Source organism: Streptomyces sp. 351MFTsu5.1 (assembly GCF_000383655.1).
Taxonomy (GTDB): Bacteria; Actinomycetota; Actinomycetes; order Streptomycetales; family Streptomycetaceae; genus Streptomyces; species Streptomyces griseorubiginosus.
On sequence record NZ_KB911786.1, the window covers coordinates 55,359 to 170,701 of the forward strand.

91 protein-coding genes and 2 pseudogenes (1 of these 93 only partly in view) are annotated in these 115,343 nt (G+C 72.0%); 44 read left to right on the forward strand and 49 right to left on the reverse strand.

Annotated elements, in window-relative coordinates:
• Together H295_RS0125835 and H295_RS0125840 are read left to right on the forward strand one after the other, a co-directional pair.
• Positions 1–343, forward strand: the end of a protein-coding gene (locus H295_RS0125835; RefSeq protein WP_020138249.1) for a helix-turn-helix transcriptional regulator. The gene continues 617 nt to the left of window position 1, outside the view; 343 of the gene's 960 nt are visible here — the last part of the coding sequence; its start codon lies off the left edge, out of view; it ends in the stop codon at positions 341–343.
• A 145-nt stretch (positions 344–488) separates the two neighbouring features.
• Complete coding sequence (locus H295_RS0125840) at positions 489–2,204, forward strand: hypothetical protein (RefSeq protein WP_051135608.1); 1,716 nt, start codon at positions 489–491, stop codon at positions 2,202–2,204.
• A 77-nt stretch (positions 2,205–2,281) separates the two neighbouring features.
• Here H295_RS0125840 and H295_RS0125845 read toward each other — a convergent pair whose 3' ends face one another.
• From H295_RS0125845 to H295_RS0125870, 6 genes are all read right to left on the reverse strand, one after another.
• On the reverse strand, positions 2,282–2,923 hold the full coding sequence (locus H295_RS0125845; RefSeq protein ID WP_028809751.1) for a cutinase family protein: 642 nt from the start codon (positions 2,921–2,923) through the stop codon (positions 2,282–2,284).
• Between the two features lie 81 nt (positions 2,924–3,004).
• Complete coding sequence (locus tag H295_RS0125850) at positions 3,005–4,237, reverse strand: PucR family transcriptional regulator (RefSeq protein WP_020138252.1); 1,233 nt, start codon at positions 4,235–4,237, stop codon at positions 3,005–3,007.
• A gap of 122 nt (positions 4,238–4,359) precedes the next feature.
• The gene (locus tag H295_RS0125855) at positions 4,360–5,283 is read right to left on the reverse strand and encodes an alpha/beta hydrolase (RefSeq protein ID WP_020138253.1); all 924 of its coding nucleotides are present in this window, start codon (positions 5,281–5,283) and stop codon (positions 4,360–4,362) included.
• Between the two features lie 16 nt (positions 5,284–5,299).
• Positions 5,300–9,430 carry a type I polyketide synthase gene (locus H295_RS0125860; protein WP_028809752.1) on the reverse strand — a complete coding sequence of 1,377 codons (4,131 nt, stop codon included), beginning with the start codon at positions 9,428–9,430 and terminating at the stop codon, positions 5,300–5,302.
• Positions 9,427–11,127 (reverse strand): fatty acyl-AMP ligase, encoded by a 1,701-nt coding sequence (locus H295_RS0125865; RefSeq protein ID WP_020138254.1) that lies wholly within the window; start codon positions 11,125–11,127, stop codon positions 9,427–9,429. The genes H295_RS0125860 and H295_RS0125865 overlap by 4 nt, the downstream gene beginning before the upstream one ends.
• A gap of 25 nt (positions 11,128–11,152) precedes the next feature.
• On the reverse strand, positions 11,153–12,706 hold the full coding sequence (locus tag H295_RS0125870) for an acyl-CoA carboxylase subunit beta (RefSeq protein ID WP_234021685.1): 1,554 nt from the start codon (positions 12,704–12,706) through the stop codon (positions 11,153–11,155).
• Positions 12,707–13,285: 579 nt separating this feature from the next.
• Between H295_RS0125870 and H295_RS43545 the strand changes: the two genes are divergently transcribed.
• The 3 genes from H295_RS43545 (at position 13,286) to H295_RS0125885 (ending at position 16,022) form a co-directional block, all read left to right on the forward strand.
• Entirely contained in the window at positions 13,286–13,672 is a 387-nt protein-coding gene (locus H295_RS43545) for a DUF485 domain-containing protein (RefSeq protein WP_020138256.1), read from the forward strand.
• A complete protein-coding gene (locus H295_RS0125880; protein ID WP_020138257.1) occupies positions 13,666–15,258 on the forward strand; it encodes a cation acetate symporter in 1,593 nt (530 codons plus the stop codon). The genes H295_RS43545 and H295_RS0125880 overlap by 7 nt, the downstream gene beginning before the upstream one ends.
• Positions 15,259–15,362: 104 nt before the next feature.
• The gene (locus H295_RS0125885; protein WP_028809753.1) at positions 15,363–16,022 is read left to right on the forward strand and encodes a YceI family protein; all 660 of its coding nucleotides are present in this window, start codon (positions 15,363–15,365) and stop codon (positions 16,020–16,022) included.
• Between the two features lie 80 nt (positions 16,023–16,102).
• Here H295_RS0125885 and H295_RS0125890 read toward each other — a convergent pair whose 3' ends face one another.
• Entirely contained in the window at positions 16,103–17,500 is a 1,398-nt protein-coding gene (locus H295_RS0125890) for a cytochrome P450 (RefSeq protein ID WP_020138259.1), read from the reverse strand.
• 158 nt (positions 17,501–17,658) lie between these two features.
• Entirely contained in the window at positions 17,659–18,807 is a 1,149-nt protein-coding gene (locus tag H295_RS0125895) for a glycoside hydrolase family 53 protein (protein WP_234021677.1), read from the reverse strand.
• Positions 18,808–18,932: 125 nt separating this feature from the next.
• Here H295_RS0125895 and H295_RS0125900 point away from each other — a divergent pair, with 125 nt between their 5' ends.
• Positions 18,933–20,927: an alpha/beta fold hydrolase gene (locus H295_RS0125900; RefSeq protein ID WP_020138261.1), complete on the forward strand. Its 1,995-nt coding sequence runs from the start codon at positions 18,933–18,935 to the stop codon at positions 20,925–20,927.
• Between the two features lie 14 nt (positions 20,928–20,941).
• Here H295_RS0125900 and H295_RS0125905 read toward each other — a convergent pair whose 3' ends face one another.
• Complete coding sequence (locus H295_RS0125905; protein ID WP_020138262.1) at positions 20,942–21,736, reverse strand: S1 family peptidase; 795 nt, start codon at positions 21,734–21,736, stop codon at positions 20,942–20,944.
• A 148-nt stretch (positions 21,737–21,884) separates the two neighbouring features.
• Here H295_RS0125905 and H295_RS0125910 point away from each other — a divergent pair, with 148 nt between their 5' ends.
• A complete protein-coding gene (locus H295_RS0125910) occupies positions 21,885–22,124 on the forward strand; it encodes a hypothetical protein (RefSeq protein ID WP_020138263.1) in 240 nt (79 codons plus the stop codon).
• Positions 22,125–22,141: 17 nt separating this feature from the next.
• Here the strand turns inward: H295_RS0125910 and H295_RS0125915 are convergent, their stop codons facing one another.
• The 4 genes from H295_RS0125915 to H295_RS0125930 all read right to left on the reverse strand — a co-directional run bounded on the left by H295_RS0125915 (position 22,142) and on the right by H295_RS0125930 (position 24,936).
• Positions 22,142–22,882: an SDR family NAD(P)-dependent oxidoreductase gene (locus H295_RS0125915; RefSeq protein ID WP_020138264.1), complete on the reverse strand. Its 741-nt coding sequence runs from the start codon at positions 22,880–22,882 to the stop codon at positions 22,142–22,144.
• Positions 22,883–22,918: 36 nt separating this feature from the next.
• Positions 22,919–23,737: an SAM-dependent methyltransferase gene (locus tag H295_RS0125920; protein ID WP_020138265.1), complete on the reverse strand. Its 819-nt coding sequence runs from the start codon at positions 23,735–23,737 to the stop codon at positions 22,919–22,921.
• Between the two features lie 75 nt (positions 23,738–23,812).
• Positions 23,813–24,064, reverse strand: coding sequence for a DUF397 domain-containing protein (locus H295_RS0125925; protein WP_020138266.1), 252 nt, complete (start codon positions 24,062–24,064; stop codon positions 23,813–23,815).
• Entirely contained in the window at positions 24,061–24,936 is an 876-nt protein-coding gene (locus H295_RS0125930; RefSeq protein ID WP_020138267.1) for a helix-turn-helix domain-containing protein, read from the reverse strand. The genes H295_RS0125925 and H295_RS0125930 overlap by 4 nt, the downstream gene beginning before the upstream one ends.
• 306 nt (positions 24,937–25,242) lie before the next feature.
• Between H295_RS0125930 and H295_RS0125935 the strand changes: the two genes are divergently transcribed.
• On the forward strand, positions 25,243–25,641 hold the full coding sequence (locus tag H295_RS0125935; RefSeq protein WP_020138268.1) for an ATP-binding protein: 399 nt from the start codon (positions 25,243–25,245) through the stop codon (positions 25,639–25,641).
• Between the two features lies 1 nt (position 25,642).
• On the opposite strand, the gene H295_RS0125940 is transcribed toward H295_RS0125935, so the two are convergent.
• The gene (locus H295_RS0125940) at positions 25,643–26,950 is read right to left on the reverse strand and encodes a PP2C family protein-serine/threonine phosphatase (RefSeq protein ID WP_020138269.1); all 1,308 of its coding nucleotides are present in this window, start codon (positions 26,948–26,950) and stop codon (positions 25,643–25,645) included.
• 164 nt (positions 26,951–27,114) lie between these two features.
• Here H295_RS0125940 and H295_RS0125945 point away from each other — a divergent pair, with 164 nt between their 5' ends.
• Both H295_RS0125945 and H295_RS0125950 read left to right on the forward strand, forming a co-directional pair.
• Positions 27,115–27,927, forward strand: coding sequence for an SAM-dependent methyltransferase (locus H295_RS0125945; protein WP_020138270.1), 813 nt, complete (start codon positions 27,115–27,117; stop codon positions 27,925–27,927).
• A gap of 129 nt (positions 27,928–28,056) precedes the next feature.
• Positions 28,057–29,265, forward strand: coding sequence for a glycoside hydrolase family 88 protein (locus H295_RS0125950; RefSeq protein WP_028809755.1), 1,209 nt, complete (start codon positions 28,057–28,059; stop codon positions 29,263–29,265).
• Positions 29,266–29,315: 50 nt separating this feature from the next.
• Here H295_RS0125950 and H295_RS0125955 read toward each other — a convergent pair whose 3' ends face one another.
• From H295_RS0125955 to H295_RS0125965, 3 genes are all read right to left on the reverse strand, one after another.
• Positions 29,316–30,569: an alginate lyase family protein gene (locus H295_RS0125955; RefSeq protein ID WP_020138272.1), complete on the reverse strand. Its 1,254-nt coding sequence runs from the start codon at positions 30,567–30,569 to the stop codon at positions 29,316–29,318.
• Positions 30,566–32,227 carry a glycoside hydrolase family 55 protein gene (locus H295_RS0125960; protein ID WP_234021678.1) on the reverse strand — a complete coding sequence of 554 codons (1,662 nt, stop codon included), beginning with the start codon at positions 32,225–32,227 and terminating at the stop codon, positions 30,566–30,568. Before H295_RS0125960 ends, H295_RS0125955 begins: the two co-directional genes overlap by 4 nt.
• 190 nt (positions 32,228–32,417) lie before the next feature.
• Complete coding sequence (locus H295_RS0125965) at positions 32,418–37,616, reverse strand: family 43 glycosylhydrolase (RefSeq protein WP_020138274.1); 5,199 nt, start codon at positions 37,614–37,616, stop codon at positions 32,418–32,420.
• A 239-nt stretch (positions 37,617–37,855) separates the two neighbouring features.
• Between H295_RS0125965 and H295_RS47575 the strand changes: the two genes are divergently transcribed.
• A complete protein-coding gene (locus H295_RS47575) occupies positions 37,856–38,059 on the forward strand; it encodes a hypothetical protein (RefSeq protein ID WP_234021689.1) in 204 nt (67 codons plus the stop codon).
• 64 nt (positions 38,060–38,123) lie between these two features.
• Here H295_RS47575 and H295_RS43555 read toward each other — a convergent pair.
• From H295_RS43555 to H295_RS0125985, 3 genes and pseudogenes are all read right to left on the reverse strand, one after another.
• Positions 38,124–39,024, reverse strand: a pseudogene (locus H295_RS43555) (PfkB family carbohydrate kinase).
• A 30-nt stretch (positions 39,025–39,054) separates the two neighbouring features.
• Positions 39,055–39,513, reverse strand: a complete 459-nt coding sequence (locus tag H295_RS0125980; RefSeq protein WP_020138277.1) for an iron chaperone — start codon at positions 39,511–39,513, stop codon at positions 39,055–39,057.
• 110 nt (positions 39,514–39,623) lie between these two features.
• Positions 39,624–40,079 carry a carboxymuconolactone decarboxylase family protein gene (locus H295_RS0125985; protein ID WP_020138278.1) on the reverse strand — a complete coding sequence of 152 codons (456 nt, stop codon included), beginning with the start codon at positions 40,077–40,079 and terminating at the stop codon, positions 39,624–39,626.
• Positions 40,080–40,276: 197 nt separating this feature from the next.
• On the opposite strand from H295_RS0125985, the gene H295_RS0125990 reads away from it, so the two are divergent.
• A complete protein-coding gene (locus tag H295_RS0125990; RefSeq protein WP_020138279.1) occupies positions 40,277–42,748 on the forward strand; it encodes an ATP-binding protein in 2,472 nt (823 codons plus the stop codon).
• Between the two features lie 66 nt (positions 42,749–42,814).
• On the opposite strand, the gene H295_RS0125995 is transcribed toward H295_RS0125990, so the two are convergent.
• Together H295_RS0125995 and H295_RS0126000 are read right to left on the reverse strand one after the other, a co-directional pair.
• Entirely contained in the window at positions 42,815–43,726 is a 912-nt protein-coding gene (locus H295_RS0125995) for a glycoside hydrolase family 16 protein (protein WP_020138280.1), read from the reverse strand.
• Positions 43,727–43,949: 223 nt separating this feature from the next.
• Positions 43,950–44,267: a hypothetical protein gene (locus tag H295_RS0126000; protein WP_020138281.1), complete on the reverse strand. Its 318-nt coding sequence runs from the start codon at positions 44,265–44,267 to the stop codon at positions 43,950–43,952.
• A 447-nt stretch (positions 44,268–44,714) separates the two neighbouring features.
• Here H295_RS0126000 and H295_RS0126005 point away from each other — a divergent pair, with 447 nt between their 5' ends.
• The 5 genes from H295_RS0126005 to H295_RS0126025 all read left to right on the forward strand — a co-directional run bounded on the left by H295_RS0126005 (position 44,715) and on the right by H295_RS0126025 (position 49,617).
• Positions 44,715–45,905 (forward strand): PP2C family protein-serine/threonine phosphatase, encoded by a 1,191-nt coding sequence (locus tag H295_RS0126005; RefSeq protein ID WP_420706259.1) that lies wholly within the window; start codon positions 44,715–44,717, stop codon positions 45,903–45,905.
• Between the two features lie 41 nt (positions 45,906–45,946).
• The gene (locus H295_RS0126010; RefSeq protein ID WP_020138283.1) at positions 45,947–47,557 is read left to right on the forward strand and encodes a sensor histidine kinase; all 1,611 of its coding nucleotides are present in this window, start codon (positions 45,947–45,949) and stop codon (positions 47,555–47,557) included.
• Positions 47,554–48,000: a response regulator gene (locus H295_RS0126015; RefSeq protein ID WP_020138284.1), complete on the forward strand. Its 447-nt coding sequence runs from the start codon at positions 47,554–47,556 to the stop codon at positions 47,998–48,000. Before H295_RS0126010 ends, H295_RS0126015 begins: the two co-directional genes overlap by 4 nt.
• 284 nt (positions 48,001–48,284) lie before the next feature.
• Positions 48,285–49,058: a chitosanase gene (locus H295_RS0126020; RefSeq protein ID WP_234021686.1), complete on the forward strand. Its 774-nt coding sequence runs from the start codon at positions 48,285–48,287 to the stop codon at positions 49,056–49,058.
• Positions 49,059–49,170: 112 nt separating this feature from the next.
• Positions 49,171–49,617 carry a hypothetical protein gene (locus H295_RS0126025; protein WP_020138286.1) on the forward strand — a complete coding sequence of 149 codons (447 nt, stop codon included), beginning with the start codon at positions 49,171–49,173 and terminating at the stop codon, positions 49,615–49,617.
• A gap of 30 nt (positions 49,618–49,647) precedes the next feature.
• Here H295_RS0126025 and H295_RS0126030 read toward each other — a convergent pair whose 3' ends face one another.
• The gene (locus H295_RS0126030; protein ID WP_020138287.1) at positions 49,648–50,322 is read right to left on the reverse strand and encodes a hypothetical protein; all 675 of its coding nucleotides are present in this window, start codon (positions 50,320–50,322) and stop codon (positions 49,648–49,650) included.
• 393 nt (positions 50,323–50,715) lie between these two features.
• Here H295_RS0126030 and H295_RS0126035 point away from each other — a divergent pair, with 393 nt between their 5' ends.
• The 10 genes from H295_RS0126035 (at position 50,716) to H295_RS0126080 (ending at position 60,679) form a co-directional block, all read left to right on the forward strand.
• Positions 50,716–52,434, forward strand: coding sequence for a SpoIIE family protein phosphatase (locus tag H295_RS0126035; RefSeq protein WP_020138288.1), 1,719 nt, complete (start codon positions 50,716–50,718; stop codon positions 52,432–52,434).
• Between the two features lie 112 nt (positions 52,435–52,546).
• Entirely contained in the window at positions 52,547–53,668 is a 1,122-nt protein-coding gene (locus H295_RS0126040; protein ID WP_020138289.1) for a DUF475 domain-containing protein, read from the forward strand.
• A gap of 48 nt (positions 53,669–53,716) precedes the next feature.
• Positions 53,717–54,490: a DUF4097 family beta strand repeat-containing protein gene (locus H295_RS0126045; protein WP_020138290.1), complete on the forward strand. Its 774-nt coding sequence runs from the start codon at positions 53,717–53,719 to the stop codon at positions 54,488–54,490.
• A gap of 230 nt (positions 54,491–54,720) precedes the next feature.
• A complete protein-coding gene (locus H295_RS0126050; protein WP_028809760.1) occupies positions 54,721–54,987 on the forward strand; it encodes a DUF5133 domain-containing protein in 267 nt (88 codons plus the stop codon).
• A 171-nt stretch (positions 54,988–55,158) separates the two neighbouring features.
• Complete coding sequence (locus H295_RS0126055) at positions 55,159–56,817, forward strand: catalase (RefSeq protein ID WP_020138292.1); 1,659 nt, start codon at positions 55,159–55,161, stop codon at positions 56,815–56,817.
• Between the two features lie 179 nt (positions 56,818–56,996).
• Entirely contained in the window at positions 56,997–58,361 is a 1,365-nt protein-coding gene (locus H295_RS0126060; RefSeq protein WP_020138293.1) for a diacylglycerol/lipid kinase family protein, read from the forward strand.
• The gene (locus H295_RS0126065; RefSeq protein WP_020138294.1) at positions 58,354–58,944 is read left to right on the forward strand and encodes a phosphatase PAP2 family protein; all 591 of its coding nucleotides are present in this window, start codon (positions 58,354–58,356) and stop codon (positions 58,942–58,944) included. The genes H295_RS0126060 and H295_RS0126065 overlap by 8 nt, the downstream gene beginning before the upstream one ends.
• A gap of 115 nt (positions 58,945–59,059) precedes the next feature.
• Positions 59,060–59,299, forward strand: coding sequence for a DUF2945 domain-containing protein (locus H295_RS0126070; protein WP_020138295.1), 240 nt, complete (start codon positions 59,060–59,062; stop codon positions 59,297–59,299).
• Between the two features lie 10 nt (positions 59,300–59,309).
• A complete protein-coding gene (locus H295_RS0126075) occupies positions 59,310–59,798 on the forward strand; it encodes an MSMEG_6728 family protein (RefSeq protein ID WP_020138296.1) in 489 nt (162 codons plus the stop codon).
• A 17-nt stretch (positions 59,799–59,815) separates the two neighbouring features.
• Complete coding sequence (locus H295_RS0126080) at positions 59,816–60,679, forward strand: oxygenase MpaB family protein (RefSeq protein WP_020138297.1); 864 nt, start codon at positions 59,816–59,818, stop codon at positions 60,677–60,679.
• 45 nt (positions 60,680–60,724) lie between these two features.
• Here the strand turns inward: H295_RS0126080 and H295_RS0126085 are convergent, their stop codons facing one another.
• From H295_RS0126085 to H295_RS0126095, 3 genes are all read right to left on the reverse strand, one after another.
• The gene (locus H295_RS0126085) at positions 60,725–62,575 is read right to left on the reverse strand and encodes a phospholipase C (RefSeq protein ID WP_028809761.1); all 1,851 of its coding nucleotides are present in this window, start codon (positions 62,573–62,575) and stop codon (positions 60,725–60,727) included.
• A 163-nt stretch (positions 62,576–62,738) separates the two neighbouring features.
• The gene (gene efeB, locus H295_RS0126090) at positions 62,739–63,986 is read right to left on the reverse strand and encodes an iron uptake transporter deferrochelatase/peroxidase subunit (protein WP_020138299.1); all 1,248 of its coding nucleotides are present in this window, start codon (positions 63,984–63,986) and stop codon (positions 62,739–62,741) included.
• A complete protein-coding gene (locus tag H295_RS0126095) occupies positions 63,983–65,227 on the reverse strand; it encodes an EfeM/EfeO family lipoprotein (RefSeq protein ID WP_020138300.1) in 1,245 nt (414 codons plus the stop codon). The genes efeB and H295_RS0126095 overlap by 4 nt, the downstream gene beginning before the upstream one ends.
• A gap of 308 nt (positions 65,228–65,535) precedes the next feature.
• On the opposite strand from H295_RS0126095, the gene H295_RS0126100 reads away from it, so the two are divergent.
• From H295_RS0126100 to H295_RS0126120, 5 genes are all read left to right on the forward strand, one after another.
• Complete coding sequence (locus H295_RS0126100) at positions 65,536–66,132, forward strand: dihydrofolate reductase family protein (RefSeq protein ID WP_020138301.1); 597 nt, start codon at positions 65,536–65,538, stop codon at positions 66,130–66,132.
• A gap of 57 nt (positions 66,133–66,189) precedes the next feature.
• The gene (locus H295_RS43560; protein ID WP_043217965.1) at positions 66,190–66,501 is read left to right on the forward strand and encodes a hypothetical protein; all 312 of its coding nucleotides are present in this window, start codon (positions 66,190–66,192) and stop codon (positions 66,499–66,501) included.
• A 186-nt stretch (positions 66,502–66,687) separates the two neighbouring features.
• Positions 66,688–67,884 carry a carboxylate-amine ligase gene (locus tag H295_RS0126110; protein WP_020138303.1) on the forward strand — a complete coding sequence of 399 codons (1,197 nt, stop codon included), beginning with the start codon at positions 66,688–66,690 and terminating at the stop codon, positions 67,882–67,884.
• Between the two features lie 153 nt (positions 67,885–68,037).
• The gene (locus tag H295_RS0126115; protein WP_020138304.1) at positions 68,038–69,822 is read left to right on the forward strand and encodes an N-acetylglutaminylglutamine amidotransferase; all 1,785 of its coding nucleotides are present in this window, start codon (positions 68,038–68,040) and stop codon (positions 69,820–69,822) included.
• Entirely contained in the window at positions 69,795–71,936 is a 2,142-nt protein-coding gene (locus tag H295_RS0126120) for a S9 family peptidase (protein ID WP_051135605.1), read from the forward strand. The genes H295_RS0126115 and H295_RS0126120 overlap by 28 nt, the downstream gene beginning before the upstream one ends.
• Before the next feature lie 133 nt (positions 71,937–72,069).
• Here H295_RS0126120 and H295_RS0126125 read toward each other — a convergent pair whose 3' ends face one another.
• The 4 genes from H295_RS0126125 to H295_RS0126140 all read right to left on the reverse strand — a co-directional run bounded on the left by H295_RS0126125 (position 72,070) and on the right by H295_RS0126140 (position 81,257).
• Complete coding sequence (locus H295_RS0126125; RefSeq protein WP_020138306.1) at positions 72,070–73,758, reverse strand: RecQ family ATP-dependent DNA helicase; 1,689 nt, start codon at positions 73,756–73,758, stop codon at positions 72,070–72,072.
• 73 nt (positions 73,759–73,831) lie between these two features.
• Positions 73,832–76,291 (reverse strand): SpoIIE family protein phosphatase, encoded by a 2,460-nt coding sequence (locus tag H295_RS0126130; protein ID WP_020138307.1) that lies wholly within the window; start codon positions 76,289–76,291, stop codon positions 73,832–73,834.
• Positions 76,292–76,350: 59 nt separating this feature from the next.
• The gene (locus H295_RS0126135) at positions 76,351–80,631 is read right to left on the reverse strand and encodes a HAMP domain-containing protein (RefSeq protein WP_020138308.1); all 4,281 of its coding nucleotides are present in this window, start codon (positions 80,629–80,631) and stop codon (positions 76,351–76,353) included.
• 245 nt (positions 80,632–80,876) lie between these two features.
• Positions 80,877–81,257 (reverse strand): STAS domain-containing protein, encoded by a 381-nt coding sequence (locus H295_RS0126140; RefSeq protein ID WP_051135606.1) that lies wholly within the window; start codon positions 81,255–81,257, stop codon positions 80,877–80,879.
• A gap of 223 nt (positions 81,258–81,480) precedes the next feature.
• On the opposite strand from H295_RS0126140, the gene H295_RS0126145 reads away from it, so the two are divergent.
• Positions 81,481–81,915 (forward strand): ATP-binding protein, encoded by a 435-nt coding sequence (locus H295_RS0126145; protein WP_051135611.1) that lies wholly within the window; start codon positions 81,481–81,483, stop codon positions 81,913–81,915.
• A gap of 27 nt (positions 81,916–81,942) precedes the next feature.
• On the opposite strand, the gene ligA is transcribed toward H295_RS0126145, so the two are convergent.
• Positions 81,943–84,036, reverse strand: a complete 2,094-nt coding sequence (ligA, locus tag H295_RS0126150; RefSeq protein ID WP_028809764.1) for an NAD-dependent DNA ligase LigA — start codon at positions 84,034–84,036, stop codon at positions 81,943–81,945.
• Positions 84,037–84,115: 79 nt separating this feature from the next.
• Positions 84,116–85,312, reverse strand: a complete 1,197-nt coding sequence (locus tag H295_RS0126155; RefSeq protein WP_020138312.1) for an MFS transporter — start codon at positions 85,310–85,312, stop codon at positions 84,116–84,118.
• Positions 85,313–85,428: 116 nt separating this feature from the next.
• Between H295_RS0126155 and H295_RS43565 the strand changes: the two are divergent.
• Positions 85,429–85,977: pseudogene (locus H295_RS43565) on the forward strand (TetR/AcrR family transcriptional regulator); the annotation flags it as partial.
• Between the two features lie 76 nt (positions 85,978–86,053).
• Here the strand turns inward: H295_RS43565 and H295_RS0126165 are convergent.
• Positions 86,054–87,220 carry a serine hydrolase gene (locus H295_RS0126165; protein ID WP_020138314.1) on the reverse strand — a complete coding sequence of 389 codons (1,167 nt, stop codon included), beginning with the start codon at positions 87,218–87,220 and terminating at the stop codon, positions 86,054–86,056.
• A 272-nt stretch (positions 87,221–87,492) separates the two neighbouring features.
• Between H295_RS0126165 and H295_RS0126170 the strand changes: the two genes are divergently transcribed.
• Positions 87,493–87,996, forward strand: coding sequence for a GNAT family N-acetyltransferase (locus H295_RS0126170; protein WP_020138315.1), 504 nt, complete (start codon positions 87,493–87,495; stop codon positions 87,994–87,996).
• Between the two features lie 71 nt (positions 87,997–88,067).
• Here H295_RS0126170 and H295_RS0126175 read toward each other — a convergent pair whose 3' ends face one another.
• The 6 genes from H295_RS0126175 to H295_RS0126200 form a co-directional block, all read right to left on the reverse strand.
• A complete protein-coding gene (locus H295_RS0126175; protein WP_020138316.1) occupies positions 88,068–88,889 on the reverse strand; it encodes a class I SAM-dependent methyltransferase in 822 nt (273 codons plus the stop codon).
• A 265-nt stretch (positions 88,890–89,154) separates the two neighbouring features.
• The gene (locus H295_RS0126180; RefSeq protein WP_020138317.1) at positions 89,155–90,960 is read right to left on the reverse strand and encodes a serine/threonine-protein kinase; all 1,806 of its coding nucleotides are present in this window, start codon (positions 90,958–90,960) and stop codon (positions 89,155–89,157) included.
• Between the two features lie 161 nt (positions 90,961–91,121).
• Positions 91,122–93,551 carry a SpoIIE family protein phosphatase gene (locus H295_RS0126185; RefSeq protein ID WP_106960943.1) on the reverse strand — a complete coding sequence of 810 codons (2,430 nt, stop codon included), beginning with the start codon at positions 93,549–93,551 and terminating at the stop codon, positions 91,122–91,124.
• 52 nt (positions 93,552–93,603) lie between these two features.
• The gene (locus H295_RS0126190) at positions 93,604–94,449 is read right to left on the reverse strand and encodes an RNA polymerase sigma factor SigF (RefSeq protein WP_020138319.1); all 846 of its coding nucleotides are present in this window, start codon (positions 94,447–94,449) and stop codon (positions 93,604–93,606) included.
• A 291-nt stretch (positions 94,450–94,740) separates the two neighbouring features.
• The gene (locus H295_RS0126195) at positions 94,741–97,032 is read right to left on the reverse strand and encodes an FdhF/YdeP family oxidoreductase (protein WP_028809765.1); all 2,292 of its coding nucleotides are present in this window, start codon (positions 97,030–97,032) and stop codon (positions 94,741–94,743) included.
• 35 nt (positions 97,033–97,067) lie between these two features.
• Entirely contained in the window at positions 97,068–97,616 is a 549-nt protein-coding gene (locus tag H295_RS0126200; protein ID WP_020138321.1) for an SRPBCC family protein, read from the reverse strand.
• A 226-nt stretch (positions 97,617–97,842) separates the two neighbouring features.
• Between H295_RS0126200 and H295_RS0126205 the strand changes: the two genes are divergently transcribed.
• Positions 97,843–98,124, forward strand: a complete 282-nt coding sequence (locus tag H295_RS0126205) for a GlsB/YeaQ/YmgE family stress response membrane protein (protein ID WP_020138322.1) — start codon at positions 97,843–97,845, stop codon at positions 98,122–98,124.
• A gap of 112 nt (positions 98,125–98,236) precedes the next feature.
• Here H295_RS0126205 and H295_RS0126210 read toward each other — a convergent pair whose 3' ends face one another.
• From H295_RS0126210 to H295_RS0126220, 3 genes are all read right to left on the reverse strand, one after another.
• Positions 98,237–99,100, reverse strand: a complete 864-nt coding sequence (locus H295_RS0126210) for an alpha/beta fold hydrolase (RefSeq protein WP_020138323.1) — start codon at positions 99,098–99,100, stop codon at positions 98,237–98,239.
• A 98-nt stretch (positions 99,101–99,198) separates the two neighbouring features.
• The gene (locus H295_RS0126215) at positions 99,199–100,110 is read right to left on the reverse strand and encodes an SDR family oxidoreductase (protein ID WP_020138324.1); all 912 of its coding nucleotides are present in this window, start codon (positions 100,108–100,110) and stop codon (positions 99,199–99,201) included.
• 82 nt (positions 100,111–100,192) lie between these two features.
• Entirely contained in the window at positions 100,193–100,969 is a 777-nt protein-coding gene (locus tag H295_RS0126220; RefSeq protein WP_020138325.1) for an SDR family oxidoreductase, read from the reverse strand.
• Between the two features lie 78 nt (positions 100,970–101,047).
• Between H295_RS0126220 and H295_RS0126225 the strand changes: the two genes are divergently transcribed.
• From H295_RS0126225 to H295_RS0126240, 4 genes are read left to right on the forward strand one after another with little or no spacing between them, the layout of a single operon-like run.
• A complete protein-coding gene (locus tag H295_RS0126225) occupies positions 101,048–101,815 on the forward strand; it encodes an enoyl-CoA hydratase family protein (protein WP_020138326.1) in 768 nt (255 codons plus the stop codon).
• Complete coding sequence (locus H295_RS0126230) at positions 101,808–102,671, forward strand: CoA transferase subunit A (RefSeq protein ID WP_020138327.1); 864 nt, start codon at positions 101,808–101,810, stop codon at positions 102,669–102,671. The genes H295_RS0126225 and H295_RS0126230 overlap by 8 nt, the downstream gene beginning before the upstream one ends.
• Complete coding sequence (locus tag H295_RS0126235) at positions 102,668–103,483, forward strand: CoA-transferase (protein WP_020138328.1); 816 nt, start codon at positions 102,668–102,670, stop codon at positions 103,481–103,483. Before H295_RS0126230 ends, H295_RS0126235 begins: the two co-directional genes overlap by 4 nt.
• Positions 103,480–104,571 carry an NAD(P)H-dependent flavin oxidoreductase gene (locus H295_RS0126240; protein WP_020138329.1) on the forward strand — a complete coding sequence of 364 codons (1,092 nt, stop codon included), beginning with the start codon at positions 103,480–103,482 and terminating at the stop codon, positions 104,569–104,571. The genes H295_RS0126235 and H295_RS0126240 overlap by 4 nt, the downstream gene beginning before the upstream one ends.
• A 27-nt stretch (positions 104,572–104,598) precedes the next feature.
• Here the strand turns inward: H295_RS0126240 and H295_RS0126245 are convergent, their stop codons facing one another.
• The 3 genes from H295_RS0126245 to H295_RS0126255 are packed head-to-tail and all read right to left on the reverse strand — an operon-like array spanning position 104,599 to position 107,210.
• Entirely contained in the window at positions 104,599–105,756 is a 1,158-nt protein-coding gene (locus tag H295_RS0126245; RefSeq protein ID WP_020138330.1) for an acetyl-CoA C-acetyltransferase, read from the reverse strand.
• A gap of 26 nt (positions 105,757–105,782) precedes the next feature.
• Entirely contained in the window at positions 105,783–106,370 is a 588-nt protein-coding gene (locus H295_RS0126250) for a TetR/AcrR family transcriptional regulator (RefSeq protein ID WP_020138331.1), read from the reverse strand.
• Between the two features lie 51 nt (positions 106,371–106,421).
• The gene (locus H295_RS0126255) at positions 106,422–107,210 is read right to left on the reverse strand and encodes an SDR family oxidoreductase (RefSeq protein ID WP_020138332.1); all 789 of its coding nucleotides are present in this window, start codon (positions 107,208–107,210) and stop codon (positions 106,422–106,424) included.
• A 102-nt stretch (positions 107,211–107,312) separates the two neighbouring features.
• On the opposite strand from H295_RS0126255, the gene H295_RS0126260 reads away from it, so the two are divergent.
• Positions 107,313–108,491, forward strand: coding sequence for an acyl-CoA dehydrogenase family protein (locus tag H295_RS0126260; protein WP_020138333.1), 1,179 nt, complete (start codon positions 107,313–107,315; stop codon positions 108,489–108,491).
• Complete coding sequence (locus H295_RS0126265; RefSeq protein ID WP_020138334.1) at positions 108,491–109,483, forward strand: acyl-CoA dehydrogenase family protein; 993 nt, start codon at positions 108,491–108,493, stop codon at positions 109,481–109,483. The genes H295_RS0126260 and H295_RS0126265 overlap by 1 nt, the downstream gene beginning before the upstream one ends.
• A gap of 7 nt (positions 109,484–109,490) precedes the next feature.
• Here H295_RS0126265 and H295_RS0126270 read toward each other — a convergent pair whose 3' ends face one another.
• The 3 genes from H295_RS0126270 to H295_RS0126280 form a co-directional block, all read right to left on the reverse strand.
• Positions 109,491–110,432, reverse strand: a complete 942-nt coding sequence (locus H295_RS0126270) for an SMP-30/gluconolactonase/LRE family protein (RefSeq protein WP_020138335.1) — start codon at positions 110,430–110,432, stop codon at positions 109,491–109,493.
• Positions 110,433–110,520: 88 nt separating this feature from the next.
• Positions 110,521–111,171: an NADPH-dependent F420 reductase gene (locus H295_RS0126275; protein ID WP_020138336.1), complete on the reverse strand. Its 651-nt coding sequence runs from the start codon at positions 111,169–111,171 to the stop codon at positions 110,521–110,523.
• A gap of 76 nt (positions 111,172–111,247) precedes the next feature.
• On the reverse strand, positions 111,248–112,027 hold the full coding sequence (locus H295_RS0126280; protein ID WP_020138337.1) for an MBL fold metallo-hydrolase: 780 nt from the start codon (positions 112,025–112,027) through the stop codon (positions 111,248–111,250).
• A gap of 128 nt (positions 112,028–112,155) precedes the next feature.
• Between H295_RS0126280 and H295_RS0126285 the strand changes: the two genes are divergently transcribed.
• Together H295_RS0126285 and H295_RS0126290 are read left to right on the forward strand one after the other, a co-directional pair.
• Complete coding sequence (locus H295_RS0126285; RefSeq protein ID WP_020138338.1) at positions 112,156–113,085, forward strand: AraC family transcriptional regulator; 930 nt, start codon at positions 112,156–112,158, stop codon at positions 113,083–113,085.
• Positions 113,086–113,336: 251 nt separating this feature from the next.
• Entirely contained in the window at positions 113,337–114,002 is a 666-nt protein-coding gene (locus H295_RS0126290; protein ID WP_020138339.1) for a vitamin K epoxide reductase family protein, read from the forward strand.
• A 167-nt stretch (positions 114,003–114,169) separates the two neighbouring features.
• Here H295_RS0126290 and H295_RS0126295 read toward each other — a convergent pair whose 3' ends face one another.
• On the reverse strand, positions 114,170–114,862 hold the full coding sequence (locus H295_RS0126295; RefSeq protein WP_043217970.1) for a DUF4142 domain-containing protein: 693 nt from the start codon (positions 114,860–114,862) through the stop codon (positions 114,170–114,172).
• Between the last annotated feature and the right edge of the window lie 481 nt (positions 114,863–115,343).

Below are 115,343 nucleotides of genomic sequence, written 5' to 3' on the forward strand. Positions count from 1 at the left end.
CCGCCAGGACGCCCGTCCGGCCGCCCTGCGACGCGCGGTGGCCTTCATCGAGGGCCACCCCGACCGTCCCCTCACCGTCGCCGAGATCGCGGAGGCGGCCCACGTCAGCGTCCGCGCGCTCCAGTACGCCTTCCGACGGCACCTGGAGTGCACCCCGCTCGCGTACGTCCGCCAGGTCCGGTTGTCCCAGGCCCACGCCGAGCTGGCGGCCGCGGACCCCGAGAGCGGAGCCACCGTCACGGACATCGCCGCCCGCTGGGGCTTCTCCCACCCCGGCCGCTTCGCCACCCTCTACCGCCGCACCTACGCCCGCTCACCGCGCCGCACCCTCCGGGACGGCTGACGTCCCCGCCGTCCGTACGGCCAGCACGGGCTGATGGCCAGGGGGCAGGGAAGGACTCAGCGGCTGGTGACAAAGCGTCCACCGAGCCCTGCGTTCTTGTGAGCAACCCCCGGAAGGCGGGCCCGTGTCGGCCTACCGTCCCGGCATGAACACGAGTCGCAGCAGAGCAGGAACGTGGCGTACCGCGGCGCTCGCGGTGCTGTTGACCACCGGGGCGTTCACCGGGACGGCCACCGGGTCGGCGTCCGCCGGGAGCACGCGCACCGAGACGGCCGCCGGATCGGGCGGGGGTGTGACCGAGACCGTCGTCCGCGTGAAGGCACCCCTGCCGGCGTCCTTCGGCGCCCGGCCCGCGGCGTGCGACTGGCTGTCGTACCTGCGCTACCGGTCCTCCACGGGCCCGGCCTCGTCGGCCGACGCCGACCGGGTCCTGGTCGCCCAGCCCGGCATCCTGGAGGGCGCGGGAGCCTTCGACAGCGTCGCCCGCAACACCGTGGCCCGCGCCGCCCAGGAGGGCGAGCACGTCGAGTTCTGGGCCCTGGACCGGCGCTCCAACTGCCTGGAGGACCACACCGGAACCGCCTCCGGCGACCAGCACACCGCCGTCGACTACTACTACCGGGGCAAACAGGTCGCGGGCCGCACCTTCGCCGGATTCGTCGCCGACGGCCGGCTCGGCTGGATGGCCCGCCTCGGCATCGAGCAGACCGTCCGGGACCAGTACGACCTGCTCACCGCCGAGTTGCCCGACCAGAAGGTCCGCAAGGACAAGGTGCTGTGCGGCGGGCACTCGCTCGGGGGTGTCATCACCGGCTACTTCGCCACCGCCGACTTCGACGGCGACCCCGCCACCACCGCCGACTCCGGCCAGAACCAGTGCGCCGGTTACTTCGCCCTCGACACCACCGTCTCCACCTCGCTCGGCGACCTGAGCGGCAGCATCCCGGACGACACCGGCCTGCCCGACGTCGGTCTCGGCTACGGCGTCGTCCAGGCCGGACTCGACAGCGGCCTGTTCCCGCGCTCCCTGTCCGCGCCCGTCCTGCTCAACCCCGAGACCATGACCCTGCTCGCCATCGCCGGCGTGGGAGCCGTACAGGATCCGGACGGCGAGTCCGACCTGCCGGGTTACCTGCCCCGGAACACCGACATCGAGGCCACCAACCGGTTCCTGTTCTCCAAGGACACTGCCACCTTTCTCACCGGCTCACCCGCCGTGAAGGACTTCCGGCTCACCAACGAGGCCGTGCTCGGCGCGCTCATGGACGACCAGTCCGTCCCGCTCGCCTTCCTCCAGAGCAGCGTGGGCTTCTTCGACGGCGGACCGGTCACCGACAAGAACTTCCCCGTCACCAACGGGAGTTCGGCACAGCCGGGCCTCTTCGGCACCGAGTACAAGGCCATCCCCGCGGTACCGCACGGCCCGCTCTACACCTGGCGCGACTACGACCGGGTCGGCGACGCCGACGACCCCGGGTACCGGTCCTCCGACGGAACGCCCTTCACCGCCGCAGGCAAGGAGGTGACCGACATCCAGGAACTGGCGCGCAGCATGGGCACACAGCCGCTGGACTTCACCGAGCAGTACTTCCCGACCAAGCTCGTCACCGACCTCGAACTGTCCACCTCCCCGCAGGTGAAGCGGCTCGTCGTGCACCCCGACGGACTCACCGCCCACCCGACGCTCACCGTTCTCGCGGGCGACGGGCTGCTCGCGGGCCGGATCCCCGCCGATCTGCACCCCGTGGTCGCGGACGGCTACCAGCACCTCGACGTGCTGACCGCGGCGCCGGTGCAGAACAACCGTCGTCCCGAACCGGTGTCCACCGCGCTGACCGGGTTCGCCCGTGATCCCAGGTAGGAGCCAACAGAGGGGAAGGGACCGGGAGTTCGACTCCCGGGCCCTTTCCCTCGTACCGAAGCCGTCTGTCGGGACTCTCAGACCTTGCTCGCCGCGAAAGCCGCCGCCGCGTCTGCGTTCGCGGTGTAACCGAGGTGCGCCAGGGTGTCGTTGCCGCCCGCCTCGCACACCGGGTCGCCCTGGGCGCAGAAGTCGATGGTGCGGCTCTGGTACGTGCCGGTGACGCTCTTGCCGATGGCCCGGATGGGGTTGCCGAACAGCAGCACCGCGGCGACCTTCGGCTCCACCGCGGCGGGCAGCGTGGCCACGATGGGACTGCCCACCACCGCGCCCGCGCTGCTGATGCCGATGGAATTGTCGACGACATTCGCGCCCTGTGAATAGCCGACCAGGATGAAACGCTGGTCCGGACACGTGGACGCCTGGCTCTTCACGTGGTTCACCAGATCGGCGTTGCCCTGCGCGGCCGAGGTGGGGGAGAGGTCCGCGGGATAGTTCACCCGGTAGCTCGACAGGTTCCGGCCCGTCAGTTTCCTTTGCAGTGCGGAGAACACCGGGTCGCCGACGATGAAGCCGAGCGTGCCCGGCTCGAACGTGCCGCGAGCTGCGACGACGTCGATGTCCGAGCAGGCCGCGGCGGTCGCGGACGGCGCCGTGACGGTGGCCACCGTGGCCCCGCCGACGAGAGAGAGTGCCGCGAGGCACAAGCGAATACGCATGGGGGGATCCTTTGCGGGTGGGGCGTATGAAACGCCTGTGGAAAGGATGTCCCGAACGTATTCGCTTGAGCGGCGGACCTGTTATGGACGGGAATTCAGGAATTCCTCGTTCTTTTGTGCCGTGGTGAGTGCCAGGATCAGATCCAGACGCGCGCCGGGATCGTGCAGCGCCTCTCCGAACACCTTGTCCAGCTGACGCAGCCGATAGCGCACGGTCTGCGGATGGACATGGAGACGGGTGGCGACCTCCGGCACGTTGCTGCCGCTGAGCAGCCAGGCGAGCAGGGTCTCGGCGAGCCGCTCGCGCTGCCCCTCGGACACCGCGTCGAGCGGCGCCAGGGCCCGCGCCCGTAGCCGGCCGAGCATCGGTTCGTCACTGTGCAGCAGGAGTGTCGACAGATGGTCCACGCAACGCACCACCCCTTGCCGGGGCAGCAGTCCGCGTCCCATCAGGCCGAGGGCCCGGGTGGCCCAGCGCAGCGACTGCGCGGCCTCCGCGACCGGCACGGTCGGGCCGATGGCGGCCGGCCGCCCACGCAGCGCGAGCCCGAAGGCCCGGCTGCCCGACCGGCCGGAGCCGTCCGGGTCGGGGATCAGCATCCGCGGCGGCCGTGACTCCATGTCCACCAGCGCCCCGGCGGCGGCCAGCGGCCACTCCTCGACCCGCTGGTCCGGGCCGGCCGCGAGCGCGACCACCGCGACCTGCTTCGGCACCGGCCACCGGGCGCCGTGCGCCAGGTCCTGCACCGCCTCCGGCGCCACGGGTCCGTCGCCGAGAAGCAGGTCAAGCAGCCGTCTGCGCCGCCGTTCCAACTCGTCCGTGTGCTGCGCGCGGGCCTCGGAGTACCCGGCGGCGGCCGCCTCCGCGACCTCGTGCACGGTACGGAAGGCGAGCTCGCCCAGCGCGGTGACGACGGCGGTGTCCAGGCCCAGCTCCTCCGCGGTACGGCCCATCAGCCGCCAGGCATGCAGCCCGCCCACCCGCAGCGCGGACTGGAGGGCGTCCAGGCTGCGCCCCTCCAGGGCCTCGCCGCGCCCGAGTTCGTAGTACGTCGCCGTGATGGCCTCCCCGTGGCCACGCGCGTCGGCGATGTGGTCGACGAACAGCGTGAGCGCCTGCACGACCCCGGCTCTCAGGTGCTCGCGGTAGGTCCCGTCGGCGGGGCGGGCGTACTGGGGCACCTGCCGGCGGACCTCCTCCTCGACCTCGTCGGCGACCTCCTCCAACTGGGCGCGCAGCAGGTCGGCCAGATCGGGCGGTACCGCGGGGTCACCGCGGCCCTCCGGTACACCGTGCGGGACGGGGCCGGCCAAAGGGGGCCCTCCTTTCACCCGGAAGCGGCTCACCCTGGGGCCGTTGCCCGTGGGGCGAGGGGTGAGTCCCGTGTTGGACGGACGTCCCCTGCGTTGCGTTCCCTGACCCGACGGTACCGACATCACACCGGCACCCCCAGACCCCGCGCGAGCATCGGCCACGACGCGGTGAACTCCTGCTTCCAGTACGCCCAGCTGTGTCCTCCGCCCGAGTAGAAGTGCGTGGTGACCGGGATGCGCAGCAGCGCGAGGGCGTCGGTGAAGCCGTGCGCGGAGGGCCACAGGGCACTCTCCAGCGCTTCCGGCAGCCAGTCGCCGGTGCCGCCCGCGAGCCCGCTGCCCTGGGAGACGTACAGGGCGGTGCCGCGCAGCCCGGTGGCGCGGGAGCGCGGGTTGAAGTCGCGCCAGGTGAGCAGGTCGAGGATCGGACTGCCCCACAGCGAGGCCGGCGCCAGGTTCTCCCGGGCCACGATGGCGTCCATCAGGTTCGGCACACCGGGCGCCATGGTGTCGAGGATCCCGCTGTAGGAGGCCGCCGCGGCGAACAGGCCAGGGTGCCTCGCCGTGTGCGCCATGGCCCCGTAGCCGCCCGTCGAGACCCCTGCGACGGCCCGCACTCCGGAAGCCCGGTAGTCGCGGGCGAGCAGCGCGGGCACCTCCGTCAGCTGGAAGGTCTCGTAGTCGGGGCCGTCGCGCCAGTCGGTGGGGATACCGGTGGGGCCCGCGTCGGGCATCGCGACGATCAGGTCCCGGCCCGCGGTGAAGGCCTCGATGTCCGTCTCCCGGGTCCAGGACGTGTAGTCGTCGTGGGCCCCGTGCAGCAGGTACAGCACCGGGTAGGTCCGGGTAGGCTGCGCGTCGAAGCTCGTGGGCAGGATCAGCCGCACCGGAGCGCTGCGGCCGAGCGCGACGGAGGACACGGACACGTCGACCGTGCGCGACGAGAGCGCGGCGGCGGGCCGGGCGCCGATCAGTGCGGCCAGTCCGGCACCGGCCGCGGCCTTGGCGAGGGTGCGTCGGGACACTGCGGTGGTGCGACGGTGCATGGCGGCTCTCCTCGGATCACGTGGAGCGGGTTCTCGCGACGAGCTCTCGCCCCAGGTGGGCGGCGATCTCGTCGACGTGCGGCGGGTCGAGCAGCGACAGGTGGTGGCCCGCGACCGGGACGACGGTCAGGCGCGGGCACACCTCGTCCCAGCCGAGCGCCCGGTCGTCGCGTTCGTAGGCGGGATCGCGCACGGTGTGCGGGGCGGGTTCCGTGGCCCGGTACAGGACCACCGGCCCGTCGTAGCGGCCCGGCCGGTGGGCCTCGCCGATCCTCAGGTCCAGATAGGAGGAGCGCTGGTGCTCCAGCGCGGCGCCGGGCACATCGGCGCGGTCGCGCAGGATCCCCAGCACGGTGTCGATCCGCTCGCCGTCGTCGTCCGTCGCGAGGAGTTCGTCGTACGGCAGCTCCAGCCGCACCCCGTAGACGTCCGAGACGTGCCGGGCGAACCCCTCGAAGTGGGCGCGGACCCGGTCGGCCGGTGTGCGGCCCGGCAGGGGGAGGGGCCGCACCGAGTCGATCAGTGCCACGAGCTCCACCTCCCGTCCGGCGGCGGTGAGTCGGCGCGCGGTCTCCTGGGCGACGAAACCGCCGAAGGACCAACCGCCCAGCAGGACCGGCCCGTCGGGACGGACCGCGGTGACGGCCTCGGCGTAGCGGCGCGCCTTCTCGGTGACCGTGCGGGCGTCCTCGAGGCGGTCGAGACCGTACACCGGCCGGTCGTCGCCCAGCCGTTCGGCCAGGGCCCGGTAGACCTCGCTCGTGCCGCCGGCGGCGTGCACGAGGAAGAGCGGGGGACGGTCGCCGGCGACGCGCAGCGGACGGACGGCGTCCGGCCGGATCCGGTCGGCCAGCGCCTGGACCGTGGTGGCGCCGAGCAGGTCGCGCAGCGGCAGCTGGACGGCGAACTCGCGCTCCAGGGCGGTGCGGATCCGTACCGCCATCAGCGAGTCCAGGCCGAGGTCGGCCAGCGCGGTGCTGGGGGTGATCCGGCTGGCGGGGTGGCCGGTGACGGCGGCGATGTGGTGGCACAGGCGGCCGGCGACGGAGGTGGCCTCCGCCGCGTCGACCTGACTGACCAGCACGTGTGCGGGCGCCGCCGCGACTGCATCAGCGGACACCCGGGCTTCCGCATCCGCCCCCACCCGCGGGCGCGCCCCCGAAGCCGTGCCCGCCGCCGGCCTCGCGGGGGCCGCCCCCCGCCCGTCCGTCCACCAGTGCCGCACGTGCTTCCAGCGCGGCGCGGGCATGTCGACGACCCGTCCCGCGGGCAGCGGCAGGCGTCCGCCCGCGCAGTACAGTGCCCCCAGTTGCGCGAGGAAGTCCGCGCAGCCGTCGGCGTCCCGCCGGAGCGTGCCGAGCGCGAGGGCGCCGGGCGCGGTGTCGGTGACGGCCCGCGCGAGCACCGGGTGCGGCGAGATCTCGACGAACACGGAGTGGCCGTCGGCCGCGGCCGCGGTGACGGCCCGGTCCAGCCGCACGGGCCGGCGCAGGTTCGCGGCCCAGTGAGCGGCGTCGAAGACACTGTCGCCGCGCGGATCGTCCAGGACGGTCGAGTAGACAAGGACATGCGGCGCACGGCCGCCGACGTCGGCCAGAGACGTGGTCAACTCCGGGAGGAGCGAATCGACTTGGGGTGAGTGCCCAGCTCCCACGACCCGCATGGACCGGGCCGCCCTGCCCTGTCCCTCCAGCCAGCGCACGAACCGCGCCACCGCCGGCTCCTCCCCGGTGACGACCTTCTGCCCCGGCGAGGAGTGGACCGCGACATGCACACCGGGGAAGTCCCTTTCCAAGAGGCCGAGTTCATCGTCGTCCACGTCGACGACCGCCATGGCCCCGCCCTGCAACCCGCTCAGCAGCCGGGCCCTGACGGCGAGGATCCGAGCGCCCTCCGACGCGTCGAGGGCGCCCGCGCACACCGCGGCGGCGACCTCGCCCAGGGAGTGGCCGATGACGGCGGCGGGCTCGACCCCGTAGGAACGCCACAACTCGGCGAGTGCCACCTGGAGTCCGAAGAGAACGGGCTGGGCCACCTCGAGGCGGTCGAGTGCGCACCCCGAAGCCAGCCGCTCGTAGAGGGACAGTCCGCACTCCGCGTCGAGCTTCTCCACCGCGGCGGCGAAGGCGGGTTCCTCGGTCAGCAGTCGGCGTCCCATACCGGCCCACTGGCTGCCGTACCCGGAGAACACCCACACCGGACCCTGCCCGAGGAGATCGCGGTCGCCGGTGACGACCGGCCCGTGCGCCGACGCTCCTGGTGTGTCACCCCGCGCCAACGCGTCCAGTCCGTCGGCCAGTTCCGCGCGGTCCCGGGCGACCACGGCCGCCCGTACACTCCCGCGTCCGGCCCGTCCGGCCAGTGTGCGGGCCACGTCGGCCGGGTGCGCGGAGGCCGTACGGAGCCAGTCGGCGAGCCGGGCCGCGGTGTCCCGCAGCCGCTCCTCGTCCACGTCGGACAGGACGTGGAGCCGGGCGCCGGGCTCCTCGGCCGGGCGCGAGGGCAGCACGCCGGGGCGCCATTCCTCCAGCACCGCATGGGCGTTGGTGCCGCCGAAGCCGAACCCGGAGACCCCTGCGGTCGCCGTACCCCCGTAACGCGGCCAGGGCTCGCCCTCGGACACCACCCGCAGCCGTACGTCGTCCAGGGCGCTGCCTCCCGAGCAGTGCAGGGACGGCGGGATGAGGTCGTGGTGCAGGGCGAGGACCGTCTTGACCAGCCCGGCGATGCCCGCGGCCGACTCCAGGTGCCCCAGGTTCGACTTCACCGAACCCAGCAGCAGCGGCTGGTCGGGGTCGCGCCCCGCGCCGAGCACGGCACGCAGGGCGCCCGCCTCGATCGGGTCGCCGAGCGGGGTGCCGGTGCCGTGCGCCTCGACGTAGTCGACATGTGCCGGGATCAGTCCCGCCCGTGCGTAGGCGGAGGCCAACAGGGCTTGCTGAGCGGCCGGGTTGGGGGCGAGAAGGCCGTTGGAGCGGCCGTCGGAGTTGACGGCGGTGGCGCGGATGACGGCGAGGACGCGGTCACCGTCGCGCTCGGCGTCCGACAGCCGCTTCAGCAGGACGGCCGCGCAGCCCTCGCCGCGCCCGATACCGTCCGCGTCCGCCGAGAACGGCTTGCAGCGGCCGTCCGGCGCGAGGGCACCGGCCCGCCGGAACGCCACGGTGACCGCGGGGGAGAGCAGCACGTTGACACCCGCGGCGATCGCCGTGTCGCTCTCGCCGGTGCGCAGGCTCACGCACGCGTGGTGCACGGCGACCAGCGAGGAGGAGCAGGCGGTGTCGACGGCCATGCTGGGCCCCCGGGTGTCCAGCACGTACGACAGCCGGCCCGCGGTCACGCTCAGCGCGCCGCCCGCCGGCGCCCAGGGATCCACGGCCGCGGGGTCGGCGCCGGTGAGGGTGCCGTACTCCGGCGCCGAGACCCCGACGAAGACCCCGGTGGCGGTGCCCGCGAGGGAGGCGGGGGGGACGGCGGCGTGCGTGAGCGTCTCGTGGACGACCTCCAGCAGGATCCGCTGCTGCGGGTCCATCACGGCGGCCTCGCGCGGGCTGATCCGGAAGAAGTCCGCGTCGAACCCGGCGATGTCGTCGAGGTAGCCGCCGTAGGGGAGTGCGTCCTCGGGCGGGAAGGCGCCGAAGTCGCGCCAGCGGTCCTCGGGCACCCGTCGGATCGCGTCGACCCCGTCGGTCAGCAGCCGCCAGTAGTCGCCGGGTCCGTGGACCCCGCCGGGCAGGCGGCAGCCGACGCCTATGACGGCGACCGGCTCACCGGGCGCTGCCGCTGCGGGGGCCGCGAGCGACGCGGGTCCGTGCCCGGGCGCCGCGAGCGATGCCGGTCCGTGCCTGGGTGCCGGGACCGAGTCCGGTCCGGGCCCGGGTGCCGAGGCCGGTCCGGTCCCGGAGGCCGTGCCGCACAGGTGCGCCACCAGCGCATCCCCGGTCGGCGCCTCCCACAGCAGCGTCGCCGGCAACTCGCGGCCGGTCAGCCGGGACAGTTCGCCGGCCAGCACGACCGCGTCCCGCGAGGCCATCCCGAGATCCGCCAGCGGCCGGTCCATCGGCACCTCGGCCGCCGGCATCCCGGTCCACTCCGCGACCCGCTCCACCACCAGCCGGCGCACCGCGCCCGCATCCACGGCTCTCACCCGGCACCGCCCACCGCGTAGGCCCCCGCCAGGTACCGCTCCCGGGTCAGCGCCCGCGACACCTTCCCGCTGGACGTGCGCGGCACGGTGCCCGGCGCCACCAGGACGACGTCGGCGAGCCGCAGCCCGTGCCGCGCCGACACGGCCGCCCGCACCGCCCGCACCAGCGCCGGCACGTCGAGCTCGGCGAGGCTGGTGGTCCGGGTGTGCTCGGCCACCACGACCACCCGCTCGCCCGAGCCGCCCGCCACCCCGAACGCGGCGAGCCGGTCCCGCCGCAGCGCCGGATGCGTGTCCTGGACGGTGGCCTCCACGTCCTGCGGGTAGTGGTTGCGGCCGTCGACCACGATCAGGTCCTTGAGCCGGCCGGTGACGAGCAACTGGCCCTCCAGGACCGTCCCGAGATCGCCGGTGCGCAGCCAGCCGTCCGCGCCGAAGACCCGCCGGGACTGCTCCTCGTGGTTCCAGTAGCCGCGGCCCACGTTGGGACCCCGCACCTGGATCTCCCCGACCTCGCCCTCGGACAGGACGGCCTGGGAGCCGGGGTCGGCGATCCGGATCCGCTGTCCCGCCGGGGCACCGCAACCCGCCAGCAGTACCGCCCTCGGATCGTCGGGACGCGCGGGCAGGGCCTTGCCCTCGGCGAGTGCGTCCCGGTCGAGCGCGAACCGGCGCAACGGCTGCCCGGGCCGGGCGGCGCTGACGAAGACGGTCGCCTCCGCGAGGCCGTACGAGGGACAGTGCGTCCCCGCGACGAGACCCTGTCCGGCGAACGCCGCCTGGAAGCGGTCGGCCGTGGTGGGGCGGACCGGTTCGCTGCCGTTGAGGAGTGCGAAGACGCCCTCCAGTCGCAGCTCCGCCTTCTGCGCGTCGGTCACCGTCGAGGCGCAGTAGTCGTAGGCGAAGTTGGGGGCCGCGCTGAGCGCCCGCGGGTGTGCGGACAACAGCCGTAGCCAGCGCGCGGGTTCGTGCAGGAAGGCCACCGGGTCCATGAGCACCGACAGCAGCCCCCGCACGACCGGGGCGGCCACGCTCAGTACGAGCCCCATGTCGTGGTAGAGCGGCAGCCAGCCCACGAAGGTCACCGGATGGACGTCGGCGCCGTAGGCCGTGAGCGCCTGGCAGGCGTTGGCGACGACGTTGGTGTGCCCGATCTCCACGCCGGCCGGAGTGCGGGTGGACCCCGAGGTGTACTGGAGGTAGGCGACCTCGCCGGCGGCCGGCTCCCGGTCGCTCGCGGTGGCGTCCGGCACCTGGTCCACCGCGACGACCCGGTCGCCCAACTCCCGTACCTGCTCCAGGTGTCGGCTCGTCGTCAGGATCACGGCCGGGCGCGCGTCGGCCAGGACCGCCGTGAGCCGGTCCTCCTGGCCGGGCAGACCCGGCGGATACAGCGGTACGGCGACCAGGCCCGCGCTGAGCGCCGCCAGGAACCCGGTGACGTACTCCAGCCCCTGGGGGCACAGCAGCGCCACCCGGGCCCCTGGCTCGGCCTCCTCCGCGAGACGCGCGGCCACGGCACGCACGCGTAGGTCCAGTCGGCGCCAGGTGAGGGTGCGGTGGACGCCTCGCGAGTCCGGGGAGGGGTGGTCGACGAAGGTGAACGCCCGTCGGTCGGGGGTGGTCTCGGCCCAGTGCCGCAGGTACTGGGGCAGCGTGCGGAACGCGGGGGCGAGCGGGGGACGGCGGCTGTCCATCAGGCAGGTCTCCTCGCGAGACGGGTCAGAGCGGGATGTTGCCGTGCCGGCGCTCCGGCATCGGGGCACGCTTGCCGCGCAGGGCACGCAGCGCGCGGCAGATGTGGGCGCGGGTGTCGCGCGGGGCGATGACGGCGTCGACATAGCCGCGCTCGGCGGCGGGGTAGGGCGTGCCGTGGGTGTCCTCGTATGCGGCGACGAGTTCGGCCCGCAGTGCCTCGGGGTTTTCGGCGGCGGCGATCTCGCGCCGGTGCAGGACGCCCACCGCGCCCTCGGCGCCCATCACCGCGATCCGGGCGGTCGGCCAGGCGAGGTTGATGTCGGCGCCCAGGTGCTTGGAGCCCATCACCGCGTACCCGCCGCCGTAGGCCTTGCGGATCACCACGGTCACCTTGGGGACGGTCGCCTCCGCGTAGGCGTACAGCAGCTTGGCGCCGCGCCGGATGATCCCGGCCTGCTCCTGCCGGACCCCGGACAGATAGCCCGGCACGTCGGCGAAGGTCAGCAGCGGAATGCCGAACGCGTCGCAGAACCGTACGAACCGCGCCGCCTTCTCGGAGGCGTCGATGTCCAGCACCCCGGCCGCGTGCGCGGGCTGGTTGGCGACCACCCCGACGGACATGCCCTCGACGAGCGCCAGCGCGCAGATGATGTTCGGTGCGAACAGCTCCTGGATCTCCAGGAGTTCACCGTCGTCCACGACGGCTCGCAGGATGTCCCGCATGTCGTAGGCCTGCCCGAGCCGGTCCGGCACGATCTCGTCGAGCGGGATGCCGGAGGGCGGTGGCAGGGGAGCGTAACTCGGCGGCCGCTCCAGGTTGTTGACGGGCAGGTACGACAGCAGCTCCCGTACGGTGTCCAGGGCCTCGGTCTCGTCGGCGGCGAGGAAGTGGGCGTTGCCGCTCAGGGAGTTGCTGGTGCGGGCGCCGCCCAGTTCCTCGGCGCTGGCGCGTTCCCCGGTCACCGCCTCGATGACGTCGGGCCCGGTGACGAACATGTGCGAGGCGCCGTCCACCATCACCGTGAAGTCGGTGATGGCGGGGGAGTAGGCGGCCCCGCCGGCACACGGACCGAGGACCACCGAGATCTGCGGGATCACCCCGGACGCCCGGACGTTGCGGCGCACCAGCTCGGCGTAGAGGGCGAGGGAGGCGACCCCCTCCTGGATGCGGGCGCCGCCGCCGTCGTTGAGCCCGATCACCGGGCACCCGGTCCGCAGGGCGAGGTCCATGAGGGCCACCGTCTTCTCACCGAAGGCCTCACCCATGCTGCCGCCGAACACCGTGGAGTCCTGCGAGAAGACACAGACGGGGCGGCCGTCGATCGTGCCGCACCCGGTGATCACGCCGTCGCCGTAGGGGCGGTCCGCGCCGTCCCCGGTCGGCCGGGCCCGCACGAACAGGCCGGTCTCGGTGAACGAACCGGGGTCCAGCAGCAGGTCGATCCGCTCCCGCGCACTGAACTTGCCCCGTCTTCTGGGCCTGTCCCCGGCGACGGCGCGTGCCTGGCGGGCCTCCAGTGCGAGGACGCGGTCGGCGGTGCGGTCGGGCAGGCGTGTCGTCGTCACCTCTACTGTCACTGCCACCTCCGAAGTGGCCTTCGAATATGGCAGCGCCCCCAGGTGATGCCGAGCCCTACGCCGTTCTGTTTGCGAGAGGTGAGTCCCGGGCGGCCGGCTTTGCTCCGTGTGTGACAAGCGCCCGTGAACGGCGGAGCGTTCCGTGGGCGCGTTTGAGCCAACCTGGCCGGAGAGAAGGTGCAGACCTGTTTCGGGGGCCCGCCTTTTCGCAGGCCCCGGGAAGGCGCGTCCATGGATCGGAGCGCATGAATGAGTCAGTTTCCCGATCGGGTCCGACCGGCCGGTTGATAGTTCAATGGGGGCGCTGCAACAATCCCGGTCCTGGCCACGTCGTCACTCCGACCCTCGGCCGTCCGCCCCGCACGGCTCCCCCCATGCATGCAATTCCAACCCGTGAATTCCGGATTCACGTCCCCCCCCCACAAGTCCGCCCGGAGCACGACTTCGGTGTGCCTTTGCCGGACGCCCGGCGCGGCAGTAAAGAAGGTGCATGTGTCACGGCATTCCACGGGGTTCGGCGGGCCGCCGTTCCCTTATGAGACAGGTCCCGAAGCCGGGTCCGACGGAGAGTGGCAGTCGGTGTCCGGCCTGCCCGCGTACCAGGAGTTGCGCCGCACCCACCGCCGGTTCGGGGTCCGGGCCACCGCCGTCGCCGTCGGCGGATTCCTCCTGTACGTCCTGCTGTCCAGCTTCCTGCCCGGCCTGATGAACACCCCCCTCAGCGGCCACCTCACGGTCGGACTCGCCCTGGGGCTCGGGCAGTTCGTGCTGATGGGCGTGATCGTGTGGCGTTACCTCGTCCATGTGCGCACCGACGTCACGCCGGTGGTGCGCGGTCTGCGCGGCCTGGTCCGCCACCACGGGAACGCGCGCCGCCGGCACGGCGCAGTCCAGGAACGCACCACCCGGCACGGTGCCTTCCAGGAACGTCCCACCCGGCGCGGTGCGGAGTTCCGCCCGTGGTGAGGCTCGGCGCCTCCGTGGTGGACCGCCTCAGCCTCCAGCTGACCCTGGTCCTGTTCCTGTCCGTGGTCGTCGTCACCCTGTTCACCGCACTGCTCACCGCGCCCCAGCGCGACGAGATCGGTGAGTTCTACCTCGGCAACCGCACCATGTCCCCGCTGCGCAACGGACTGGCCATGTGCGGCGACTACCTCTCGGCCGCGACCCTCCTCGGCAGCACCGGACTGGTCGCCCTGACCGGCTACGACGGACTGCTCTATCTGTGCGGCACCGCCGTCGCCTGGATGATGGTCCTGCTGCTGATCGCCGAACCCCTGCGCAACACCGGCAGGTTCACCCTCGGGGACACCCTGGCCACCCGGCTCTCCCGTATGCAGCGGCCGGTCCGGCTCGCCCTGGCGCTGTGCACGCTGACCATCACGGTCCTCTACCTCGTCGCCCAACTCGTCGGCAGTGTGGCCCTGCTGACCCAGTTCACCGGCGAACCCGGTGCCGCCACCCGCACCCTGTGCGTCGTCGTCATCGGCACCGTCGTCATCGTCTACGCGGCCATCGGCGGCATGCCCGGAGCCACCTTCATCCAGATCGTCAAGGCGGTCATGCTCATCTCCGGTGTCACCGTGACCGCCGTGATGGTGCTCCACCGCTTCGACTGGAACATCGAGAACCTGCTGGCCGCCGCCGCGGACAACAGCGGGCAGGGCACACGGTTCCTGGAACCCGGCCTGCGCTACGGCGCCGGTGTCACCAGCAAACTCGACTTCCTCAGCCTCCAGTTGGCGATCGTGCTCGGCCTCGCCGCCCTCCCGCACGTCATGATGCGGCTGCTCGCGGCGAAGTCGGTCGACGTCCTGCGCACTTCGGTGGTCTGGGCGATGGGCCTGGTCAGCCTCGTCTGCCTGGCGGCCGGCATCCTCGGTCTCGGCGCCACCGCCGTCCTGGGCAGCGAGACCATCGCCCGCAACGACCGCACGGGCAACGCCGCCGTCCTGCTCCTGGCGCACGACCTCGGCGGCGCCGTCCTGACCGCGCTGCTGTCCTGCCTCGCCTTCGTCACCCTCCTCGCGGTCGCCGCCGGCCTGACCCTGGCCGCCGCCTCCTCCCTGGCCCACGACCTCTACGGCGAGGTGATCCGCCGGGGCCGGGCCACCGAGAGGGAGGAACTCGCCGTGGCCCGGCTCGCGGCCGTCGTCATCGGCGCCCTCGGCATGCTGCTGGCCCTGGTCTCCTGGGGCGCCAACTCCGCGACGCTCGCCTTCCTGGCCTTCGCCATCGCGGCCTCCGCCATTCTGCCCACCCTCGTCTTCAGCCTCTTCTGGCGGCGCTTCACCGCGCAGGGCGCCCTCCTCAGTCTCTGCGGGGGCCTGCTCTGCTCGGTCGTCCTCGTCGTGTTCTCCCCGGTCGTCTCCGCCGCGCCAGCGTCGCTCTACCCGGACGCCGATTTCGCCTGGTTCCCCTTGCAGAATCCCGGAATCGTCTCCATCCCGGCCGGCTTCCTTCTCGGCTGGTTCGGTTCGGTACTCTGCCGTCCCGAACCGAAGGAGACATATGAGGACTTCGAAGTGCGCAGTCTCGTCGGCGCCGACTAGGTGATTTCCACTTTTCGGCGAAGGGTGTGGTGAACCCGTGGATATTTCGTCTCCGGAGGATCAAGCCTTGCGAAGACAACTCCCGTGCAGTAATTACGTGGTGCATGAACTTGTTCAACCGTGGCACCATGTTCCGCCGCTCGGAACCCGCTGACGCCTCCGCACCCCCCACCGGGTCGTCGGCCACTGCCACAGCCGTCCGTCCGAACCCCGGACTGGCGGCCCTGACCGGGGAGTGGGCCATCGACCCCGCGCACAGCAGGATCGGCTTCTCCGTACGCCACGCCATGGTCACCACCGTGCGGGGCGCCTTCCTGGAGTACCAGAGCCGCCTCTACTTCGACGGCCGCGACCCGTCCGCCTCCCAGGCGGAGATCATCGTGTCCACCGGCAGTGTCGACACCGGGGTGGAGCAGCGCGACGCCCACCTGGTGGGACGCGACTTCCTGGACTCCGCGCGGTATCCGCGCATGCGGTTCGCCAGCACCTCCGTCGAGGTCGCCGGACCCGACGTCTACCGGATGACCGGTGATCTCACCATCAAGGCGGCCACCCGCCCCGTGGTCCTGGAACTGACCTACATAGGCCATGTCACCGACCCGTTCGGCTACCAGCGCGCCGGCTTCGACGGCACCACCACCATCAACCGGTCCGACTGGGGCCTGACCTACGACAGCAAGCTCGCCGAGGGCGGCGCGATGGTCAGCGAGAAGGTACGCCTCCAGTTCGACATCGCCGCGATCCGCACCCCTCCGGTCGGCTGACCGCACCCCCCGCCACGCCACGGAGTGGGCCCCGCACTCGTCCGAGTCCGCGGCCCGCTCCGTGGCCGCTCAGCCTCCCGTCACCGTCCGCGCACCAGCCCCGCCAGATAGCGCCACAGCGACGAACGCGGCCGTACGGCGGTCCCGTCGGCCGGGTCGGAGCCGGCCGGGGCGGCGGGGTGCGGAGCCTGGGGCACCGGCAGGGCCGGCGCGTCCGACAGGGTGTAGCGCACCGGCAGCGAGCGCAGCCCGCGCATGAACGGTGACGACCGCCAGGGCAGTTGGTCCACGGGCAGCGACAACTCCAGCCCGGACAGCCGCTCGAAGAGCCTGCTGACCCCGATCGACGCCGCCCCGCCGGCCAGTTCCCGAGCCGGACACTGCCGGGGACCTGCACCCCAGGACAAGTGCGCCCGGGTGCTGATGGTCGACTCGGGGCAGACCTTCGCCGCGAACGCCGGATCCGCGTGCGCGGCCCCCACGGACACCCACACCGGATCCCCCGCGGCGATCGTGTAGTCGCCGAGCTTCATGTCGGCGAGCGGGAACCGCGGCACGAAGTTGATCAGCGGCGGCTTCTGCATCACCACCCGGTTCATGGTCTCCCGGATGAGCCCGGCCGACAGACTGGCGCTCGCGGGCAGGTTCCCGGTGATGACCTCGACGACCGTGTTGGAGATCAGGATGCCGACGTGGTCCGACGTCATCCCGAGCAGCATCATCAGCTCGCGTGCCAACTCCTCGACGCTCAGGCCGGGATGAGCGGCGAGCAGATAGGACGGGAAGTCGTCGCCGGGCTCCTTCATCTTCGACTCGCCGAGCTCCGACAACGTGGCCAGCAGCCGCTCCAGGGCCGGTCCCGCGTCGGGCCCCGCGTCCAGCACCCGCCACATGTCCATCAGCGCGTCGTCGTGCTGCGAGCCGGGGAAGCCGAGCAGATGACTGGCGACCATGAGCGGCAGCGGCCGGGAGAACTGCGCCGACAGGTCCGCCCAGCCGGTGGGACCGCCCTGCGTGAACAAGGTGATCAGTTCGTCGGCGTCCCGGGTGATCTTCGCCTTGAGCTGCTTGGCCACCGGGTGCCGGGGGTCCTGGAAGGGCCGGAGCGCGGTGTCCCAGGCCACCTTCAGCCCGCGGTAGCCCTCGCCGCCCTGGATCAGCACGTGGTTGACGTCCAGCGAGGGCGCCAGCGGCCAGTCCGCAGGGAGTCGGCCCTCCCGGCGGGCCCGCCAGTTCTCCAGCCCCTTCGGCCACGCGTGGTCGTCCCGGAGCACCTCCAGCGCCTCCTCGTAGCCCAGGACGAGCCAGACGGGCACTCCCAGCAGGTCGACCGGCGCCACCGGACCGTGGGTTCGGCGCAGTCGCTCGTACACGATCGCCGGATCGCGTTCGTAGTCGCGGGTCATGAGCGGTTCGAGGCTCATGGACTCCAGCGACCCGTTACCGGCTGCCGAGCCGCTGTTCAGTTGGACCCCCATGGCTTCCTTCCCTCGGTCGGGCGGTACGCCAGAGTAATGTGACCCCCCGCGCCTGTCTCATGGCGGGGGGTGATTACCGGGCCCCGCGCTCGGGGCGACCGGGGCGACGAGGAACCCCACCGCCCGAGGAAGGTGCCGCCGCTGTGCGAAGTCGCCGCCTACGGGGTCCACTTGACGTTCGGGTTCACCTTGCCGGTCCAGTTGAAAAGGGCCATGTTGTCCCAGCCGTCGCCGCTGCCCGAGATGTTCGTCGGGTCCCAGCCGTTGCCGGTCACCGCGTACCAGGTGGGCTCCCAGTAGAAGACCCCGATCGCGCCGTTGCTGCGGGCCGCGTTCTGCACGGCGGTGAAGTTGTCCGCCTGGCCCTGCCAGCTGAGCGGGTACCCGGAGCAGCCGCTGGTGATGGAGTTGGCGGTGCCGTCCGCGTCGGCCGAGGTGAACGGGTAGGCCGTCTCGGCGATGACGACGTCCTTGCCGTAACGGGACTTCATGTCGGCCACGACGCCGCCCATGCCGGCGATCGTCCCGTGCCACGGGCAGTAGTACGACAGCCCGGTGATGTCCCAGTCGACACCCTTGGCCTTCATGCCGTCGTAGAACCAGCGGGCGTTGGCGTCACTGTCGGCGTCGGCCGTGTGGACGATCACCTTGGTGCCGCTGTTGCACGCCTTGGTGGCGTTGTAGCCCGACTTGAGCAGCAGGGAGAGGTTGGTGAAGTCGTTGTTGACGACCTTGCCCTCGTTCCACAGCATGCCGACGTTGATCTCGTTGCCGATCTGCACGCTGTCCGGGGTGGTGCCCTGCGACTTGAGGCTGTTGCAGACGTCGTACGTGTAGGTGTAGACGTCGGTCTGCAACTGGCCGATGCTGTGGCCGGCCCAGGCCGCGGGCTTGTTCTGGTTGCCCGGGTCCGCCCAGGTGTCCGAGTAGTGGAAGTCGACCAGCAGCTTCAGCCCTCTGGCCTTCACCTGCTTCGCGTACGACAGCACCTTGGCCTTGTTGTTGTAGCCGCTCGCGGGGTTGTTCCAGACGCGCAGGCGGACGTAGTTGACGCCGAGGCCCTTGAGGATGTCCAGGGGGTTCCTGGCGGTGCCGCCCGCGTCGTAGTACCTGGCCCCGAGGTCGAGAGCGCGCTGGGCGGTCGAGACATCGGCTCCGAGCATGGTGAGCGAGCCCGCGGCGGAGGCGCTGGTGGGTGTGGTGAGCAGGGATGCGGGCAGGGTGAGGGCCGCCAGGAGCAGGGCGGCCCTCATGAGGCGGCGCGGACCTTTGACGACCATCCCGACCTCCTTGACTGGCATGATCATGCGGTCACCATCTGGGAACGTTCACGGTAGGAGGTGCAGACTGCGCTGTAAATACACGGAGTTGGGATCTGTGCACGTACACAAATCAGATGCGGTGATCCCCGCGCCCGGACAGAATGCCCGCCATGATCAACGGCTCGCGCACCCTCCACGACCGCCTCGTCGCACAGCCGCGTCCGACCGGCCTGGCACTGGCGCCGGACGGCACACGTCTGATCCTCTCCGTGCAGGCCCTCGCCGACGGGGGATCCCGGTACGCGTCCGAGGTGTGGGAGGTGGACCCGGCGGGTGAGAAGGACCCTCGCAGGGTGCCCGGCTCCCAACAGCACGACTTCGCCCCGGCGTTCACCGAGGACGGCACCCTGCTGGTGCTCTCCGACCGCGACTCCGGCGATTCAGGGGATGAGCCGGGACCGTCCCTCTGGTCGCTCTCCGCGCGCGGTGCGGCCGAGCGGATCGCCCATCACCCGGGCGGGACAACGGCGTTCACCACCGCCGCCCGCTCCGCCGCCCTCGCCTGGACGGCCGCTCTCCTGCCCGGCGCCGAGGACACCGGCACACACGCGGACCTCCTGCGGCGGCGGCGCCACGCCGGTGTCAGCGCCGTCCTGTACGAGGTGGCTCCGGGCGGGGACGGGGTGGAGCTCGGTCCCGCGGAACCCCACACCTTCGTCCGCGTCGGGCAGGCCGAACCGGTCGACGTCGGCGGCCAGGGCCAAGGCATCGACGGCGCCGGGGAGATGGCCCTGTCGCCCGACGGAACCCTGGTCGCCTACACCCGGGCCCCCACGGTGGCCGCCCCCGACACGAACACCGTGGTGATAGCCGACGCACGCACCGGCGAGCGGCACCACGCCCTGTCCCGCCCCGGCCACCAGTACTACAGCCCGGTGTTCACCGCCGACGGCACCCGCCTGGTCTGCCAGCGCCTGGAGGAGGAGACCTACGACTCCGAGTGGCAGGTCACCCTCGTCGCCTTCGACCCCGTGTCCGGGGAAGAGACCGATCTCCTCCCGGACTTCGACAACTGGCCCTGGCCGGGAATCGCGATCTGCTCACCCGTCCCCGGCGACACCACGCTGTGGTTCACCGGTGACGAACAGGGCCGGCGACCGGTCTTCCGCCGTGCTCCGGACGGCACGGTCACCCGCCTGACCGCCTCCGGCGCCTACAGCTCCCTGTGCGTGACGCCCGACGGCTCCGCCCTCTACGCCCTGCGCAGCACCCTCGACAGCGCTCCGCACGTGGTCCGGCTGGACGCGGCCGAGGCGGACCAGGAGCCCGACCTCGTCGCGACGCCGGGCGACCTCGGCCCCCTCCCCGGCACCCTGACCGAGGTGCACGCGACCGGGGACGACGGCTTCGCCCTGCGCGGCTGGCTCGTCCTGCCCGACGGAGCCACGGCCGAGCACCCGGCGCCGCTCCTCGTGCTGACCCACGGCGGACCCCAGGGCTCCTGGAGCGACTGGCCCTGGCTCTGGAACCCCTGGCCGTTCGCCGCCCGGGGCTACGGCGTGCTGCTGCCCGACCCGGCCCTGTCCTCCGGGTACGGGCAGCGCATGCAGGAACGCGGACGCGGCGACTTCGGGGGCCGCCCCTACCGCGACGTCATCGCGCTCACCGACGCCGCACTGGCCCGCGCCGACCTCGACCCGCACCGGACGGCCCTCGCGGGCTGGTCCTACGGCGGTTACCTCGTCAACCGGACGGCCACCCGCACCGACCGCTTCAAGGCACTGGTCTCCCACTCCGGACTGTGGAACCTGGAGTCCCTCCAGGCCGCCACCGACCTGCACGCCTACTTCCGGAAGATCTTCGGCGATCCCCGCGTCCGCCGTGAGCGTTACGAGGCCGACTCGCCCCACCTGGACGCGGCGGCGCTGACGACACCGATGCTGGTCGTGCACGGCGGAGCGGACGCCCGGGTGCCCGAGGGCCAGTCCCGGGAGCTCTACCACGAGCTGCAACGCCGGGGCGTGCCCGCCGGGTTCCTGTACTTCCCCGACGAGTCGCACGGCGTCGAGGCGCCGAGCCAGCTGCGGCTCCTCTACGAGACGGTCCTCACCTTCCTGGACCACCACGTCCTGGGCGAGAAGTGGCGGCGCCCGGAGCTCCTGTGACGCCGGGTCAGGTCTCAGGGGGTGGGGATGCCCAGGTCGGCGGCGACCGAGTCGGCGCGGACGAAGACGGACACCGGGTACTGCTCGTCGCAGTACTTGTTGCCGGACGACACGATGCCCACGACCTTGCCCCCGCTGATCAGCGGACCGCCCGAGTCGCCGGGGCAGATGCTGTCGGTCGTGCCCGGGCGGGGCATGCCGCACAGCATCGCCGCCGGGTCGGTGTCGGGCTCGGTGTAGGGCTGACAGTCGGCGAGGGGCGACAGGACCAGCTTGGCCTGCTTGAGCCGGGTGCCGGTCTCGCCGGGCCCGGTGCGTCCCCATCCGGCCACGGTGGCCGTCCGGCCGTCGGCCACCAGCCTGCCGTCCCCGGGGCCGGCCACCGGGATCGTCCGGTACGGCATCGGCCGGTTCAGGGTGAGGACGGCGGCGTCGTAGGCGTAACCGGGGGAGGTGTACCGGGAGTCCAGCCGGTAGGACGCGATCTTCCGTTCGGTTCCGCCGGTGCCGTCCACCTGGGTACGGCCTCCGATGACCCGCAGTGCGGACACGTCACCGGCGTTCACCACGCAGTGGGCCGCGGTGAGGACCTTGGTGGGCGCGATCAGCGAGCCACCGCAGAACTGGTTGCCGTCCAGCTCGATCAGCATGGCGTACGGCCGTGCAGCGGTGGTGGTCGGGCCGCCGCCCTTGATCGCGGAGGCCGGAGCGGCGGTGGACCAGAGCGCGGCCGCGGTGAGCACGGCGGTGGCGACGACGGCGGCGGTGCGGGTTCCGGGACGAGCAGAACCATCGAGGCGTACGGTCATGATGTTCCCCCTGAACGACGGCGCGCGAGGCCCGACTTGGCCCCGCGCGATGTGGTCGGTGGGGAGGACGAGCCGAGAGGACGCATTGGTTTCACACGACACACGATTTCTGTCACGCACGATCACCGACGCCCGCAGGAGGCTGGTCATGCCGAAGGACCGCCCATGGAACCGCGCCGCCTACACCCGGGCGGCCGCCCTCGACGACCTCGATCTGGACAACGCCCGCGACGAGGAGGTCCGTCGCTACTGCCTCCAGCGGGCGCGGGCCTTTCTCGCCAGGGCCGAGGACGACGACTCGGCGATCAACAGCCGTCAGCAGCTGGAGATCGCCTCGCAGTACGCGACGATCGCGCAGGCCTTCCGACAGGACCCCGACACCCTCTGACGATCCGTCGCGCGTCCTCAGGTCAGGTTCAGGCCGCCGTCCAGCAGGATGACCTCTCCGGTGAGGTAGCCGCTGGCGATCACCGACGCCACCAGGTCGGCCACGTCGGACGGCCGGGCCGGGCGGTGCATCGGGGCGCGGTCGCGCCACAGTGCGTGCGCCTCGGCCCAGTCCTTCGTCATCGGTGTGTCCACCAGGCCGGGAGCCACCGCGTTCACCCGGACGTCGGGGCCGAGCGCGGCCGCCAGCAGCCGGGTCACGTGGTTCAGCGCGGCCTTGCTCGCCGCGTACGGCACCGAGGAACCCTTGGGCCGTACCCCGGCATGGCTGGTGATGTTGACGATGCTGCCGCCACCCGGGGACCGCCGCAGGGCCGGAAGGGCCGTCGTGCACAGCACCCAGGGCGCGATGAGGTTGACCTCCAGCAGCTGCCGCCAGTCCGCCGGGGTCGCCGCCGCGAGGTCCGCGTGCGGGATCGGCCAACTGATGCCCGCGTTGTTCACCAGCACGTCCAGCCGCCCGAACCGGCCGAGGGCCGCGTCGACCAGCCCGCGGGCCTCCTCCTCCACCCCCAGGTCCGCCTGGAGGTAGGCGCCGCCGAGCTCCGCGGCCAGCGCCTGCCCGGCCGCCGCGCTGCGCCGCGAGTGCACGACGACCCGTGTGCCGTCCGCCGCGAGGCGCCGTGCGACGGCCTCCCCGATCCCGGAGGTGGACCCGGTGACCAGGGCGACGGGCCGCTCCCGCTCTTCGGTGCTCATGCCGTGGATCTTGTCACGGCACGGAAGTGCACCGCGTCACGGCTTGATGCCCACCCCGGCCCACGCGCTGACCTCGGCGTCCGTCGGTTCCGGGGCCGTGCCCCGCGGGTCGTCCTGGCGCCAGCGGTGGGTCAGGGAGACGCCCGGGTCGAGCAGGTCGAGGCCCTTGAAGAAGCGGGCCACCTCCTCCTTGCTGCGCACCTGGGCCCGGGTGCCCGCGGCGGCGTAGATGCCGACGAGCTTCTCCCACAGCGCCGGGGCGAAGTCGCCCGTGCAGTGGCTCACCGCCAGCGCGCTGCCCGAGGGCAGGGCGTCCAGGAGACGGGAGACGGTGCCGTACGGGTCCCAGTCGTCCGGCACGAAGTGCAGGATGGCGTTGAGCGACAGGGCGACCGGCCGGTTCAGGTCCAGGGTCTTCGCCAGCTCGGGGGAGCCCAGGATCGCCTCGGGGTCGGTGAAGTCGCCCTGCACGTAGGCGGTGCGGCCCTCGGGCGTGTTGCGCATCAGACGCTCGGCGTACTTGAGGACCAGCGGGTCGTTGTCGGCGTAGACGACCCGTGCCTCGGGTGCCACGGACTGAGCCACCTGGTGCAGGTTCGGCTCGGTGGGGATGCCGGTGCCGATGTCCAGCCACTGGCGCACGCCGTACTCCTGGGCGAGGACCCGGGTGGCCCGGTGCATGAAGGCGCGGATCTCGCGGGCGCACGTGAAGATGCCGGGGTAGGTGGCCGCGACGGTCTCGGCCGCCTTCGTGTCGACGTCGAAGTGGTCCTTGCCGCCGAGGTAGTAGTCGTACATCCGGGCGGAGTGGGGCCGGCTGGTGTCGATCTCCCGCGCGGCGTGCGAGTTGGTCATCCTGTCCCTTTCAGAGGGGCTGTGTGGGGGTGTCGGGCAGGTCGCTGCCGGGGCAGGTCCGGCTCGGGTCGTGGGTCAGCCGGCCGTCAGATGGTCGGCGAGACCCCGCTTGACGCCCGCGACGAACGCGGCGATCTCCTGCGGGGTGTAGATCAGCGCGGGGCCGGCCGGGTCGGTCGACTGCCGCAGCGCCACCCGGCCGTCGGCCAGGAGCTTGGTCTGCACGCACTGGCCGCCGTTGGGCCCGCTCCACGGGGACTCCCAGCCCTGCTCACCGAGTTCGGCGGCCGGCATCCCGTTGTAGACATGACAGTCGGTGCTGGTCATGAGTACTCCTTACGCATGCGGTTCAGGAGTGCCCTGCTGTCCACGTCCGAGGTCAGCAGGGACATGCGGCTGTGCGCCTCCAGATGGGCCGCCACGTCCGTGCGCTGGTCCAGGTACATCGCGCCGGAGAGGACCTCGGTGTAGACGATGTCCGGCAGCTCGGGTTCCTCGAAGCGGAAGTAGGTGAACGGGGCGCACGCGCCCACATGGGCACCGGCGGTGAACGGCACCACGTCGACGCTGACGTGTTCCAGCTCCGCGAGCTCCAGGAGCCGTTCGATCTGCTCCCGCATGACCTCGGGGCCGCCGACCACCCGGTGCAGTACGGCCTCTTCCATCACCACCCACAGCGTGGGCGCGTCGGGTCTCTCCAGCAGGCTCTGGCGGCGCAGCCGCAGGTCCACCCGTCTGCCCAGGTCCTCGTCGGCCTCGTGGGGGAAGCCGCCGCGCAGCACGCCGTGCGCGTACGCGCGGGTCTGGAGCAGTCCCGTCACATAGTGCGGCTCGTAGGTGCGCAGGGTCCTGGCCCCGGCCTCCAGACTGACGTAGGCGCTGAACCAGTTCGGCAGCACGTCCCGGTAGGTGTGCCACCAGCCGGGCTGGTTGGCCCGTTCGGCCAGGACGACGAACTCGTCGATCTCCTGCCGCTCGGCCCCGTAGGTCTCGAGCAGTTTCTCCACGTACAGCGGCTTGAGCGCGACCTCCGCCTTCTCCAGGCGGCGGATGGTGAGCGAGGTCACTCTGAGCGCCTTGGCCGCGTCGTCCAGCGACTTGCCCGCGTCCTGCCGCCGCTCCTGCAGACGCCGGCCGAGGATCATGCGCAGCACGGTGGGAGCACTGGTGCCACCCGTGCCCGTACGGCCTTCGCTCACGTCCTGACCTCCTGAGGGGATGTCACCGGCCCGCGTCCCGCAGCGACTTGATGACGCGGCCGGACCGATACCGGCTCCCTGAAATTATCAGGAAGCTGGTTGCAGGTTGAACTTCAGTACGAGCATGATTGCCTGTGTGACCCGTGCCGCCGAACGCGCGCACGGTGACGTCAACCGCCCCTACCCTCCTGCCGGTTGGCACCGATCCCGACCTCCCGATGCGTCTCGCCAGGCCGCGCCGCCTCCCCACGGAAGGCCAACACCGTGTCCCCCCACACGACTTCGTTCCCCCAGCTGTTAGACGCCGTGGACCAGGAACGAACCCACTGGATCGAGCTTCCCGCGCACCGCTCCAGCGTCGGGGTCGCCCGCCGCTCGGTCGGCAGCCGGCTCAGGTCCTGGAGCCTGCCCGGCGAGCTGCGCTCCGACGCGGTCCTGCTGCTGTCGGAACTGGCCACCAACGCCGTGTGCCACACCCTCAGCGCCCGCATCCTGTGCGGCATCGGACTGGTCACCGAGGGGGTCCTGCGGCTGGAGGTGCACGACCACGACCGCTCCCGCCGCAGGCTGCGCCGATGCCGGGCGGCCCTCGACGACGAGGGCGGCCGGGGTCTGTTCCTGGTGGAGGAACTCGCGGACACCTGGGGGGTGGACCGCTCCCGGCTCACCGGCGGGAACGCGGTCTGGGCGAATCTGACGGCCTGAACTACCGCAAGGCCGGGGTGAGTTCGGCGAGCAGCAGCGTGCGGTCGTCGGAGCGGGCCGGGTCGGAGGGAGTGTGCAGCAGCCGTCGGCACAGGGAGGGCAGCGGATCGTGGTCGGCGGCCGCCGTGTCGAGCGCCTCGGCGAGGCGGGCGATCTCCTGGTCGATGTCCGCGTCCCGGGACTCGACCAGACCGTCGCTGTAGAGCACGAGCAGGGCCGGGTCCTCGACGCTCAGCACGGTCGGCTCGTAGCTGCCCGCGCCGAGACCGAGCGGCAGGCCCGCGCCGACCAGCGTGACCGGGGCGGTCCGGCCGTCCGGGCCGCGCAGCAGCGGGGGCGGGTGCCCGGCACCCACCAGGGTGCAGGTGCGGTGCCGCGCGTCCCACTCGGCGTAGATGCAGGTCGCGAAGGAGGCGCCCGGGGTCTCGCTGGCGAGCGCGTCGAGCCGTCGTACGAGATCGGCGGCGGGGATGTCGAGACCGGCCAGGGTGCGCACCGCGGTCCGCAGCTGGATCATCGCCACGGCCGATTCCGGACCGTGTCCCATCGCGTCCCCGACGATCAGGCTGACCCGGTCGCCCGGCCGTCTGAGCACGTCGAACCAGTCACCGCCGATGATCGAGCCCTGGCCCGCGGGCAGGGACCCGTGGGCGATCCGGCAGCCCTCGACCTCCTGGATGCTGCCCGGCAGCAGGCTGTTGCGGATGGCCAGCGCGGTGCGTCGCTCGTGCTCGTAGCGGCGCGCGTTGTCCAGGGCGACCGCGGCCCGGGCGGCCAGTGACTCCACGGCCGCGATCTCCGCGGTCAGGAACGGCCCCCGCTGCGGCCCGCGCGAGCAGGCGACGAAGCCGATCGCCCCGCCCCGCAGCCGCAGCGGCACCACGAGGAACGAGCGCGTCTTGAGGAGTTCGCCGATCCGCGCGTCCTGGCCGGCGGACACGGTGAGCCGCTCGGCGGTGTGCTCGTCCACCGAGTCGAGCAGCTGGGCGTGTCCGTCGATCAGGGCACGGGCGTACGGCGTCGCGCGCGGGAAGACGAGCACCTCGCCGACCGGCAGGGTGCGCTCCCAGGACTCGGGCGCGTCCGTGCCCACCCGCAGGGCCAGCCGGCGCGCCTCGATCTGGGCGGGGTCCGCGCCCGCGTACGTGGTCTCCTCGCGGCGCCACCGCTCCAGCAGGTACAGGGACGCAGCGTCGCAGAAACCGGGGGTCAGCGCATGCACGACATGGCTGCTGGTGAGCCCCAGGTCGAGTTCCGAGCCGATGACGTCGGCCGCGGGCGAGAAGGGCGAGCGGCGGGGCGCGGGCACGGTGGTGGGGGTGTCGTCGGAGGGTCTGTGCGGTTCGTTCCGCAGGGTCGTGGGGCCTTTCCGGGTGGGGGTCCGGGCGTCCGGTGGGGAAGCGCTGATCGCCGGGCGTACGACGGCAACTATATGATGAAGCGTCAAGTACCTTGGTGGGGAAGGACGTTCTGGTGATCGACTCGGATGCACTGCCGCCAGGGGCCGATCCGGACAAGGCGAGCGTAGCCCGGATGTACGACGCGATGCTGGGTGGGGAGCACAACTTCGCCATCGACCGCGAGGCCGTGGCGGCCGTCACCGCCATCGACCCCCAGGTGCGGATGCTCGCCCGCGCCAACCGCGCCTTCCTCGGCCGTGCGGTGCGCCACCTGGCCGCAACGGGGGTACGGCAGTTCATCGACCTGGGCTCCGGCATCCCGACGCAGGGCAATGTCCACGAGGTGGCCCAGGCGGCGAGCCCGGGGGCCCGGGTGGTCTACGTCGACAAGGATCCGGTGGCCGTCGCCCACAGCACCACCCTGCTCGCCGACAACCCGCACGCCGACATCGTCGACGCCGACATCCGGCGCCCCGCCGACGTCCTGTCCTCGCCGCAGGTGCGCAAGCTGATCGACTTCGAGCAGCCGGTCGCCGTCCTCATGGTGGCGATCCTGCACTTCGTCACGCCGGAGGAGGACCCGGCCGGGATCGTGGCCGCCTTCCGGGACGCCCTGCCGGAGGGCAGCTGGCTTGCCCTGTCCCACGCGACCGACCAGGACCGCCCGGACACGGCGGCGGCGGTGACCCGGCTGTACCGCTCCCGCGCCACCTCGCCGGTCACGGTCCGCTCCCGCGAGGAGATCCAGGCTCTCTTCACCGGCTTCGACCTGACGGAACCGGGTTTGGTCCACGTCCCCCTGTGGCGCCCGGACGCCGCGGAGGACGTACCGGAGAACCCGTCGGAGTTCTGGGTGTACGCGGGGGTCGGCCGCAAGAGCGGGTGACCGTGACGGAGGTGAACGCATGATCACGTTCACGTTCTTGAACATTGCTCACGTGGGTGTACAGCTCTGCCCGTACTGTGTCACGCTCGACCAACTCCCTTGATTCCCGATCGAGTTGGAGGCGTGAGCGTGACTGTTTCCCGCCGTACCGTTCTGGCCACCGCGACCGGTGTCGCGGTGGCCGGAGCGTCCGCGCCGCCGGCCGTGGCCGCCGCACCCGGCCTGGGCGTGCTGCGCGCGGCCGCCGACTACGCCGTCGAGAAGCTCCGTGCGGTCGCGCCGACCGTGACAGCCTTCCCCGTCGGCACCAAGTTCGAGAAGTGGACCTACTCGCAGAACGGCGACTGGGTGGGCGGCTTCTGGCCCGGCACCCTGTGGATGGCGTGGCTGCACAGCAAGGACGACGACTTCCGCACCTGGGCCCTGGCCTCCGCGGCGAAGCTGGCTCCTCGTCAGTACGACACCGGCACCCATGACCTGGGCTTCCTCTTCTACCCGTCCTGGGTCACCGCCTGGCGGTTGACCGGCGACGAGACCTGGCGGGCGGGTGCCGTGCAGGCGGCCGACTCCCTCACCCGGCGCTACAACCCGCGCGGCCGTTTCATCCGGGCCTGGGGCGCGCTCACCGATCCGAACAACGCGGGCCGGGTCATCATCGACACGATGATGAACCTCGACCTCCTGGCCTTCGCGAGCCGGGAGACCGGCGACAGCAGATACCTCGAGATCGCCACGGAGCACGCCAGGACCGCGCAGCGGGTCTTCCCGCGCCCGGACGGCTCGACCCCGCACGTCTACGACTTCGACCCGGACACGGGGGCACCGGTCGGCCCGAACACCGTCCAGGGCTACAGCCCCACCTCGTGCTGGTCGCGCGGCCAGGCCTGGGGTGTCTACGGCTTCACCACCATGTACCGGCGCACCGGGAACCGCGAGTTCCTGACCACCGCCCGCAGACTCGCCGACTTCGCCATCGGGGCGCTCGGCGCGGACCACGTCCCGGTGTGGGACTACCGCGCGCCGCAGCAGCCGTACGACATCAAGGACGCCTCGGCCGGCGCGATCATGGCCTGCGGTCTGCTCGATCTGTCCGCGGCCTGCGGGCGCGACTCCTACCGGGACGTGGCGCTGCGGCTGCTCACCGCGCTGGCGGAGACGTGTCTGACGCGGAACTCGGCCCGCGCGGAGGCGGTCGTCGCCCGCTGCACCCGCAACCGGCCGAACGAGGACGGGATCGAGATCTCGCTGCCGTACGCCGACTACTACCTGCTCGAAGGCATCCTGCGGGTGCTGCGGCCGCAGGACGTCGACCGGGCCATCGACCTGTCGGCGTCCTGACGGCACTCGGCACCGGCAGCGCTCACCCGGTGCTCCTCACCCGGTGGTCCTCACCCCGCGATGGAGTCCAGTTGTTCCGCGGCCGGGCGCAACGCCCACAGGTCACCGCCGGGCGGTGCCTCCAGCCGCGGAACAGCCCTGCGGGCCCGCGTGTCACCCGCGTCGGCGGCCGCGTGCACCACGTCGGTGGCCGCGTACCGGAGGAACTCCAGCTCCGGATGCGGCCAGGGGGCGGATCCGGTCGCCGCGGGCAGCAGATAGTCCACCGCCCCGGACAGGCTCTGCCCTTCCGGGCCCCGATAGGCCCACAGGTCGACGCCGACGTGTCGGCCGATGGCCGCGAGCCGGGTGTAGGCGACCAGGTCGAAGGTCGAGTAGTGCCAGCTCCGGGTGCGGGCCAGCTCCTGGGGCTGGCTGCCGTCCGCCGCTATCTGCGGTGCGATGCGTCTGCTCCGGGCGTCCAGGACCGTCCGGCGGGCCAGCGCCCGGTCGCCGGTCGCGTATGCGAGGCCGGCGAGCAGCAGGTCGTAGAAGGTGCCGTGGTTGTTGGCGGCGGCGCCCTCCTGTCTGCCGAAGTCGCTGTCCTCGAGCCAGTCGCGGAAGTCGGTGTTCCACCGCGCCATGGCGGTGCGGTCCTTCGAACTCCACCCCGGCGCACCGGTGTTCAGGAGGGCGATCGCGTCGATCACGCTGGTGTAGGACTGGGAGAAGTCGATGATGCCGATGGCGCGGCCGTCGTACTTGCAGGGGATGAACTGGGCGTGCTCCAGGTGGGGGTTCATCCGCGTGGCCGGATCGAGGAACCAGGTGCGCAACACCTGCCCGGCCTTCTCGGCGTACCGCTTCCTGCCGGTGTAGTACCAGGCGAGGGACAGGTCGTAGGCGGAGTCGAAGGTCTTCTCGACGTCCTGGCGGTCGGTGCCGGAGTCGACCTCGGGATTGCGCTCGCCGTCGCGCTGCACATAGGGGCAGCCCCACGGGTTGTCGGAGGTCGGGGACTGCGACGGCCACCAGTACGGGGCCTGGCTGAGATAGTCGTGGACATCGCCGCCGGGGGCTGGCCGGGGCTTGTCGACGACCGTCCAGGGGCCCTGGTCCAACCACTTGTCCGCGCGGGTCGTCAACGCCTTTACCGCCGAGCGCAGTCGAGGATCACCCAGGTGCTCCTTGGTGTGCTGGAGACGGGCGCCGTCAAGGACCGTGGTGTCCGGGACCGCGGTCCGCGCCGCGACAGGAGCCGTGAGTCCCGAGGTGAACGCGGCAAGGGCCGTCAGGAGCACGAACCACCGGGAGCGCGTGCTCACCGGACCACCCCCTTGAGCCCGCGCTGGGCCTCGTACAGATTCCGCGGCCGCACCGCCCCCGGACTGCCGTAGAGCTCCAGGCGCGTGTGCAGATCGCCCGCGAAGTCGGCCACGTCGATCTGGTCGAACTCCCTGACATCGTCGATGCCGACGGTCGCCGAGTACGGCGCCAGGCCGTCGATCCTCACCAGCCCCGCACGGCCGTTGGTGACCCGGACGTTCCAGTGGGTGAACCGGGCGCCGAACAGGGGCCCCGCGCTGGCGTCTCCTCCGTGGCGGCCGTTGTTGTTCAGGGTGATGTCGGTGCGCACATTGGCGAAGGGCAGACCGCGATGGCTGTCGAAGGTGCCCATCCGCATCTCCCCGCGCGACCAGACGTTGTACGACGACAGCCCCTCGACGTTGATGCCGTGCAGCTGGGTGCCCGCGGGCGCCGGGCTGGTTCGCTCCTCGATCGTGAAGTCCTCGACGAGATTGTCGTGCGAACCCTCACGGCAGAAGTACGGGTGATGGGAGCCGCGGCCGGCCACGCGCGTGCGGCGCAGGGTGCACGCGGAGGCGGCCACCAGACCGAAGCCGTTGTCGACATGACGGACCGTCACGTCGTCGACCCAGCAGTCGTACGCGCACTGGAGCACGACACCGTTGTGCCCCTTGTCCAGCAGATGCGGCTGCTGCGGGGTCTCGACCGCCTCCAGGGTCAGGCCCTCGACCCCCGACCCGGTCAACTCGGGCACGTGCGTGGTCAGTTGCGGCTGCCATTCCGGGCGAAGGTCGAGCGGCAGAGGGCGTTCGAGGGTGACCTCGCGTCCGCGCACGCGGGCGATGCGGACGGGCCACTCGTAGGGCACGTACGACGTCAGTTTCGTCTTGTCGTCCCAGGAGTAGGCCTCGGGCCCCGGCCCGCCGCCGCACATGTGCTCCAGGAGGGTGTGGTCCGCGTCGTCCGCGAGCCGCAGGAGGACCACGGCGCCCGGACGCAGTGCGGAGGCGTCGGCGACCCGCACCCTCCAGGCGCCCTGGCGGGCCGGAGCGATGGTCGTGAGCGTCCGCCACTCGTCGCGCCGGTTGCCCGTCCAGCCCTCGAAGGGCCACGCCCTGGCCCGGATCGCCGCGACCAAGGACTCCCAACGGGCCCTGGGCGCCAGCCAGATCAGGCCTCCGGCCCAGGACCAGGACGACTTGTCCCCGCCGTAGCGCGAGCCGTAGGTGCCGATGAGCTCGGTGAGGTTCTTCGTCGCGTACAACGTCGTACGGCTGCTGCCGGCGCCCTTCAGGGTCACGTTAGAGCGGTCCACGCGGATGACGTCGTCGATGCGGAAGGTGCCCGGCGGGATGGTGACCGTGCCGCCGCCGGCCCTCCCGGCGACGGCGATGGCGCGGTTGATCGCGGGAGCGGAGTCGGTGGAACCGTCCGCCACGGCGCCGAAGTCGCGGATGTCGGCGACGACTCGCCGGCGGGGGAAGCGTTCCGCCCCGGCGTGGCAGCCGGCTCGTCCGACGTACGGGATCTGCGGGTGGGTGAAGGGGGCGCGGCGGTACTCCCGCCACAGGGGCGTTGCTGGGGCTGCGGACGCGGTCTTGGCGGTCAGGGCCACGGCGGCGGCGCTGCCCAGCAGTGATCGTCTAGTCATGCCCATGACATTGAACTCGTTCATGTGGATCGCCCTTCCCATGTGTTTTCATGTATGTGAACGATGTTCATGAGTGCGTTGAGCGGTGAGCATGCCACGACGCTGTGCTGGGCGAAAGAGGTCGCGCAGAGGTTGGTGGGTCAGGTCCCTGAACCCATGAAAAAGCGGAGCCCCGTCGACAGGACGCGCTGTCGACGGGGCTCCGCGGAGGGGACTACCGCCGGCCACTGCCGACGGCGACGAGGCCTGTGACCTTCGCGCCGGTCAGGTTGTCGTAGACGACCTCACCGCCGGCCTTCTTCCAGATCCGCAGGCGGAAGGTGTCCGGGGAGTCGGTCGCGGTGACCCGGAAGGCGTAGCCGCCCGTGCCGTTGACCGTGCCGGACCCCTGGTAGACGGCCTGGGAGCCGGACACCACCAGCCAGTCGGACCCCGTCGAGCGGAACTTCAGCTTGGCGGGGCCGAAGTCGAAGGAGACCTCGCCCACCGGCGCCGAAAGTCCCGGCAGGTAGGCCGCCGCGAAGGAGAAGGCGGCCGTGCCCGTCAGCGCCGGCCTCGCCGGGTAGGCGCCGGCCGGAGAGCCGATGACACCGGCACCGAGCACCGGACCGGCGGCACGGTCGTAGACGACCACCTCCGGCAGTGTCCTGCTGTCCGAGGCGCCGTCGTCGTCGGTCACGGTGACCACCGGCCGGCGGATCCCGGCCTTGGCGTACGTGTACTCGGCCCGGCAGCCGGACGCGGTGACCGTGCCGGACCGCGGCGCGCTCCCGTCCTTCCAGTCGACCACGCAGCTGTGCGTGTCACCGGCACCCGCGTCGGTGAACGCGGCCGTGACGACCGCGGGCCTGCCGAGCTGCACGGGGGACTGCGGACCCGCGGCGGAGGTGACCACCGGTGCCGCGTTGGCCACCTTCACCGTCGCCGTGTCGCTGCTGCGGCCGCCGGTCAGCGTGAGCGTGTAGGTGCCGTTGTCGGTGCACGTCACCGTCGTGGCGGCCGAGTTCGGGTCGGCGAAGGTGCAGGGAGCCCCCTTCTCGGCCGTCCACTTCGGGCTGCCCGCCCCGGAGATCGTGCCGTGCAGCGCGATCGCCCCGCCCTCCGTGCCGCTGCCGTCCGCGCCGGCGTGCACGACGCTCACCGGGTCGACGCCGGTCAGCGTGGGCACAACCTTCCTGATCAGACCGTCGGCGTCGAACTCCAGCTTGTCGACGGTCGTTTCGCGATGTGTGCCGTCACCGCCGGGGATCGCGAACCGGTGGTAGGCGATGTACCAGTCGTCGGTGTTCGGCACATGGACGACCGAGTGGTGGCCGGTGCCCTTGATGCCGAGGGAGAGGTCCTTCTCCAGGATCACGCCCCGCTTGGTCCAGGGGCCGGTCGGGGAGGGACCGGTGGCGTAGGCGACACGGTAGTTCTCGTCGCGGGTGTCGTTCTCCGACCACATGAAGTAGTAGGTGCCGCCCCGCTTGATGACGAACGTGCCCTCGTTGTAGCCGCTGGGCGTGATGTCCTTCATCTTCGTGAGGTCGACGGAGGTCATGTCGGCGTTCAGCGGGGCCACGTAGGCGTGCCCGTTGCCCCAGTAGAGGTACGGCTGCCCGTCGTCGTCGGTGAACACGGCCGGGTCGATCATCTGGCCGCTGAACTGGCCCGCCTTCAGCAGGGGTTGACCCAGCGCGTCCTTGAACGGACCGGTCGGCGAGTCGGACACCGCCACCCCGATGTTGGCGTCGGCGCAGAAGTAGAAGTAGTACTTGCCGTCCTTCTCGGCGATCGTCGGCGCCCAGGCCCTGCTGTCGGCCCAGGAGACGTCGGGACCGAGGTCGAGGATGACCCCGTGGTCCTTCCAGTGGACCAGGTCGGTGGAGGAGTACGCCTTGAACTGCGTGCCGCTCCAGCCCTCGAAGCCGTCGGTGGTCGGGTAGAGGTAGAAGGTGTCGCCGAACCGCACGATGTTCGGGTCGGCGTTGAGGCCGGGCAGCACCGGGGTCTTCATGACGAGCGCCGACACCGTCCAGGTGCGCTTCTTGCCGTCGGACCCCGTCACCTCGTAGGTCACCGGCTTGCTGAAGTCCTGCACGCTGCCGGAGGCGGGACTGATCGCCGCTCCGTGCGCGAGGGTGAACTCCGGTGCCAGCGCGGTGAGATCGGTGCCCTCCTTCATGGGCAGGGTGACCTTGCCGTCGGCGTCGTCCACGACGGCGTCGACCTTCAGCGCCGGGTGCGTCACCCTGGCGATGCCCGCGGTGTTGCCGCTGAGCTCCATGACCTCGGGGGCGGTCAGGGCACGGTCGTAGATGCGGAAGTCGTCGACCTCGCCCCCGAAGGCGGGGTCGGCCGCGTACAGGGACTTGCCGATGTAGCCGCTGTAGTCCTTGTTCGCGTCGTAGAGCTCGGACGGCTTGACGGTGGTCGTCGTGCGGGCCGCCTCGACGCCGTCGACGTAGAGGACCATCCGGCCGGTCGCTCCGTCGAGGGTCACGGTGACGTGCCGCCACTGGCCCGGGGTGAGCTGCGAGCCCGCCGTCAGCTTCGACTCCGCCGACCAACTCGCCTTGGTGATCGCCGAGTAGAGGCTGTTGCCGCCGTTGGAGGGCGTGGCGAACAGGTACTTGTCGCTGTCGGGGCCGAGCCCGAACAGCCACTGGAAGCTGCTGCCGCCCTTCCACTTGGCGTACGTCGACACGGTCACGCTGCCGGCGTTCTTCAGCACCCCGTTGGGGATCCGCACGTACGGCGAACCCGTCGCGTCTCCCGACATCTTGAAGGAGCCGTCCTGCACGCCGGTGCCGAAGCCGGGCGTGCCCACGTAGGTGCCGTGGTAGCCGTGACCGCTGGAGTCGACCGCGATGTTGCCGGACGTCTCGTCGAAGCCGTAGTGCAGCAGCAGGGCGGCCGGGACGTCGGGACCCTCGGCCGAGACGGTGACCTCGGCCCGGACCGGGATCGCGGCGCCGTCCGGGAGGCTGCCGGTGACCGTGAAGGTGCCGGGCTGGGCGTACTTCGACGCCGGCACGTCCTCCCAGGCGACCGCGACGGGGCGCTTGACTCCGTCGGCGTACGTGGCGATGACGGTGGCGGGCAGGACCGGCGCCTCACCGGTACGCGTTGTCACCGTGATGCCCTCGACGCCCTCCACGAGCCGGTCGGGCTGGTAGGCGCGCAGCAGCCGGTCGTACTCGGCCTGGGTGACCGGCAGGACGGTGCCGTGTCGGGGTCTGGCCGGCAGGTCGTACCCGGTCGACGGGGTCCAGACGCCGGAGTCGAGGTCGGTCGTCTCGAAGGGGAGGTAGCCACGACCGCCGAACTCGTCGAGGAAGGCGTACCACTTGTCCTCGGTGTTCGACTTGAAGACCAGCGGGCCCTCGGCGGCGCTCATCGTCCCCTTGCCGATGCCCTCGGCGACCGGGGACCACGAGCCGAGGATCGAGTCGCTCTTTTCCTCGAAGATGAACTTGCTGTTGGGCGTGGAGGAGGTGTTGTTCCGCTCGTCCTTCGACAGCCGGTAGTAGGTGCCGTCGTGCTGGATCATCGTGGAGTCGATGACCGAGTAGCCGCGGTCGACCCAGACCCTGGGCTCGCTGAAGGTGTAGAAGTCACGGGTGGTCGCGTACATCATGCGGTTGTACGTGTCGCCCGAGTGCCCTGCGTTGTCGTACAGCTTCGACGCCCAGAAGACCACGTACTCGCCGCGATGGGCGTCGTAGAACGCCTCCGGCGCCCAGGTGTTGCCCGCGCTGTCGGGGGATACCTTGACCAGCCGCTGGTCCGTCCAGTGCACCAGGTCGGTGGACTCCCAGACCATGATGGACTTGCTGCCGGTGCGCTGCGCCGCGTCCCAGTCGCCGTTGCCGTAGATCCTGAGGTCGGTGGCGATCTGGTAGAACTTGTCGCCCTCGGGGGAGCGGATGATGAACGGGTCGCGCAGGCCCTTCTCGCCGAGCGTGGAGGTCAGGACGGGCTTGCCGTCGTTCAACTCCCGCCATTTGAGGGGGTCGTTGCCCTTGCTGAGAGCGGCGTAGAGCTGCTCGCCGTCCGAGGTGCCCTCGCCGGTGAAGTAGCTGAACATGTAGCCCTTGAGGGCCTGCTTCTCCGGAAGTTCGGTCACCTTCGCGGTGAAGGTGCGGGTCGCCCTGGCCGTGCCCTTGGTGACGGTGGCGGTCAGTTCGACGGCCGTGGTGCCGGCGCCGTGCGCGGGGCGGTTGACGATGCCGTCGTCCCCGACCACGTCCTTGTCGGCGGAGGACCAGGAGACGGCCGTGCCGTAGTCACCTGTCGTCGGCAGGGTGAGGTTGCCGCGCACGTCGTCGACGGTGTGCACGACGAGGTTCTCGGCCGCCTGCTCGGTGGCCGTCCGGTCGTCGAAGGCCGGCAGGACGGTGACCTCGAAGCTCTTGGTGTCGGTGGCGGAACCCTTCTTCAGGGTCGCCGTGAGGGTGGCGTGGCTGTCCGGCTCGCCGGCGGCGGGGCGGGTCACCTTGCCGGCGGCGGACACCACGTCGGGGTGGTCGCTGGCCCAGGTGATCGTCGACCCGCCGGCCGCGCCGGACGTGGGGAGGACCAGGTCGGCCGTGACCGCGCTGGTGTCGCCGAGGCTGAGCGCGGCCTTGTCGGCGGCGACGCCCTCCGCCGCGATCGGCAGGGTGAGCTCGTCGACCTCGGCGGGGTCCAGGGCACGGTCGTAGACGCGGAAGTCCCGGATGCGGCCCTTGAAGAGCTTGTCGCCCGAGTAGACGGACTTGCCTATGTAGTTGGCGGTCGTGGAGCCGGCGCCGATGGAGCCGGGCGTGATGGTGACGGCCGTGTTGCGGCCGACCTCCACGCCGTCCTCGTAGAGGATGCCGGTGCTTCCGGTCTGGGTGTAGGTGAGCTGCTTCCACACCCCGCGGGCCAGGTTGTGCGAGTCGTCGGGCCTGGTGTTCTGCTCGGTCGACCAGTTGCCGCTCGCGATCGCGGTGCGCAGGGAGTTGCCGGTGGCGAACAGGTACCCGTTGCCGGTGCCGCTGGTGGTGTTGCCGAAGCCGTAGAGGAAGTACGGCGTGCTCTGTGCCGGGTCGATCTGCACGTCCATGGAGACGCTGATCGAGGTCATGCCCTTCATGACGTCGTCGGGCACCTTGATGTAGGTGTCGGAGCCGTTGAAGGCGAGCCCCTGCCCCGGGCTCGACCAGTCGGCGGTGCCGTTCAGGGTGCCGTCGCGGCCGTGGCCGGAGGCGTCCGGGACGGTGCTGCCGGAGGCGGCGTCGAGCTTGTACCAGAGGGCCGGCCCGTCGGCGACGCCCGCGGTGTCCGCCGCCTGGGCGGAGAGTGCGGGTGCGGTGAGGCCCAGGAGCAGTGCCGCGGCGGTCAGACCGCTGAGGCGGCCCGCCCGGCGTCTCGCGCGCGGGCGCGGACGTGCGAAGTACGTCATGTGGGGTTCCCTGCTGAGGCATGGCGGGGCCCCACCGAGAGGCATGGCGGGGCCTCGGCCGTGAGCACCCTGCCGTTTCGGCGGTGTGACGTCGTGTTGCGAGAGTGTCAATCGCGTGCCATGGGAGCGTCAAGACTTTTCGAACGATGTCCGACCAGCCGAACAACTCATTGCCCTGCATGCCGAGGAGAGTTGGGGGCAATCGGGCTGTACGGAAGGTCATGACCAAGTCAAACGTCATGACCCAGTCATCTGAAGGGATGGGCAACATGCTCGCCATCATCTCCGCGGTCCTGTTCTTCATCTCCTTTCTGATCAACGCCGCGGACATCTCGACGAACGACACCTTCACCTCGACGAACATCATGCTGCTCGGCCTCATGGTGCTCGCCCTCCACCTGGCCGGCATCGGCAGCGGCTGGAACGTGCGCGGGCGCAGGTAGTCAGCGGTCGCGGTGGTGAGGGGCTGCCCCACATGTGGGGCAGCCCAGCGACATCCGCCGTACGTCAACTCTCCCGCATCCAGGCCCGAGTGCCGAAGGAAGCGCACGCCCGCGAGGCCACCACCCCCGCGCCACGCAGAGCCTCGGCAAACCCGTCCGGCGTCAACTCCCCTTGGGCGGCGAGGTGATGGGTCAGGGCTCCGTGGAGGACGTCCCCCGCGCCCAGCGTGTCCGCGACCCGCACGGCCGGTACCTCCACGGTGCCGCTGCGGTCGCCGCCCGCCCACAGGATCGGCCGCTCACCACGACTGACCGCCGACCAGGCGACGCCGCGCTCCCGCAGGAACCGCAGGACGTCCTCGGGGCTCTTTGTGCCGGGTGGCCGGAAGTCCGCCGAGCACACGGCCACGTCGATCGACCCCAGCAGCTCCTCCGTCCCGGGCTTCCAACTGCCCCCGTCGAGCACCGTGCGACGACCGGCGCTCCGCGCCGCACGGGCCGCCGCTCTGGCCAACTCCCTGTGGTGGCCGTCGAATTCGACGATGTCGCAGGCGGCCACCAGCGCGTCGAGACCGGCGGGCGGTGCCAGGTTCCGCCCGACCGCGTTGGTCGACGCGACGGCCCGGTCCCCGCTCGACGCGGTGACCAGAACCGACGACACGGCCGGCGGCTCGACCGAACCGGCCGCCAGGTCCACCACGTCCACGCCGAGGCGACCCAGATCCGCCGCCACCGCGACCCCCAGCGGATGGGCTCCGATCCCGGTGAGCAGCCTCGCCGTACCGCCCAGATGGCCGAAGGCGACCGCCGCGTTCGCCGCCGGCCCCCCCCGCGGCCACCACCTGCTCACGGGCCGTCAGTTTCTCGTCGGCACCCGGCACATGGTCCACGAGCTGGACGACGTCCAAGGTGCACAGGCCGACGAACAGCCCCACGGGACCTCGGCTGTTCGTCGGCCTGCGCACCTTCTCGCCCTCTCTTCCCGGTCCCTCGGCTCAGCCCGCCGCCCTCTTCACCAGCTCACCGATCCGCGCCTCGTCCGCCGCCGTGAGCTTCGTGAGAGCGAAGGCCGTCGGCCACATGGTGCCCTCGTCGAGCTCCGCCTTGTCGTTGAACCCGAAGGTCGCGTACCGGGCGTTGAACTTCTGCGCGCTCTGGAAGAAACAGACGACCTTGCCGTCCTTGGCGTACGCGGGCATGCCGTACCAGAGCTTCGGAGCCAGGTCCGGCGCGCTCGCCTTCACGACGGCGTGGATCCGCTCGGCCATGACCCGGTCCGAGTCCTGCATCTCGGCGATCTTCGCGACCACGGCGGCCTCCTCCTCCGCCGCCTTGTCGGCCCGCGAGCCCCGGCGCGCCGCCGCCTTGACCTCCTGGGCGCGCTCCTTCATCGCGGCGCGCTCCTCGTCGGTGAACGTCTCGGTCCTCTTCGTCGTCTTCCGGGTGCCGGTCATGATGTTTCCTCCTGGTGCACGGATGTCACGGATGTCGGTGGGGCAGGGTGTGGCACGAGGGCGGCGCGAGGCTCAGGGACATCTTCACGCCCGGACGGCCGCCGCGCAGGTCATCCCCAGGCGCCGGCGATCTGCCGGGTCGTGGCGTTGAGCCGGTTGAACAGGTTGGTCACACCCACCATCAGGACGATCGCGGCCAGCTGCTTCTCGTCGAAATAGGTGGCGGCGGCGTCCCAGATCTCGTCGCTCACCGCGTCGGGACGGTCGGCCAGCCGGGTTGCCGCCTCGGCGAGCGCGAGCGCCGCCCGCTCCTCCTCGCTGAAGTACGGGGCCTCGCGCCAGGCAGCGACCGTGGCCAGCCGCTCGTCGCTCACCCCGGCCTTGCGGGCGGTCTTTGCGCCGCCGTCGACACAGGCGCTGCACCCGTTGATCTGACTGACCCGCAGGTGCACCAGCTCCAGCGTCTGCCCGTCCACCCCGCCCGTGTGGACGGTCTTCATGAGCTGCTGGATGGGCTGCATCGCGTCGGACAGGACGACGGCGGGGTTCTGCATACGGGACTGCATCTGACTGCTCTCCTCTGCCGGATCGGGTGCCCCGTCCTTGCGGGGCGTGGTTCCATCTCAGCCCAGAGGGGTTGCCAGGACGACGGCCGTGGGACACCGTGGGACAGCCGCAACGGCCGTGAACAGGCACGATCCGTCCCGGACGACGTGGGCCGGGGCGGGACACCGGAGCAGGACACAGGGGGCGGGGGACAGTGGTGGAGTACGGCGGAACAGCCGGCGGCGATCCGCAGGAGGAGCTGGCGGCAAGACTGCGCCTGCTCCAGGAGCTGTCGAAACGGGGCGTACGGGCCCTCGCGCGGGACGCCGGGCTCAGCTCCTCATCCCTGTCCCGCTACCTCAGCGGCCGGACGGTCCCGCCCTGGCCCGCGGTGATCGCCCTGTGTCGCCTGGTCCAGCGCGACCCGCGACCCCTGCGCCCCCTGTGGGAGCGGGCCTCCAGCCCCCTGCCGGCACCGCCCAGGACCAGCCGCCAGGTCCCGCCCCCGTCGCCGCCCGCCGGGGTGCCGCGACCGCCCCGCAACGACCTGCCGCGCGACGTGCCCGACTTCACGGGGCGTGCGGCCCAGCTGCGAGCGGTGCTCGACGGGGTCGCCGACAGCCGGGTGATCGCCGTCGACGGCATGGCGGGCGTCGGCAAGACCTGCCTGGCGGTGCACGCCGCGCACCGGCTCGCCGCCGACTACCCGGACGCCCAGCTCTACCTCGACCTGCACGGCTTCACCGCCGGCCGCGAGCCGCTCGACCCCGACCGCGCGTTGCGGACCCTGCTCGCCGCACTGGACGTGCCCTCCGAGAAGGTCCCGCAGGAAGGCGGCGTCGAGGAACTCGCCGCCTGCTGGCGCTCCGAGCTCGCGCACCGCCGGGCGGTCGTGGTCCTCGACAACGTGGCCGACGCCGACCAGGTCCGCCCGCTGCTGCCCGGCGCCGGTTCCTCCGTCGCCCTGATCACCAGCCGCAACCGGCTGCTCGGCCTCGACGAGGTCCCGCCGGTCTCCCTGGACGTCCTCACCGAAGAGGAGAGCGCCGAACTGCTGGCCCGCGCCAGCGGCGAGGCCGGCGACCCCGGGGGCCGCCTCGCCCGTGACCCCGAGAACACGGCCGAGGTGCTGCGGCGGTGCGGCCGGCTGCCGCTGGCCCTGCGGCTGACCGCGGCCCGGCTGCGGCACCGGCCGGGCTGGACGGTGGGCATCCTCGTCGAGCGGATGGCGGAGGGAGCCGGCGAGTTCGACACCGCCTTCGCCATGTCCGTACGGCAGTTGGACCGCCCGAAGGCCCGGCTGTTCCGGCTGCTGGGCCTGCTGCCGGGGTCGTCGTTCGACGAGTACGTGGCGGCGGCCCTGGCCGACGTGCCGCTGCGCGACGCCCGCGCGATGCTGGAGGACCTCCTGGACGCGCACCTCGTGCAGCAGCCGGCGGCGGGCCGCTACCGGCTCCACGACCTGGTGCACCAGCACGCCCTGCGGTCCACCGTCGAGCAGGACTCCGAGACGGACCGTGACCGGGCCCTCATCCGGGTCCTCGACCACTATGTGCACGCGGCCGCCGCCGCGGACGCCGCGATGCCGTTCCCGGGCCTGAGCCGCCGGCCCTCCGTGGACGGCCCGCCGGCCGAGCTGCCCCGGTTCGACCACAAGATCGCCGCGCTCATCTGGTTCGGCACGGAGTACCTGAACCTCCTGGCCGCGTTCGAGGCGGCGGAGAGAGCCGGCGCCGACCGCCACCTGTGCGAACTGCCGCGCTTCATGCGGTCGTACTTCGCCCGCCGCTGCGGCACCACGATGCTGAACGGCCTCTTCGAGCACTCCTTGGCGGCCGCCCGACGCCTGGGAGATCCCCTCCAACTCGCCGAGGCGCACAGCGACTTGGGCTTCGCCCGCTACAACGCGGGCCGGACGGCGGAAGCGGCGGCCGCGTACGAGTCGGCGGCAGCGCTGCTGTCGCGGTCGGGCGACCTGCGCGTCGAGGCCGAACTCGCCATGCGGCGCGGCTACTTGCGATGGGACGAGGGGTACGTCGAGGAACCGCTCGACCTGTTCCGGCTGGCCGGAAAGCTGTATGCGGACGCCGACTGCCCCATGGGCACGGCCCACGCGACCGCGTACGAGGCCTGGGCGCTGCTCCAGCTCGGACACCGCGAGGAGGCCGCGCAGCTCGCCCGCACGGCGCTGGAGGTCCCGCATGCCGACAGCGCGTGGCCGCCCACGCTGACGGCCCTGATCACCCTCGGCGTGGCCGTCGCCCACGAGGACCCCGACGCGGCCGGCGAGCACCTCCACCGGGCGCTCGCGCTGGCCCGCGAGGACGGGCACCGGCACAACGAGGCCTGGTGCCTGAACTGCCTCGGCGTGGCCCTGCGCCGGATGGGCCGCCACGAGGAGGCCCTGGCCGCTCACGAACAGGCGTTCTCCCTGCTGGACGAACTCTTCGAGGACCACTGGAAGATCCACTTCCTGCACCCCTACGCCGAGACCTGCCGTCTGGCGGGCCTGTCCGACCAAGCCCTGCGCCTGCACCGCGAAGCCCTCGCCCTCGCCCCGGAACTCGGCAACCGTCACGCAGAAGCCCTCGCCCACGAAGGCCTGGCGGCCCTCCTCGACAGCACGGACCCGACGACGGCGGCCGAACACCGCGAGGCGGCACGGGCGCTGCTGCCGGAGGTGCCGTAGGGAGCGGGCCCGCCACGGACGACACGCCGCCGTCCCTTCGTCGGCACCGCCGGTCCGGCCCGGCCGTCACTTCCAGCCGTACGCGTAAGCCGCCACCCACGTGATCTCGAGCCGCGCGCTGCTCCCCGGCGCCGCGACCGGACCCTCCAGCGCGCTCTCGTTCTGGAGGACCCAGGACAGCGGCCGGTCCGGCACCCCGCGGGTGTCATGGCCCGTCAGGCGGCCGTCGACGAAGAAGCGGACATGCCCCGGCGTCCACTCGGTGGACACGGTGTGCCAGTGCGTCCAGTCGTCGCTGCCGGGAAAGTAACCCTGCTCACCGCCACCGCACGGATGGTGGAAGGAGCTGAGCGCACCGTCCCACTCGCCCTCGGGATGGTCCATCTCGCAGCCCCCGCCGTAGTGCAGCCAGGCGGACTTGTACCCCGGAGCCGGGTCGGTGACCTTGATGCGCGCGCTGTACTTGCCGTACTTCATCTGCATCACCGCCCGCGGCACCAGAGCCGCCGCATGGACGGGACCCCCGTCGGCCGGCCGCCACATCCGCACCGACATCCTTCCGTCGCCGTTCGCCGCGGGACCGACGCTCACGGTGTCCTCCGGGTGGTAGACCCCCACCACCTGCCGTCCCCGGCTGCGGGCCGTGTCGGGCCAACCCGTCGGATACGCCCACCAGTTGTCCCGGTACTTCCCCTTCAGCCCACCGCAGAAGGCCGCGGACGTGTCGACATGGTGCTCGCAGTCGCTGAAGGAACCGAGCGGCACCCGGTCGCCGTTGAAGTCCTCGGCGAGGACCTGCCAGAACGGGCCGCAGTCCCCGCGGGGCAGCCGGGTGGTCGCGGTGCGGCAGGCGTCGCCCTCGGCGGGAGCACCGTCGGCGCGGGGGAGGCCCAGGAGCCCGCCGACCACGAGCACCAGGCCCGAGACCAGCACCAGGAGGCGCCTGTTGCGGTGGTGCATCGCTGCGTGCGAACCCATCCCGGGGCTCCTTCAGGACCGGCGGCCGACGTCGTCCGTGCTTGCCCCGGAACACCGGAAGAGTCGTGGACCGCGGGCGCGGACTGCTCTGCGCGAAGAGAACATCCTCGCCCGCGGAACCCCGGGACGCCATCCCCCGTACCGGCCGGGCACCATCCCGCGTACCGGCCGCGGCGCCGTCCCCCGACCGCCCGCACGCCCGACGGCCGGTTCCGCGCCTGCCTCAGAACTCGCTGTCGATACCGGTCACGACCGCCTGTCCGAGGGCCGTGTCCGCTTCGGACAGGCCGCTGTCCCGCAGGGCCCGGGAGACCAGCCGTACCGCCTCTGCCTCGGCCTCGGACGTGTCGGCGGCCTCGACCTCGACCCGGGCGGCGAACATGCCGTCGTCCTCCACGCTCAGCAGACTCAGCTCCTCGCTCTCCCCGAGATCGGTGTTCCTGGGGTCCTGGGGCCGCAGCCGCCGCCCGACGTCGGAGCAGACGCTGTCGGGGACCTCGTTGAGGAACGTGCCGGGGACGGTGATCACGTAGGTGGTCACGGGGACTCCTTTCTGACGTCCTACCCGGTTCCCCACGACGTGGATCGGAACCAGGAGATCACCCCGGACGGCGGAATCGACCGGGTCGGGGCGATCGCCGGGCATGGACACCCGGATCGGGGGTAGACGCGGCCAGGACCACCGCAGTCTCGGGATGGGCGGACGATGACGACGTCGCTGAGGGCCTACGAGGGCCCCATGGCGCTCCACGCCCCTGCCCTCACCCTGGTGGGGACGTGCCCATGAGGTGAGATCGGCCACGGGATCAGGACCGTGGGGAGGGGTACCCCGCGGGGGCCACACGGGGTGGACCCGCGTGAGCGGTGAATCGGATGGTTGTTCTGACCGTGCTACGGCGTCGCTCCGGCGACGTACGAAGGCGGACGACGTGTATGGGCTGGGGAGGTCGGGACCGCAGTGATCCCGGAGACTGAGGCTGCCGAGCTGGTGCCGACGACGGCAGCCGCTGCCGAGACGGCGTGGGAACTCTGGGAGCCTTCGGTGCTGCTCGTGGAGGACGATCCCGGCGACGCGGTGCTCGTCGAGGAACTCGTCGTCGACGGCAGCATGAAGATGGACCTGCGATGGGTGCGGTCGATGACCGAGGCCGCCGAGGTGCTCGCCACCGAGACGCCCGACTGCGTCCTGCTCGACCTGCACCTCCCGGACGCGCAGGGCCTCGAGGCGGTCTCCCTGGTGCAGGGGCTGGCCGAGCAGGTGGCGATCGTGGTCCTCACCGGGCTCGCCGAGGAGCAGACCGGTCTCGCCGCGGTCGCGGCCGGCGCACAGGACTACCTGGTCAAGGGCCGGGTGGAGCCCGAGCTGTTCGGACGTGCGGTGCGCTACGCGATCCAGCGCAAGCAGACCGAGCAGGCGGCCGTCGCCCTCCAGGCCGGCGCGCTCCAGGCACAGGAGAACGCCCGCCTGGAACGCGGACTCCTGCCCCGCCCCCTGCTGCGCGCCGAGGGCGTACGGGTGGTCGCCCGCTACCGGCCCGGCCGGGCGCAGGCCCTCCTCGGCGGCGACTTCTACGACATCGTCCAGGCCGCCGACGGCACCCTCCACGCGCTCATCGGCGACGTCTCCGGGCACGGCCCGGACGAGGCGGCCCTCGGGGTCGCCCTGCGGATCGCCTGGCGCACGCTCGTCCTGAGCGGCATCACCGGGGCGGAGCAGATGGCCCGCCTCGAGGAACTGCTGATGGCCGAGCGCGCCCGGGACGAGGTCTTCGCCACCCTCGTGACCCTGGCCGCGGTACCGGGGGAGCAGCGGGCGCAGGTCGTACGGGCCGGTCACCACGGTCTGCTCCGCCGCACGGGGGCCGATGTCGACTGGGTGGAGGTGCCGGGCGGCCCGGCCCTCGGCATGGTCCCCGGGGGCGCGTGCTGGCCGACCGCGGAACTGCCGGTCCCGGCGGGCGCGTCGGTGATGCTCTTCACCGACGGACTGTTCGAGGGGCATGTCAGCCGTGGCACCGAACGCCTCGGCGAGGACGGCCTGTTGGCCCTCGCCCGGGAGGGAGCGGGCCTGGACCCGGAGGCGTTCGTCGACCGGCTGATCGAGAAGGCCGAGAGCCTGGCCGAGGCGCGCGGCGGACTGGCTGACGACGTGGCCGTCGTCCATCTGAACTGGAACTGAGTGAGCGGGACGTGGTGTCGGAGCACAGAGTGAGGCAAGGGATGGGCGCGGTCCGGATCGGACGTCGACTGACGGTGCAGGGCTGGGTCTACCTGCTGCTGGCCGTCCTGACGCTGCTGGTGGTGATCGGCAGTGTGGTGGGCGCGAACCTGCTGAACAGGACGGCGGAGGTGAGCGACCACCTGCTGCGGCGCGTCCAGCCGGCGCAGAGCGAGGCGTACCGGCTCCAGGCGGCGCTGGTCAACCAGGAGACGGGCATTCGCGGTTACGCGATCACCGCCGACCGGCAGTTCCTCGACCCGTACACGCAGGGCAAGCAGGGTGAGGCGCACTCGGCCGACCGGCTGCGCGCCTTCATCGGGGGCCACCCTGAACTGCTGGCCGACCTGAAGGCGATCGAAAGCCAGGCGGCCGACTGGCGCCGCACCTACGCCGAGCCGCTCGCGGCCTCGGTCACCCCCGGCAGCCCGACACCGTTGGACCAGGCGAAGGCCGAGCAGGGCAGGAAGGAGTTCGACCGTCTGCGGGCCCTGTGGGCCCGGCAGGACACCGACCTGACGAAGGCGGTCCAGGACGGCCGCGCCCAACTGGTCCATGAACGAAAGGTCCGCGACTGGGTCCTCGCCGGCATGGTGGCCGCCTTCCTCCTCGCCGGGCTGGCCTGCGCCGTTCTGGTCCGGCTCCTGGTGACCCGCCCTCTGGAGGCGCTGAGCAGCGCGTCGAGGCGGGTTTCGGGAGGCGACTTCGGCCACGTCATCTCCGTCGGCGGCCCGGCCGACCTGATCGCGGTGGCCAACGCCGTCGAAGGCATGCGCTGGCACATCGTGGCCGAGCTGGAGGCCTCCCGGGAACACCGGGATGCGCTGACCCAGCAGGCCGCCGACCTGGACGCGCAGGCCGTCGAACTGCGCCGCTCCAACGCCGAGCTGGAGCAGTTCGCCTACGTCGCCTCCCACGACCTCCAGGAACCGCTGCGCAAGATCGCCTCCTTCTGCCAGCTGCTGGAGAAGCGCTACGGCGACGCGCTGGACGACCGGGGCCGGCAGTACATCGACTTCGCGGTCGACGGAGCCCGGCGCATGCAGGTGCTCATCAACGACCTGCTGACCTTCTCCCGGGTCGGACGCGTCAACGATGCCCGGGTGCCCGTCGGGCTCGACCAGGCGCTGGACAAGGCGCTGGCCAACCTGGGGGCCGCCGTGGAGGAGTCCGGTGCCCGGGTGGACCGCCCCGAGCGCCTGCCCGAGATCGTCGGGGACCCGACCCTGCTGGCCATGCTGTGGCAGAACCTGATCGGCAACGCCCTCAAGTTCCGCCGGCCCGAGCTCACTCCACACGTGTCCATCACCTGCGACACGGACCCGGACGAGCCGGACAGCCTGCTCATGACCGTCACGGACAACGGCATCGGCATCGCCGAGCAGTTCACGGAGAAGGTCTTCATCATCTTCCAGCGACTGCACAGCAGGGACGCCTACGGTGGTACCGGCATCGGGCTCGCCCTGTGCAAGAAGATCGTGGAACAGCACGGTGGCAGGATCTGGATCGACACCGCTCACACGGACGGCACGCGCTTCTGCTTCACCCTCCCGTCCCTCGTCGAGACCCCGGAGGCGTCCGGGACCGGCACCGAGGAAAAGGCTCTGACATGACCACCCCTGCCGCCAGGCCGATAGACGTGCTCCTCGTCGAGGACGATCCCGGCGACGAGCTGATGACCCGTGAGGCGTTCGAGGACAACAAGATCGGCAACACGCTCCACGTGGTGCGGGACGGCGAGGAGGCGCTGGATTTCCTCTACCGGCGCGGCGAGCACACCGAGGCGCCGCAGCCCGACCTGATCCTGCTCGACCTGAACCTGCCCAAGTACGACGGCCGCCAGGTCCTGGAGAAGATCAAGTCCGACCCGGAGCTGTCCCACATCCCGGTCGTCGTCCTCACCACCTCGGCGGCCGAGGAGGACATCCTGCGCAGCTACCGCCTCCACGCCAACGCCTACGTCACCAAGCCGGTCGACCTGGACCAGTTCATCGCCGCGGTCCGCCAGATCGACGACTTCTTCGTCCAGGTCGTCCGCCTGCCCCGCCACTTCTGACCCGCGGAGCGGAAACGCCTGCCCCAGGCCGGGGCAGGCGTTTCCGCATCCGGGACCAACGGGATCGAACTGACGTTCCCGCACGCGTAGTTCGTTCGATTCTCCAAACTTTTGATGCAGTGGGTTACCAGTCTCCGCGCGCACTGGTAGGAAACATTCCTAACAATCAGGTCCGGACCAAGTCCGGGTCAACTCCCCACCCCCCACCTCCACTTGGAGCCCCCGTGGAACCTGACACAGTGCAGCCGGCCGCCCACACCTCCCGCCGTACCGTCCTCGCCCTCATGGGCGCGGTGACCTGCGCCGGAATCCTCAGCCCCGCGCGCGCCACCGCGGCCCCCGCGGCCGCGCCCGGTCTCGACGACCCCGCGAAGAAGGAGATCGCCATGAAGCTGGTGTCGAGCGCGGAGAACTCCTCGCTCGACTGGAAGGCCCAGTACAAGTACATCGAGGACATAGGCGACGGCCGCGGCTACACCGCCGGCATCATCGGCTTCTGCTCCGGCACCGGGGACATGCTCGACCTCGTCCAGCTCTACACCGACCGCAAGCCCGGCAACGTCCTCGCCAAGTACCTGCCGGCCCTGCGCCGCGTCGACGGCACCGACTCCCACTCCGGCCTGGACCCGAACTTCCCCGCCGACTGGCGCAAGGCCGCCCAGGACACGGCGTTCCAACAGGCCCAGAACGACGAACGCGACCGCGTCTACTTCAACCCCGCCGTCCGCCAGGGCAAGACGGACGGACTGCGCGCGCTCGGCCAGTTCGCCTACTACGACGCCATCGTCATGCACGGCGACGGCGGCGACGCGACCAGCTTCAGCAGCATCCGCCGACGCGCCCTGCGCACGGCCAAGCCGCCGGCGCAGGGCGGCAACGAGACGACGTACCTCAACGCCTTCCTCGACGCGCGCGTGTGGGCGATGAAGCAGGAGGAGGCCCACAGCGACACCAGCCGGGTGGACACCGCGCAACGCGTCTTCCTGCGCCAGGGCAACCTCGACCTGAACCCGCCGCTGGACTGGAAGGTCTACGGCGACAGCTACCACATCGGCTGACGTGAGAGCGGCCCGGCGGGGGGATCGCCCCGCGTCGGGCCGTACGCGTGAGGGGGTGTCGTGAAAACGCTCCGCGCAGAGTGTGTTTGGCGTCGGAGCGAGCGGTAACGCGATGTCCATGAGTGAATCGAACGAGCAGACGAACCAAGATTCCGCGCCGGCTCGGACGGCCGCTGCCAAGGCCCGGCGCACCACGGCGAAGGCGACGGCTCCCGCGTCCAAGGCCGCGGGCAAGGCCGCCGCCAAGACGGATGACGCCGCGTCAGCGGCCAAGACCGCGACCAAGGACGTGACCGAGCGTTCGGCCAAGGCGGTCAGTGGGGCCGCGCACACCGCGGCCAAGGGCGTCGAGGCCGGCCGGCAGACCGTCGTCGCCGCCTCGGGGCAGGCCGCCGCCGTCGCCAAGACGGCCTGGACGGTGGTCGCCCAGCGCAAGCTCATCGCCGCGGGCGTCGGCGCGGGCCTCACGGTGCTCAGCGCGACGTCGTACGCGGCGGGCCGCCGCGCCGGGCGTCACACCCTCGGGCCGATCACCCGGATGACCGGCGGACGGATCTGAGCGAGTCCTCCGGACGGTCCTGCTGCTCCGTCAGTTCTCCTGTGACAGCAGGTCGTTGAGGCGGGTGCCCGCCGCCCAGCGCCGGAGAGCGGGCCCGTCGAGGAGCCGGATCGTCTCCTCCCGCCGGGCCCACCGGACGTCGCGGGGGCTGAAGACACCGCGATGCACGACCAGGCGCAGCGCCGGTTCCTGTCCCGCGCGGTGGGGGTGGGGATGCGGCAGGTCCTCGTCGGGGAGCGGTTCGGCCACCGGCCGGAAGGCCACGTCGATCCGCCGGCCGGCCGTGTCCCTGGCACACAGGCGCGGCCGGTCCGGCGCGGGAAGCAGCCGCACCCGCCACCCGTCCCGGCGCAGCATCCGCGCCACCGCCAGCGCGAGCCCCTCGGTGTCGAGGTCGAACAGCTCGTCCGCGGTGTAGTAGCCGAGGCGACGGCGGGCACCGGGTCGCCCGCGCCGGATCCCGGCGACGACGACCAGGGCCAGGAACGCCACGCCCGCGACGGGCACCACGGGCCCGACGGCGTGATAACCGACGGTGAGCGCGGCGACCACCGCGCACACGACCGCCACCACACCGGCGAAGGCGGGCAGCACATCGCGGAACCTGGGCCCGTAGCGGCCCTCGGACCGCAGCCGGTGCACCAGATGCCGCTTCCGCAGCCGACGGGACGGGACCGGGCCGGACGTCCACGCCAGACGTGCCACGGTCCCGGCCCTCCCTCTGGTGTCCGCTCGCGCCCCTCTCTCCACCGATACCCAGCGCACGGCCAAGTCCCCTGCGCGCAGAGGGAATTCGGCCATCCATCCCCAGCGCACCGAAGCACCAGGGGGCGCGTCGGGAGGCGCCCGCTTCGCTCCGCGTACCACCGCCACCACGCGGAGCGCCGGGTTCGCAGCGCCGCCCTCCCGGCACCCCGGCGATGCGCACCAGCTCGCGGCGTGCGCGGGCCGGCTTTCGCCGGGCCACCCGGGGGAACCCGGTTTCACGCGGTCCGCACGGGGTGAGGCTGGATTCACCGAGGCGGGGGACCCGGGAGGGACGGAACCGTCGGGTGCCGTACGCCGACGTGCGGGGCCGACCAGCGAGGAGAGGACGACATGGCAGGGCAGGAGGACACCGAGCCCAGCGGGGATCCGGCGGCCCCCGCCGCCGCGCTGACCGGTGCGCTGGAAGCCATCGGGACCGCGGCGTACGTGGTGGACGAGGAGGGCCGCGTGATCGCCGTGAACGCCCGCGCCGAACGGCTGCTGGTCCGCCCCGCCGAGCGCCTCCTCGGCCGTGACGCGCACGACCTGCTGCACCGGGACGCCCACGGCCACCCCCTGCCGAGGAGCCAGTGCCGTATGCGCCAGGCCTTCCACGACCGGCGCACCGCACAGGCCGACGAGGACTGGTTCGAGTGCGGCGACGGCACACTGCTGCCGGTCTCCTGGGTGATCACACCGTACGAGGCCGGCGACGGGGAAGCCGGAACGCTGGTGCTCCTGCACGCCCGATCAGCCACGGAGACCGCCCGGCGCCCGGACGCGGGCACGGCGGCCGGACCGATGCCGGAGCTGCAAAGGCTCGCGCTGCTGGCCGAGACCACCGCCCGGCTGACCTCCACGCTCGACGTCGAGGAGACGTTGCGCCGGCTCACGGAGCTGGTGGTGCCCCGGCTCGCGGACTGGGCCGTCGTCGACCTCATCACCGAGCGGGACGAGGTGTGGCGTACCGCCGTCGTCCACACGGAGGGCGAGGGCCTGGTGCGCCACGAAGACCTCCAGGGGCCGATGCCGCCCGTTCCCGCGGAGTCCCCGATGCCCCTGTCCAGGGCGCTGCGCGGGGTGGCCTCCGCACTCGCCGGACCGCGCACCTACCAGCGGGCACCGGACTCCGGCATCGCCGTCGAGCAGCGCCGTCTGTTCGACGCGACCGGTATCCGCTCAGCCGTCATCGCCCCCATCCGCAGCACCCGCGCGGTCCTGGGAGCGCTGACCCTGGGCCGCGCCAAGGACCCGGTCGACTTCACCACCGCCGATCTGCCCCTGGTCGAGGACATCGCCCGCCGGGCCGGACTGGCCCTGGACAACGCGCGCCTCTACCAGCGCCAGCGCAAGGTCGCCGAGACCATGCAGAACCATCTGCTGCCCCAGATGCCGGGGGTGCCCGGCCTCGAGATGACCGCCCGCTATCTGCCCGCCCCCGACGCCTCCCAGGTCGGCGGCGACTGGTACGACGCGTTCTCCCTGTCCGACGGGGCCACCGCGCTCGCGGTCGGGGACGTCGTCGGACACGACCTGGAGGCGGCGGCCGGCATGGCCCAGCTGCGCAACATGCTCCGTGCCTACGCCTGGGCCCACAAGGAACCGCCCAGCCGTATCGTCGACCGGCTCGACGAGGCGATCATGCACATCACCGACGTCAGCATGGCCACCCTGATCCTCGCCCGGATCGAGGAGCGGGACGACGGCCACTGGGAGCTGAGCTGGACCAACGCCGGTCACCCCCCGCCGCTGCTGATCAGCCACGACGGCCTGGCCCGCTTCCTCACCGACGGCCACGGCATCCTCCTGGGCACCGGGGTCCGCACCGCCCGCACCGACGCGAGCGCCGTACTGCCGCCCGGATCCACCCTGCTGCTCTACACCGACGGACTGATCGAGGCACCCGGCCACACCCTGGACGAGGGTCTGGACCGCCTGAGCAGACACGCGGCCTCCCTCGCCCACCGCCCCCTGGCCCCCCTCACCGACCAGGTGCTGCGCCGCGTCCGGCACGACCGCAACGACGACGACGTCGCCCTTCTCGCGGTGAGGGTGCCCACCGGCACGTGAACCCGACCCCCACGACCCCGCGGCGACGCACCACCGTGATAGACAACGCCCGTGACGTCACGGGCCCCCGCGCCCGTCTCCGGCGACCGCCCGACAACAGGACTTGGTGCCAGTGATTCTGAAGACCTTCCGCTGGGCGTTCGCGGTGACCGCGCTCGGCCTGGCCGTGGGAGTGCTGTACGACGGATGGGCCGCGTTCGGCATCGTGGCCATCCTCGCCGTACTGGAGATCTCGCTGTCTTTCGACAACGCCGTGGTCAACGCCGGGATCCTGAAGAAGATGAACGCCTTCTGGCAGAAGATCTTCCTCACGGTCGGCGTCCTGATCGCCGTTTTCGGCATGCGGCTGGTTTTCCCGGTCGTCATCGTCGCGATCACCGCGAAACTCAACCCGTACGACGCGGTCCAGCTGGCCCTGACCGACAAGGACCGTTATCAGCAGTTGGTCACCGACGCGCACCCGGCGATCGCCGCGTTCGGTGGCATGTTCCTGCTGATGATCTTCCTGGACTTCATCTTCGAGGACCGGGACATCAAATGGCTGGCCTGGATCGAGCGCCCGCTCGCCAGGCTCGGCAAGGTCGACATGCTGTCGGTCTGCATCGCCCTGATCGTCCTGCTGGTCACCGCCTTCACCTTCGCCACCCACGCCCACCAGCACGGCGGCGCGCACGTCGACAAGGCGCAGACGGTCCTGATCTCCGGCATCGCGGGCCTGATCACCTACCTGGTCGTGGGCGGTCTCTCCGGCTACTTCGAGAACCGGCTGGAAGAGGAGGAGGAGCGCGAGGAAGCGGCCGAACGCTCCGGCGGTCAGGGCTCGGCGGTCCAACTCGTGGGCCAGGCCGCGTTCTTCATGTTCCTCTACCTGGAGGTCCTGGACGCCTCCTTCTCCTTCGACGGCGTGATCGGCGCGTTCGCCATCACCAACGACATCGTCCTGATGGCGCTCGGTCTCGGCATCGGCGCGATGTACGTCCGCTCGCTCACCGTGTACCTGGTGCGCCAGGGCACCCTGGACGACTACGTCTACCTGGAGCACGGCGCCCACTACGCGATCGGCGCCCTCGCGGTCATCCTCATGGTCACCATCCAGTACCAGATCAACGAGATCATCACCGGCCTGGTCGGCGTGGTCCTGATCGGCTGGTCCTTCTGGTCCTCCGTGCGCCGCAACAAGGCGCTGGCGGCCGCCGAGGACCGGCAGGAGACGGACTCGGTTCCGGTGCCGTAGCCCGTTCCCGCCGTCATGGCCGCGCGGGAGCGGGGCACCCGACGAGGCATGAAGGAATTGCCCGTACGGCGTTCGCCATCCCTCGTCGCCCTGCTCGCGCTGCTCCCCATGGCCGGGGCCTGCGGCGGCCACGACGGCGGCGGGGGAGCACACGCCCCGCGGATCCTCCGCGGGCCGGCGGCCGGCCACCAGGTGGTGATCGCCACCGACAACGGCCTGCGACTGCGCCCGGCCGACGGCGACCAGGTCACCGTGGACGACCGTGTCGACGAGCACTGGTCCCACCACGAGGACGTCTGGACGCTCGACCTGACCTGCGACGACAGGGCCACCGACGACAGGGCCTCGGGCGACGGGGACTGCCCCCGGATGCCCTCCGTGGAGATCCCCGACGGCGTGCGGGTCACGGCCACCGCCCGCAACGCCGGCGTCGACGTGGCGGGCGTCACCGCGGCCCTGGACATCACCACCGTCAACGGCGATGTGACGCTGACCCGTTCGGGCCGCGAGGGCGCCGACGTGCGGCTGTCCACCCGCAACGGCTCGGTGCGCGCCACGGGAGTGACCGCACACCGGCTGTACGCTGCGACCACCAACGGGGACGTGGTGCTCGGCTGCGCCGCGGTACCCACGGGCGTCACCGCCACGACCGTCAACGGCTCGGTCGACCTCACCGTCCCGCACGACAGCCCCGCCTACCGGGTCGCCGCCACCACCGACAACGGCCGTGCCACGGTGGCCGTCCCGGTCCGGCACCCCGACCGGAACCACGCCATGACCCTGACCACCGTCAACGGCGACGTCACCGCCCACCGCGACTGACCTGGAGACGGCCGCACACGGGCTGCCGCCCCGCGTGGTTTGGTCCTGCGAACCGGGGGCAGACGGCGGTCAGGTGCTTGGGACAACAGGCCCACCGCGGAAGCGGCCGTAAGCGGCTCCTTCTTGGTACGGCCCCCCAAGGCTCTTCCGTGGCTGACCGAACGACGATGCGGGAGGAGTGGGTCTCCGACCCTCCCGCCGCCCTCACTTCGCAGCTGGAGGAGCACACCATGCTCATGGCCCACCCCGTCCTTCTCACCGATCTCCTCGAGCGCTACGAGGCGTTGCGGGTGCTCCACGCGGAGGACGGCAGCGTCGAGGCACGTCAGCGCCTCGAGGACGTGTCCTACACCCTGTGCATCGCCACGGGCACCCGCGACATCGACTCGGCGCTGACCGCGGCCCGCCGTCAGCTGGCCGGCGCGTCCGGTGCCCGACCGGCGTCCGGTGTGTCCGGCGCCCGCCCCGACGACGACGCGCTGATGGCGGGCGCGTGACCCGGAGGGCCCGCACCCTCCCGGCGTGCGGGCCCACCCCGTCGTGACGCCGACGCCCCGCGCGTGAGTGGGGTGCGCGGACCGGGTACCCGGGTGCTCCGCCACCCCCGGCCGGGGGCCGCCCGACGTGCAGGGCCCGCCGCCGGCCACGAACCGAAGGAGCCCTCGCTCATGACGGATGTGTCCGGTACCGGTCCCGCTCCCGGCGACGACCGCGAGGTACTCACCAACCGCCAGGGCCACCCGGTCCACGACAACCAGAACCAGCGCACCGTCGGCGCCCGGGGGCCCGCCACGCTGGAGAACTACCAGTTCCTGGAGAAGATCAGCCACTTCGACCGGGAGCGCATCCCCGAGCGCGTCGTGCACGCCCGCGGCGTCACCGCGTACGGCTTCTTCGAGGCCTACGGCAGCTGGGGCGACGAGCCGATCGGCCGGTACACCCGCGCCAAGCTGTTCCAGGAGCGCGGCAAGCGCACCGACCTGGCCGTCCGCTTCTCCACCGTCATCGGCGGCCGGGACTCCTCCGAGGCCGCCCGAGACCCCCGCGGCTTCGCCGTGAAGTTCTACACCGAGGACGGCAACTGGGACCTGGTCGGCAACAACCTGGGGGTCTTCTTCATCCGGGACGCGATCAAGTTCCCGGACGTGATCCACGCCCTCAAGCCCGACCCGGTCACCTTCGAGCAGCAGCCGCGCCGCATCTTCGACTTCATGTCCCAGACACCCGAGTCGATGCACATGCTGGTCAACCTGTTCAGCCCGCGCGGCATCCCCGCGGACTACCGCCACATGCAGGGCTTCGGCGTCAACACCTACAAGTGGGTCAACGCCGACGGCGAGACCAAACTGGTCAAGTACCACTGGATGCCCAAGCAGGGCGTCCGCTCCATGACCGAGGAGGACGCCGCCAACGTGCAGGCCGACTCCCTGGGCCACGCCACCAAGGACCTGTACGAGGCCGTCGCCCGCGGTGACCACCCGGAGTGGGAGCTCCTGGTCCAGATGATGGACGACCACGACCACCCCGAGCTGGACTTCGACCCTCTCGACGACACCAAGACCTGGCCCGAGCAGGACTTCCCGCCCAAGCCGGTCGGCCGGATGGTGCTCGACCGGATGCCGGAGAACTTCTTCGCGGAGAACGAGCAGATCTCCTTCGGCACCGGGGTCCTCGTCGACGGCCTGGACTTCTCCGACGACAAGATGCTCGTCGGCCGGACCTTCTCCTACAGCGACACCCAGCGCTACCGGGTCGGCCCGAACTACCTCCAGCTCCCCGTCAACCAGGCGAAGAACGCCGAGGTGCGCACCAACCAGCGCGACGGCCAGATGACGTACCACGTGGACGGCGGGGGAGAGAACCCGATCGTCAACTACGAGCCGTCCGTCACCGGCGGCCTGCGTGAGGCGCAGTACCCGACGCAAGACGAGCAGGGACCCGAGATCCACGGGCGGCTCACCCGCAGGCGCATCCCCCGCACCAACGACTACCTCCAGGCCGGGCAGCGCTACCTGCTGCTGGAGGACTGGGAGCGCGACGACCTGGTGAAGAACTTCACCGACCTGCTCGCCCAGTGCGACCGGCCCGTGCAGGAGCGCATGGTGTGGCACTTCCTGCTGGTCGAGAACGACCTGGGCCTCAGGGTGGGCGAGGGTCTCGGCATCGGCCCGGAGGACGTCGCCGGCCTGGAGCCGCTCGCGAGCCAGGACCTCACCGACGAGGACCGCAAGCGGCTGGTGAACCTCGGCAAGAACCCGCCGCGCGACGTCGAGGGCCTGACCATGACCCACTGCGTTCCGGACGAGCGGCATGTCGTGACCCGCTGAGGGCATCCGGGGTCCTGTGGCGGGAGCGCCCCGCTGCCGCCCGACCATGAGATCGTGGGGCCACCGTGCCGCACGGATCATGAAGGGAAGAGCCGGGGCAGGTTCCGGAGCGTGCGGACGAGAGAGTCCCGCGCGCGGGACACACCCCGCACCGGACCGCCCGAGGGATCATGAACGCGATGAGAGCGAATGACGAGGCCGTGCCCGACGGCTCCCGCTTCGAGGCGCAGAACCTCGCACGGCTCGCGCTGCTCTGTCTGGCGGGAGTGGTCGCGGCGGTGGTGGCGGCGGGCCACTGGCTCCTGCTGCTGCTCGGCCTCGTCGGTATCGCCGTGGCCGGCGCGGGTCTGTGGTGGGCGGTGGCGCACCGGGGCATCGCGCGGGTGTGCGGCGCCCTGCTGGCACTGGCCGCGCCGATCGCCGTCCTGGTGCTGTACGCGGTCTCCGGCCTGTGGCCGTACGCCGCGGTGGCGCTCGGACTGTGGGCGGCGGCGCTGGCCAGTGCCCGGAGCGCGCTGCGCCGGCTCCGCGCCCCGAGAGGCAGGCGGTCCCGGTCGGTCCGGCCACCGCGCCGACCCGTACTGATCATGAATCCCCGGTCGGGCGGAGGGAAGGTCGGCGAGCACGGGCTGGTGGAGCGCGCCGAGGCGCTGGGCGCCAGGGTGATCCTGCTCGACCTCGACAGCGACCCCGATCCGGCGGCACTGGCCCGCCGGGCCGTCGCGGAGGGCGCCGACCTGCTCGGTGTGGCGGGCGGCGACGGCACCCAGGCCCTGGTGGCGGCGGTGGCCGTCGAGCACGGACTGCCGTTCATGGTGCTGTCCGCCGGTACCCGCAACCACTTCGCGATGGACCTGGGCCTGGACCGCGAGGACCCGGCCGCAGGCCTGGACGCCCTCACGCACGGCGTGGAGATCCGGGTCGACCTGGGCGACGTGGCCGGGCGGCCGTTCGTCAACACGGTCTCCTTCGGGACGTACGCGGAGATCGTGCAGAGCCCCGAGTACCGGGACGCCAAAGCGGCCACCGCCCTGGAACGCCTCCCCGACCTGCTGGGCGGCGAGGCAGGGGCGCGGCTGACGGTCCGGGTGGAGGACCAGCAGCTGGAGGAGCCGCAGGCCCTGCTGGTCAGCAACAACCCCTACGCCCTGGCCGACCCGCTGGGCGCCGGGCGCAGACCACGCCTTGACGGCGGCGAACTCGGTGTGGTCGCGATCCGGATAGCGAGCGCCGCACAGGCCGCCGAACTCGCGCTGCGGGGTGAGAAGGCCAGCGGCATCACCACCCTGACCTCCCGGCGCGTGACCGTGGAGGCCGACGCCGAGTCGATCCCGGTGGCCGTGGACGGGGAGGCGCTGATGCTGCCCCCGCCCGTCGTGTGCACCGTACGGCCGGGAGTCCTGCGGATGCGGGTGCCCCGGCACCGCCCCGGAGCGCCGTACACCGCCCCCTCGGTGGACTGGCGCCGCGTCGTCCGGCTGGCCTTCGGCCGGACCGCACTGCCGACCGACGAGAACCAGAACCAGGAGCAGAGCCATGCCTGACCGACCCCAGTGGGACCAGCGAGTCGCCCGGGACCTGTTGCGCGATCTGGCCGCGCTCGACCGGGCGCTGTACGAGGCGGTGACCGTCACGCAGACACCGGCCCTCGACCACGCCCTGCGCCGGCTGTCCGCTGCGGCGGACCACTCCAAGATCTCGTTCACGATCGCCGGGCTGCTCGCGCTGTTCCCCGGCCGGCCCCGGCGCGCCGCCGGGCTCGGGGTAGCGGCCATCGGGGTCGCCTCCGCGAGCGCGAACCTGCTCGGCAAGCGCCTGGTGCGACGGCCGCGTCCGCACCGCGCCGTGGACTCGCCGTTCCCCGGGCGGCACGTGCCGATGCCGGAGTCCGCGTCCTTCCCGTCGGGGCACACCGCGTCCGCGGTCGCGTTCGCCGCGGCCGTGGGCCCCGCCCTGCCGGTCGTCACGGTGCCGCTCGGGCTGCTGGCCTGCGCGGTGGGGTACTCGCGGATCCACACCGGAGTGCACTATCCGGGCGATGTGGTCGCCGGCGCCGTCCTGGGCACCGGCGCGGCCGCGGTGGTCCTCGCCACGGTGGGCCGACAGGGGCTGGGGCGACGCGGCTGACCGCCGCACGGCGAACCGGGCCGCATCCGAACACCGCCCTCGGGAAGAAGGAGTGGGAGAGCAGACCGAAGCGACGCGACCCCGACCCGCACGGACCGGGACGGAGGGGAACACGATGACGAAGAAGAAGACCGACGACAGGGGACAGGGCAAGAAGCTCACCCGGGGCGACGAGGTCACCTGGAGCAGTCACGGCGGCACCGCCGAGGGCAAGGTCGAACGGAAGATCACCCGACGCACCGAAGCCGCCGGCCGCACCGTCGACGCCTCGCCCGACGACCCGCAGTACGAGGTGCGCAGCGCCAAGTCCGGCAGGACGGCGGTCCACAAGCCGTCCTCGCTGCGCAGGAAGTGAGCCGGGCCGGATGCAGACGTTCCTGCCCGACCCGGACTTCCGGCAGTCGGCCCTGCTGCTGGACCCGCGCCGACTGGGCAAGCAGCGGGTCGAGGCCCTCCAGGTCCTGCGCGGACTGACCGTCCCCGGATACGGCTGGCGCAACCACCCGGCCGTCCGGATGTGGACGGGGTACGAGGAGGCCCTCGTGCGCTACGGCCTGGAGGTCTGCCGGGTCTGGCGCGAACAGGGACACCCGGACAGCTGCGCCGTCTCGCTGCTCGCCGGACTGCCCGGGCTCCGGCCCGGCACCGAGGTGCGCGACCGGATGCAACTGGCCGCCGACGGCGAACTGCCGCCCTGGCTCGGCGACCGGGCCTTCCACGAGAGCCACCGCTCGGCCCTCGTCCGCAAGGACCCGGAGACGTACGCCGAACTGTTCCCCGGAACACCCGACGACCTGCCCTATGTGTGGCCCGCCTCGGACCGGGACCCCCGGCGCGCGCCCGTCGAGCGGTAGGGCGGGGGAGGCCGAGCATGCTGACCGCAGTGCGGGAACAGCTGGGACACGCCCTGTTCAGCCGTGTCGCGGGCCCCGAAGGACCGGCGAACCGCGCCCGCATCCACGACACCCCCGGGCCGCGCTGGTTCGCACCGGACCGCCCCATCCGCACGGTCCACGGCGACGCCTCGATGTTCATCGGCGGGCTCGGGGCGCTTCTCCTCCAGTCCCTGCACCCGCTCGCCATGGCCGCGGTGGCCGGTCACTCCGGCTTCCGGGGTGATCCGTGGGGCCGCCTCCAGCGCACCAGCACCTTCCTGGCGGTGACGACCTACGGCACCGCGGAGGACGCGCAGCGGGCCGTCGACCAGGTGCGCGCCATCCACGAGCGGATCCGCGGGACGACGGCCGGGGGAGTGCCGTACCACGCGGCCGACCCGCACCTGCTCGGCTGGGTGCACGCCGCCGAGACGGACAGCTTCCTGCGCGCCCACGAACGCTACGGAGCCCACCCGCTCGACACCGCCGGCTACGACGCCTACGTCGCCGACACCGCGCGCGTCGCCGACGCGCTGGGCGTCGTGGACCCGCCTCGCGACCGCCGTGAACTGTCCGCACGGCTCACCGCCTACCTCCCCGAACTGCGGGCCACGCCCGAGGCCCGCTCCGCCGCCCGGTACCTGCTGCTGCGGCCCCCGCTGCCGCTCGCGGTCCGCCCGTTCTACGGCGGCCTCGCCGCCAACGCCGTGACCCTGCTCCCCGTGTGGGCCCGCCCCCTGCTGTGGCTGCCCCGCCTGCCCCTCGTCGAGACCATGGCGGTGCACCCCACAGGGCAGGCACTGACCCGCACCATCCGCTGGGCCATGACACGGCCGGAGCGCCCCTCACCCGGCTCCTAGAACCGGGTGAGGGGCGCTGTCCCCGTTGTCGGGCCCTGCGACGGCTCAGCGCGTCGCGGTGCGGGCCCTGCGGCGGCGCACGGTCAGCACCGTGGTCGTGGCCACGGCGGTCACCAGACCGGCCGCCAGGGAGACCGGCAGAGCGGGTGAGGTGCTGCCGGTGTCGGCGACATCCTGCGCCTTGAGGTCGGCGACGTAGGGCGCGTACGGCTTCTCGCCGGACGGGGCCGAGGCCGCCCGGGCGTAGTGCGGGATCCGCCGCACCGACTTGACCGAGCCGTCGGCGTTGAGCAGCACCTGCTTGTCGTTGGGGTGCCGGAAGTCGAACATGCCGGCCAGGCTGCCCGCCCGCTGGTCGAACGAGCCGTCACCGATCCGGCCGGTGTGCCAGTTGTCCTCGACGAACCGGGTGATCGACGCCTGCTCGGTGGCGGTGTGGTCGATCGCGTTCACCCTGCTGTAGGGGGAGACGACCAGCAGCGGCTGCCGGGTGCCCGGGCCGCAGCGGTCCGCGTAGCCCTTCGCGGCCGCGGGTCCCGACTGGCAGGCGGGGCTGTCGAGGGCCTTGCCGTTGGAGCCGACGGTCGCGTCCTCGGAGCCGTTGAGGACCTTCGAGGTGACGTGGTCGTACCAGCCGTCGGAGTCGTCGTAGGCGATCACGACCGCGGTGGACTTCCACTGCGGCGACTTCTGGAGGGCGTTGATCTCCTTGACCAGGAAGTGCTGCTCGTCGATCGGGTCCGAGTAGCCCGCGTGGCCGTCCTGGTACTCACCGGCCTTCAGGAAGCTGACGGCGGGCAGGTTCCCCGCCTTGAGCGCGGCGTCGAAGTCGCTCAGGTCGTAGTTGTGGTTGGCACGCCCCCTGTGGCCGATCTCGGCGACGCTCTTCGGGGCGAGGTGGTGCGGGTTCGCCGTCGAGGCGTAGTAGGCGAACGGGTTGTGGTGCGGGCTGTAGTCGACGGCCGCCGCGCCGCCCACGTTGGTGTGGGAGGTGTCGCACTTGGCGTAGTCGCCCTGCTTGCCGTCCCAGGCCGTGCTGGGCCGGAAGCCGCCCTGGAACCAACCCCAGCTCACCCCCCTGGAGTTGAGCAGGTCACCGATGTTCCTGCCCTGCATGGCGGCGAGCGCGCTGGTGCTGGTGTGGTCCTTGTCCGCGCAGTCGTCGTAGGCCGGGTCGGGGTCGTTGACGAGCGTGCCGACGCCCTTGGCGTTCGGCGAGAGCACGGCGTACGGGTCGGGCGTGGCCGTCTGCTTCGGGTGCTCGGTGCCGGTGGACGGGTCCACGGAGATCACGCCGTGCGTCTGGCCGGAGACCAGGTTGAGGGCGCCGGGTGTGGAGGGGCCGTAGACCGAGCTGAAGGAGCGGTCGCCGAGGGAGTAGTGCTGGGCGTAGTTCCACAGCGCGGTGACGGTGTTCCCGTCGTAGTAGTCCATCACCAGGCCGGGCTCGCCGAACAGCCCGGTGCACTTGTTGACCTCGGTGTTCTCGACGTACTTGTCGGCCTTGCCGCCGTCCGCCGCGTACTGCTCGGGGCCGTAGGAGTGGTTCTGGTCGCAGGTCATCGCCTGCGAACTCGCCAGCCGCTTCGGCGCGTACAGGTTCGGGTTCTTCTTCAGCAGACCGGCGCTCAGAAGGTTGTCCGCCTTCGGGGTGTGCCTGGCCGCGGTGAACTTCGTGCCGTCGGTGTTCGCCGCCTGGGGGTAGGTGGCGAAGTAGTGGTCGAAGGAGATGTTCTCGTCGTAGATGACCACCATGTGCTTGATCGGCGTCGCGGTCCGCGCGGCCGGGGGGCGGTGGTGTGCGGAGGCCGCCGTGGCGGGCACGGCGCCCGCCGCCGCGAGGGCGGCCGCGCCGAGCAGGGCGCCCACGGTTCTTGCTGTGGTCGAGCCGATCATGCTGTCTCGCCTTTCCAGGGAGCATGGGGAAGGGACTGCTGCCGGAACCCTCCGGCACGGTGACGGCGGCTCAGGGGAGGGGCGATGACGTGCGAGCGAATGTTCGGTCAGGAAAACCTCATGGGATTTTGAGCCGTTCTTGACGGTTATCGGCTGATGCGCATCACGCCATGAGTGAGCGCCCCAGCCAGTCCGACGCGTCGCGCACCCCGGGCAGCGCGAAGAAGTAGCCGCCCCCGAACGGGGTGACGTAGTCGACCAGCGGCTCACCGGCCAGCCGCTTCTGCACGGTCGCGAACTGCCGGGCCACATCCTGCTGGTAGCAGCAGAACAGCAGTCCCATGTCGAGGTTGCCGTTGAGGTCCGTGCCCCGGTCGTAGTTGTAGCCCCGGCGCAGGATGCGCTGACCCTCGGTGGCGCTCGTGCGCGGGTTGGCGAGCCGGATGTGACTGTCCAGCGGGATCACGTCGCCCTGCGGATCCTGCGCGTACCGGGGTACGTCGCTCTCGTGCCGGCCGTCCAGCGGAGCACCCGTGTCCCGGGCACGGCCGAACATCCGCTCCTGCTCGGAGATCGAGACGCGGTCCCAGAACTCCACCAGCATCCGGATCAGCCGTACGACCTGGTAGCTGCCGCCGGTCGCCCAGTCCGGCTCGCCGCCGTCCGCGCCCACCCACACCAGGCGGTCCATCGCCCGGCGGTCGGTCACCTCGGGGTTGGCGATGCCGTCCTTGAAGCCCAGGTGGTTGCGCGGGGCGCCGGAGGGCCGGGAGGGGCTGACGAAGCCGTCCATGCGCCAGCGCACCTGCATCCCGCCGCGGGTGTGCCGGGCGAGGTCGCGCAGGGCGTGCAGCACGGTGTCGGTGTTGTCCGCGCACAGCTGCACGCTGAGATCGCCGTGGCACCAGTCGGCGTCGAGGTCGTCGTCGGGGAAGGACGGCATCGCGGTGAGCCGGTGCGGCCTGCGGGCGGCGAGGCCGTAGCGCTCGTCGAACAGCGAGGCGCCGACGCCGACCGTGACGGTCAGCCGGTCGGCGGGGACCTGCGGCCCGAGGGTGCCCGAGTCGGCGGGCGGGGCGGTGATGCCGAGCGAGTCCGGGATGCCGCCGGTGGTGAGGAAGCGGGCCCGCTCCGTGATCGTGCGCAGCAGATCGGTCAGTTCGGCGCGGCCGTCCGCCGTGGCGTCGAAGGAGACGAACGCGGTGGCGCGCTGGGCCGGGGTGAGGATGCCGGCCTGGTGGACACCGTGGAAGGGCACGCTCGCCGGGGTGTCCGCGGCGCCCTCGGGAGCGGCGCCCGCCACCGGGCCGGTGCCGGCGACCAGTCCCGTGCCGGCCACCACGCCGGTGCCCGCCACCGCGGCCGCCCCCGCCAGGAATCCCCTGCGGCCCACCTGGTCTGCGCGGTTCACGCGGTCCTCCGTACGTCGGTGAGGGCGGCCACGTCGGCGAGCCGCTCCACGAGTTCGCCCACGTCCGCGTCGACCTTCTCCCGCTGGGCGCGGGTCAGCCGGGCGAGTGGGGTCCACCGGCCGTCGTGGTCGAAGGCGTCGAGGGTGTGCCGGGCGCGGTCCATCCAGGTGTCGATCCCGGCCAGGCCGGTGGTGCGGGTCCTCAGCAGCGGGCGCAGGTGGCCGAGCAGGGCCCGGGTCCCGTCGAGGTTGGCGCGGGCGGTGGCGAGGCCGGTGCCGCTGCCGTAGTCCGTTCGGCCGGTCAGTTCGAACTGCACGGTGTTCTCCAGGATCTCGTGCGCCCGCAGGCCCACGTCCGCCGGATCCATCCGCCGGCCGGGCCAGCTGTCCCGCAGCGCGTGCACGGCCTCGGCGAGCCGGTCGGCCGGACCCCGCAGGCTGCTCGCGGACTCACCGTGCCACAGCCCGTACTCGACCCGGTGGAACCCGGCGAAGCCCGGGTCGCGCACCCCGCCGGACAGCCCCGCGGTGGTCCCGTCGATCTCCGCGTCGGCGTCACCGAAGGTGCCGTAGGCGGCGCCCATCCGCTCGTACACCAGGTGCGCGGGCAGCCAGGCGGCACGCGCCGCGGCCAGGTCGCGGCGGTCGACGTCGGCCCGCAGCACGTCGGTCCTGCGGGCCAGTTCGACCGTGCGGGCCCCGATCCACCTCTGGTAGGCGAGGGTGGGCGGGATCAGCTCCTGCTGGGTGACGGGCACGGCGGCCGGACCGCTCCTGGCCTTCCCGCCGCCGGTGACCCGCACAGTGGGTCCGGTGACGGCGTCGGCGTCGTCGGGCAGACAGGTGAAGGCGTAGGCGCCGTCACCGAGGGTGACCTGGAGCGGCCGGGTGGTGCCGGGGCCGAGGCCCTCGACCTCGCCGAAGACGGCGCCGGTCCGGGCGTCGACGAGATACGCCTCGGCCGCTGTGGCGGAGGTGTTGCGCAGGTCGAACACCTGACGTCCCGCGGTGGGGCCGGTCCAGCCGCGACCGCAGCCGCTGGTGCCGATCTCGACGGTGGTGTGGCGCAGGCCGTCGGCGGCGACCGGCCGCGCGTTCCGGCCCGTACCGGCGTCCCTGGCGACCAGGACGCCCGCCGTCACCGCGCCCGCGGTGAGCAGGGCGCCGGCGGCGAGCAGAACGGGGCGTCGCCGGAAGGGGTGTGGCCGGGAGGGGCGTCGCCGGAAGGGCGGGGCGGTCACGGCGCCGGGCTCGGGTGGGGGCACGCCGGGGGCTCCAGTGGGTCGTACGGGATGCGGGTACGGGGGGTGCGTGGGTCGCGTGGACGATGTTAAGCAGCCCGGCACCCCGTGCACCGCATCCCTGACCAGGTCCTGACCAGCGGGCAAGCCAGAATTCGCCGCCGGTTCACCGAGGACACGCCGAAGCCGTCGCTGACGCCGTGACGCGGGCGCGTCCCGCTGGACCGCCTGGCCGAACTCCCTCGACGTCCAGGAAGGGTTCCGCCGGCTCCGATGAGTAATGCCGCCACGCCAGGTCTACAGCACAGATGAACCGGTCGGTCTGGATCAAGGAACCTCAGGAGGTCGAAGTGTCCGTGTCCGTGCTCGACATGTCGATGTCACTCGACGGGTATATCGCCGATCCGTCCGATTTTCTGGGCGGCGACGACGGCGAGCGACTGCACAAGTGGGCCGACCTCCCGTCCGAACCGGTCGCGCGGTTCCAGGAGGAGTGGAACGCGGCCGGTGCGGTGCTCGCGGGACGCCGCACCGCCGAGCTCATGGATCACTGGGGCGGTGATCACGGCGGTCTCCCGATCTTCGTGCCCAGTCACCGCCCGCCCGGCCCCGCCGCCCGTTGGGGCTATCCGCTGGTGACCTACGTGACCGACGGGATCGAAAGCGCGATGGCCCAGGCCAAGGCCGCCGCCGGGGACAAGGACGTGCAGGTACGAGGCGCGTACACGGCGCAACGGGCGCTCGAGGCCGGGGTGCTGGACGAGGTGCAGATCCATCAGATCCCGGTGCTGCTCGGCGACGGCCGTCGCCTGTTCGACGTGTTGCCGTCGCAGATCGAGCTGGAGATCGTCCGGGTGATCGACACGCCGGAGGCCACGCACATCCGCTACCGCGTCCGTCGCTGAGCCGGGGGGTCTTGGGGTCGTGCGGTGGACCTCCGCGATCGGGGTACACGGCCCCGCATGACACACACTGACGACCCCGTGGCGGCCCGTGCCGCGAGGCAGCTGCGCCGCATGCGGAACTTCTACGCGGCCGGCGTCGCCCTGTGGGCGGCATCCTCGGCCTGGACGACGTGGGACGCTCCGGGCAGCCGGCCCATGTGGACCTCCGTGCTGCTCCTGGCCGTCTTCGCCGCACTGCTGGCCATGGCCTGGCGGTGGCTGCGGCAACTCCAGCCCGCCGGCCCGGCCCGGCCCTCCCACCGGGCCGCGTTCTCCGGCAGTCGCGGCCGCCACGCCGCGGCAGCGTCCTCCGCCTCGCAGACGGTCTGAACGCGCGCGGACCGGCCGGGAAGAAGCCCACGTTCCGGCTCAGCAGGCTGATCACCACGCCTGCTCATATGAGTGCAATCGTATCCAAGTGTGCATAACGGCGCTTATCGGTCGCCCTCCTGGGTACTTCGGGGTCACCCTGGACATGCGGGACCTTCGGCGACACCTCAAGGAGCGAACGTGGCCATGCGCATAGGGGTAGAGGAGGAGTTCCACATCCTGGAAGTGGAAAGCGGACTGCTCGTGCCACGCGCCGACGCGGTTCTGCGCCGGCTTCCGCGGCGCACCTTCACCACGGAGCTGCACCAGTCCGCCGTGGAGTCGAACAGCGGGGTGCACGCCTCCCTGGCGGGCCTTTACTCCGACCTCGCGAGAACCAGACGGCGGCTCGACGCGGCCGCCTCCTCGCTGGGGCTCGCGGTGGCGGCCGCGGGCACGGCCCCTCTGGCCCCGGCCGACTCCGGGCACCCCACCGCCGACGCCCGCTATCACCACATGGTCGAGGAGTACCGCCGGGTCGCCGACGAACAGCTCATCTGCGGCGCCCAGGTCCATGTCGACATACCGGACCGGGACACGGCCGTGGGCCTGATGTGCACGCTCTCCCCCTGGCTGCCCCCACTGCTGGCGCTGTCCGCCAGCTCACCGTTCTGGCAGGGTTCCGACACCGGCTACGCCAGCTGGCGCACCCTGCTCTGGCAGCGCTGGCCGACCGCGGGTCCCGTCGGCTGCTTCAAGAGCGCGGCCGACTACGACGCCGCCGTGGACGACCTCGTCCGGACCGGCGTCATCAGCGACCCGGGAATGATCTACTACGACGTCCGCCCCTCCTCGCACCTGCGGACCCTGGAGCTGCGGATCTGCGACGCCTGTCCGCGGGTGGAGACCGTCGTGCTCGTCGCCGGCCTGTTCCGCGCCCTGGTGACCGAGGCTCTCGAACTCCGCGCGGCGGGGGCGGCGGTGTGCGACGGCCGTCACGAATGGCTGCGCGGCGCGTCCTGGCGAGCCGCCCGGTCCGGCCTGGAGGGCGTCCTGGTGGATCCCAGGACCCACCGGGAGGCGCCGGCCGCCGAGGTCGTCCGCGGACTGCTGGCCCGGCTGCGCCCCGCGCTGGAGGCCCACGGCGACTGGCACACCGTCCGTGACCTGACCGACGGCGCCCTGGCGAGCGGCAGCGCCGCCGAGCGCATGCGCCGCAAGGCCCGCGCGGAGGACCTGCTGGCCTGCACCGACCTGCTCATCGCGGAGACCCGCGGCGCACGGCGGCACCGCAGGCCTGCCGCGTTCGCCCGCGGCAAGGTCCAGCGCTCCGTCCGGGGCGGAACCGGTTCCGGTCTCCAGGGCGGGGCCGGTTCCGGCACGCCGGAGGTCCTCGGCGGCTGATGCCGCCCCTGTCGTGTTCCCCAGCCCGACCGATTCCCAGGAGAGGTTCTCGTCGATGTCCAGCACTTCCCTCCGGATCGCGACCGGCAGGCGCGGCCCGGAAACTCCGTCCCCGCTCGTGACCGAGGGCTCCCGGAAAGGGGGCGGCGCCCCATGTGCGGTCTGAGCGGCGAGATCCGCTTCGACGGAGGACGACCCGACCTCGCGGCCGTCGAGCGCATCAGCGACCGGCTCGCCGCCCGAGGGCCCGACGGCCAGGGCGTCTGGAGCCGGGGAGCGGTGGCGCTGGGGCACCGGCGGCTGAAGATCATCGACCTGTCGGACTCCGGCGCACAGCCGATGACCGACGCCGACGGCGAGCTCACCGGCGTCTTCAACGGCTGCGTCTACAACTACCGCGAGCTGCGCGAGGAGCTCCGGCGGCTCGGGCACCGATTCGTGTCGACCTCCGACACCGAGGTCGTGCTGCACGCGTACCGCCAGTGGGGAACCGCCTGTGTGGAGCGGTTCCACGGCATGTTCGCCTTCGCGCTCGTCGAGCACCGCACCGGCCGTCTCGTGCTGGGCCGCGACCGGCTGGGCATCAAGCCCCTGTATCTGGCGCCCGGGCCGGGCCGGCTGCGGTTCGCCTCCTCCCTGCCCGCCCTGCTGGCCGCCGGGGACGTGGACACCTCCCTCGACCCGGTCGCTCTCCACCAGTACCTGAGCTGGCACGCCACCGTCGCCCCTCCGCACACCGTGCTCAACGGGGTCCGCAAACTGCCGCCGGCCACCGTACGGGTGGTCGAGCCGGACGGCAGCCACCGGGACCACCCGTACTGGCAGCCGTCGTACACCCGGCGCACCGAGTACGCGGAGATGGGGCCCGACGAGTGGCGGGACGCCGTCCTGGACGCGCTGCGCACGGCCGTACGCCGCCGCATGGTCTCCGACGTGCCGGTCGGCGTCCTGCTCTCCGGGGGCTTGGACTCCAGCCTGATCGTCGCCCTGCTCGCCGACGAGGGCCAGCGGGACCTGCAGACGTTCAGCGTGGGCTTCGAGAGCGAGGGCGGGGAGCAGGGCGACGAGTTCCGCTACTCGGACCTGGTCGCCCGGGAGTTCGGCACCCACCACCGCCGCATGATGGTGCCCTCGGACCGGGTCTCGACCGCCCTCGACGACGCCGTCGCCGCGATGAGCGAGCCGATGATCAGCCACGACGTGGTCGCCTTCCACCTGCTGTCCGAGCAGGTCTCCAAGGAGGTGAAGGTCGTCCAGAGCGGGCAGGGAGCCGACGAGGTGTTCGCCGGGTACCACTGGTACCCGGAGCTGGCCGCCGTCCCGCGCGAGGAGGAGCCGCAGAGGTACGCCGAGACGTACTTCGACCGCCCCCACGCCGACCTCGCGAGGATCCTCCAGCCGCACCTGCTGCCCCGCGAGGACGTGTCGGGCCGCTTCGTCAGGGAGCACATGGCCCGCCCCGGCGCGGAGACCGCCCTGGACGCGGCGCTGCGCCTGGACACACACGTCATGCTCGTCGACGACCCCGTGAAGCGGGTCGACAACATGACCATGGCCTGGGGACTGGAGGCCCGGGTGCCCTTCCTCGACCACGAACTGGTGGAACTGGCCGCCGCCTGTCCGCCCGGACTCAAGCTCGCCGACGGCGGCAAGGGCGTGCTCAAGGAAGCCGGCCGCAAGCTCCTGCCGCGGGACGTCGTCGACCGGCCCAAGGGCTACTTCCCCGTCCCCGCCATCCGGCACATGGCGGGCCCCGTCCTGGACCGGGTGCGCGAGGCGCTCGCGGCCCCCGAGGCGAGGAAGCGGGGGATCTTCCAGGAGTCCTACGTGGCCGAACTCCTGGCGGCACCCGACGAGCACCGCACCAAACGCGGCGCCAACGCCCTGTGGCAGGTGGCGCTGCTGGAGATATGGCTCCAGAAGCACGGCATCACGTGACCGGCGAGGCCACGACCGGGACCGCGCCCGAGGCGTCCGGCACCCGGACCCCGCCCCCGCCGCCCCAGGTCCCCGCCCCACCGGAGCCACGGGAGGCCCCCCGTGCCGCGGCCCCCGCCCCCGTGCCGTTGCCCGTGGCGGAAGGCCCGCGCGACGCCCGGACCCGGCTGCGCGCCCACGGCTGCTGGTACCCCTCCGCCGACCCCGACGGCACCCGGGCGGCCTTCATCTGCGACCGGGGCGGCGTGCCCCAGCTGTGGGCCGGGCCCGTGGACGGAGAAGGCGTCCGGCTGCTCGACTCCTCCCCGGACCCGGTGAAGGAGGTGTCCTGGTCGCCCGACGGCCGCTGGATCGCGTACACCACCGCCCCCGGCGGCGGCGAGCACTCACGCGTGCTGTGCGTGCGGCCCGACGGCACCGGCCGCCGCCTGCTGGCCGGTGCCGACCCGGACACCTCCGCCCACCTCGGCTGCTGGGCCCATGACGGCTCGGCCGTCGCCGTCACCCTGGCCGCACCGGCCACCTCCCGCGCGCAGCGGGACGGCCTCCGGCAGCCGTCGGACTCCGCACCGGCCCCGTGGACCGCGCGGGCGACCCTGCTCGGCACCACCGCGTACACCGTGGGACCGGACGGCGCATCCGCGACCCGGACCGGCACGGGTCTGTCCGCCTACCTGATCGATCCCGACGGACTGGCCGCACCCGTCCTGCTCGCCACGGAACCGGACGCGCCGACCCTCCGTGTGTGCGACCTGACCGCCGACGGCCGTCTCGCGCTGCTGCGCCGGGGGCCGCGCGGGCGCCGGGAGGCGGTCGTCCGGCGGGTCGTCGACACCGCGACCACCTTCACGCTGCCGGTCGCCGACGGAGACCCCTGGATCGGCCGGTTCTCGCCCGACGGGCGGACCCTGTGGCTGCGCAGCGACGCCGGACGCGAGTACGCCGCCCTGTTCGCCGTCGCACTCGACGCCGACGGCACGGCGCTCGGCACGGCCGTCGTCGCCGAACGCGCCGACAGCGACCTCGACCTGCTGAAGCTGGCCCACGACGGCCGGACCGCCGTCCTGGCGTGGAACGTGCGCGGCGCCAGCGAACTCGACATCGTCGAGACCTCCGCCCGGTCCGGCGCCCCGGACACCATTGGACCGCCCCGGCCGGTACCGCTGCCCCACGAGGTCGTCACGCGGATCACGGCGGCCGGGGCGGGACGGCTGCTTCTCGCGCTGTCCGGATCACAGCGCCGCCCGGGTGTGTGGTGGGCCCACGAAGGCGTGTCCCTGCTGCGCACCCCGTGGTCCGCCCGGGATGAGGACACCGTCCCACCGGGCCGCCCGCCCGTACGCCCGGTCCTCACGCGCCTCACCGCCCGGGACGGCCTCCCGCTCGGCGGCTGGTACTACCGAGCCCCGGGACGCGCCCCGTACGAGCCCGCCCCCTGCGTGGTCCATCTGCACGGCGGCCCCGAGGACCAGGAGCGCCCGGTGTTCGACCCGCTGTACCACGAACTCCTCGGGCGCGGACTGGACGTCTTCGCCCCCGACGTCCGAGGGTCCGGCGGACACGGCCGGTCCTTCGTCGACGCCGACCTCGGCAGCGGCCGCTTCGCCGCGCTCGACGACGTCGCGGACTGCGCCGGGCACGCCGTCACGGCGGGCCCCGCCGACCCGACCCGGCTGGCGGTGATGGGGCGCTCCTACGGCGGCTATCTGACCTTCGCCTCCCTCGTGTGGCACCCGGACCTCTTCCGCACCGGTGTCGCCGTCTGCGGCATGTCCGACCTGCTGACCTTCTTCGCCGGAACCGAGCCCTGGATCGCGGAGTCGGCGGCGCACAAGTACGGCCACCCCGAGCGCGACCGCGCGTTGCTGCACGCCCTGTCGCCGATGAGCCGCATCGACGCGCTGCGTGCCCCGCTGCTCGCCGTCCACGGCGAGCACGACACCAACGTGCCGATGGGAGAGTCGGAGCAGTTCGTGCGGGCCGCCCGGGAACACGGGGTCCCCGCCGAGCTCCTCGTCCTGCGCGACGAGGGGCACGACTTCCTGCGCGCGGACAACCGGCGCCTGTTCCGCCGGGCCGCCGCGGACTGGATGGAGCGCCATCTGCGCCCCTAGCGTCCCCCCCCGAGCCCCTGCCGGATCAGCGCGTCGATCACCCACGCCGACGACGACGAGACCGAGAAGACGCTCCTCGACGCCCTGCGCGCACTCACGGAGGGAGCCGAGTGGCACAGAGGGCGGGCCCTCGTCAGTCGGGGTCGTGGGGGGATGCCGTCAGGAGGTCCTTGTCGGTGATCGCGGCCAGGGACAGCGTCCGGTATCCCATGGACTCGAACAGCACCGTGATCCGGTCGCCCTCCTCGCTCATCACCGTGCCCTCGCCCCATTCCGCGTGCCACACCCGGGTCCCGGCCGTGAAAGGGGCAGCGGCCGAAGGCGCGGGGGGCTCCTCGCTCGCGTCCCCCACCCCCTCGACGACAGCGTCGCCCGCCGAAGGTGTCGCGCACACGTCGCAGGCCCCGCACGGCGCGTCGTACGGCTCACCGAAGTAGCCGAGCAGGAAGCGCCGGCGACAGCCCGTGGCCTCGGCGTACCCCAGCATCATGGCCAGCCTCGACTCCTCCAGCCTCCTGCGCGACCGGGCCTCTTCCGCCGCACGCCCGACCGCGTCCTCGGCCGTCGTCCCGTCGGCGGCGCGCACCCGGCCGTCGTCCCCGGTGCGCACCGCTCCCGCCTGCTCCAGGAGATTGACCGCCGCCGTGACGCGTCGGCGCGAGAGCCCCGTCTCCCGCGCGAGGACGTCCGGCTCGACGGGACCTTCGTGCTCATGGAGGCGCTCGGCCACCGTGTCCAGGGTCTCCTCGTCCGGCGCGCGGGTCGCGAAGAGGCGCTGGAGGCCGCTGTCCTGGGTCCGGTAGTGGAGCACGGCGACCGCCGGCCCGCCGTCCCGGCCCGCACGGCCGATCTCCTGGTAGTAGGCGTCGAGCGAGCCGGGTACGGACGCGTGCAGCACGAACCGTACGTCCTCCTTGTCGATGCCCATGCCGAAGGCGGAGGTCGCCACCACCACGTCGATCTCACCGGCCAGGAAGGCGTCGTGCGCCAGGGAGCGCTCACCGGCCGTCAGTCCGGCGTGGTAGGGGGCCGCGGACAGGCCCAGCCCGGCGAGATCGTCCGCGTACGCCTCGGCGTCCCGGCGGGTGGCGGTGTAGACGATGCCCGGCTTGGGCTCCGTCGCGGCGCGCTCCACGACCACCCGGCGCTTGTCGGCGTCGTCCAGGAAGCGGCGCACCTCCAACGCGATGTTGGGCCGGTCGAAACCGGCCACGACCAGCGCGGGGTCCCGCATGTCGAGCCGCTCCACGATCTCCTCGCGCACCGGTGGGGCGGCCGTGGCGGTCAGCGCGAGGACGGTGGGCCGGCCCACCCGCTGGATCGCCTGGGCCAGGCGCAGGTAGTCGGGACGGAAGTCGTGGCCCCAGGCTGCGACGCACTGGGCCTCGTCGACGACGAACAGCGAGGGCGCGACCTCGGCCAACAGCTCGACCACCTCGTCCTTGGCGAGCTGCTCGGGGGAGAGGAACAGGAACTCGGCGTCGCCCTCGCGGACCGCGTCCCAGGCGGCCTCGACCTCCCCGGCCGCCTGGGAGGAGTTGACTGCGACGGCCTCCGGGGCGGCATCGTGGCTCAGCAGGCCGGCGATCTGGTCCCGTTGCAGGGCGATGAGCGGCGACACCACCACCGTCGGCCCCGGGAGCAGCAGCCCTGCCACCTGGTACACGGCCGACTTCCCGGCGCCGGTCGGCATGACGGCCAGCGTGTCCCGCCCCCGCACGACCGCTTCCATCGCGGACAGCTGCCCCGGCCGCAACGCGCTCCAGCCGAACACCTCGGCGGCGCTCCGCGTCAACCGCTCCCGGACGCTTCTGTCGGGCATACCTGCTCCCTTCACGACCTGGGACGACGCGTTCCCCGTACGCGCGGACACAAGCCCCGGGGCCGCCCGTGCCTCAGGCCACGCGGATGCCCACGATGCAGGTGTCGTCGTCCGTGTCGGACCTGCTGTGCGTGAGCAGGCGGTCCAACTGCTGGTCCAGCGTCGGCGGGACCGCCCGCGCCACCGTCAGGAACTGCGCGAGGGACTCCTCGACGGACCGGTCCCGGCGTTCGATCAGACCGTCCGTGTACATCAGCAGCGTGTCGTCGACGGCGAGCTGCACCTCGTGCTCCTCGTACACCGCCTCCGGGACGGCACCCAGCAGCAGCCCCTTGACCAGCGGCAGCGGCGCCGCGTCCGAGCCGCGCACCAGGACCGGCGGCAGATGCCCGGCCCGCGCCCAGCGCAGGGTGTGGCTCTCGGGGTCGTACAGCCCGCAGACCGCCGTGGCGGTCACCGCACCGGTCAGATGGTGGGCCACCATGTTGAGCCAGGACAGCAGCTGACCCGGCCCGGCCCCGGTCACGGCCAGTCCGCGCAGGGCGTTGCGCAGGACGACCATGCTGGTGGCCGCCTCTATGCCGTGCCCGGCGACGTCCCCCACGCACAGCAGCACCAGTCGGGACGGCAGCACCACCGCGTCGTACCAGTCACCGCCGACCAGGTGCTGGGTCTCCGCGGGCCGGTAGCGCACCGCCAGGTCCAGCCCCTGAACCGCCAGCGGCGCCTGCGTCGGGGGCATGATCGCGTGCTGCAACTGGAGGGTGAGCCGGTTGCGCTCGCTGGCCTCCTGCTCGGTGTGGGCGAGCTGGTCACGCGTGGCGGCGAGCGCGACCTCGGTCCAGTGGTGGGCGGAGATGTCCTGGTAGGCGCCGCGTACGACGTACAGCTGCCCCGACGAGTCGAGAACCGGTTCCGCCACGACCCGGATGTGCCGGGTGACCCCGTCGGGGCGCTGCAGGCGGAACGCGGTGGACGCGGGGCGGCGCTGGTGGAGCAGGGTGCGCAGGAACCGGCCGATGGCGATGGCGTCGTCGGGGTGGGCGTGGGCGGGCAGGTCCTCCAGCGGCACCGGCGTCTCGGAGGCGGGCTTGCCGTAGAGGTGGAAGAGCTGGCCGTTCCAGGTGATCTCGCCGGTGAGCAGGTTCTCCTCGAAACCACCGATGCGGCCCAGGCGCTGGGCGTGCTGGAGCAGGCTCGCCAGCCGGGCCGTCTCGTCCTCGATGCGCCAGATCAGCAGGACGCTGCCGCCGTGCCGGCTGACGTTGATGTCGGCGACCGCCGCCAGCTGCACATCGTCCACCAGCGCGGTCAGCCGCATCCGGTGGGCCCGGAAGGGCTCACCGGTGGCGTAGACCCGCTCCACCCGCTCGAACAGCTCGCTCTGCCCCGCGGCCATCGGATAGGCCTCAAGGAGCAGCGCCCCGCTGACCACACCGCGGGGCCGCCCGGCCGGGTCGAGGAAGCGGCTGTTGACGTGGTGGATGCGGAAGTCGACGAGGCGCCCGTCGGGGCCCAGGTGCGGTACCAGCACGAGCGCCGGGTCGTGCAGTCCGTCGGCCAGGTCCATCAGCTCGGTGACGTCCGGCAGGAGCCGCGGGGCAGGGGCGCCTTCCGGGTGGTGCAGCGCGTACGTCTCCAGGGTGTGCGCACACAGCTCGGCCAGCGCCTCGACCTGCCGGACGATCGCCGGCAAAGGCGACTCCAGGGGCGCGGGCCAGGCGATCTCCAGCACTCCGTGGATGCGCCCGCCCGCCTCGGCCGGTACGGCGACCCGCCCGCCGTCGCCGTGGTGGTGCTGCCCGATGGAGGGGAGGCCGGTCTCGGACAGGCTGCGGATCCACTGGCCGGTGCGCTCGGTGAGCCCGCGCCGCGCCACGGTCGTCACGCCCGGCGGCACATGCCGCCACCGTCCGGCCTCCGCCGGCGCGAACCCGGCGCTGCCCGCCAGGGTGAGCGAGCCGTCCGCGCCCAGCGACCAGATGGCCACCGCCTCGGCGCCCAGCGGGGTCAGCGCGTGCTCCAGCAGGGAGTCCGCGACGGCCTGGGTGTCCTGCGCGGCCAGCACCCCGCTCTCGGCGGCACGCAGCCGTACGGCGGAGGCGTGCCCGTCGGCCGGGTCGTCGGCGGTGCCCGCGTCGGCCGGGGCGGCGGCGGTGGCGGCGAGGAAGGCGCTGGTCACCTCCGAGAGCCGGTCGCGCGAGGCCTGGTTGATCACCTCCACGGCGAACTCCAGCGGGGTCACCCCCGCCTGCTCGGCGAGCTCGTTGAGCTGCCGCGAGGCCTGCGCCGGACCGCAGCCGAGCCGTTCGACCAGGATGCCCTTGGCCAGTTCGATCAGGGCCCGCCCGTCCGCCTCGGCCTGCGCGGCCCGCACCTCCTCCCGCAGCCGGGCCACGGTCGCCGCCAGCCGGCCGACCGGGGACGCCTCCTCGCGGAGCTCCGCCCCGGCGGACGGCTCACCGCCCCGGAGCGCGGGCTGTTCGCCCACGGCGGCGCTCTGCTGGTCGGGCGGCTGACGGAGATCACTCACGGTGGGCCTGCTTCTCGGCTGGGTTCGTCACACGGGCGGCTGCTGGTCGGGGCGTGATCTCACGCGGGCAGCCACCGCCGCACCCGGGCCATGAGGTCGCTCGTGTCGACGGGCTTGGTGACGTAGTCGTTGGCCCCCGACGCGAGGCTCTTCTCCTGGTCGCCCGGCATGGCCTTCGCGGTGACCGCGATGATCGGCAGTTCCGCGTACTGCGGCATCGAACGGATCTCCGTGGTGGCCGTGTAGCCGTCCATCTCCGGCATCATCACGTCCATCAGGACCAGCGAGATGTCCGGGTGGGCGAGCAGCATCTCGATGCCCTTGCGGCCGTTGTCCGCGTGCAGGACCTGGAAGCCGTGCAGTTCCAGCACCCCGCTGAGCGCGAAGAGGTTACGGGCGTCGTCGTCGACCACCAGCACCGTCCGGCCGAGGAACGAGTCGTCCACCACCTGTGCGGTGGGCCGCTGCGGCTCCTCGGAACGCACCAGCGACAGCACGTCACCGGGCTGCTCGGCGGCCAGATGGAGGGTGATGCGCTCCCGCAGGTCGTCCAGGCTGGACAGGAAGTCCAGCGGCCGGTCGCCCGCCAGGGCCCGCAGCCCCTGCTCCTGGCCGAGGGACACCCGGTGCCCGGTGTGCACGAGGACGGGCACACTGGCCAGCGCCGAGTCGCCGCGCATGGCCTCCAGGAAGTCCGCGCCCTCGTCGTGCGGCATGCCGAGTTCGAGGACGACACAGTGGCAGGGGTCGGCCGCCAGCGTGCTCGCCGCCTCCTGCGCCCCCACGGCCGTGATGATGTCGATCGCCCCGTGCGGATCGTCGGGGTCCTGCGCGAGATCCGCGACCGCCCGCTCGGCCACCAGCGTGAGCAGACCGCGCGGCCGCTCCTCGATGACCAGCAGACGGCGCCTACGCTGCTCGGAGGAAGGCGCCGGGCCCGTGAGCACACGGGGGCCCGGGTCCTGCTCGCCGTTCGGCACGCCGTCGTGCGACTGCTCCAGCTGCCGCGCCCCGCCGTTCTCCAGCAGCTCCTCGAAGTCGGCGCGGGCCACCGGGAGATGGAGGGTGAAGGTGCTGCCCTGGCCGGGCGTGCTGTCCACGGTGACCGCGCCGCCCAGCAGATGGGCGATCTCGCGCGTGATGGACAGACCGAGCCCGGTACCGCCGTACTTGCGGCTGGTTGTGCCGTCGGCCTGCTGGAACGCCCCGAAGATCGTCTCCAGTTGCTGCTGCGGGATGCCGATGCCGGTGTCCTTGACCCGGAACGCCACGATCGGTCCGCCGCGGTGCACGCCCGGCGGGACCTCCCGGTCGGCGGCGGGCTCGATACGCAGTTCCACCCCGCCCTGCTCGGTGAACTTCACCGCGTTCGACAGCAGGTTGCGCAGGATCTGACGCAGCCGGGAGTCGTCGGTGAGCAGGTCGACCGGGGTGCCGGGCGCGGTGGCGACCGTGAACTCCAGGCTCTTCTGGGAGGTCATCGGCCGGAACGTCGCCTCGACGTACTCGAGCAGCTGGCGCAACGGCACCCGCTCCGGCGTCACGTCCATCTTGCCCGCCTCGACCTTGGACAGGTCGAGGATGTCGTTGATCAGCTGGAGCAGGTCCGAGCCCGCCGAGTGGATGATGCCCGCGTACTCGACCTGCTTCGGGGTGAGGTTGCGCGAGGGGTTCTGCGCCAGCAACTGGGCCAGGATCAGCAGGCTGTTGAGCGGGGTGCGCAGTTCGTGGCTCATGTTGGCCAGGAACTCCGACTTGTACTTCGAGGCCAGCGACAGCTGCTGGGCCCGGGTCTCCAGTTCCTGGCGGGCCTGCTCGATCTGGAGGTTCTTCGCCTCGATGTCGCGGTTCTGCGAGGCCAGCAGGGAGGCCTTCTCCTCCAGCTCGGCGTTGGAGCGCTGGAGTTCTTCCTGCTGGACCTGCAACTCCTCGGAACGGGCCTGGAGTTCGGCGGTCAGCCGCTGCGACTCGTCGAGCAGCTCGTCGGTGCGGACGTTGGCCACGATGGTGTTGAGGTTGACGCCGATGGTCGGCATCAGCTGGGCCAGAAAGTCCTGGTGGATCTGGGTGAAGCGGCTGACGGACGCCAGCTCGATCACGCCGAGCACCTGCTCCTCGACCACGATCGGCAGCACCACCAGCGCGGTCGGCGACACCTGCCCGAGACCGGAGGAGATGGTGACGTACCCCTCGGGCAGTTCCTCGACGGTGACCATACGGCGGTTGCGCGCGGCCTGTCCGACCAGCGAGCGCCCGACCGGGATCCGCGTGGGCCGCTCCTCGTCGTCGGGATAGCCGTACGACCCCACCAGCCGCAGTTCGTGCCCGCGCACGGTGTCCTCGGCGAGGAAGAAGGCACCGTACTGGGCCGCCACCAGGGGAGTGAGCTCGTCCATGATGAGCTCGGCGACCACGGGCAGGTCCCGGTGGCCCTGCATCAGGCTGGAGATCCGGGCCAGGTTCGTCTTGAGCCAGTCCTGCTCCTGGTTGGCCCGGGTGGTCTCGCGCAGGGACTCCACCATGGAGTTGATGTTGTCCTTGAGCTCGGCGACCTCACCGGAGGCCTCCACGTTGATCGACCGGGTCAGGTCGCCCTCGGCGACGGCACTGGCGACCTCGGCGATCGCGCGGACCTGCCGGGTGAGGTTCCCGGCCAGCTCGTTGACGTTCTCCGTGAGCCGCTTCCAGGTGCCCTCGACGCCCTCGACCTCGGCCTGTCCGCCGAGACGTCCCTCGCTGCCGACCTCGCGGGCCACGCGGGTCACCTCGGCGGCGAACGAGGACAGCTGGTCGACCATCGTGTTGATGGTCGTCTTCAGCTCCAGGATCTCGCCGCGCGCGTCGACGTCGATCTTCTTCGACAGGTCGCCGTTGGCCACCGCGGTCGTCACCAGGGCGATGTTGCGGACCTGCCCGGTGAGGTTGTTGGCCATGGAGTTGACGTTGTCGGTGAGGTCCTTCCAGGTGCCGGCCACGTTGGGCACGTGCGCCTGGCCGCCGAGCCGCCCCTCGGTGCCGACCTCGCGGGCGACGCGGGTGACCTCGTCGGCGAACGCGGACAGCGTGTCGACCATGGTGTTGATGACGTCCGCGAGGGCCGCGACCTCGCCCTTGGCCTCGACGGTGATCTTCTGCGAGAGGTCACCGCGGGCCACGGCGGTGGCGACCTGGGCGATCGAGCGGACCTGCCCGGTGAGGTTCGACGCCATCACGTTGACGTTGTCGGTGAGGTCCTTCCAGGTCCCCGACACGCCCCGCACGATCGCCTGGCCGCCGAGGTTGCCCTCGGTGCCGACCTCGCGGGCGACGCGGGTGACCTCGTCGGCGAAGGCGGACAGCTGGTCGACCATCGTGTTGATGGTCTCCTTCAGTTCCAGGATCTCGCCGCGGGCGTCCACGGTGATCTTCTGGGACAGGTCGCCGTTGGCCACGGCGGTGGCGACCTGGGCGATCGAGCGGACCTGCCCGGTCAGGTTGCCCGCCATGAAGTTCACGGAGTCCGTGAGGTCCCGCCAGGTGCCCTTGACCCCCTTGACGTCCGCCTGACCGCCCAGGCGTCCCTCGGTGCCGACCTCACGGGCGACGCGGGTGACCTCGTCACCGAAGGCGGAGAGCTGGTCGACCATCGTGTTGATGGTGTTCTTGAGCTCGAGGATCTCGCCACGGGCGTCGACGGTGATCTTCTGCGACAGATCGCCCTGCGCCACGGCGGTCGTCACCTGGGCGATGTTGCGGACCTGGGACGTCAGGTTTCCGGCCATGAAGTTGACCGAATCGGTGAGGTCGCGCCAGACACCGCCCACCCCGGGCACCTGCGCCTGACCGCCGAGACGCCCTTCGCTGCCGACCTCGCGCGCGACGCGGGTGACCTCGTCGGCGAAGGCGGAGAGCTGGTCGACCATCGTGTTGACGGTCTCCTTCAGCTGAAGGATCTCCCCGCGTGCGGGCACGTCGATCTTCTGGGAGAGGTCGCCCTTGGCCACCGCGGTCGCCACCTGGGCGATGTCACGGACCTGCGTGGTCAGGTTGCCCGCCATCGCGTTGACCGAGTCGGTCAGGTCCGCCCAGGTGCCGGAGACGCCCGGGACCTCCGCCTGGCCGCCCAGGGTGCCCTCGGTGCCGACCTCGCGGGCCACCCGGGTGACCTCGGACGTGAACACGGACAGCTGGTCGACCATGCCGTTGAAGACCGTGGCGATGTCGCCCAGCAGGCCCTGCCCGTCGGACGGCAGCCGGGTGCCGAAGTCGCCGTCGCGCACGGCGGTCAGCCCCGCCAGCAACTGCCGCAGTTCCTGCTCGCCCGGGGCCTGCTCCCGAGCCTCTGTCGACGTGCTGGTCATGGCACCCTCGTTCCGCTCCCCAAAGAGTCCCCGCACCGGGGACCCGGAACTGCGCCGGGCCCTGTCCAGGGCCCGCTCACCAGCGGCGTTCCCGCACCCCACGGGGCTGCCCGGTGAGAAATCCGTCGAAGATTAACCCAGGTTCCGAGCGGCGGCCAAAGCATGGCGGGAGCGTTGTGGCACAGCGAAAATACAGGTCACGCCCCTGGTGTGAGCGGGGCGATCCCGGGTACTCGACTCCATTTTCAGCTGTTCGGGTCCGTCGCCGCCAGTGCGTCCTCCAGGGTCGCGTGAAAAGGCACGAAGGTGTCGAGTCCCACGAGCTGCAGGGTGCGCAGCACGGCCCCCCGTGCCCCCGCCAGCCGAAGCCAGCCCTGGGCCGCCTGCGTGGTGTGGAAGGCGCCGATCAGGGCGTTGACACCGCTGGAGTCCATGAACGTGACCTGACTCAGGTCGACGACGACCCGGGGACCGGCGGCGGTGTCCGCCGCGGACAGGGCCCGCGTCAGGCCACCCACGCTCTGGTGGTCGATCTCTCCGTCGAGACCGAGGACGGTGATGTCGTCGGTCTCGGTGCGGACCACGGTCAGTCTGCCGTGACCCACTGCTTCCCGGTTGTCTGCCACAGGTTGCGTCCTCTGCGCGTTCGAGGGGGGCTCTCCCGCCGTTGTTGCCACCGGTGCCCAGGAAGTCCGAGTGCGAAGCATGGGAGGGCCTTTTCGTTCGAGAGCGGCACCGATCCCGGGCGGTGCAGGAGTAAGGCGGGAAGGACGGGGTAACCGCGCGCTCATGAACGGGGTACTGGAGTTGGTCGGCGGGATGCGGTTCCTGCCTGAGGAGTGTTCGCGGATGCCGGAAGCCGCACCTGTCGAGGTGACCGTGGCCCTGGACGGAGCGGACGGCTGCATCGCCGACGCGCGGGACCAGACGTCGAAGTTCCTGGCGCGGGTGCAGGGGGAGCGGGGGCTACCGGTGTCGGCCCGCACCAGGGATCTGGGGCAGCTGGTGGTGAGCGAGCTGGTCACCAACGCGCTGAAGTACGCGCCCGGGCCGGCGCTGCTGCACCTGCGCATCCTCCGTGAGGACATGCTGGAGATCGAGGTGTGGGACAGCGATCCCACCCTTCCGCTGGCCCGCGCCGCCGACGCCGGGCGGGTGGGGCAACACGGTCTGGAGATCGTGATGGCGGTGGTCCAGGGCTTCGAGGCCCGCAGGGAGTCCGTCGGCAAACGCATCACGGTCCGCCTGACCCTGTTCGACGGCGAGCCGGACTTCCCTGGCTGAGGGGAGCCCGGCCCGAGCGCGGCCGGCTCAGTCCAGGTGGTCGGCCACCAGAAGCGCGAACTCGTCGGGTGCGGCGAGCCGGATGCCCAGCTCCTCCGCTTTGGCGCGCTTGGATCCGGCGCCCTCACCGGCGACCACGAGAGTGGTCTTTCGCGAGACGCTGGAGGAGGAGCGGCCGCCCGCGCGCTCGATGAGTTCGTTCATCTGGTTGCGGCTGAGGCTTGCCAGGGGCCCGGTCATCGCGCCGGTGACGACCACCGTCATGCCGGCGAGCGGCCCCGCGTCCGGGTCGTCGGCCGCTTCTGTCGTCCCCTCTGTATCGCCCGCGTCCAGCGCGGGCGGGGGAGTGGCGCCGGGTTCGGTCATGTTCACCCCGGCCGCGGCGAGTCTGTCGATCAGCTCCGACAGCTCGGCCAGCTCCGCCACGATGGAGGGCGCCTTCTCGGGACCGATGCCCTCGACCTGCTGGAGCGCCTCGGCGTCGGCGGCACGGATGCGGTCCATCGTCGCGAAGTGCCGGGCGATGCGGCGGGACATGGAGCGGCCGGTGCCGCGGACCCCGAGCGCGCACAGCACCCGTGACAGCGGCCGCGTCCGGGCGGTGTCGATCGCGGCGAGCAGATTGTCCGTGCTGGTCGCGCCCATCCGGTCGAGCGCCAGCAGCTGCTCCCTGGTCAGGGCGAACAGGCCGGCCAGGTCCGCGACGAGTCCCGCCTCGACGAGCTGCACGACACGTGTCGCACCCAGGCCCTCGATGTCGAGCTGGTCGCGGCCGGCCGCGTAGGACAGGGAGGCCACGAGATGGCAGTTGCGGCCCTGCTCGCACCGCCAGCGTTCCTGACCGGTGTCGATGGCGGAGCCGCACCGGGGACACACCTCCGGGAACACGATCGGCTGCTCGTCGCCGGTGCGCAGATGCGCCACCGGAGCCTCGATGCGCGGGATGACGTCACCGGCCCGATGCACCATGACGTGATCCCCCAGCCGCAGGTCACGGCGGGTGATGTCGGCGGGGTTGTGCAGGGTGGCGTAGGTGATGGTGGCGCCCTCGATCTGCACCGGCTCCAGGACGCCGCGCGGAGCGATGATCCCGGTGCGGCCCACGTTCCACTCCACCCCCACCAGTCGGGTGATCTTCTCCACCGCGGGGAGCTTGTAGGCGATGGCCCAGCGGGGCGCGCGCGAGCCGGAACCGGCGGCCCGCTGGTCGGCGGCCGCATCGGCCTTGACGACGATGCCGTCGATCCCGAAGGGCAGCTCCGCGCGCAGCCCCGCGATCTCCCGCACCCGCTCCAGGACCTCTTCCGCCGTCGAGGCCGTGACCGTGGGCACCGCGGTCTCCGCGGTGGTGTGCACGCCCAGCCGGGCGGCCAGGGCCATCAGATCGCTGTGGGCGAGCCCGTCCAGCCGCTCCGTCAGCTCGGCGTCGCTGTCGGGCAGGGGCAGCAGGCCGTAGCCGAAGAACGTCATCGGGACCGTGTAGGCCCGGTCCCTGGCCCGCAGGGTGCCGGCGGACGCGCCGCGCGGGTTGGCGAACGGCTGTCCGCCGTGCCCGGTGCGCACCTCGTTGGCATGCTCGAACTGGGCCGTCGTCATGAGGACTTCGCCGCGCACCTCCACGGTCAGCGGCTGCTCCAGTTTCTCGGGCAGGCCATCGAGGGTGCCGAGCGCGTGCGAGACGTCCTCCCCGGCGATCCCGTCGCCGCGCGTGATCAGCCGGGTCAGCCGGCCCTCGGTGTAGCGGGCCGCGACGGCGAGACCGTCGAGCTTGGCCTCCACACTGAACCGCTCCACCTCGTGCCCGATCCGGCGGGCCAGTGAGGCCGTCCAGGCGGTGAACTGCTCGGGCGAGAACACATTGTCCAGGCTCAGCATCGGCACGGTGTGCGGCACATCGCCCTCGACCGCGCCGCCGGCGACCTTGCCCGTGGGGGAGTGGGGCAGCACCTGGTCGGGGTGGGCGGCCTCCCACGCGGCGATACCGCGCACCAACCGGTCGTAGGCGTCGTCGTCGAGCGGGGAGGCGCCGTCCGTGTAGTAGGCCGCGGCGGCCGCCACGACGTCCTCGACGGCCTGCGCGTAGGCGGCGTCATCCACGATCTGAGCAGCTGGTGTGGTCATGGACTCATCCTGCCTGCCACCACTGACAACGCCGGAGATCCGGGCAGCCTCCGGCCGCCCCGCCATCGCTGGGGCCGGCTCAGGCGTCGACCGGCTCGGGAGCGCGGTCGCGGGTGTCGGCGGCCGGGGCGATGAGGATGGCGGAGGCGACGAACACCAGGACCACGATCATCGCCGAGCGCAGCCCGTAGTGGTCGCCCAGGAAGCCGAGCGCCGGCGGTCCGACGAGGAAGGCGACGTAACCGATGATGGCGACGAGCGAGACCCGCGCGGTCTGTTCGGGGCCCGAGTCGCCGGCCGCCGACAGCGCCACCGGGAAGCCGAGGGAGGCCCCGAGCCCCCAGAACAGCACCGAGGCCGCCGCGATGACGACGTTGTCGGAGAAGATCACGAGGACCAGGCCGACGGCACCGGAGACCGCGCTCGCCCGCACGACCGCGGCCCGCCCGAAGCGGACGAGGAAGTACGTGCCGCAGAAGCGGCCCAGGGTCATCGCGGCGGCGAAGCCGACGTAGACGAGCGATCCGGCGGTGGCGTCGAGGCCGTGGCCGTCCACCATGAGCAGCGGCAGCCAGTCGTTGGCCGCTCCTTCGGCCAGGGCCATGGCCAGCACGATCGCGCCGATGAGAAGCAGCTTGCGGTCCTTCCAGACCTGCGGTGCCGCGCCCTTGACCGGCTCGTCCGCGCGGTTCCCGGTGCTCAGGCCGACGCCCCCCACCAGCGCCCGTGAGGCATGGAGCAGCATCCCCGTGGCGACCAGGGCGACCGCGCCGAGGTGCCAGGAGACGGGGAGCTCCGCCGCCGTCGCCGTCATTCCGGCGAGGGCGCCGATCACCGTGCCCAGGCTGAAGCAGCCGTGCAGGGTCGGCAGCACCGGTCGCCCGGTGACCCGCTCCACGTCGGCGCCGTCCACGTTGACCGCGACCTCGCCCGCCCCGATGCCCGCGCCGAACAGGAAGAGGCCGGTCGTGACCAGGGGAGCCGACGCGGCGGCGCTGCCCGCCCCGATGACACCCGTCGCCGCGACGATCAGGACGGTGCCCAGGAGGATCACGGGCCGGGTGCCCAGGCGCGCCACGAGCCGGCCGGAACACAGGATGCCGAGCATGGATCCCACGGACAGACCGAACAGGATCAGCCCCATCTCCCCGGTGGAGGCCCCCAGCCGGTCCCGTACGTCCGGAGTGCGCGTGACCCAGGAGGACAGGGCGATGCCCGGGAGGAAGAAGAAGAGGTACAGGGCCTGGCGGCGCCGGCGCACGGCGGGGGCTGTCACGAGAGGGCTCCGCGGGGTTCGGAAGAATGGCGGGCAGGTGACGGGTCCCGCGCACATCGGGTATGCACAAATGTACATAACCCCCGGGCGCGGGAGAAGAGAGGGCGGACCACCAGATGACCGGCAGCAACCGCGGCCCCAACGACCCCCTGCGCCGTGAGCGCATCCTCGACGCGGCCCTCGACGTCATCGCCGAGCACGGCGCCATCAAGGTGACCTACCGCAGGATCGCGGCGGCCGCGGGGGTGCCGCTCGGATCGCTCACCTACTACTTCGACGACATGCAGCACCTGCTCACCGAGGCCTTCACCCGCCTCGCCGAGTCCGTCTCCTCGCGCTACGGCGCCCTGCTGGCGGCGGCGCGCACTCCCGAGGAGGCGCAGGACGCCGTCGTCGAGATCATCTGCGGCAAGGTCTGGGGCACCGACCGCAATCTGCTGCTCAGCTACGAGCTGTACGCCTTCGCCACCCGCCATCCCGAGCTGCGCACCGTCATGCGCTCCTGGATGCAGGCCAGCCGGGACTCCCTGGCCCGGCACTTCGACCCGCTCACGGCCCGGGCCCTGGACGCGCTCGTGGAGGGCTTCTCCATCCACAACTCCGTCGACGCCCGGCCCACGGACCGCGCGGACGTGGCCGCGGTCGTCCGGGCCGTGGTGGACCGCCGTACGACGACGGCAGACGGGCCGGAACCCCGCGACCAGCGCCCGGCGGGGAACCGGCCCGGTACCGCACCGCCCCCTACTGGAGAGGCGCCGGCCGGTCGTAGACGTGGTCCGGTGTCGCGATCTCGGTGATCGCCCGCGCGAGCAGCGACGACGGTTCCTGGCCCTGGTACAGGATGTCGGTGTTGATCATCAGCACCAGGGTGGCCTGCCGCGACGGCAGGTACACGGTCACGGTCTCGTAGCCGGGGATGGAGCCGTTGTGCCCGATCCAGCCGCCGCTCTCGAAGATGCCGAGGCCGTAGCGCAGCCCCGGGTGCCCGGTGGGCAGCATCTTCAGCCTCTCGGCCTGCGTCCTCGGCCGCAGCAGCGTCCCGGTGGCGACGATCCTGGCCCAGCGGTGCAGGTCGTTCAGGTCCGAGATCATCGCCCCGGCGGCCCAGGCCCAGCTGGGGTTCCAGTTCGTGCTGTCGGCGACCTCACCGCTGAGCGTCTGGTTCGTGTAGCCGTGCGGGTGCGGCCGCGGGAACTCGAAGGTCTCGGGCAGCAGCGTGTGGGGCAGCCGCGCGGGACGCAGCACCCGCCTCCCGAGGAAGTCGGCGAGCGTGCGCCCGCTGACCCTCTCGACCACCAGCCCGAGCAGGACGAGGTTGGTGTTGGAGTACTGGAACCGCGTGCCCGGCGCGAAGGTGTTCCTGTGCTTGAAGCCGTACGCCAGCACCTGCCGCGGGGTGAACGTACGCTTCGGGTCGCTCAGCAGATCGTGCTGGAAGTCCGCGTCGTCGGTGTACGGGAAGAGACCGCTGCGCATCTCGGCGAGGTGGCGCAGCGTGATGTGACGCCCGTCGGGCACTCCGCGGACGTAGTCGGAGATCGGGTCGTCGAGCCCGATCCGGCCGTCGTCGACGAGTTCGAGCAGCGCGGTGACCGTGAAGGTCTTGGTCTCGCTGCCGATGCGGACGAACATGTCGGTCCTCATGGGCGCGCCGGTGGCCTTGTCCGCGACGCCCGTCGCGCGGACGTAACTGCCCTCGCCCGGCATCCACAGTCCCGCGACGACCCCGGGAATCCCGGCCTGCCGGCGGACCTTCTCGATGGCCTTGTCCAGCCGTGCGGACAGCGCACGGTCGAGTTGCCGCGGCGGGCAGTCGTCGTCCACGTAATGGTGCGGCGGGTTCGCCTGCACGGCGGTGGCGGGGGTCGCCGCCATCGGAGCCATCACGGACGCCACGAGCAGCGCCACGGCGCAGATTCGGCGGGCGGGGGCCCGGCGTGCGGGGAAACGACAGGCGGGGGTACGACGTCTCACGTCTCGGTGCCTCTTCCGGTTCTGGGCGGCTGCTCCGGGGAGCGGTTCGTCACCATCGCTGCCCGGGCCGCGCCGCCCTCGCGCGGTCGGCCCCGGGCGAGTCCACCCGTTCGGCTGCGCCCGGGTCGCTCCGACGCACTAGCGGGGGTAGGGGGACGGGACCCCGCAAGAGCGGAGCCGGAACTCCGGCGTGTGATGCTGACGCCATGACCGATCAGCAGCCCCTTGTCATCGTCCGCCCGTCGAACCGGACCGCCGGGGCCGACGACGGCCTGGCCGCGCTGCTGGCGGCCTACCACCTGCAGACACAGGCCGAGAAGGGGGAAGCCGTCGCCGATGTGGACGACCTCCCGGACCGCTACCGGGCCGAGATCTCCGACCCGTGGACGGCGTTCGCGGACGACCTCGTCCTGGTGGCCCGCCTGGGGGACGCCGCCGTGGGCTGTCTGGTCGTGACCGCCCCGGCCGACGGGCGGTCGGAGATCAGGAGACTCTGGACGGACCCCGCGTTCCGCGGCCGCGGAATCGCGTCCGGTCTCCTCGAAGCGGCCCTCGCGCACACCGCGGAACACGGTGTGGACACCGTGCGGTTGTCGGTGTGGCAGTGGCGGACCGGGGCGATCGCGCTCTACGAACGCTTCGGCTTCACCGTCACCGAGTCATGGGACGCACGGGAGGGGCTGGTCTGCATGCGGCGCGCCGCGGCCTGAGCCCCCTCGCAGCCCCCCGCAGCCTCGCAGCCCCCGGCAGCCCTCCCGCAGCGCCCCGCAGCCCCGCGCTGTCAGTCCGTGGTGCCGGGTTTCCAGCCCCAGGCCGTGAGCATGCCTGCCGACAGGGCCGCACATTCGTCGGAGTCCAGGTAGAGGAGCGCCGCGTCGACGGTGTCGTCGTCGACCGTGCCGGTGGCGAGCATCGCCTCCCGGCTGCGTTCCCAGGTGTCCGCCCAGAAGCGGCTGATGGGGCTGCCGGGTGTCAGCGGGGGCACGTACAGCTCGGCCGCGGCGCGCACCAGCCCCGCCCCGCGCAGCAGCTGGGGGTACGACGGCACCCACGAGACGTCGGTGCCGATGCCGGCGCGCAGCCCGAGCCACATCGCCCGCATCACCTCGGTGTACGGCGTGTCCGGGGTCCGCTCGTTCGTCAGGTCCACCGCGTCGCTCAGCACCAGCACACCACCGGGCGCGACGAGTTCGGCCAGGTTCGCGATGACCCGCTCCCGTTCGGGCAGGTGCATCAGCACGAAGCGGGCGTGGACGAGCCTGAACCGGCCGGTGACGAAGCCGGGCGCGGTGATGTCGCTCTCCCGCACCTCCAGACCGGGCACAGGGCGCCGCGCGAGGAAGCGCACGTCACGGTCCACGGCCAGCACACTGTCGACGCCGGCCTCTTCGAGCAGTCGGCGGGACACGGTGCCCGTGCCGGCCCCCACGTCCAGACAGCTCCACCCCGGCGCGGCCCCGAGGGCCCGCAGCCGCGCCATGGTGACCTCGTCGTAGGCCAGCGCGCCGTAGTCGATGCGCTCGCCCTCGCCCTCCTGTTCGGGCCGGAAGACGTTCTCGCCGTAGCGGCCGCCGGCCCCCTGGTCCCCGGCCGGGCCCGCCATCACATCGCCTCCGGCGCGGTGCGGCGCGGCGTCCGGTGACCGTCGGATGGTCGTCGGCAGCACGGGCGGTGTTGCGACGCCTGAGGACGACCGAGGTGAGCGCCGTCGTACGCTTTCATGTCCGGACCTCTTCACGCAGCGGGGGGTACCCGGCGGCCCGTCCGGCGCCGCCGTCCGACCGATGTTCCCCGTGCGGCCGCCCGCGGCACCGAGGCGCGCCGCCGCTGAGCCGATCGGAGCAGGGGACGGCCGTACGGCCACGAGGTCACTCCGCGCTGCGCAGCGCGCTCCAGGTGTCGTGGGCGACGACCCCGTCCGCGTCCAGACCCCGGTCGCTCTGGAAGGCCTCGACCGCGGACTCGGTACCGGTCCCGAACTCGCCGTCGACACCGCCGCCGCCCACGGCGTAACCGCGCTCGGTCAGCATGCACTGCACCTGCTGCACGCGTTTGCCGCTGTCGCCGAGCCGGGTACGGCCGTTGCCGTTGTAGTAGGTGCACTCGGCGAGCCAGGGCGCGGTACCCGGGCCCGTGGTGGTGCTGTCGTCGGACGGCGTGGGCGAGGAGGAGGGGTCCGGTGCGGCACCGGGCGCGGAGGCCTCGTCGCTCTGGCCGCCGGCCGGACTCGAGGACACTGACCGCCCGGGGTCGGGTCCGGCGTCCGCGTCGGGCCTTCCGCCCTCGGTCGCCTCCTTGTCCGAGGAGCCGTCGAGGTCCGGTCGGGACTGCCCGCCGGAGGTCGCGGATCCTGGACGGGCCGAGGCGTTGCGGGGCGCGCCACCGATGGCCCGGACACCGTCGGTCTCCTGGGTGGAGCCACCGCCGGGACCGTCGGGAAGAGTGAGCAGGACGGCCAGCCCGGCCACCACGCAGATCACGAGAGCCGCGGCGACGACCCGCCAGGGCCTCTCCCGGAGCCGGGCGACCACTCCGACGGAGCCGGAGGGCCGTTCCGACGGCTCCGCCGCCGATGCGGGGGACCCTTCCGCAGCCGCCGCCGGAAGGGGTACCACGGGCTCAGGGGCGGACGCAGCCGACGGGCCCGGCAGGACGGGCTCAGGGACGGGCCGAAGCGGCCGCGGTGGCAGGCCCTCCCGACCCCGAAGCCGGACCATGCTCGCGACCGGCAGCCGATGCAGTGTCTCGTACGCCCGCTGCCGGGCCGCCACCTCCTCGCCCAGCGGCTCCGGCCACACGGACGGCACGGCGCGCGCCCGGGCGGTCTCGATCAGTTCCCACGGAGTGGGCCGCTCCGCGGGGTCCTTGGCCAGGCAGGCGGTCAGCAGCGCACCGAGTTCCGGGTCCACCGCCGCGATCTCACCGATCACCTCGGGGTTCGGTTCCTCGAACGCGACCCGGTGCATGACGTCGACACCGGTGCCGTCGCCGAACGGGGCGCGTCCGGCCGCCGCGTACACCAGGGTCCCGCCGAGGGAGAACAGGTCGGACGCCCCGTCCGACACGCCCTCCCGTAAGTGTTCGGGTGACATGTAGGCCGGGGTCCCCACCCGGTTGCCCGTACCGGTGATGGCGCTCGCGTCCACGGCCTTGGAGATGCCGAAGTCGATCACATGGGCGCCCCGGACGGTCAGCAGCACGTTGGAGGGCTTCAGGTCGCGGTGCACGATCTCCTCGGCACCGAGGGCCGCGAGCGCCTGTCCGAGCTCCGTCACCAGCCGCCACACCGCGGCGGGCGCCAGCGCTCCCGTCTCCTGCACGGCCTCCGTGAGGTCGAAGCCGGGGAGGTACTCCGTGGCCATCCACAGCAGTTCGTCCTCGAAGCCCGTGCCGCACAGGCGGGGCGCATGCTGTGTGCGCAGGCGGGCGTGCACGGACGCCTCGCGCTCGAACCGGCGCCGGAACCGGGGGTCCTCCGCGTACTCCGGTCTGATCACCTTCACCGCGACCAGACCGGGACTGTCGTCGGCGGGACGCGCCAGGTAGACCCGCCCCATGCCCCCGCTGCCCAGCAGGGCCACCGGCACGTACGGGCCGACCCGCGGTGGGTCTGTGGGCCGCAAGGGTGAGGCGCCGGTCCGCCTCAGCGCCGCCGCCGAGTCGTCCGTCGGCACGGGCCGCTGTCCCGACAAGAAATCCCCCGAAGTCACATTCGATGCACGCCTGTTCGGCCCCCGTGAGGGACGAGGTTAACCCAGTCGATGCGCACAGTCAGCGATTCACTCACTTAAGTCACGTCGACCACACCTGCGGCCCCCGCCGACCGGGTTCCGTCCTACGGGGTCCGCGGCATGCTGATGTGGAGGGCACACACGTCGTCGGGGTGGTCGGCGTGGGCCAGGGACATGTGGAGGGTGGTGAGGCTGTCCGGGCGGGAGATGTCCAGGACCGCCGCGGCCGTCGTGGCCAGGGCGCTCAGGCCCGCGGTCAGGTCCTGGCCGGGGTGCTCGATCAGGCCGTCGGTGAACATCAGCAGCTGGTCGTCCTCCTCCAGCCGCAGGATGGCTTCCTCGAACACCGGGGTGGTGGTGGCGCCGAGGAGGATGCCGGCGGGCCGCTCGACGATCCGGGCCTCGCCGTCCCGCACCAGCAGGGGCGGCAGATGGCCGGCCTGCGCCCAGGTGAGGGTGCGGTCGGCGGGACGGTAGCGGGCCACGATCATCGTCGCGGTGGTGTGCCGGTCGGCGGGGGAGTGCAGGTGCATCAGCAGTGCGTTGAGCCGGGTGAGCGCGTCCGTCAGACTCGACCCGGTGATGATCATGCCCTTGGCCGTGAAGCGGAGCTGGGCCATCGTCGCGACGGCGTTGATGCCGTGCCCCATGACGTCCCCGATGACGAACAGGGCGTCCCCGTCCGGCAGTTCGATGGCGCTGTACCAGTCGCCGCCGACGCTGATGCCCCGCTCGGCCGGGTGGTAGAACGCGTTCGTCCACAGCCCGGCCAGCATGACGGGCCCCTTGGGCAGCGGCAGCAGCGCCTGCTGGAGCCGGGCCGCCATCCTGCGTTCGGCCTGGAGCAGACCCCGCTGGGCGGACACCGCGCGTTCACTGCTGAGCAGGGCGAGTTCGGCGTCCCGCTGCCCGGAGAGGTCCTGGAAGAAGCCGTGGACCTCCAGCGGGGTGCCGTCCGCGTCGGTGATGGCCTCGGCGACGATCCGCAGATGCCGCACTCCCGCCCTGGTGGTGATGCGGAAGGGCTGGTCGATGGCGGTGCCGTCGCTCAGCAGCCGCTGCGCCGCCACCGTCAGCCCGGGCAGGTCCTCGGGCAGGACGCACTCGGGCAGTTCCTCGAGGCGCAGCGGTCCGAGGCTCTGGTCCCGGTCGAAGATCGTGAACACGTGCGGGGACCAGGTGATGGTGTCGCTGATGAGGTTCCAGTCGGCCCAGCCCAGATTGCCCAGCCGCTGGAGGGTGGCCAGACGCTGCTCCTGCCGTGCCGTGATGTCGTGCCGGACCCAGGAGACGACGAGGTGCTCGCCGAGCCGGGCCACCCGCAGGGAGAAACTGGAGTGCCGCGGGATGCCGGCCACCACCTCCTCGTAGGTGAACGGCTCGCCCGCGAACGGCCGGCCCGTGGCGAGGACGTCCAGGTAGCCCTTCCACATCTCCGTCCCGGCGAAGGTCGGATAGCACTCCAGCACCCTGAGGCCGACGAGTTGACGTCCGGTGCGGCCGGCGACGTCCACCGAGTCGGGTGCCGCGGCCTCGATGCGGAAGTCCTCCACCACACCGTCGGCCGAGGACAGCGGGGAGAGCAGGATCACCGACCCCGGCAGCACGTCGAAGATCTGCTGCACACTGTCGACGGACGGCCTGCGGCGGGAGACCTCGGAGTCGAGGGTCGTCAGCCGCCCCGCGCACAACTGCACCGCGGCCACGAGCAGTTCGCGTTCGGCAAGCGTGAAGGGGCGGTCGGTGCCGCGCAGTACCGCGACGATCTCCTCGGCCTCACCGCCCATGTCCACCGGCAGCCAGGCCCGGGACGGCCACCGGCGCACGGTGTCGTCGGGCACCAGGAACGCCTCGCACGGCTCGGGCCCCTCCGACCACAGCGGTTCCCGGGCGGGCCACGGATCGCGTACGGCGGTCCCGTCCCCGGCGACGGCCAGTCGCTGCCAGCGGACGGCGTCCACCCCGTCGATGCCGGCGTGCCCGGCCAGCCGCACACTGTCGCCGGAGGCGAGATAGATCAGTACGGCGCCGGCCTCGACGCCGTCCGAGAGGTGTTCCAGCAGACAGCGGGCCAGCTCGTGCCGGTCCCGCACGTTCGCCAGGCTCAGCCCGAGCCTGCCCAGCAGCAGCGCGGCGTCGGCGGGCGCGCCCGCCGGGGCGGGGCGGGGGGACGGCTCGGCGGGTACCAGGTACTGGGCCGAGTCGAACACCGAACCGCCGGTGTCGGCCTCCGGACGCCGGCGGCGCCGCCCGCGCCGTCGTCGGACCGGGCGGATGGCCCCCAGCGTCAGCCAGCACTCCTCCACGAGGGTGCGGCCGGCCTCGGCGGACCGGTCGAGGAGCAGTTCGTAGGCCTCCTGCGCGGAACACCCCTCCTGCACCATCACGGCGCCCTTGGCCCGCTCCAGCACCGGAAGCAGGGCCGCGACCCGCTGCAGATCGACGATCTCGGCCCGCTGGCGTGCGACCACCTTCGCCAGCGTCGGGGAGTCGGACGCCGCTCCCTGTCGAGGCGGCTGTTCCCGTGACGTCACGTGTCGAGCATCGCACAGCCTGCGGCCGTGGTCAGCAGGTGCGCCGCCCGGCTCAGTGGGTGGAGAGCATCCCCTGGCGCAGCCGGGTCAGCGTGCGCGAGAGCAACCGCGAGACGTGCATCTGGGAGATGCCGAGGCGCTCGCCCATCTCCGACTGCGTGAGCTCCTCCACGAACCGCATGTGGATGATCAGCCGCTCGCGTTCCGTGAGGCCGGCGATGAGGGGAGCCAGCGCGTGGAAGTCCTCCACCAGTTCCAGGGCGGTGTCGTCGGCGCCGATGAAGTCCTGGAGGACCGACTCGCCGTCCTGGCTGCCGTTGATGGTGGCGTCCAGCGAAGCGGAGTTGTAGCCGTTCGCGGCGATGCGGGCCTCGATGACCTCGTCCTCGGGCAGGCTCATCAGTTCCGACAGTTCCTTCACCGTCGGGGTGCGGCCGAGGCGGCTGCGGAGTTCCTCGGTGGCGCGGGCCAGCTGGACGCGGGCCTCCTGGAGGCGGCGCGGCACGTGGACGGCCCAGGTGGTGTCGCGGAAGAACCGCTTGATCTCGCCGACTATGTAGGGGATGGCGAACGAGGTGAACTCCGCCTCGCGGGACAGCTCGAACCGGTCGATCGCCTTGATCAGGCCGATCATGCCGACCTGGACGATGTCCTCCATCTCCTCCGGACCACGGCTGCGGAACCGGCCGGCCGCGAAGCGGACCAGGGACATGTTCATCTCGATCAGCGTGTTGCGGGCGTAGCTGAACTCCGGCGTGCCCTCTTCCAGGACGGCCAGCTGCTCGAAGAACAGCCGCGACAGCTGCCGCGCGTCCTTGGGCGCCACCTGGGAGGGCTCTGCCAGCTGGGGCAGCTCGGTGGTCCCCGGTGCGGACGCCGTCCTTGTCGTCACCGCCATGATCGTTCCCCTCCCGGAATCAAACCCTTGGTGCCGCCCACCCCGGCGGCCGACAAAGCCGCGCCTACCCCGGCTTCCACCATCCACTCCTGCCGTTCGGATGGCAATGTCGCGCGACGCCGGAAATGCTTTCCCGAACGGCTCGGAATGCGGCAGGTGGGCCCACCTGGCGGCCGACCGCCGGACGGCGATGCGCACGGGAACCTGCCCCAATCGCCTCGGACAGATCACGACCTGCGCGGCAGCCGGTGCACCCACGGGACCCCCACTGCCTACCGGCCGTCCTGCGGGTCAGGCGCCGGTCGGTTCGAGGCGGACGACGATCCCCTTCGAGGCGGGCTGGTTGCTGATGTCGGCGACGCTGTCCAGCGGTACCAGGACGTTGGTCTCGGGGTAGTAGGCGGCGGCGGAGCCCGGTGCCGTCGGGTAGGAGACGATCGAGAAGTCCGCGGCCCGGCGCTCGGTGCCGTCCGCCGCGACACTGACGAGATCGACGTGGTCGCCCTGCGCCAGCCCCAGCCGGGAGAGGTCGGCCGGGTTGACCATGACGACGTGCCGGCTGCCGTGGATGCCCCGGTAGCGGTCGTTCAGCGTGTAGGGGACGGTGTTCCACTGGTCGTGCGAGCGCAGGGTCTGGAGCAGCAGATGGCCCTCGGGGGCCCTGGGGACCACCCGCTCGTTGCAGCTGAACACGGCCTTGCCGGAAGCGGTGTCGAACACCCCCTCGTTGACCGGATTGGGCAGCTGGAAACCGCCGGGGCGGGTCACCCGCGCGTTGAAGTCGTGGAATCCCGGCACGATGCGCGCGATGCGGTCACGGATCGTGCCGTAGTCCCCCTCGAACCGGTCCCAGGGGATGTCCGCCCTGCCGTCGAGAGTGCGGCGGGCCAGCCGGCACAGGATGGCCACCTCGCTGAGCAGCAGCCGGGACGCCGGTTCCAGGCGGCCCTGGGAGGTGTGCACCTCGCTCATGGAGTTCTCCACGGTGACGAACTGCTCGCCGTCGGCCTGGACGTCACGCTCGGTGCGGCCGAGGGTCGGCAGGATCAGCGCGGTGTCCCCGCACACCGTGTGCGAACGGTTGAGCTTGGTGGAGATGTGGGCGGTCAGCCGGCACGAGCGCATCGCCTCCTCGGTGACCTCGCTGTCGGGAGCGGCCCGCACGAAGTTGCCCGCGAGGGCCAGGAACACCTTCACGCGGCCCTCGCGCATCGCCTTGATCGCGTTCACCGAGTCGAGTCCGTGCGGGCGCGGCGGGTCGAAGCCGAACTCCTTCTGGAGAGCGTCGAGGAACGTGTCCGGCATCTGCTCCCAGATGCCCATGGTGCGGTCGCCCTGCACGTTGCTGTGCCCGCGCACCGGGCAGGCGCCGGTGCCGGCCCGCCCCAGATTGCCGCGCAGCAGCAGGAAGTTGACGATCTCCCGGATGGTGGGCACGCCGTGCTTGTGCTGGGTGATGCCCATCGCCCAGCAGACGACGACCCGTTCGCTGCGCAGGACCTCGTCGCGGACCTTCTCGATCTCCTCGCGGCTCAGCCCGGTCGCCGTCCGCACCTCGTCCCAGTCGACGCTGCGGGCGTGCTCGGTGAACTCGTCGAATCCGCTGGTGTGGGCGTCGATGAAGTCGTGGTCCAGCACGGTGCCGGGCCTCGCGTCCTCGGCCTCCAGCAGCAGCAGGTTCAGGGCCTGGAACAGGGCGAGGTCGCCGCCGGGCTTGATGTGCAGGAAACGGTCGGCGATCTGGGTGCCGCGCCCGACGACACCGCGCGGTTTCTGCGGGTTCTTGAACCGCCGCAGCCCCGCCTCGGGCAGCGGGTTGACCGCCACGATCCGGGCGCCGTTCCGCTTGGCCTCCTCCAGGGCGGAGAGCTGGCGCGGATGGTTGCTGCCCGGGTTCTGTCCCACCAGGAAGATCAGGTCGGCGTGGTGGAGGTCGTCGAGGCTGACGGTGCCCTTGCCGGTGCCCAGCGTCTCGCTCAGGGCGGAGCCGCTCGACTCGTGGCACATGTTGCTGCAGTCGGGCAGGTTGTTGGTGCCGAAGGCGCGGGCGAAGAGCTGGAGCACGAAGGCGGCCTCGTTGCTCGCGCGGCCCGAGGTGTAGAAGACCGCCTCGTCGGGGGAGTCCAGCGAGGTGAGCTGGTCGGCCAGCACGCCCAGGGCGTCCTGCCATCCGATGGGCTCGTAGTGGTCGGACCCCGGCCGCTTGATCATCGGCTCGGTGAGCCGGCCCTGCTGGTTGAGCCACATGTCGGAGCGCGCGGCGAGCTCCGACACGCTGTGCTCGCGGAAGAAGTCGGCGGTGATCCGGCGGGTCGTGGCCTCGTCGTTGATGTGCTTGGCGCCGTTCTCACAGTACTCGTTGCGATGGCGGTGCCCCGGCTTCGGATCCGCCCAGGCACAGCCGGGGCAGTCGATCCCGCCCACCTGGTTCATCGTCAGCAGGTCGACCCCGGTCCTGCGCGGCGAGGTCTGCTCCAGCGAGTACTCCAGCGCGTGCACGACCGCGGGAACCCCCGCCGCCCACTTCTTCGGCGGTGTCACGGAGGGGGTGTCCTCGGGCTCCTGACCTGACGGGTTCTGCATCGGTTCGCCTCTCTTGTGCGGGTCCGGAACGCGGGTCAGCCGACGGGCCACCGGGCCACCCGGCTCCTCGGCGGTTCCGGGTGGTCGTGCTGGACGCGGCCGTTGCGGATGGTGCCGCGCCACGCGCCGCCCTCCTGCCCGACCCCCTCGATGTAGTCCTTGAAGCTCAGGAGCTCGCGGCGCACCGACCGGGCGACCACCTGCGCGCCCTTGGACGAGCCCAGGAGCAGCTTCGCGACTCCGCGCGGCTCCAGGAGCATCCGGACGGTGACCGCCGTACCGCCCGATCCTGTCGGCCTGAACCGCACCTCGCCCTGATGGGAGGGGTGCTGGTCAAGACCGCGCCAGATCAGGCACGTGTCCGGGTCCTGCTCCACGATCTCCACCGGGAAACGGCGGCGCAGCGGGCCGTAGCCGAGGGTCCACGCGGTCACGGTGGGCCTGACCTGTTCGACGTCGTGCACCACGGTCGAGAACCGGGGGAAGGTCTTGAACTGCGTCCACTGGTTGTACGCCGTACGCACCGGAACGGCGACCTCGACGGTCTCCTCGACGTGCTGCCGCGAGTCGTGTGCGCCTGCCATCGTGGCCTCTCCTCCGGTCGGCGAACCGGGCTCACGCGCCCGGGCTTCTCTCCCGGTTCCCAGATCGCGGCCTTCGAGTCGCCCGCACACGCATGTGAACCGCTCCGGCCGGGCCTGTGCGCCCTTGGGTGGATCGGATTTCACAGAAAACGTTTGTATGCGCGCGGACGGTAAACACGATGTGCTGACGCAGTCCTTATCTCATGAAGGAAGAGGGACACACACCATGGGAATCCTCGCGTGGATCATCATCGGCCTGCTCGCCGGAGCGATCGCCAAGGCCATCATGCCGGGGAAGGACCCTGGCGGCATCATCATCACCATGCTCATCGGGATCGCGGGCGGCCTGCTCGGAGGGTGGCTGGGCAAGGTGATCTTCGGTGTCGACTCGGTCGACGGGTTCTTCGAGATCTCCACCTGGATCGCCGCGATAGTCGGCTCCCTCATCCTGCTCGCGCTCTACCGTGTCTTCACTGGTAACCGAGGGCGCTCCCACCGGCACGCATGACCTCTCGTCAGTGTCTACAGGTCGATAAATCGACCACTGCCCCGTGGGCCGGGACCCATCTGTGGATCCCGGCCCACGGGGCTTTGCGCGTCCTTCGCGCGTCCTTCCGGAGTCACGACTCGCCTTCAGCCGTGTGCCGCACCAGGGCCGGGACGAAGGCGTCCCACACCGCCCTCGGCACGTCGTGCCCCGCTCCTTCCAGGACGAGCAGCTCCGCGCCGGGGACCGCGTCGCGCAGCGCCTCGCCGTGCGCCGGGGGCAGCAGTGGGTCGAGGTCGCCGTGCACCACGAGCGTGGGTGCCGTGATGTCGCCGAAGCCGCCCCGGGACGGCTCGTCGAACCCGATGGCGTAGTGGTTCTCCAGCGTGGACGCGTAGTTCCTGGCACGCGCCACGTCCCGCTCGGCCAGCGTCCGGATCGCGGCCTCGTCGAAGTACGGCGAGCCGCCGGCGCACGCCCTCGCCCCGGCGACCACGTACGCGACGACCGCGGCCGGGTCGGAGGGGTCCGGTGCGGCCGGCATGGCCAGACCGGCGGCCGGCGGCGGCAGGTCGGCGGCGCCGGTCGACGTCGAGACGAACGTCAGTGAGGCGACCCGGTCGGGCCGGTCCACCCCGAGGAGGAGACCGATCCCGCCGAACATCGACTGACAGACCAGGTGGGCGCGCTCGACACCGAGGGCGTCCAGGATGCCCAGCACGTCCTGGGCCAGGTCGCGGTAGGTGTACGTCGGCCGCCCCGGCGGGCAGCAGGCCGAGCGGCCGGTGTCCCGCTGGTCGTACCGCACCACGAACCGGCCACCGGTGGCGATCCGTTCGCACAGTTCGGCGTCCCACCACAGCATCGAGGCGCACGCCCCGGCGACCAGAACGATCGCCGGGGCCGCGGGGTCTCCGAAGGTCTCGACGCACAACCCGACACCGTTGACGTCGAGGAGCCGCTCGCCGTGGGAGTGGGGGGCGCTGCCGGAAGTCATACCCGGCACGCTAGCCCGCACCGAAGGGCATCGTGGTCCACGGCACACGGAGGAGATTCCCCGCCCTTCAGGTGGGTGCAGGGGTGGCGAAGGCGCGCCTACCGGGCCCCGTACACCGGCCGCGGCTCCTCCGCCTCGGCCAGCAGTTGCCGTGCCGTCTCGCCCGCCTGCGCCGGGGTCCAGCGGGCCCCCTTGTCCAGCGTGGGGCCGGGCCGCCAGCCCTCCATCACGGTGATCCGCCCGCCCTCGGCCTCGAAGACCCGTCCGGTCACCCCGGCGGACGCGGGGGAGGCGAGCCAGACGACCAGCGGGGAGACGTTCTCCGGGGCCATGGCGTCGAAGCCGCCGTCGCCCGGGGCGGCCATGGTCTCGGCGAAGGTCGCCTCGGTCATCCGGGTGCGAGCGGCCGGGGCGACGGCGTTGACCTGGACGCCGTAACGCGCCAGTTCGGCGGCCGCGACCAGCGTCAGCCCCACGATTCCGGCCTTCGCCGCGCTGTAGTTGCCCTGCCCGACCGAGCCCGCCAGCCCCGCCCCGCTGCTGGTGTTCACCACCCGCGCGACCGGGGTCCGCCCGGCCTTCGCCTCCCCGCGCCAGTACCCGGCGGCATGCTTCAACGGCAGGAAATGGCCCTTGAGATGGACGCGCATGACGGCGTCCCAGTCGTCCTCGTCGAGATTGACCAGCATCCGGTCGCGCAGGAACCCGGCGTTGTTGACCAGAGCGTCCAGACGGCCGTACGACTCCAGGGCCGTACGGACGAGCGACGCGGCACCCCCGGTCGTCGCGATGTCACCGCCGTGCGCGACCGCCCGTCCCCCGAGCGCCCGGATCTCCTCGACGACCTGCTGCGCGGGCCCGGCACCGCTTCCGGACCCGTCGACGCCGACCCCGAGGTCGTTGACGACGACCGCGGCGCCCTCCGCCGCGAGAGCGAGCGCGTGCGCGCGGCCGAGTCCGCGGCCGGCGCCGGTGACGACGGCGACGCGTCCGGTGCACAGTCCGTTCATGGGGATCATCCTCACGTCGTGGGTCGGTGGTGGCTCGCGGGTCCGCCGGCGGAAGGCTCGTGGGTCCCCGGTGGCCGTCGGTTCAGTGGTTGGCGGTGGCCGCGTCGAGGAAGGCCGGTCGTTCTCCGCCGCCGTGCACGAGGAGGCTCGCGCCGGAGATGTAGGAGGCGCGGTCGGAGGCGAGGAACGCGCAGGCGTCGCCCACCTCTGCGGGGTCGGCGAGCCGGCCGAGCGGGACGGTGCGGCCCACGGCGGCCACGCCCTCCTCGTCGCCGTAGTGCACCTGGGCGAGTTCGGTGCGGACCATGCCCAGCACCAGAGTGTTGACGCGCACGAGCGGCGCCCACTCCACGGCCATGGTCCGGGCGAGCTGATCGAGCCCCGCCTTCGCGGCCCCGTAGGCCGCCGAACCGGGGGAGGGGCGGCTGCCGCTGACGCTCCCGATCATCACGATCGACCCGCCCGCGGGCTGCTCGCGCATCACCTCGTACGCGGCCAGGGACGCGGTCAGCGGCGCCAGCAGGTTCAACTCGACCACCCGCGCGTGCCGTTGGGCCCCGCCCTCGTCCAGCATCCGGTACGGCGTGCCGCCCGCGTTGTTGACCAGGACGTCGAGACGGCCGCATTCCCGGCGCACCCGCTGGAAGAAGCCGGTCACCGCGTCGGCGTCCCTGAGGTCCAGCGGCAGGAACCGGGCCGTGCGCCCGCCGGCCCGCACCGGCTGCTCCGGCGGGCGCCTGGCGCAGACCACGACCTCGGCGCCCGCCTCCAGCAGGGCCCGGGTGATGCCCGCGCCCACCCCGCGCGTGCCGCCGGTGACCACCGCGACCCTGCCGCCCAGCTCGATGACCGATGCCATGAGGCCCTCCCGGAGGGTGCGCTCCGCTGCTACCTTCGTACCTAACAAACGTTTGGTGGAAAGGTAGCTGAATCGCTCATGGGTGTCTCCACCGCAGCCCCCGATGAGGGCGTTTCCGTCGTCAATGTCGACTTCCCACCGGTCAACGCCCTTCCCGTGCAGGGCTGGTACGAGCTCGCCGCCGCGGTGCGCGCCGCCGGGGCCGACCCCAAGGTGCGCTGTGTCGTGCTCACCGCCTCCGGGCGCGGCTTCAACGCGGGGGCCGACATCAAGGAGATGCAGCGCACCGACGGCCACGCGGCCCTCGTCGGCACCAATCGCGGTTGCTACGAGGCGTTCGCGGCGGTGTACGACTGCGAGGTCCCGGTCGTCGCCGCCGTGCACGGCTTCTGCCTGGGCGGTGGCATCGGCCTGGTCGGCAACGCGGACGCGATCGTGGCGAGCGAGGACGCGACCTTCGGGCTGCCCGAGCTGGACCGGGGCGCCCTCGGCGCGGCCACCCACCTGGCCCGTCTGGTGCCCCAGCATCTGATGCGGACCCTGTACTACACCTCGCGCACCGTCACCGCCGAGGAGCTGCACCGGCACGGCTCGGTGTGGCGCGTGGTGCCACGTGAGCAACTGACTGAAGCAGCACTGGAGTTGGCGCGCGAGATCGCGGCCAAGGACGGTCTGCTGATCCGCCTCGCGAAGGCGGCGATCAACGGCATCGACCCGGTGGACGTCCGCCGCAGCTACCGCTTCGAGCAGGGCTTCACCTTCGAGGCCAACCTCAGCGGTGTCTCCGACCGGTACCGCGATGCCTTCGTGGCGTCCAGGTCGGCGGAGGGTGGCAGCGGTGAGTGACAAGACGATGAGCGCCGAGGAGGCCGTCGGCCGCCTCCGCAGCGGCATGACCCTCGGCATCGGCGGCTGGGGATCGCGGCGCAAGCCGATGGCCCTGGTCCGCGCCCTCCTGCGGACCGACGTCACCGACCTCACCGTGGTCTCCTACGGCGGTCCGGACGTCGGACTCCTCGCCGCCGCCGGGAGGATCCGCAAGCTGGTCGCCGCCTTCGCCACCCTCGACTCCATCCCCCTGGAGCCGCACTTCACCGCGGCCCGGCAGCGGGGCGCCTTCGCACTGGAGGAGCTGGACGAGGCGATGTTCATGTGGGGCCTGACCGCGGCCGCGCAGCGCCTGCCGTTCCTGCCGGTCAGGGCGGCCCTCGGATCGGACGTGATGAAGGTCAACCCACGCCTGCGGACCGTCACTTCGCCCTACGACGACGGCGAGGAGTTCGTCGCCGTCCCGGCCCTGCGGCTGGACGCGGCCCTGGTCCACCTCAACCGGGCGGACTCTCGTGGCAACGCCCAGTACCTCGGCCCCGACCCGTACTTCGACGACCTCTTCTGCCAGGCCGCCGACACCGCCTACGTGTCCTGCGAGCAGATCGTCGACACCGCCGACCTGCTCAAGGACGCCGCCCCGCAGAGCCTGTTGGTCAAACGGGCCTTCGTGACCGGGGTCGTCGAGACGCCGGGCGGAGCCCACTTCACCTCCTGCGCACCCGACTACGACCGCGACGAGCCCTTCCAGCGCGCCTACGCACAGGCCGCCCGTGATCCGGAGACCTGGCGGGCGTTCACGGACCGCTTCCTGTCCGGCGACGAACAGGCATACCAGGCGGCGGTCACGGCATTCCACGAGGAGCGGACGTGAGCGCACCCCGGACGAACACATCCCCGACCGACGCACCCCCAGCGAACGCACCCACGACGAACGACGCGACGCGCGCCGAGTACTGTGTGGTGGCCTGCGCCGAGGCCTGGCGGGACGCCGGCGAGATCCTCGCGAGCCCCATGGGCACCGTCCCCACCCTCGGCGCCCGGCTGGCCAGGCTCACCTTCGCCCCCGACCTGCTCCTCACCGACGGAGAGGCGCTGCTCGTCGGCGACACCCCCGCCCTCGGCGCCCCGCCCGGGATCGTGGAGGGCTGGCTGCCCTACCGCCAGCACCTGGCCCTGGTCGCCACCGGCCGTCGGCACGTGATGATGGGCGCGAGCCAGATCGACCGCCACGGCAACCAGAACATCTCCTGCATCGGCGACTGGGCCCGCCCCACGCGGCAGTTGCTGGGAGTGCGGGGCGCACCCGTCAACACCCTGAACAACCCCACCAGTTACTGGGTCCCCAAGCACTCGCCCCGCGTCTTCGTCGAGCACGTCGACATGGTCAGCGGAGTCGGCTACGCCCGCGCCGCCGAGGCCGGCCCCTCCGCCACCCGCTTCCACCGCATCCCCGAAGTCATCAGCAACCTCGGCGTGTTCGACTTCGACACCCCGGACCGCACCATGCGGCTGCGCTCCCTGCACCCCGGCGTCACCGTGGAACAGGTCGAGGAGTCCACCGGGTTCGCGCTCACCGTCCCCGCGGAGGTGCCGTACACCCGTGCCCCCGACGCCGACGAACTGCGGCTGATCCGCGAGGTCCTGGACCCCGGCGACCTCCGCACCCGTGAGGTCCCCGCATGAGCGACGGCACCCTCACCACCGACGGCACCCCTCCCGCCGACGGCACCATCACCACCGCGCTCACCGCACTCGTCGGCGTACGGCACCCGATCGTCCAGACCGGCATGGGATGGGTGGCCGGGCCACGGCTGGTGACCGCCACGGCGAGGGCCGGCGCACTGGGGATCCTCGCCTCCGCCACCATGACCGTGCCTCAACTGCGGGCCGCCGTACGCGAGGTGAAGTCCCGTACGGACGCCCCGTTCGGGGTCAACCTGCGGGCGGACGCCTCGGACGCGGCCGAGCGGGTGCGCGTCCTGATCGACGAGGACGTACGGGTGGCGTCCTTCGCACTCGCGCCGAACCGGGACCTCATCGCCCGCCTCAAGGACGCCGGAGTGGTCGTCGTCCCCTCCGTCGGCGCCCGCCGCCACGCCGAGAAGGTGGCCGACTGGGGTGCCGACGCGGTGCTCGTGCAGGGCGGCGAAGGGGGCGGCCACACGGGCAGCGTGGCCACCACCGTGCTGCTGCCCCAGGTCGTCGACGCCGTGGACATCCCGGTGATCGCGGCCGGCGGCTTCCGCGACGGACGCGGCCTGGTCGCCGCGCTCGCCTACGGCGCGGCCGGCATCGCCATGGGCACCCGCTTCCTGCTGACCTCCGACAGCACGGTCCCCGACCCGGTCAAGGCCCGCTATCTGGCCGCGGGCGTGCAGGACGTCACCGTCACCACCAAGGTCGACGGCCTGCCCCACCGGATGCTGCGCAGCGAACTGGTCGACACACTGGAACGCACGGGCCGTACCCGGGCGTTCGCCCGCGCCCTGCGCCACGCGTCCGCCTTCAGACGGGAATCCGGCCTGAGCTGGACCGCCATGGTCCGCGACGGTCTGTCCATGAAGCACGGCAAGGACCTGACCTGGAGCCAGGTCCTGCTCGCCGCGAACACGCCCATGCTGCTGAAGGCGGCCATGGTGGACGGCCGCACCGACCTCGGCGTGATGGCCGCCGGCCAGGTCGCCGGCCTGATCGACGACCTGCCGTCCTGCGCCGAACTGGTCGAGGACATCATGGCGGAGGCCCTGACCACGCTGAAGCGACTGCGCTGATCCTCGGGTGTGTACGGCCGTCGGCCGTCAGAGCCGTTCGACGATGGTGACGTTGGCCTGGCCGCCGCCCTCGCACATCGTCTGGAGGCCGAACCGGCCGCCCGTGCGCTCCAGTTCGTGCAGCAGGGTGACCATGAGCTTGGCACCCGTGGCGCCCAGCGGATGGCCCAGCGCGATCGCGCCCCCGTTCACGTTGACCTTCTCCGGATCGGCGCCGGTCTCCTTCAGCCAGGCCAGCACCACGGACGCGAACGCCTCGTTGATCTCGACCAGGTCGATGTCGTCGATGGTCATCCCGGCCTTCTTGAGGGCGTACGCGGTCGCCGGTATCGGCGCGGTGAGCATCCGGATCGGGTCCTCGCCGCGCACCGACAGGTGGTGGACCCGGGCCCGTGGGGTCAACCCGTGCTCCCGCACGGCCCGTTCGCTCGCCAGGAGGATCGCGGAGGCGCCGTCGGAGACCTGGGAGGAGACCGCCGCTGTGATCCTGCCGCCCTCCATGACCGGCTTCAGGCCCGCCATCTTCTCCACGCTGGTGTCGCGGCGCGGGCCCTCGTCGGTGGTGACATCGCCGTAGGCCACGATCTCGCGGTCGAACCGGCCCTCGTCGATGGCGCGCACGGCCCTCTGGTGGGAGCGCAGCGCGAACTCCTCCATGTCCTGCCGGGAGATGCCCCACTTCCCGGCGATCGTCTCGGCTCCCACGAACTGGTTGACGGGCCGGTCGCCGTACCGGGCCCGCCAGCCCTCCGAGCCCGCGAACGGGCCCTGGGTCAGCCCCAGGGGCTCGGCGGCCTGCCGGGTGGCGAAGGCGATCGGGACCATCGACATGTTCTGCACACCGCCCGCGACCACCAGGTCCTGGGTGCCGGAGAGCACGCCCTGCGCGGCGAAGTGCACGGCCTGCTGCGAGGACCCGCACTGCCGGTCCACGGTGGTGCCCGGCACCTCCTCCGGCAGTCCGGCCGCCAGCCAGCTGGTGCGGGCGATGTCACCGGCCTGCGGCCCGACGGCGTCCAGGCAGCCGAAGACGACGTCCTCGACGGCCGCCGGGTCGGCGCCCGACCGCTCCATCAGCGCCTTGAGCACATGGGCGCCCAGGTCGGCGGGGTGGACGGCGGCCAGTCCGCCGTTCCGCTTGCCGACGGGGGTACGGACCGCTTCGACGATGTATGCCTCGGCCATGGCCGCTCCTTGAGGGCTTCAGGGGATCATTCCCGCAGGTTGATGCCCTCCAGCACCATCGACAGGTACTGTCGGGCGATCTCCTCGGGGCTGTGCTGTCCGCCCGGCCGGTACCACGAGGCCGCGACCCACACGGTGTCGCGCAGGAAGCGGTACGTGAGCCGGATGTCGAGATCGGCACGGAAGGCCCGTTCGGCCACTCCGCGCTCCAGGGTGCCCAGCCACGCCTTCTCGAACTTCACCTGGGAGTCCGCGAGATAGGCGAAGCGCGGCTGGGTCTGAAGGGTCCTTGCCTCCTTCTGGTAGATCGCGACGGCCGCGTGATGCCGGTCGATCTCCCGGAAGGACTCGGTGACGAGCGCCTCGATGGTCTCCCTGGGCCCGAGGCCCCCGGCGAGCACCGCGTCGTAGCGCGCCCAGAGGTCGGTCAGGAAGGTGGAGAGGATCTCGTCGACCATCGACTCCTTGGAGTCGAAGTGGTAGTACAGGCTGCCCGCGAGGATCCCCGCCGCGTCCGCGATCCTGCGGACGGTGGTGGCGCGGTACCCCTGCGCGGCGAACACCTCGGCGGCGGTGGCGAGGAGTTCCTCACGGCGCTCGGGCCCGCCGCTCATCGCCGTCTTCCTGCGGTCACTGTCACTGTTCGGCACCGGGTCATTGTCGCCTCACGCGCGCTGGCTGCTGACCGCGACGACCTCGCCCGTCATGTACGACGAGTAGCCGGACGCCAGGAAGACGATCACGTTGGCCACCTCCCACGGCTCGGCGTACCGCCCGAACGCCTCCCGGGCGGTCAGCTCCTCCAGCAGTTCCGGCGTCGTCACCTTCACCAGGTGGGGATGCATGGCCAGGCTCGGCGCCACCGCGTTGACCCGGACCCCGAACTCGGCGGCCTCCAGGGCGGCGCACCGGGTCAGCGCCATCACGCCCGCTTTCGCGGCGGCGTAGTGGGCCTGCCCCTGTTGCGCCCGCCAGCCGACGACGGAGGCGTTGTTCACGACGACTCCGCCCCGTCCCGCCGTCTTCATGCGCCGCAGCGCGGCCCGCGTGCAGCGGAAGGTGCCGTTGAGCGTCACGTCGAGCACCCTCGACCACTGCTCGTCGCTCATGTCGACGAGAGCGGCGGTCCCGCCGAGCCCGGCGTTGTTGACGACGATGTCCAGCCGACCGTGCCGCTCCACCGCGAGGTCGAACAGCGCGGCCACCTGGTCCTCGTCGGTGACGTCACAGGGAAGGGAGGCGACCCTGTCCGCTCCGAAGGCGTCGGTGAGTTCGGCCGCGGACTCCTTGAGCCGGCGCGCATGCGCGTCCGACAGGACCACGCTCGCGCCCTCCTCCAGCAGCCGCCGCGCGGTCGCCCCGCCGATACCGGCACCGGCGGCCGCGGTCACGACGGCGGCACGGCCCGCGAGCAGGTGGTGGCCGGGCTCGTAGCGCGGCGGGGAGGTGGTCACGGACGGGCCTCCTTGGACAGGCCGGCGGCGCGTTCGACTCTCGACGGCTGACGCCCCGTACGTTAACCTACCAAACACTTGTTAGGGAAGGAGCGGAGGCTGATGGACCTCGACTTCTCGGCCGCCGAGGACGCGTTCCGCACCGAGGCCCGCGCCTGGCTCACCGCCCACGTACCGGGGACACCCCTGCCCTCGCTGGAGACCGAGCAGGGCTTCGCCGCCCACCGGGCATGGGAGCGCACCCTCTCCGCCGACCGCTGGTCCGTCGTCTCCTGGCCCGAGGAGTACGGCGGCCGGGGCGCCTCCGTTCTGGAGTGGCTGATCTTCGAGGAGGAGTACTACGCGGCCGGCGCGCCCGGTCGGGTCAGCCAGAACGGGATCAACCTGCTCGCCCCCACCCTCTTCGAGCACGGCACCCCCGAGCAGCGCGCCCGCGTCCTCCCGCCGATGGCCACCGGCGAGGTCGTCTGGGCCCAGGCCTGGTCGGAACCCGAGGCCGGCTCCGACCTCGCCTCGCTGCGCTCCACCGCCCGACGGGCCGACGGGGGCTGGCTGTTGAACGGCCAGAAGACCTGGTCGTCCCGCGCCGCCTTCGCCGACCGCGCCTTCGGTCTCTTCCGCAGCGACCGGCAGGGCCTGGACGAGGGCCGACCTCACCGGGGCCTGACCTACCTGATGTTCCCGCTCGACGCCGACGGCGTGACCGTACGGCCCATCGGACGGCTCGACGGAAAACCCGCCTTCGCGGAACTCTTCCTCGACGACGTCTTCGTACCCGACGAGGACGTCATCGGCGAACCCGGCCAGGGCTGGCGGGTCGCGATGAGCACCGCGGGCAACGAACGCGGCCTCACCCTGCGCAGCCCGGGCCGCTTCACCGCCGCGGCCGACCGGCTCACACGGCTGTGGCGGGACCGGGCCGACCCCACCGACACCACCCTGCGCGACCGCGTCGCCGACGCCGTGATCGGCGCCCGCGCCTACCAGTTGTTCACCTACGCCGGTGCCTCACGCCTGGCCGCGGGCGGCTCCATCGGTGCCGAGTCCAGCATGAACAAGGTGTACTGGTCCGAACTCGACATCGCCCTGCACGAGACCGCGCTCGACCTCCTCGGCCCCTGCGGAGAACTCGCCGACCACGCCGACGAGGCGCCGGAACACGGCAGTTGGGCCGAGGGGCACACCTTCTCGCTGGCCGGGCCGATCTACGCGGGCACCAACGAGATCCAGCGCGACATCATCGCCGAGCGGCTGCTCGGCCTGCCGAAGGGACGCCGGTGATGCGCTTCCTCCTCGACGACGAGCAACGGGAGTTCGCGCAGTCACTCGACGCCCTGCTGAAATCGGCCGACACCCCGGCCGTCGTCCGGGCCTGGAGCAACGGTGACCACGGCCCCGGGCGAGCACTGTGGGGCCGCCTCGCGGAGGCCGGGGTGTTCGGGCTCTCGGTCCCCGGGGAACACGACGGCCTCGGCTTCCTCCCGGTCGAACTCGCCGTCGCGTTCACGGAGTTGGGCCGTCACGCCGTGCCCGGCCCACTGGTCGAGACAGTCGCGGCCGCCGCCCTGCTCGACGGGCTCGGCGACCGGCACACGACCTGGCTCCCCGGCATCGCCTCCGGCAAGACCGTCGTGACCCTGAGCCCTCCCGAGGACGACAGCCCGTACGCCCTCGACGCGGACATGGCCGACCTCGTCCTCGTCGTCACCGGTGACACCCTGCGCGCGGCCGGGTCCACCGGCCCCGTCCAGCCGTCCGCCGACCCGGCCCGCCGGCTGTCCCGGCCGACGGAAGGCACCGTCCTGGCGGAGGGGCCGCAGGTGCGGCGCGCGGCCGCGCACGCAGCCGACGTGGGCCGGCTCGCCACCGCGGCTCAGGCACTGGGAGTCGGCCGGACGCTGCTCGACCGGACCGTCGCCCACGTACGGGAACGCCACCAGTTCGGGCGGCCCGTCGGGTCGTTCCAGGCGATCAAGCACCGGCTGGCGGACGTCCTGATCAGCCTCGCCTTCACCGAACCGCTCGTCCACGCGGCCGCTCTCTCGCTCGCCTCCGCGGCCGGCGACAGCGGCCGGGACATCGCGGCGGCGAAGGCCGCGGCCGGCGACACGGTCCACCTGGCCGCCCGCACCGCACTCCAGTGCCACGGCGCCATCGGCTACACCGACGAACTCGACCTGTCCCTGTGGATCCGCAAGTCCCGTTCCCTGCGTACCGCCTGGGGCACCCCGTCGGCCTGCCGCGTCCGCGTCCTCACTCCGTTCCAGGGCTGAGTCGGTGTCAGTGGGCGAGATGGGCGACGAGGAGGTTGGGGTCCTCGTTCGTCAGGTACGCGGCGCTGGGAACGTACACCCTGTCGCCCTGGACCGCGACGGAGGTCGGGGTCCGGAGGCCGTCGGCCGCCGTGAGGACCGCGGTGTGGGTGCCGTCGGGGCGGACGAGGTCGACCTCGTTGTCGTCACGGGCGGCCATGAGGGTGTCGCCGTGCCCGGTGAAGGCGAAGTCGTCGATGGAGGGCAGGCCGGTGGCGTGGACCTCGATCCGGCCCGCGGTGCCGTGCGGCGTGACCGGGATGCGCAGGACCGTGCCCTTGTCGAGGTTGGTGGCCCAGACCGCTCCGTCGTGCAGCTTCAGGCCGTTGGCGCCGGCGAAGGTGCTGGGTTCGAGGGCCTTGCCGCGGGCCCAGACGGTCGCCCTGCCGCCGTCGGCCGGGAGGCTGTAGATGACGCCGCGGACGGAATCGGTGACGTAGAGCCGGTGCCTGCGCGCGTCGAGGGCGAGGCCGTTGGGCAGTCCGTCCGCGGGCAGGGCGGCGATCCGGTGCGGACGGCCACCGGGGCGGACCGCCCAGACGCCGGTGAGGTCCGCGGTGCCGGTGGCGTAGGTGACGTAGAGCGTGCCGTCGTCGGCGCGGGCGATGCCCCCGACGAACGCCTTGCCCAGGTTGGGGGTGCTCGCCTTCGCGGGGGCGGGCAGCGTGGCCAGCACGTGAAGGTGGCCGCCGGGGGCGAGGCGGACGACCTGTCGGGCGAAGGAGAAGGTCAGGTAGGCCGATCCGGTGCGGTCGACGGTGATGTTCTCGGGCTGCTGCGAGGCCGCCAGGCTGAAGTCGGCCACGACATGGGGCCGGGACAGCGGCTCGGTGGCCGCGGTGGCGGTCGCGGCGGAGGTGAGCAGCGCCGCGGTGACGGCGAGCGTGGTGACGGTGGTGCGGATGTGCATGGGGGTCTCCTGTGGTGCGTCAGGGCCACTGCCGGACCGGGGGAGTTGAGGGCCGGCAGTCGTGTTGGGGGGAGGTGGGCGTATCGGCTCAGGGGGCGACGATCTTGATCGTGCTGGCCCAGCCGTGGCCGCCGTCGTGGAGTTGCAGCGCCATGTGGAGGAGCTGGAAGCCCTCCAGCTCGCGTGCGTGCTCGAGGGCGCCGACGTCGACCGGGTTGAGTCCGCCGGAGGCGACGAGATCGGCCACCTTCTTGCGGGCGGTGTCGTCGTCGGAGGCGATGAACACGTCGAGCGGCGTCCCGTTCACCTGGCCCGCGACCAGGGTGCCGGCGAAGGTCGTGTTGAACACCTTGACCACCCGTACCTGTTCTCCCGCGGCGGCGGCGATCCGCTCGGCGGCGGAGGTGCCCGGGGCGACGACGAGCGCGTCGAGCGTGGCGGCGACGGGGTTGCTGATGTCGATCAGCACCTTGCCGGCGAGGCGGGGCCCGTAGGCGGCGGCGAGCTGCTCGGCCGCGTCGAAGGGCACCGCGAGGACCACGATGTCCGCCTGGTCGAGCGCGGATGCGTCGGCGGCGGCTGCTCGCCCCTCGCCGTGGTCCGGTGTGCCCAGTTCGTCGACGAGCCGTGCGGCCTTGCCGGGATCCTTGGCCGTGACGGTGACGTGGTGGCCGCCGGCCAGGGCACGGGTGGCGATGCCCCGGGCCATGTTCCCGGCGCCGACGATGGTGATCTTCATGAGGGTTGTCTCTCTCCTCTCCGTACGTCGAATCCGCTACCGGGTCCGCTACCGGGCGTGGACGCGCACCACGGGATCAGCCGGCGGTGGGGAACAGCGACCGGTTGGCGATGTCGATGATGAACGGGCCCACATGGGAGGGGTACTTGTCGATGATCGCCTTCTTGTAGGCCTCGCCGTCCTCGCCGAGCAGCTCACGGGCGTCGTCGAGATAGCGGCGGACGTCCCCGTAGACCTCGGGACCGGTGGGCGCGCCGTGCCCGGCGAGGATCGTGTCGTAGCCGCTCTCGGAGGCGAGGGCGTCGACGGCCAGCCGCCAGCCGGTGATGTCGTTGTTGCCCAGATAGAGGTGGACGTCGTTGTAGACGAGGTCCTGGGCGATCAGGACACCCTGCTCGGGCAGCTTCACGAGGAGTTCGTCGGCGGCCTCGCCGCCGGAGACGGCCTCGAAGACGAAGGGCACCCCGTCGATGACCTCGGTGCCCGGGACGATGTCCACGTCCGGGGTGAACTCGGTGAGGGTGATGACCTGTCCGGTCGGCAGGTGGCTGTCGCCGCGGGCGATGATCTGCTCGGTCACCTGGGGCAGGGCGTGCACGGGGACGCCGAAACGGGCGGCGCCGTTGTAGTGGTCCGGGTGGGCGTGGGTGACGATCAGCCGGTCGATCGGCTTGCCGAGGCCCTTGGCGTAGGCGACGGCCTCCTCGGCGTAGACGGGCAGCAGCTGGGCGTCGATCGCGACGATCCGCCCCGGGGTCTCGATCAGCTGGGTGGTGGCGTGGAAGGTGTCGGCCGGCGACATGTAGCTGTGGATGCGGACCGAGCCCCTGTCGAGAACCGTGACCGTGCCGTTCATGGTGATGCTCCTTGCGGTTAAGGCGGCCCGTTGCCGTCTCGATGTCGTCCACTCTCGTCGCAATACCGCAGGTGATCGAGATACGCTGGAGACGTGGCATGGTAATTCGAGGACATCTGGAGAAGCCGATGCGTACGGCGGACTCCGGCGGCGCGGACCCCTCGCAGCGGGACGCCATCCCCCGGCTCGACTTCAACCCGCCGCACGAACGTGTCCGGGGACTGGAGATCGTCGACCTGGCGGCCCTGCACGAACGGCGCCGGCGCCGGGGCAGCCGGACCGACCTGGTGCACCGGGTCGATTTCCACACCCTCACCCTGATCACCGAGGGCAGCGCCGAGCACGCGGTCGACTTCGTGACCTACCCCTGCCGCCCCGGCACCCTGCTGTGGATCCGACCGGGCCAGGTGCAGCGCTTCGTCCGGCCGGGCACCGCCAACGGCACCCAACTCCTGTTCACCTCGGCGTTCCCGCCGCACACCAGCAGCGCCGACCGACTGGTCAGGCAGTGGTACGGACCGGCCTGCCGGCAGCTGGGCGCACGCCCCGAGTACGCCGTGCTGTCGACCCTGATCGGTCAGATGCGGGCCGAATACGGCCGTCCCGTGGAGACCGTGTCGGCGGAGATCCTGCAACTCCTGCTGGCCACCGTGCTGTTGCACATCGACCGGCTGCCCCACCCCGACGTCGGCGGCGACCCGCACGCGGGCGGCGAGGTGTACGCGCGCTTCCGTGCCGAACTGGAGCGCGGGTACGCCACCACCCGCCGGGCCGCTGACTACGCCCACCGGCTCGGGTACACCGTCAAGACGCTCACGCGCGCGTGCGTCGCCGCCACCGGACAACCCGTTAAGCCCGTCATCGACGCCCGGGTGGCCCTGGAGGCCCAGCGTCTGCTCGCCCACACCGACGAGCCGGTGGCGACGATCGGCCGCCGCCTGGGTTTTCCCGAACCCACCAACTTCGGGAAGTTCTTCACCCGCCACACGGGCGTGACACCGGGCGCGTTCCGGCAGAGCCATCAGGGCGGCCAGGGCGCCTCTCCTCGGACCGTCTGATCACTGGTCCGGTGTGTCAGCACACTCCTCACCAGGGCCGTTCGGCCCTTGTAGCCGGTCGGGCACCCTGTCTTCACTGGTCCATGCGTGGACGAGGAGGTGAGCGCGGCGATGACCACGGCGGTGGGGCACGCCGGCCGGAAATGGTGTGCGCGGGTGCCGGTGTGCCACCGGCCGCGCGGCGGCGCGAACCTCCCGACCGCCGCGGGCCCATGGCCCAGCCCCGACACCCACCAGACAGGAACATCCCGATGACCGGCACCACTCGTAGCGCGCGGCACCTGTCCACCGGAAACAGTGGAGGCAGACGAGAACGGGAGATCACGCCGACAGCCGGCACCGCCGCCTCCCGGGCCTTCGCCTGGTTGCTGATCGTCTCCGGCGGGCTCGGCGCCCTGGCGTCCTTCGTGATCACCATCGACAAGTTCCAGCTGCTGCAGGACCCGCAGTTCTCACCCTCGTGCAATCTCAGCCCGATCCTGTCCTGCACCAACGTGATGAAGAGCGCCCAGGCCTCGGTGTTCGGCTTCCCCAACCCGCTGCTCGGCCTGCTCGCCTATCCGGTCCTCGTCGCCGTCGGCTTCGCGCTGCTGGCCGGCGCCCGCTTCCGCAGCTGGTTCTGGCTCGGGCTGAACGCAGGCACGCTGCTCGGTGCGGGCTTCTGCATGTGGCTGATGACGCAGGCGCTCTACCGGATCGGGGCGTTGTGTCTGTGGTGCTGCCTGGCCTGGGCGGCCACCATCGCCGCGTTCTGGTACACCACCGTGCACAATGTCCGGCACGGGATCATCCGCGCGCCCCGAGGAGTGGTCGCGGGCGTGCTGGAGTTCCACTGGGCGGTGCCCGTCACCTGGTACCTGACCATCGTGGTGCTGATCGTCACCCGCTGGTGGGACTACGGGCAGACCCTGCTCTGAGCTCGCCTCCCGCCCCGTCATCGGGTGAACGACTGCAAGAGGCCACGGTGTCCTGTGCATGCGCCCCGGACTTCTGAAGGCGCGGAGCCTCGACGCACACAGGACGCCGCAGCCGGATTTCGCGGGACCGGGCCGTCAGGCCGGCAGAAGCGGCGCGGCCCGCCTCGTCACCGTCCCGCCGAAGGACTGGGCGAGGCCGCGCTGTTGGCCGGCGAAGGGAGCACGACCTGCGGCTGGCCCGCGACCGGAGGCGGCGGAGTCAGGTCCCGGGCCGGGAGCCCGGGCGGAGTGGTCTCCTGAACGAGGACCTGGTCGAAGTCGACGAGGCCGGTCTTCTCCATGACCGTGATGTGCTCCAGTACGGTGTCGTTGGCCTGGTCCGCCAGGGCTCGGATCAGCGAGTTCTTCGTGGTGGTGCGGACACCGGCGATCGTGGGGAGGATCTGGCCGTTCGCCGCCCGCACGAGGGTGACCATGTCGGCGTCGAACTGCTCGCCGCTCTCCGCGTTCAACCGGGATACGAAGCTCTGCTGCTGCGGCGACGACTGGTTGGGCAGCGTGATGCCCAACAGACCGGCCGCACGGCGACACGCGGCGTCCAGCGAGGCGACGCCGTCGATCAGATGCTCCCCGGCGGTCCTGACCGCCTTCGTCCTGCTCTTCTCCAGCGTCATCCGTCCGACGGGGTGCTCCCACAGCGCGGCCGCGCGCACCTTGACCACGAAGTCCCGGTCGGCTTCCGTCAGCGCTCCGGTCGCCGGAGTGGCGATGACCCGGTCCTGCGCGGTGCTGGCCTTCTGCACGCCGAGCATGGCGGGGTAGAGGAGAGAAGCCAGAGTGGTCACAACCGCCCCACCCATGATGAGAGTTCCCGCCGCTTTCCGTGAAACGAGCACGGTGTCTCCTGATTCCGTTTTTCGGAACCCGCACGCACAGGACTACGGATGCGAGGTTCCGCAGAACCTCTAGGACTCGCAATGGATTCGTAAAGCAGGCGCTGAGGCCGGGCTTGGCGACTCGGGCATTCCGCGGTGCCAAGAAGGGCCGTTCGACCCTACCTATGGCCCGCACTGGGGCTGTTGGGCCCTATCGGGGCCGGGTACCCCACGGCCGATCATGGGGCGACGGCCGGGAAGGGCCGCCTTCAAACGCCCGCACACATGGTCCTTCCCGGCTCGTCGACAACATGAGCTCATGGGGAGGACGCCGTCCGGTGGACGATCGCCGCCACGATCACTGGCGGGCTCGCTCTGTCCTCCGCGTCCGAAGGCGGCCGAGGCTGGATGCCGACGGTTGCCCCGACCATCGCCGTCGGCCTGGCGCTCACCGTCGCGATCACGC

What these genes read in the sequence shown, in the direction of transcription:
- H295_RS0126110 (WP_020138303.1), top strand. Translation starts at nt 66,688, where the DNA reads ATGCGCATAGGGGTAGAGGAGGAGTTCCACATCCTGGAAGTGGAAAGC.
- H295_RS0125920 (WP_020138265.1), bottom strand. Translation starts at nt 23,737, where the DNA reads ATGACCAACTCGCACGCCGCGCGGGAGATCGACACCAGCCGGCCCCAC.
- H295_RS0125840 (WP_051135608.1), top strand. Translation starts at nt 489, where the DNA reads ATGAACACGAGTCGCAGCAGAGCAGGAACGTGGCGTACCGCGGCGCTC.
- H295_RS0126265 (WP_020138334.1), top strand. Translation starts at nt 108,491, where the DNA reads ATGCGCTTCCTCCTCGACGACGAGCAACGGGAGTTCGCGCAGTCACTC.
- H295_RS0126125 (WP_020138306.1), bottom strand. Translation starts at nt 73,758, where the DNA reads ATGCCCGACAGAAGCGTCCGGGAGCGGTTGACGCGGAGCGCCGCCGAG.
- H295_RS0126175 (WP_020138316.1), bottom strand. Translation starts at nt 88,889, where the DNA reads ATGGCGGGCCCGGCCGGGGACCAGGGGGCCGGCGGCCGCTACGGCGAG.
- H295_RS0125855 (WP_020138253.1), bottom strand. Translation starts at nt 5,283, where the DNA reads ATGCACCGTCGCACCACCGCAGTGTCCCGACGCACCCTCGCCAAGGCC.
- H295_RS0125885 (WP_028809753.1), top strand. Translation starts at nt 15,363, where the DNA reads ATGAACTTGTTCAACCGTGGCACCATGTTCCGCCGCTCGGAACCCGCT.
- H295_RS0126100 (WP_020138301.1), top strand. Translation starts at nt 65,536, where the DNA reads ATGAACCGGTCGGTCTGGATCAAGGAACCTCAGGAGGTCGAAGTGTCC.
- H295_RS0126190 (WP_020138319.1), bottom strand. Translation starts at nt 94,449, where the DNA reads ATGGCGGTGACGACAAGGACGGCGTCCGCACCGGGGACCACCGAGCTG.
- H295_RS0125905 (WP_020138262.1), bottom strand. Translation starts at nt 21,736, where the DNA reads ATGACCGTACGCCTCGATGGTTCTGCTCGTCCCGGAACCCGCACCGCC.
- H295_RS0126115 (WP_020138304.1), top strand. Translation starts at nt 68,038, where the DNA reads ATGTGCGGTCTGAGCGGCGAGATCCGCTTCGACGGAGGACGACCCGAC.
- H295_RS0125985 (WP_020138278.1), bottom strand. Translation starts at nt 40,079, where the DNA reads ATGCAGTCCCGTATGCAGAACCCCGCCGTCGTCCTGTCCGACGCGATG.
- H295_RS0126020 (WP_234021686.1), top strand. Translation starts at nt 48,285, where the DNA reads ATGGGCGCGGTGACCTGCGCCGGAATCCTCAGCCCCGCGCGCGCCACC.
- H295_RS0126280 (WP_020138337.1), bottom strand. Translation starts at nt 112,027, where the DNA reads ATGAACGGCACGGTCACGGTTCTCGACAGGGGCTCGGTCCGCATCCAC.
- H295_RS0126015 (WP_020138284.1), top strand. Translation starts at nt 47,554, where the DNA reads ATGACCACCCCTGCCGCCAGGCCGATAGACGTGCTCCTCGTCGAGGAC.
- H295_RS0126045 (WP_020138290.1), top strand. Translation starts at nt 53,717, where the DNA reads ATGAAGGAATTGCCCGTACGGCGTTCGCCATCCCTCGTCGCCCTGCTC.
- H295_RS0126060 (WP_020138293.1), top strand. Translation starts at nt 56,997, where the DNA reads ATGAGAGCGAATGACGAGGCCGTGCCCGACGGCTCCCGCTTCGAGGCG.
- H295_RS43560 (WP_043217965.1), top strand. Translation starts at nt 66,190, where the DNA reads ATGACACACACTGACGACCCCGTGGCGGCCCGTGCCGCGAGGCAGCTG.
- H295_RS0126065 (WP_020138294.1), top strand. Translation starts at nt 58,354, where the DNA reads ATGCCTGACCGACCCCAGTGGGACCAGCGAGTCGCCCGGGACCTGTTG.
- H295_RS0125995 (WP_020138280.1), bottom strand. Translation starts at nt 43,726, where the DNA reads ATGGGTTCGCACGCAGCGATGCACCACCGCAACAGGCGCCTCCTGGTG.
- H295_RS0126250 (WP_020138331.1), bottom strand. Translation starts at nt 106,370, where the DNA reads ATGAGCGGCGGGCCCGAGCGCCGTGAGGAACTCCTCGCCACCGCCGCC.
- H295_RS0126010 (WP_020138283.1), top strand. Translation starts at nt 45,947, where the DNA reads ATGGGCGCGGTCCGGATCGGACGTCGACTGACGGTGCAGGGCTGGGTC.
- H295_RS0126170 (WP_020138315.1), top strand. Translation starts at nt 87,493, where the DNA reads ATGACCGATCAGCAGCCCCTTGTCATCGTCCGCCCGTCGAACCGGACC.
- H295_RS0126215 (WP_020138324.1), bottom strand. Translation starts at nt 100,110, where the DNA reads ATGAACGGACTGTGCACCGGACGCGTCGCCGTCGTCACCGGCGCCGGC.
- H295_RS0126025 (WP_020138286.1), top strand. Translation starts at nt 49,171, where the DNA reads ATGTCCATGAGTGAATCGAACGAGCAGACGAACCAAGATTCCGCGCCG.
- H295_RS0126295 (WP_043217970.1), bottom strand. Translation starts at nt 114,862, where the DNA reads ATGGGTGGGGCGGTTGTGACCACTCTGGCTTCTCTCCTCTACCCCGCC.
- H295_RS0126245 (WP_020138330.1), bottom strand. Translation starts at nt 105,756, where the DNA reads ATGGCCGAGGCATACATCGTCGAAGCGGTCCGTACCCCCGTCGGCAAG.
- H295_RS0126080 (WP_020138297.1), top strand. Translation starts at nt 59,816, where the DNA reads ATGCTGACCGCAGTGCGGGAACAGCTGGGACACGCCCTGTTCAGCCGT.
- H295_RS47575 (WP_234021689.1), top strand. Translation starts at nt 37,856, where the DNA reads ATGACCCAGTCATCTGAAGGGATGGGCAACATGCTCGCCATCATCTCC.
- H295_RS0126195 (WP_028809765.1), bottom strand. Translation starts at nt 97,032, where the DNA reads ATGCAGAACCCGTCAGGTCAGGAGCCCGAGGACACCCCCTCCGTGACA.
- H295_RS0126270 (WP_020138335.1), bottom strand. Translation starts at nt 110,432, where the DNA reads ATGCACATCCGCACCACCGTCACCACGCTCGCCGTCACCGCGGCGCTG.
- H295_RS0126035 (WP_020138288.1), top strand. Translation starts at nt 50,716, where the DNA reads ATGGCAGGGCAGGAGGACACCGAGCCCAGCGGGGATCCGGCGGCCCCC.
- H295_RS0126285 (WP_020138338.1), top strand. Translation starts at nt 112,156, where the DNA reads ATGCGTACGGCGGACTCCGGCGGCGCGGACCCCTCGCAGCGGGACGCC.
- H295_RS0125865 (WP_020138254.1), bottom strand. Translation starts at nt 11,127, where the DNA reads ATGGACAGCCGCCGTCCCCCGCTCGCCCCCGCGTTCCGCACGCTGCCC.
- H295_RS0126225 (WP_020138326.1), top strand. Translation starts at nt 101,048, where the DNA reads ATGGGTGTCTCCACCGCAGCCCCCGATGAGGGCGTTTCCGTCGTCAAT.
- H295_RS0125965 (WP_020138274.1), bottom strand. Translation starts at nt 37,616, where the DNA reads ATGACGTACTTCGCACGTCCGCGCCCGCGCGCGAGACGCCGGGCGGGC.
- H295_RS0126075 (WP_020138296.1), top strand. Translation starts at nt 59,310, where the DNA reads ATGCAGACGTTCCTGCCCGACCCGGACTTCCGGCAGTCGGCCCTGCTG.
- H295_RS0126205 (WP_020138322.1), top strand. Translation starts at nt 97,843, where the DNA reads ATGGGAATCCTCGCGTGGATCATCATCGGCCTGCTCGCCGGAGCGATC.
- H295_RS0126260 (WP_020138333.1), top strand. Translation starts at nt 107,313, where the DNA reads ATGGACCTCGACTTCTCGGCCGCCGAGGACGCGTTCCGCACCGAGGCC.
- H295_RS0126210 (WP_020138323.1), bottom strand. Translation starts at nt 99,100, where the DNA reads ATGACTTCCGGCAGCGCCCCCCACTCCCACGGCGAGCGGCTCCTCGAC.
- H295_RS0126135 (WP_020138308.1), bottom strand. Translation starts at nt 80,631, where the DNA reads ATGACCAGCACGTCGACAGAGGCTCGGGAGCAGGCCCCGGGCGAGCAG.
- H295_RS0126240 (WP_020138329.1), top strand. Translation starts at nt 103,480, where the DNA reads ATGAGCGACGGCACCCTCACCACCGACGGCACCCCTCCCGCCGACGGC.
- H295_RS0125890 (WP_020138259.1), bottom strand. Translation starts at nt 17,500, where the DNA reads ATGGGGGTCCAACTGAACAGCGGCTCGGCAGCCGGTAACGGGTCGCTG.
- H295_RS0126120 (WP_051135605.1), top strand. Translation starts at nt 69,795, where the DNA reads ATGGCTCCAGAAGCACGGCATCACGTGACCGGCGAGGCCACGACCGGG.
- H295_RS0126050 (WP_028809760.1), top strand. Translation starts at nt 54,721, where the DNA reads ATGCTCATGGCCCACCCCGTCCTTCTCACCGATCTCCTCGAGCGCTAC.
- H295_RS0126200 (WP_020138321.1), bottom strand. Translation starts at nt 97,616, where the DNA reads ATGGCAGGCGCACACGACTCGCGGCAGCACGTCGAGGAGACCGTCGAG.
- H295_RS0125895 (WP_234021677.1), bottom strand. Translation starts at nt 18,807, where the DNA reads ATGATCATGCCAGTCAAGGAGGTCGGGATGGTCGTCAAAGGTCCGCGC.
- H295_RS0125910 (WP_020138263.1), top strand. Translation starts at nt 21,885, where the DNA reads ATGCCGAAGGACCGCCCATGGAACCGCGCCGCCTACACCCGGGCGGCC.
- H295_RS0126145 (WP_051135611.1), top strand. Translation starts at nt 81,481, where the DNA reads ATGCCGGAAGCCGCACCTGTCGAGGTGACCGTGGCCCTGGACGGAGCG.
- H295_RS0125980 (WP_020138277.1), bottom strand. Translation starts at nt 39,513, where the DNA reads ATGACCGGCACCCGGAAGACGACGAAGAGGACCGAGACGTTCACCGAC.
- H295_RS0125915 (WP_020138264.1), bottom strand. Translation starts at nt 22,882, where the DNA reads ATGAGCACCGAAGAGCGGGAGCGGCCCGTCGCCCTGGTCACCGGGTCC.
- H295_RS0126275 (WP_020138336.1), bottom strand. Translation starts at nt 111,171, where the DNA reads ATGAAGATCACCATCGTCGGCGCCGGGAACATGGCCCGGGGCATCGCC.
- H295_RS0126220 (WP_020138325.1), bottom strand. Translation starts at nt 100,969, where the DNA reads ATGGCATCGGTCATCGAGCTGGGCGGCAGGGTCGCGGTGGTCACCGGC.
- H295_RS0125845 (WP_028809751.1), bottom strand. Translation starts at nt 2,923, where the DNA reads ATGCGTATTCGCTTGTGCCTCGCGGCACTCTCTCTCGTCGGCGGGGCC.
- H295_RS0125900 (WP_020138261.1), top strand. Translation starts at nt 18,933, where the DNA reads ATGATCAACGGCTCGCGCACCCTCCACGACCGCCTCGTCGCACAGCCG.
- H295_RS0126055 (WP_020138292.1), top strand. Translation starts at nt 55,159, where the DNA reads ATGACGGATGTGTCCGGTACCGGTCCCGCTCCCGGCGACGACCGCGAG.
- ligA (WP_028809764.1), bottom strand. Translation starts at nt 84,036, where the DNA reads ATGACCACACCAGCTGCTCAGATCGTGGATGACGCCGCCTACGCGCAG.
- H295_RS0126290 (WP_020138339.1), top strand. Translation starts at nt 113,337, where the DNA reads ATGACCGGCACCACTCGTAGCGCGCGGCACCTGTCCACCGGAAACAGT.
- H295_RS0126085 (WP_028809761.1), bottom strand. Translation starts at nt 62,575, where the DNA reads ATGATCGGCTCGACCACAGCAAGAACCGTGGGCGCCCTGCTCGGCGCG.
- H295_RS0125960 (WP_234021678.1), bottom strand. Translation starts at nt 32,227, where the DNA reads ATGAACGAGTTCAATGTCATGGGCATGACTAGACGATCACTGCTGGGC.
- H295_RS0126070 (WP_020138295.1), top strand. Translation starts at nt 59,060, where the DNA reads ATGACGAAGAAGAAGACCGACGACAGGGGACAGGGCAAGAAGCTCACC.
- H295_RS0125925 (WP_020138266.1), bottom strand. Translation starts at nt 24,064, where the DNA reads ATGACCAGCACCGACTGTCATGTCTACAACGGGATGCCGGCCGCCGAA.